Origin of the sequence: Nibribacter koreensis (assembly GCF_039541795.1) — a bacterium.
Classification (GTDB): Bacteria; Bacteroidota; Bacteroidia; order Cytophagales; family Hymenobacteraceae; genus Nibribacter; species Nibribacter koreensis.
On the sequence record NZ_BAABGX010000002.1, the window covers coordinates 1,095,758 to 1,211,100 of the forward strand.

97 protein-coding genes and 3 tRNA genes (1 of these 100 cut by a window edge) are annotated in these 115,343 nt (G+C 50.7%); 45 read left to right on the plus strand and 55 right to left on the minus strand.

The window, feature by feature from the left end; translation table 11 throughout:
• Positions 1–98 precede the first annotated feature (98 nt).
• The gene (locus tag ABD880_RS11960) at positions 99–1,145 is read right to left on the minus strand and encodes an LLM class flavin-dependent oxidoreductase (protein ID WP_345166304.1); all 1,047 of its coding nucleotides are present in this window, start codon (positions 1,143–1,145) and stop codon (positions 99–101) included.
• Between the two features lie 253 nt (positions 1,146–1,398).
• Here ABD880_RS11960 and ABD880_RS11965 point away from each other — a divergent pair, with 253 nt between their 5' ends.
• The 5 genes from ABD880_RS11965 to ABD880_RS11985 all read left to right on the plus strand — a co-directional run bounded on the left by ABD880_RS11965 (position 1,399) and on the right by ABD880_RS11985 (position 5,369).
• Positions 1,399–2,313 (plus strand): pirin family protein, encoded by a 915-nt coding sequence (locus ABD880_RS11965; protein WP_345166307.1) that lies wholly within the window; start codon positions 1,399–1,401, stop codon positions 2,311–2,313.
• Positions 2,314–2,432: 119 nt separating this feature from the next.
• Positions 2,433–2,801: a GNAT family N-acetyltransferase gene (locus tag ABD880_RS11970; protein ID WP_345166310.1), complete on the plus strand. Its 369-nt coding sequence runs from the start codon at positions 2,433–2,435 to the stop codon at positions 2,799–2,801.
• An 18-nt stretch (positions 2,802–2,819) separates the two neighbouring features.
• A complete protein-coding gene (locus tag ABD880_RS11975) occupies positions 2,820–2,990 on the plus strand; it encodes a GNAT family protein (protein ID WP_345166313.1) in 171 nt (56 codons plus the stop codon).
• Between the two features lie 197 nt (positions 2,991–3,187).
• Positions 3,188–4,000: a helix-turn-helix domain-containing protein gene (locus ABD880_RS11980; RefSeq protein WP_345166316.1), complete on the plus strand. Its 813-nt coding sequence runs from the start codon at positions 3,188–3,190 to the stop codon at positions 3,998–4,000.
• A 550-nt stretch (positions 4,001–4,550) separates the two neighbouring features.
• A complete protein-coding gene (locus ABD880_RS11985) occupies positions 4,551–5,369 on the plus strand; it encodes a DUF5602 domain-containing protein (RefSeq protein ID WP_345166322.1) in 819 nt (272 codons plus the stop codon).
• Between the two features lie 127 nt (positions 5,370–5,496).
• Here the strand turns inward: ABD880_RS11985 and ABD880_RS11990 are convergent, their stop codons facing one another.
• Positions 5,497–6,426, minus strand: coding sequence for a hypothetical protein (locus ABD880_RS11990; protein ID WP_345166325.1), 930 nt, complete (start codon positions 6,424–6,426; stop codon positions 5,497–5,499).
• Between the two features lie 1,058 nt (positions 6,427–7,484).
• Between ABD880_RS11990 and ABD880_RS11995 the strand changes: the two genes are divergently transcribed.
• From ABD880_RS11995 to carB, 6 genes are all read left to right on the plus strand, one after another.
• Positions 7,485–9,437 (plus strand): LTA synthase family protein, encoded by a 1,953-nt coding sequence (locus tag ABD880_RS11995; protein WP_345166328.1) that lies wholly within the window; start codon positions 7,485–7,487, stop codon positions 9,435–9,437.
• A gap of 149 nt (positions 9,438–9,586) precedes the next feature.
• On the plus strand, positions 9,587–10,801 hold the full coding sequence (locus tag ABD880_RS12000; RefSeq protein ID WP_345166330.1) for an alpha/beta hydrolase: 1,215 nt from the start codon (positions 9,587–9,589) through the stop codon (positions 10,799–10,801).
• A gap of 165 nt (positions 10,802–10,966) precedes the next feature.
• Positions 10,967–11,419 carry a MarR family winged helix-turn-helix transcriptional regulator gene (locus ABD880_RS12005; RefSeq protein ID WP_345166332.1) on the plus strand — a complete coding sequence of 151 codons (453 nt, stop codon included), beginning with the start codon at positions 10,967–10,969 and terminating at the stop codon, positions 11,417–11,419.
• 61 nt (positions 11,420–11,480) lie between these two features.
• Entirely contained in the window at positions 11,481–12,593 is a 1,113-nt protein-coding gene (locus tag ABD880_RS12010; RefSeq protein ID WP_345166334.1) for an alkene reductase, read from the plus strand.
• 658 nt (positions 12,594–13,251) lie between these two features.
• Positions 13,252–16,212 (plus strand): helicase C-terminal domain-containing protein, encoded by a 2,961-nt coding sequence (locus ABD880_RS12015; protein WP_345166337.1) that lies wholly within the window; start codon positions 13,252–13,254, stop codon positions 16,210–16,212.
• Positions 16,213–16,663: 451 nt separating this feature from the next.
• Positions 16,664–19,477: a carbamoyl-phosphate synthase large subunit gene (gene carB, locus ABD880_RS12020; RefSeq protein ID WP_345166339.1), complete on the plus strand. Its 2,814-nt coding sequence runs from the start codon at positions 16,664–16,666 to the stop codon at positions 19,475–19,477.
• A 139-nt stretch (positions 19,478–19,616) separates the two neighbouring features.
• Here carB and ABD880_RS12025 read toward each other — a convergent pair whose 3' ends face one another.
• The 3 genes from ABD880_RS12025 to ABD880_RS12035 all read right to left on the minus strand — a co-directional run bounded on the left by ABD880_RS12025 (position 19,617) and on the right by ABD880_RS12035 (position 23,193).
• Positions 19,617–21,071: an L-lactate permease gene (locus tag ABD880_RS12025; protein ID WP_345166342.1), complete on the minus strand. Its 1,455-nt coding sequence runs from the start codon at positions 21,069–21,071 to the stop codon at positions 19,617–19,619.
• Between the two features lie 111 nt (positions 21,072–21,182).
• On the minus strand, positions 21,183–22,562 hold the full coding sequence (locus tag ABD880_RS12030) for an alanine/glycine:cation symporter family protein (protein ID WP_345166345.1): 1,380 nt from the start codon (positions 22,560–22,562) through the stop codon (positions 21,183–21,185).
• Positions 22,563–22,785: 223 nt separating this feature from the next.
• A complete protein-coding gene (locus ABD880_RS12035) occupies positions 22,786–23,193 on the minus strand; it encodes a thiol-disulfide oxidoreductase DCC family protein (protein ID WP_345166347.1) in 408 nt (135 codons plus the stop codon).
• A gap of 190 nt (positions 23,194–23,383) precedes the next feature.
• On the opposite strand from ABD880_RS12035, the gene ABD880_RS12040 reads away from it, so the two are divergent.
• The 3 genes from ABD880_RS12040 (at position 23,384) to ABD880_RS12050 (ending at position 25,721) form a co-directional block, all read left to right on the plus strand.
• A complete protein-coding gene (locus ABD880_RS12040; RefSeq protein ID WP_345166350.1) occupies positions 23,384–23,767 on the plus strand; it encodes a hypothetical protein in 384 nt (127 codons plus the stop codon).
• A 103-nt stretch (positions 23,768–23,870) separates the two neighbouring features.
• Positions 23,871–25,382 carry an HTTM domain-containing protein gene (locus ABD880_RS12045; RefSeq protein ID WP_345166352.1) on the plus strand — a complete coding sequence of 504 codons (1,512 nt, stop codon included), beginning with the start codon at positions 23,871–23,873 and terminating at the stop codon, positions 25,380–25,382.
• 162 nt (positions 25,383–25,544) lie between these two features.
• Positions 25,545–25,721, plus strand: coding sequence for a hypothetical protein (locus ABD880_RS12050; RefSeq protein WP_345166354.1), 177 nt, complete (start codon positions 25,545–25,547; stop codon positions 25,719–25,721).
• An 82-nt stretch (positions 25,722–25,803) separates the two neighbouring features.
• Here ABD880_RS12050 and ABD880_RS12055 read toward each other — a convergent pair whose 3' ends face one another.
• Both ABD880_RS12055 and ABD880_RS12060 read right to left on the minus strand, forming a co-directional pair.
• Complete coding sequence (locus tag ABD880_RS12055; protein ID WP_345166356.1) at positions 25,804–26,544, minus strand: hypothetical protein; 741 nt, start codon at positions 26,542–26,544, stop codon at positions 25,804–25,806.
• 105 nt (positions 26,545–26,649) lie between these two features.
• Positions 26,650–27,198 (minus strand): hypothetical protein, encoded by a 549-nt coding sequence (locus tag ABD880_RS12060; protein ID WP_345166359.1) that lies wholly within the window; start codon positions 27,196–27,198, stop codon positions 26,650–26,652.
• Positions 27,199–27,416: 218 nt separating this feature from the next.
• Between ABD880_RS12060 and ABD880_RS12065 the strand changes: the two genes are divergently transcribed.
• Positions 27,417–28,790: a DEAD/DEAH box helicase gene (locus ABD880_RS12065; RefSeq protein ID WP_345166362.1), complete on the plus strand. Its 1,374-nt coding sequence runs from the start codon at positions 27,417–27,419 to the stop codon at positions 28,788–28,790.
• A gap of 26 nt (positions 28,791–28,816) precedes the next feature.
• Positions 28,817–29,233: a hypothetical protein gene (locus ABD880_RS12070; RefSeq protein WP_345166365.1), complete on the plus strand. Its 417-nt coding sequence runs from the start codon at positions 28,817–28,819 to the stop codon at positions 29,231–29,233.
• 77 nt (positions 29,234–29,310) lie between these two features.
• On the opposite strand, the gene ABD880_RS12075 is transcribed toward ABD880_RS12070, so the two are convergent.
• The gene (locus ABD880_RS12075; RefSeq protein WP_345166367.1) at positions 29,311–29,796 is read right to left on the minus strand and encodes a hypothetical protein; all 486 of its coding nucleotides are present in this window, start codon (positions 29,794–29,796) and stop codon (positions 29,311–29,313) included.
• 253 nt (positions 29,797–30,049) lie between these two features.
• On the opposite strand from ABD880_RS12075, the gene ABD880_RS12080 reads away from it, so the two are divergent.
• Positions 30,050–31,183 carry an AI-2E family transporter gene (locus ABD880_RS12080; protein WP_345166369.1) on the plus strand — a complete coding sequence of 378 codons (1,134 nt, stop codon included), beginning with the start codon at positions 30,050–30,052 and terminating at the stop codon, positions 31,181–31,183.
• 71 nt (positions 31,184–31,254) lie between these two features.
• Positions 31,255–32,547 (plus strand): M20/M25/M40 family metallo-hydrolase, encoded by a 1,293-nt coding sequence (locus tag ABD880_RS12085; protein ID WP_345166371.1) that lies wholly within the window; start codon positions 31,255–31,257, stop codon positions 32,545–32,547.
• Positions 32,548–33,045: 498 nt separating this feature from the next.
• Here ABD880_RS12085 and ABD880_RS12090 read toward each other — a convergent pair whose 3' ends face one another.
• Positions 33,046–35,454 carry a TonB-dependent receptor gene (locus ABD880_RS12090; protein WP_345166374.1) on the minus strand — a complete coding sequence of 803 codons (2,409 nt, stop codon included), beginning with the start codon at positions 35,452–35,454 and terminating at the stop codon, positions 33,046–33,048.
• Positions 35,455–35,525: 71 nt separating this feature from the next.
• On the minus strand, positions 35,526–36,005 hold the full coding sequence (locus ABD880_RS12095; protein WP_345166377.1) for a GNAT family N-acetyltransferase: 480 nt from the start codon (positions 36,003–36,005) through the stop codon (positions 35,526–35,528).
• Positions 36,006–36,186: 181 nt separating this feature from the next.
• On the opposite strand from ABD880_RS12095, the gene ABD880_RS12100 reads away from it, so the two are divergent.
• Positions 36,187–37,386 (plus strand): C40 family peptidase, encoded by a 1,200-nt coding sequence (locus ABD880_RS12100; protein WP_345166380.1) that lies wholly within the window; start codon positions 36,187–36,189, stop codon positions 37,384–37,386.
• A gap of 96 nt (positions 37,387–37,482) precedes the next feature.
• On the opposite strand, the gene ABD880_RS12105 is transcribed toward ABD880_RS12100, so the two are convergent.
• Entirely contained in the window at positions 37,483–38,868 is a 1,386-nt protein-coding gene (locus ABD880_RS12105) for a D-alanyl-D-alanine carboxypeptidase/D-alanyl-D-alanine-endopeptidase (protein ID WP_345166383.1), read from the minus strand.
• Positions 38,869–39,053: 185 nt separating this feature from the next.
• Here ABD880_RS12105 and ABD880_RS12110 point away from each other — a divergent pair, with 185 nt between their 5' ends.
• From ABD880_RS12110 to ABD880_RS12120, 3 genes are all read left to right on the plus strand, one after another.
• Positions 39,054–40,115 (plus strand): S66 peptidase family protein, encoded by a 1,062-nt coding sequence (locus tag ABD880_RS12110; protein WP_345166386.1) that lies wholly within the window; start codon positions 39,054–39,056, stop codon positions 40,113–40,115.
• Positions 40,116–40,239: 124 nt separating this feature from the next.
• Positions 40,240–43,278 (plus strand): serine hydrolase domain-containing protein, encoded by a 3,039-nt coding sequence (locus ABD880_RS12115; protein WP_345166389.1) that lies wholly within the window; start codon positions 40,240–40,242, stop codon positions 43,276–43,278.
• 23 nt (positions 43,279–43,301) lie between these two features.
• Positions 43,302–43,682: a hypothetical protein gene (locus ABD880_RS12120; protein ID WP_345166392.1), complete on the plus strand. Its 381-nt coding sequence runs from the start codon at positions 43,302–43,304 to the stop codon at positions 43,680–43,682.
• Between the two features lie 192 nt (positions 43,683–43,874).
• Here the strand turns inward: ABD880_RS12120 and ABD880_RS12125 are convergent, their stop codons facing one another.
• The 4 genes from ABD880_RS12125 to ABD880_RS12140 all read right to left on the minus strand — a co-directional run bounded on the left by ABD880_RS12125 (position 43,875) and on the right by ABD880_RS12140 (position 47,475).
• Complete coding sequence (locus ABD880_RS12125; RefSeq protein WP_345166395.1) at positions 43,875–44,360, minus strand: hypothetical protein; 486 nt, start codon at positions 44,358–44,360, stop codon at positions 43,875–43,877.
• 17 nt (positions 44,361–44,377) lie between these two features.
• Positions 44,378–45,262, minus strand: coding sequence for a carboxypeptidase-like regulatory domain-containing protein (locus tag ABD880_RS12130; RefSeq protein WP_345166398.1), 885 nt, complete (start codon positions 45,260–45,262; stop codon positions 44,378–44,380).
• A gap of 103 nt (positions 45,263–45,365) precedes the next feature.
• Complete coding sequence (locus ABD880_RS12135) at positions 45,366–46,478, minus strand: DUF3616 domain-containing protein (protein WP_345166401.1); 1,113 nt, start codon at positions 46,476–46,478, stop codon at positions 45,366–45,368.
• Between the two features lie 139 nt (positions 46,479–46,617).
• Positions 46,618–47,475, minus strand: a complete 858-nt coding sequence (locus ABD880_RS12140) for a hypothetical protein (RefSeq protein WP_345166403.1) — start codon at positions 47,473–47,475, stop codon at positions 46,618–46,620.
• A 104-nt stretch (positions 47,476–47,579) separates the two neighbouring features.
• Between ABD880_RS12140 and ABD880_RS12145 the strand changes: the two genes are divergently transcribed.
• The 3 genes from ABD880_RS12145 to ABD880_RS12155 all read left to right on the plus strand — a co-directional run bounded on the left by ABD880_RS12145 (position 47,580) and on the right by ABD880_RS12155 (position 51,319).
• Positions 47,580–48,554 (plus strand): isopenicillin N synthase family dioxygenase, encoded by a 975-nt coding sequence (locus ABD880_RS12145; RefSeq protein ID WP_345166406.1) that lies wholly within the window; start codon positions 47,580–47,582, stop codon positions 48,552–48,554.
• 101 nt (positions 48,555–48,655) lie between these two features.
• A complete protein-coding gene (gene chrA / locus ABD880_RS12150) occupies positions 48,656–49,831 on the plus strand; it encodes a chromate efflux transporter (RefSeq protein WP_345166409.1) in 1,176 nt (391 codons plus the stop codon).
• A 186-nt stretch (positions 49,832–50,017) separates the two neighbouring features.
• Positions 50,018–51,319 carry a S41 family peptidase gene (locus tag ABD880_RS12155; RefSeq protein WP_345166411.1) on the plus strand — a complete coding sequence of 434 codons (1,302 nt, stop codon included), beginning with the start codon at positions 50,018–50,020 and terminating at the stop codon, positions 51,317–51,319.
• Positions 51,320–51,442: 123 nt separating this feature from the next.
• Here the strand turns inward: ABD880_RS12155 and rfbA are convergent, their stop codons facing one another.
• The 7 genes from rfbA to prmC form a co-directional block, all read right to left on the minus strand.
• Entirely contained in the window at positions 51,443–52,306 is an 864-nt protein-coding gene (gene rfbA / locus ABD880_RS12160; protein WP_345166414.1) for a glucose-1-phosphate thymidylyltransferase RfbA, read from the minus strand.
• A gap of 6 nt (positions 52,307–52,312) precedes the next feature.
• Entirely contained in the window at positions 52,313–53,320 is a 1,008-nt protein-coding gene (locus ABD880_RS12165) for an SDR family oxidoreductase (RefSeq protein WP_345166417.1), read from the minus strand.
• 169 nt (positions 53,321–53,489) lie between these two features.
• Complete coding sequence (gene rfbB / locus ABD880_RS12170; protein WP_345166423.1) at positions 53,490–54,536, minus strand: dTDP-glucose 4,6-dehydratase; 1,047 nt, start codon at positions 54,534–54,536, stop codon at positions 53,490–53,492.
• Positions 54,537–54,550: 14 nt separating this feature from the next.
• Positions 54,551–55,567 carry a UDP-glucose 4-epimerase GalE gene (gene galE, locus ABD880_RS12175; RefSeq protein WP_345166425.1) on the minus strand — a complete coding sequence of 339 codons (1,017 nt, stop codon included), beginning with the start codon at positions 55,565–55,567 and terminating at the stop codon, positions 54,551–54,553.
• Positions 55,568–55,576: 9 nt separating this feature from the next.
• The gene (locus tag ABD880_RS12180; protein ID WP_345166428.1) at positions 55,577–56,866 is read right to left on the minus strand and encodes a nucleotide sugar dehydrogenase; all 1,290 of its coding nucleotides are present in this window, start codon (positions 56,864–56,866) and stop codon (positions 55,577–55,579) included.
• Positions 56,867–56,876: 10 nt separating this feature from the next.
• Entirely contained in the window at positions 56,877–57,467 is a 591-nt protein-coding gene (locus ABD880_RS12185; protein WP_345166431.1) for an acyltransferase, read from the minus strand.
• A 138-nt stretch (positions 57,468–57,605) separates the two neighbouring features.
• Positions 57,606–58,460, minus strand: coding sequence for a peptide chain release factor N(5)-glutamine methyltransferase (gene prmC / locus ABD880_RS12190; protein WP_345166434.1), 855 nt, complete (start codon positions 58,458–58,460; stop codon positions 57,606–57,608).
• Between the two features lie 65 nt (positions 58,461–58,525).
• Here prmC and ribD point away from each other — a divergent pair, with 65 nt between their 5' ends.
• Positions 58,526–59,563 carry a bifunctional diaminohydroxyphosphoribosylaminopyrimidine deaminase/5-amino-6-(5-phosphoribosylamino)uracil reductase RibD gene (gene ribD, locus ABD880_RS12195; RefSeq protein ID WP_345166436.1) on the plus strand — a complete coding sequence of 346 codons (1,038 nt, stop codon included), beginning with the start codon at positions 58,526–58,528 and terminating at the stop codon, positions 59,561–59,563.
• Positions 59,564–59,771: 208 nt separating this feature from the next.
• Positions 59,772–60,254 carry a GAF domain-containing protein gene (locus tag ABD880_RS12200; protein ID WP_345166438.1) on the plus strand — a complete coding sequence of 161 codons (483 nt, stop codon included), beginning with the start codon at positions 59,772–59,774 and terminating at the stop codon, positions 60,252–60,254.
• Positions 60,255–60,442: 188 nt separating this feature from the next.
• Here the strand turns inward: ABD880_RS12200 and ABD880_RS12205 are convergent, their stop codons facing one another.
• The 4 genes from ABD880_RS12205 to ABD880_RS12220 form a co-directional block, all read right to left on the minus strand.
• A complete protein-coding gene (locus ABD880_RS12205) occupies positions 60,443–61,108 on the minus strand; it encodes a phosphatidylserine decarboxylase family protein (protein WP_345166440.1) in 666 nt (221 codons plus the stop codon).
• A gap of 112 nt (positions 61,109–61,220) precedes the next feature.
• Complete coding sequence (locus tag ABD880_RS12210; protein WP_345166443.1) at positions 61,221–62,495, minus strand: Glu/Leu/Phe/Val family dehydrogenase; 1,275 nt, start codon at positions 62,493–62,495, stop codon at positions 61,221–61,223.
• Positions 62,496–62,595: 100 nt separating this feature from the next.
• Positions 62,596–63,429, minus strand: a complete 834-nt coding sequence (locus ABD880_RS12215; protein ID WP_345166446.1) for a phosphatidate cytidylyltransferase — start codon at positions 63,427–63,429, stop codon at positions 62,596–62,598.
• 71 nt (positions 63,430–63,500) lie between these two features.
• Positions 63,501–64,445 (minus strand): CPBP family glutamic-type intramembrane protease, encoded by a 945-nt coding sequence (locus ABD880_RS12220; RefSeq protein ID WP_345166449.1) that lies wholly within the window; start codon positions 64,443–64,445, stop codon positions 63,501–63,503.
• A gap of 56 nt (positions 64,446–64,501) precedes the next feature.
• Here ABD880_RS12220 and dusB point away from each other — a divergent pair, with 56 nt between their 5' ends.
• Together dusB and ABD880_RS12230 are read left to right on the plus strand one after the other, a co-directional pair.
• Entirely contained in the window at positions 64,502–65,506 is a 1,005-nt protein-coding gene (gene dusB, locus ABD880_RS12225; protein ID WP_345166450.1) for a tRNA dihydrouridine synthase DusB, read from the plus strand.
• Between the two features lie 907 nt (positions 65,507–66,413).
• Positions 66,414–67,313 carry a DMT family transporter gene (locus ABD880_RS12230; RefSeq protein WP_345166453.1) on the plus strand — a complete coding sequence of 300 codons (900 nt, stop codon included), beginning with the start codon at positions 66,414–66,416 and terminating at the stop codon, positions 67,311–67,313.
• A 3-nt stretch (positions 67,314–67,316) separates the two neighbouring features.
• On the opposite strand, the gene ABD880_RS12235 is transcribed toward ABD880_RS12230, so the two are convergent.
• On the minus strand, positions 67,317–67,757 hold the full coding sequence (locus tag ABD880_RS12235) for a hypothetical protein (RefSeq protein ID WP_345166456.1): 441 nt from the start codon (positions 67,755–67,757) through the stop codon (positions 67,317–67,319).
• A 94-nt stretch (positions 67,758–67,851) separates the two neighbouring features.
• On the minus strand, positions 67,852–69,588 hold the full coding sequence (locus ABD880_RS12240) for an amino acid permease (RefSeq protein ID WP_345166458.1): 1,737 nt from the start codon (positions 69,586–69,588) through the stop codon (positions 67,852–67,854).
• Between the two features lie 154 nt (positions 69,589–69,742).
• Between ABD880_RS12240 and ABD880_RS12245 the strand changes: the two genes are divergently transcribed.
• The gene (locus ABD880_RS12245; protein WP_345166461.1) at positions 69,743–70,306 is read left to right on the plus strand and encodes a carboxypeptidase-like regulatory domain-containing protein; all 564 of its coding nucleotides are present in this window, start codon (positions 69,743–69,745) and stop codon (positions 70,304–70,306) included.
• Positions 70,307–70,365: 59 nt separating this feature from the next.
• Positions 70,366–71,109 (plus strand): carboxypeptidase-like regulatory domain-containing protein, encoded by a 744-nt coding sequence (locus ABD880_RS12250; RefSeq protein ID WP_345166463.1) that lies wholly within the window; start codon positions 70,366–70,368, stop codon positions 71,107–71,109.
• A 42-nt stretch (positions 71,110–71,151) separates the two neighbouring features.
• Here the strand turns inward: ABD880_RS12250 and ABD880_RS12255 are convergent, their stop codons facing one another.
• Positions 71,152–72,339, minus strand: coding sequence for a sensor histidine kinase (locus ABD880_RS12255; RefSeq protein WP_345166465.1), 1,188 nt, complete (start codon positions 72,337–72,339; stop codon positions 71,152–71,154).
• Positions 72,340–72,543: 204 nt separating this feature from the next.
• Here ABD880_RS12255 and hemA point away from each other — a divergent pair, with 204 nt between their 5' ends.
• Both hemA and ABD880_RS12265 read left to right on the plus strand, forming a co-directional pair.
• The gene (hemA, locus tag ABD880_RS12260; RefSeq protein ID WP_345166467.1) at positions 72,544–73,818 is read left to right on the plus strand and encodes a glutamyl-tRNA reductase; all 1,275 of its coding nucleotides are present in this window, start codon (positions 72,544–72,546) and stop codon (positions 73,816–73,818) included.
• Between the two features lie 79 nt (positions 73,819–73,897).
• Positions 73,898–74,857: a phosphodiester glycosidase family protein gene (locus ABD880_RS12265; RefSeq protein WP_345166469.1), complete on the plus strand. Its 960-nt coding sequence runs from the start codon at positions 73,898–73,900 to the stop codon at positions 74,855–74,857.
• Positions 74,858–74,941: 84 nt separating this feature from the next.
• Here the strand turns inward: ABD880_RS12265 and ABD880_RS12270 are convergent, their stop codons facing one another.
• Positions 74,942–75,250 (minus strand): ArsR/SmtB family transcription factor, encoded by a 309-nt coding sequence (locus tag ABD880_RS12270; RefSeq protein WP_048921996.1) that lies wholly within the window; start codon positions 75,248–75,250, stop codon positions 74,942–74,944.
• A 106-nt stretch (positions 75,251–75,356) separates the two neighbouring features.
• Between ABD880_RS12270 and ABD880_RS12275 the strand changes: the two genes are divergently transcribed.
• Positions 75,357–76,430, plus strand: coding sequence for an anhydro-N-acetylmuramic acid kinase (locus tag ABD880_RS12275; RefSeq protein WP_345166479.1), 1,074 nt, complete (start codon positions 75,357–75,359; stop codon positions 76,428–76,430).
• A 152-nt stretch (positions 76,431–76,582) separates the two neighbouring features.
• Positions 76,583–77,809: a Glu/Leu/Phe/Val dehydrogenase dimerization domain-containing protein gene (locus ABD880_RS12280; protein WP_066507816.1), complete on the plus strand. Its 1,227-nt coding sequence runs from the start codon at positions 76,583–76,585 to the stop codon at positions 77,807–77,809.
• Positions 77,810–78,315: 506 nt separating this feature from the next.
• Here ABD880_RS12280 and ABD880_RS12285 read toward each other — a convergent pair.
• Positions 78,316–78,675 carry a hypothetical protein gene (locus ABD880_RS12285; RefSeq protein ID WP_345166482.1) on the minus strand — a complete coding sequence of 120 codons (360 nt, stop codon included), beginning with the start codon at positions 78,673–78,675 and terminating at the stop codon, positions 78,316–78,318.
• 74 nt (positions 78,676–78,749) lie between these two features.
• Here ABD880_RS12285 and ABD880_RS12290 point away from each other — a divergent pair, with 74 nt between their 5' ends.
• Together ABD880_RS12290 and ABD880_RS12295 are read left to right on the plus strand one after the other, a co-directional pair.
• A complete protein-coding gene (locus ABD880_RS12290; RefSeq protein ID WP_345166484.1) occupies positions 78,750–79,865 on the plus strand; it encodes a mechanosensitive ion channel family protein in 1,116 nt (371 codons plus the stop codon).
• A 21-nt stretch (positions 79,866–79,886) separates the two neighbouring features.
• On the plus strand, positions 79,887–80,267 hold the full coding sequence (locus ABD880_RS12295; protein ID WP_345166485.1) for a hypothetical protein: 381 nt from the start codon (positions 79,887–79,889) through the stop codon (positions 80,265–80,267).
• A 106-nt stretch (positions 80,268–80,373) separates the two neighbouring features.
• Here the strand turns inward: ABD880_RS12295 and ABD880_RS12300 are convergent, their stop codons facing one another.
• Complete coding sequence (locus ABD880_RS12300) at positions 80,374–81,201, minus strand: tellurite resistance TerB family protein (protein WP_345166487.1); 828 nt, start codon at positions 81,199–81,201, stop codon at positions 80,374–80,376.
• A gap of 187 nt (positions 81,202–81,388) precedes the next feature.
• Between ABD880_RS12300 and ABD880_RS12305 the strand changes: the two genes are divergently transcribed.
• Complete coding sequence (locus ABD880_RS12305; RefSeq protein ID WP_345166490.1) at positions 81,389–82,372, plus strand: helix-turn-helix transcriptional regulator; 984 nt, start codon at positions 81,389–81,391, stop codon at positions 82,370–82,372.
• Here the strand turns inward: ABD880_RS12305 and ABD880_RS12310 are convergent.
• The 6 genes from ABD880_RS12310 to ABD880_RS12335 all read right to left on the minus strand — a co-directional run bounded on the left by ABD880_RS12310 (position 82,369) and on the right by ABD880_RS12335 (position 88,709).
• Entirely contained in the window at positions 82,369–82,590 is a 222-nt protein-coding gene (locus ABD880_RS12310; protein ID WP_345166492.1) for a hypothetical protein, read from the minus strand. The genes ABD880_RS12305 and ABD880_RS12310 overlap by 4 nt on opposite strands.
• A gap of 16 nt (positions 82,591–82,606) precedes the next feature.
• On the minus strand, positions 82,607–83,101 hold the full coding sequence (locus tag ABD880_RS12315) for a DinB family protein (RefSeq protein WP_345166493.1): 495 nt from the start codon (positions 83,099–83,101) through the stop codon (positions 82,607–82,609).
• Positions 83,102–83,550: 449 nt separating this feature from the next.
• Complete coding sequence (locus tag ABD880_RS12320; protein ID WP_345166495.1) at positions 83,551–84,720, minus strand: serine hydrolase domain-containing protein; 1,170 nt, start codon at positions 84,718–84,720, stop codon at positions 83,551–83,553.
• Positions 84,721–84,783: 63 nt separating this feature from the next.
• Positions 84,784–85,383: a hypothetical protein gene (locus ABD880_RS12325; RefSeq protein WP_345166497.1), complete on the minus strand. Its 600-nt coding sequence runs from the start codon at positions 85,381–85,383 to the stop codon at positions 84,784–84,786.
• A gap of 228 nt (positions 85,384–85,611) precedes the next feature.
• Positions 85,612–88,128, minus strand: a complete 2,517-nt coding sequence (locus ABD880_RS12330; RefSeq protein WP_345166499.1) for an AsmA family protein — start codon at positions 88,126–88,128, stop codon at positions 85,612–85,614.
• Positions 88,129–88,277: 149 nt separating this feature from the next.
• Complete coding sequence (locus tag ABD880_RS12335; RefSeq protein WP_345166501.1) at positions 88,278–88,709, minus strand: DUF5362 family protein; 432 nt, start codon at positions 88,707–88,709, stop codon at positions 88,278–88,280.
• A 222-nt stretch (positions 88,710–88,931) separates the two neighbouring features.
• On the opposite strand from ABD880_RS12335, the gene ABD880_RS12340 reads away from it, so the two are divergent.
• The 3 genes from ABD880_RS12340 to ABD880_RS12350 all read left to right on the plus strand — a co-directional run bounded on the left by ABD880_RS12340 (position 88,932) and on the right by ABD880_RS12350 (position 90,657).
• Positions 88,932–89,006, plus strand: a tRNA-Val gene (locus ABD880_RS12340).
• A 203-nt stretch (positions 89,007–89,209) separates the two neighbouring features.
• Positions 89,210–89,416: a hypothetical protein gene (locus ABD880_RS12345; RefSeq protein WP_345166504.1), complete on the plus strand. Its 207-nt coding sequence runs from the start codon at positions 89,210–89,212 to the stop codon at positions 89,414–89,416.
• A gap of 74 nt (positions 89,417–89,490) precedes the next feature.
• Positions 89,491–90,657, plus strand: coding sequence for a hypothetical protein (locus ABD880_RS12350; protein ID WP_345166507.1), 1,167 nt, complete (start codon positions 89,491–89,493; stop codon positions 90,655–90,657).
• Positions 90,658–91,526: 869 nt separating this feature from the next.
• Here ABD880_RS12350 and coaE read toward each other — a convergent pair.
• From coaE to nusB, 7 genes are all read right to left on the minus strand, one after another.
• Positions 91,527–92,141, minus strand: a complete 615-nt coding sequence (gene coaE, locus ABD880_RS12355) for a dephospho-CoA kinase (RefSeq protein ID WP_345166509.1) — start codon at positions 92,139–92,141, stop codon at positions 91,527–91,529.
• Between the two features lie 3 nt (positions 92,142–92,144).
• A complete protein-coding gene (locus ABD880_RS12360) occupies positions 92,145–92,996 on the minus strand; it encodes a YbbR-like domain-containing protein (protein ID WP_345166511.1) in 852 nt (283 codons plus the stop codon).
• A 150-nt stretch (positions 92,997–93,146) separates the two neighbouring features.
• Positions 93,147–93,476, minus strand: a complete 330-nt coding sequence (gene yajC, locus ABD880_RS12365; RefSeq protein WP_345166514.1) for a preprotein translocase subunit YajC — start codon at positions 93,474–93,476, stop codon at positions 93,147–93,149.
• A 6-nt stretch (positions 93,477–93,482) separates the two neighbouring features.
• Positions 93,483–94,028 (minus strand): DUF1573 domain-containing protein, encoded by a 546-nt coding sequence (locus ABD880_RS12370; RefSeq protein WP_345166516.1) that lies wholly within the window; start codon positions 94,026–94,028, stop codon positions 93,483–93,485.
• Between the two features lie 12 nt (positions 94,029–94,040).
• Positions 94,041–95,036, minus strand: coding sequence for an isocitrate/isopropylmalate dehydrogenase family protein (locus tag ABD880_RS12375; RefSeq protein ID WP_345166519.1), 996 nt, complete (start codon positions 95,034–95,036; stop codon positions 94,041–94,043).
• Positions 95,037–95,046: 10 nt separating this feature from the next.
• Entirely contained in the window at positions 95,047–95,352 is a 306-nt protein-coding gene (locus ABD880_RS12380; RefSeq protein WP_345166522.1) for a YtxH domain-containing protein, read from the minus strand.
• 128 nt (positions 95,353–95,480) lie between these two features.
• Positions 95,481–96,653 (minus strand): transcription antitermination factor NusB, encoded by a 1,173-nt coding sequence (gene nusB / locus ABD880_RS12385; RefSeq protein WP_345166525.1) that lies wholly within the window; start codon positions 96,651–96,653, stop codon positions 95,481–95,483.
• A gap of 658 nt (positions 96,654–97,311) precedes the next feature.
• Between nusB and ABD880_RS12390 the strand changes: the two genes are divergently transcribed.
• The gene (locus ABD880_RS12390; RefSeq protein WP_345166528.1) at positions 97,312–97,575 is read left to right on the plus strand and encodes a hypothetical protein; all 264 of its coding nucleotides are present in this window, start codon (positions 97,312–97,314) and stop codon (positions 97,573–97,575) included.
• A gap of 27 nt (positions 97,576–97,602) precedes the next feature.
• On the opposite strand, the gene ABD880_RS12395 is transcribed toward ABD880_RS12390, so the two are convergent.
• The gene (locus ABD880_RS12395) at positions 97,603–98,703 is read right to left on the minus strand and encodes a Glu/Leu/Phe/Val dehydrogenase dimerization domain-containing protein (protein WP_345166532.1); all 1,101 of its coding nucleotides are present in this window, start codon (positions 98,701–98,703) and stop codon (positions 97,603–97,605) included.
• 148 nt (positions 98,704–98,851) lie between these two features.
• On the opposite strand from ABD880_RS12395, the gene ABD880_RS12400 reads away from it, so the two are divergent.
• A complete protein-coding gene (locus ABD880_RS12400) occupies positions 98,852–100,639 on the plus strand; it encodes an ABC transporter ATP-binding protein (protein WP_345166535.1) in 1,788 nt (595 codons plus the stop codon).
• A 112-nt stretch (positions 100,640–100,751) separates the two neighbouring features.
• Positions 100,752–100,825, plus strand: a tRNA-Pro gene (locus tag ABD880_RS12405).
• Positions 100,826–101,146: 321 nt separating this feature from the next.
• Here the strand turns inward: ABD880_RS12405 and ABD880_RS12410 are convergent.
• Positions 101,147–102,706 carry an RNA-binding domain-containing protein gene (locus tag ABD880_RS12410; protein WP_345166538.1) on the minus strand — a complete coding sequence of 520 codons (1,560 nt, stop codon included), beginning with the start codon at positions 102,704–102,706 and terminating at the stop codon, positions 101,147–101,149.
• 155 nt (positions 102,707–102,861) lie between these two features.
• On the opposite strand from ABD880_RS12410, the gene ABD880_RS12415 reads away from it, so the two are divergent.
• Positions 102,862–102,935, plus strand: a tRNA-Pro gene (locus ABD880_RS12415).
• Positions 102,936–103,043: 108 nt separating this feature from the next.
• Here the strand turns inward: ABD880_RS12415 and ABD880_RS12420 are convergent.
• The 8 genes from ABD880_RS12420 to ABD880_RS12455 form a co-directional block, all read right to left on the minus strand.
• On the minus strand, positions 103,044–105,080 hold the full coding sequence (locus ABD880_RS12420; RefSeq protein ID WP_345166541.1) for a DUF3857 domain-containing protein: 2,037 nt from the start codon (positions 105,078–105,080) through the stop codon (positions 103,044–103,046).
• Positions 105,081–105,187: 107 nt separating this feature from the next.
• Entirely contained in the window at positions 105,188–107,104 is a 1,917-nt protein-coding gene (locus tag ABD880_RS12425) for a DUF3857 domain-containing protein (protein ID WP_345166544.1), read from the minus strand.
• Between the two features lie 30 nt (positions 107,105–107,134).
• Positions 107,135–109,174: a transglutaminase family protein gene (locus ABD880_RS12430; RefSeq protein ID WP_345166546.1), complete on the minus strand. Its 2,040-nt coding sequence runs from the start codon at positions 109,172–109,174 to the stop codon at positions 107,135–107,137.
• 692 nt (positions 109,175–109,866) lie between these two features.
• Positions 109,867–111,081, minus strand: coding sequence for a carboxypeptidase-like regulatory domain-containing protein (locus ABD880_RS12435; RefSeq protein ID WP_345166548.1), 1,215 nt, complete (start codon positions 111,079–111,081; stop codon positions 109,867–109,869).
• Positions 111,082–111,367: 286 nt separating this feature from the next.
• Complete coding sequence (locus ABD880_RS12440) at positions 111,368–112,726, minus strand: sensor histidine kinase (RefSeq protein ID WP_345166551.1); 1,359 nt, start codon at positions 112,724–112,726, stop codon at positions 111,368–111,370.
• Positions 112,716–114,101, minus strand: coding sequence for a sigma-54-dependent transcriptional regulator (locus ABD880_RS12445; RefSeq protein WP_345168069.1), 1,386 nt, complete (start codon positions 114,099–114,101; stop codon positions 112,716–112,718). Before ABD880_RS12445 ends, ABD880_RS12440 begins: the two co-directional genes overlap by 11 nt.
• 174 nt (positions 114,102–114,275) lie before the next feature.
• Positions 114,276–114,866 (minus strand): hypothetical protein, encoded by a 591-nt coding sequence (locus ABD880_RS12450; protein WP_345166554.1) that lies wholly within the window; start codon positions 114,864–114,866, stop codon positions 114,276–114,278.
• Between the two features lie 100 nt (positions 114,867–114,966).
• Positions 114,967–115,343: the 3' portion of a nuclear transport factor 2 family protein gene (locus ABD880_RS12455; protein ID WP_345166556.1), read on the minus strand. The gene runs 82 nt beyond the window's last position; only the last 377 of its 459 coding nucleotides appear in the window; the start codon falls outside the window, past its right edge — the gene reads right to left on this strand; it ends in the stop codon at positions 114,967–114,969.

Here is a 115,343-nt window from a genome sequence, read left to right on the forward strand (position 1 = left end):
GAGAGTCTGCGGGTAATTAGCTACAATGACAAATTGGGACGTTGGAGTTTTTAAAATAGAACCGCCTTGTCTCCCACGCATTCCAGATTCCTGCGCTGTCAATTCCCCTTCTTCTCCCCTACCGCCTTCCGCACCGCCGGGGCTACCACGGTCCCTAACAACTCAATGGCGTGCATGACTTGCGCGTGGGGCATGGTGCCTACGCTGATGTGCAACAGAAAACGGGTGTTCCCGAATAGCTCATGCTCCCACAAAATCTTGTCAATCACCTGCTGCGGGCTGCCCACCAGCAGAGAGCCCTCAGGACCGCGCATGAGGTCATACTGTTCTTTGCTCATCCCCGACCAGCCACGCTCTTTCCCAATTTTGCCCATCAGGTACGCATAAGGACCATAGAACTCATCGGCGGCTTTCTGGGAGTCATCTGCCAAGTACCCATGCGAGTTGATGGCCAGTTGTAGTTTGGACATGTCATGTCCCGCCTGCTGGTAGGCTTGCTTGTAGAGGTCGGTGAAAGGGACAAACCGCTCTGGGCTACCGCCAATAATGGCCAGGGCCATGGGCAAGCCATAGTCCGCCGCTCGCACCACCGAGGCCGGGGTTCCGCCCACCGCCACCCAGATGGGCAGCTCTGCCTGGTACGGCCTTGGATACACGCCCAGGTTATGAATGGAGGGGCGATGCTTGCCGGTCCAGGTTACTTTTTCGCTTTTGTTCAGTTGCACCAGCAAGTCCAGCTTTTCAGAGAACAGCTCATTGTAGTCATCCAAGTCCTGACCGAACAGCGGGAACGACTCAATGAAGGAACCGCGGCCGGCCATAATCTCAGCGCGGCCTTTAGACAACAAATCCACGTGCGCGAAATCCTGGAACACCCGCACTGGGTCATCTGAGCTCAACACCGTCACGGCGCTGGAAAGCTTGATGTTCTTGGTCTTGACCGCCGCGGCAGCCAGCACCACGGCCGGCGAGGAGACAATGAAGTCCTCGCGGTGGTGTTCGCCAATGGAAAAGACGTCCAGGCCCACCTGATCAGCTAATTCAATTTCTTCCATGAGGTTGGCCATGCGCTCATGCGCGGGCAACAGCTTGCCGGTGGCCGGGTCTGGGGTGTTTTCAACGAAGGTGGTGATGCCTATTTCCATGGTTGTGCTGTGTCTTTAATATCTTAACGAGGTAGAAAGATAAATGCTTCAACGGCAAGGTGTACAGAGCGCCCGCCATAGCATACCAACTATCCTTTCAGAAACCAACCTACCGTCGCTTCTACCACTTATAATACATCACTTTTGGGCTGTTTTCCAGAATTCAGACCAAAACCGATGCGTCTACGCCTTACCACTGTTGGCTGCTTTCGGCCAAATCCGTTTATTGTAAAAGAAACCAATCTGTATAGCCATGCTGGATATTGTCATTGAAGCTCGTAAAGCCTCCCTTGCCCCGGGCATGGACGTGGGCAGAATCCTTCCGTTTAGAATGCGAAGAATGGTGGGGCCGTTTATCTTCATGGACCACGCTGGCCCCGTTCAAGTAGAGCCGCCGCTGGTACACAACATGGACGTCTTGCCCCATCCGCACATTGGCTTGTCTACCGTGAGTTACCTGTTTGGCGGCCAGGTCACCCACCGTGACAGCCTGGGCGTGGAGCAGATTATCTTGCCCGGCGAGGTGAACTGGATGACGGCCGGAAGCGGCATTTCGCACTCAGAGCGCTTTGAAGACCCGGCGGCGCTGGCGGGCGGCAACCTGGAGATGATTCAGACCTGGGTGGCCCTGCCTGAGAAAGACGAAGAAGCCGCGCCTGCCTTTGACAACTACAAACCAGCCCAGCTGCCCATCTTCACTGACACCGGCGTCTGGATGCGCCTGATTGCCGGTGACGCCTACGGCCTCCGGAACGATGTCAAAACGCATTCGCCGCTATTCTATCTGCATGTACAGTTAGACACTGGCGCCCGTTTTGGCTTGCCCATGGAACACGCCGAGCGCGGCATCTACATTGCCAAAGGAAGTCTGGAGGTTGGCGGCAGAATGTATAGTGCGGGCCAGATGCTGGTCTTTATCAAAGGCGTGGATCCCGTTCTATTGGCCAAAGAGCCTACCACCCTCATGCTCTTGGGCGGTGAGCCGCTGGGTGAGCGTTTTATCTGGTGGAATTTCGTGTCTAGTAAAAAAGAGCGCATTGAACAGGCCAAAGCCGACTGGCAGGCGGGCCGCATTTTGCTTCCGCCCAATGACAACCTGGAGTTTGTGCCCTTGCCCGAGGACAAGTCACGCCCCGCCGGTAGTCCCGCCCCGCAAGCGCTGTCCTGAGGGCGCACAACCAGCAGCACAACCATACCCTCAAAGAATGTCTACCACAGGGTATCCTTGCCACATAACTCACCTTCACCCCGAAAAACGATCCCCATTGCTCAAGTTTGTCCCTACCTATGCCCTCGCTTGAAATAGTCACTTCTAGACTTTGCCTGTTGCCGTTCACGCAAGAGATTTGCCAGCAGGTATTGGCAGGCGAGTACACCGCACTGGAGCACACTGGCATTACACCGGCCCCGGGCTGGCCAGATGAAGAAACCTTAGACACGCTGCCCAAAATTTTAAAGAACCTGGCCAAGGTGCCGGCTCCCACTGGTTTTGAGTCTTGGATGGTGCTCAAAAAAGAAAACATGACGCTAATTGGAGACGCCAGCTTTAAAGGAGTACCCAACCCCAACGGCGAGGTGGACTTAGGCTACGGCATCATTGCCGCTGAGCAGCAGAAGGGATACGGTCTGGAGGTTGCCCAAGCGCTCACCAACTGAGCCGTAAGTCAACCAAATGTGCAGACCGTCACCGCCCAATGCGCGGCAGACAACAGAGGCTCTTACCGCATTCTGGAAAAACTGGGATTTGAGCGTGTGTCACAGCCGCAAGGCATGATTTGCTGGACGCTTTCTAGCAAGACCTTGACTTGCGCTCAACAGGCATCTCGTTTTCAGCCTGTTTTCTGAGAAATAAGCCAAAAACGGTTTCTGGCCTTCTTTGGCCGCTCTTGTACTAAACAATGTTTTTCATTGCAACATCCTGTGACTGTAGGCGTTACATCTAAACATAATCTGCGTACTGTCTGCGTCTTGTAAGGCAGTCCGGCAACTGCGGTTGCCCAATGGTTGAGGCAAGAAGAGAGGGGTTGGTAAGCAATGTGGGCATGGGATTAACAATTACTAAGTACGCGCCGGCAGCGGCGCTCCAAACAGTAGTAGACCATTATTGGGCAGGCATCTGGACAGATGCAGACAATGTGCAGAACCAAAAGATTTTCCCGTCAAGTTATTTAGAGGTGGTCCTGCCCCTGGGCCCGCCTGTCAAAAGCGCTAAAAAAAATAACAAACAGGAAGCTGAGCTCATGATGGGCGAAGTAGGCTTCTGGACCATACCCCATGCGTTGCCGCGCACCCAGAGCAAAGAATGGTTTGGCATCTGCTTTAACCCCGAAGCCCTGCCGGGCGTGTTTGGGGTATCTGCGTCTGACGTGTTGAACAGCGCGGCTCCCTGCCAGAAAGAACTGGATGCCTCTTTTTCCACGTTTCGGCAGCGCCTGAGCCAGGTTAAAAGCAGCACTGAGCGCGTACGCCTCACAGACACGTACTTGAAGTCCTTTATACAGGCGGCGTCCCCCACGGCAGAGTCTAACTATGTGCAGACCGCCGCACGGCTCATCAGGCTCCAGAAGTGCCACGTGAGCGTAGAAGGCCTCAGCCAGAACCTGTGCATTGGCATGCGGCAGTTGGAGCGCGCCTTTAAAAAAGACCTCGGGCTGAGCCCTAAAACCTACATGCGCCTAAGCCGGCTCAGTTCTGTCTTACAGTTAATTGCACAGAACCCTAATCTGCCCTTGGCTCAGCTTTCGTACTTGGGCGGCTACTCAGACCAGGCGCATTTTAACCGTGAGTTCAAACGAATGACAGGCGTAGTGCCCACTAAGTACCTGGCCCACCCGCAGGAGTTCTTGACGTTTTAACCATCTTCTTACCAGACACCAGTTTTGTTCATCCGTTTTTGGCCTGTTTTAAAGAAATCAGACCAAAAACGACTACCTCTCCTGTTAGTGCCCACCGCTTTTATGCATAAGACAGGAGGCTACAGATGTGTCTACGCTAGAGATGCTTTCTTTAAGGGAACGGCTTCTCTTGCGCCGGTTAGCAGGATAGTTTTGTGGTCAGTTTGAATGTCGGGTTTATGCAATACTTTGCCTATCTGCCCCAATACCTTTGCCCATCATTTACCAGCGCGCCTACCTACCAACTCCTACTGCTTAGACGCCGCAAAGACACACCGTCTCCTTTTCTGTAATGCCTGGGCAAGCAAAAAAGGCTGTTTCTTTAGAAAAATCGTGCGCGGGCCATGCTCTCCTACAAACGCCTTGGAGGACGCTTAGCATGGTGTACTCCTTTCCTTATTTACTGTAGGGTTATTTCTTTCTTCTGCAATGATACCGTCCCGCCGTTCCCGCTTTCAGGGCTTTCTATTGATGCTTTTCCTTGTTACAAAACTCTTTAATCACTCTTTCTATGAAAAACGTATTGACCCAGACTAAAGGCCTTTTTCTGGCACCCCTTGTCTTTGCTTTGCTCTTCTTTACAGGCTGTGAGTCACAGGAAGAGGTAGTACCAGACGGTCTCAACCAGAACCTGGCCAAAGGCATGTCTTCTACCTATTATGGCCCTACCACGTCGCTGTGGGGAGGCACGTCCCGCACTTGGGTGGAGATGGTCAACGGGCACCCTACCGCCATGGGTCTGGAAATATCTGAGGAAACGCTCATGAATCTACCGCACATGCCGGGTGAGTATTTCTTGAAACTGCCGGGCCAACTGCATGCCACCGGCATTAAGGCCGTTACCATTGGCTGGAACCCAGACGGCCATGACCCAGAAGGCGTGTACACCCTGCCCCATTTTGACTTCCACTTTTACATGATAACCCAGAGCCAAATCATGAAGATTTCGGGTGGACTGGACGCGGGCGCTTATGATTTGATGGAGCGGGGCGTTCTGCCGCCTACGTATGTGTTTGGACCGGCGCCGTTTGCCGTACCGCACATGGGTGTTCACTGGTCAGACATCACCTCACCGGAGTTCTCACCGGCGGGCTTCTCCAAGACTTTTATTTATGGTTCTAACAAAGATAAGGTGACGTTCTTAGAACCCATGATCACGCTGGCCTACATGCAGAGCTTACAAGATGGCATGCCGGTTTGGTCTAACATACCACAATTGAACATTGTAGAAGACCCTGGCTATTACCCAACCTCTTACACCCTGGAGTATGACGCAGACCGCGGTGTGTACATCATTGCCTTGACCGGCCTCACCTTCCGGAACAAATAATCACGCTTGCCCAAAGCAAAAGCCCGCCTCCAGCAATGGAAGGCGGGCTTTTTATGTTTTCATGCTTTCTATAAATGATTCATTTTTGGCCTTATTTCCAGAAAACAGCCTAAAAACGATTAGGTGTTTATCTGCCTACCTTGCCTTGGCCCAGACCAATCTGCACGCCAATGGACGGAATGATGGAGATACCTGAGAAGTCTTCGGTCTCGCCTTTCAACAACTCATAGGTACCATATTTCTGGTAGAACATGGACAGGGACGGCAACAGGAAAATACGCTTGGCGCCCACTTTGGCGTTCACAAACAGTCCGTAAGATGCAAAGTCCTGCTTTCTAGTGAGGCCCTCCAGTTTCACGGCTTTTCCACCGCCCACTTTCTCATACAATTTGCCCGGTACCAGGCCATATTCCACAAACGTGTGATTATAAGCTACCCCGAAGGAAATGTTCCCGAACTCTTCGTCTGGCCCAAACGACCGGCTGAACGTCAAGGGCACCAACACATCTTTTCTGGCAGCCTTGAACTCCAGCACTGAGCTTAGCTTGTTCAAAAACAGTTTATCAAAGATGTCTGAGTTCTGGCCCGCATACTGCACGCCCACACTGCCGTACCATCTTTCTGCGCCCGCATTAGTACCGGCTTCTGGTCCCAAGAACTGATAGTTGGCATCCAGCACGTGCACACCAGACGCATACTTATAACCCACGTCTACCCGTGGGAGGACGCCATAGCGCACATAAAAGTCAAAAGTCGGTCCTACTGGGTCTAGCGAATAGGCAATGGCGGCTTTGGTGGCAGACTTTACCAGTCCGTCATAGTACACGGAGTCGCGGTTGGCCAAGGCTACAATGGCGTCTTCGGTCACGTCTTTCAACTGCCCGATGGGCTCTGTGGCGATGTTGCCGCCAAAGTTGGCCCCGGCCTTGAACTGTCCGTGCGGTGTTACGCGCCCCGAATGGATGATGGACCTGGGTGCGGTACAACTGGTCACGGCCAGCGCTCCTATTAGGATTCCCAACTGCACTTGCCGCGATGCCGCTCTTAATTTGCTCACTACATTATTTGTAAAAGAAAATATCATCAGTCTGAGGTTAAATGCCCTAGCGCTTTTTCAAAAACTATGCCTTTACTAGGACAGTGAAGCGCCGCCGGGTTGCTTTGTTCCAAGCAAGACAAAGATACAGTGCTTCTCCCCTATGTGGTTATGTAAAATAACATTCTGTTGAAAGCAGGTGAGTGACAGTGTTTTCTAATGAAAAGCATGTTTTACTAGAAGGTGTTCTTTCCGGTGATGTGGTTTGCCTGCATCCAAGCCTCCATTGTTGGTGTTATCACCAACGACTTAGACTGCCTTTCTGACTAGCTTTAGGCCCCTTCTATGGCGCGGAGGTTACCTCCGTGACTTTTTGCCGTGCGCTTCCGTTGGCTGTTCCTGAGCAAGGCCGCTTCTTCCGGTGCCCTTATGCCCTTCGTTTCATTGTTTCCGCCAAGCGCTCGCGGCCGCGGGGCCCCGTCTTCCCGCCTCGCGCTGTACCAGCTTGCCTCTTCTGCGTAGGGCCGCTTTGGTCTGACTAGCCCGTCTTGCTCTGTAGCGACCGCCCTCCTGCCAGAGGCGGCAACCTGCTTAGGCGACTCGACGGAAAGACTGGAACTGGTGCTAGTAGTAGAGGCTGTTACTAAATGGGGATTCCATTGTGGGCTGCCCAAACGAGCCTTTACACCAATACGGCTACTACTCGCAGACTCCCCCCTTGAGGGGGGCTAAGGGGGGTGTTTACACCAACAGATGAATCACCTAGCAATCAACAACCGCCGCTACTCACAAGACCTCGTAGCGTGCGGCAGGACCTGCGAGCGTCTGTACCAACTGCTTTTCCAAACGCAGAATCTCTCCCTTTGAGGGTTGCCCAAACGTGAGTTTGAGGCACCGAGCGCAGCTCTAAGGGGGTGTTTACACCAGCAGATAAAACAAACAACAATTATCAATCAACAACCAGCCAATTTTCATTTTTGGCCTACTTCCTGGAAAACACGCTAAAAACGGCATTGATTCTCAGACGGTTTCTATAAGTGCCGGGGTATGCCTAATTTTGCGGTTCTTGATTTTACTCCATGATGAAATTCTTAAGGCCTAGGCCGTTGCGGGAAAGTGTGTATGCGGCCTTGCTGCTCTCGCTGGGGCTGGCCATGCTGTTCTATACCATTTGCCGGGTTCTGTTCTTCGTCTTCAACCAAGGGTTCTTTGAGGAGACCTCGTTCTCAGACTTGCTGTACCTGATGCTGGCGGGCTTGCAGTTTGACCTGTCGGCGGTGCTGTACACCAATGCGCTGTTTCTGGTGCTCATGATTTTACCGTTCCCGTTCAGGTACCATCCTGTCTACCGCAAGGTGGTCAAGTGGGTGTTTCTGGTGTGCAACGCCATTGGCATAGCCTTTAACTGCATTGACTTTGTGTACTACCGCTTCACGCTGCGGCGCACCACGGCCAGCGTGGTGCAGGAGTTTGGCAATGAGAACTGGGGCAAGTTTGCGACCAGCTTTTTGGTGGATTTCTGGTACGTGCCGGTGATCTGGCTAGCGCTGGTAGTGGCCTTGGCGTGGCTGTACAATCGCATTCAATTGGTTAGGCCCAAGAACCTCAACCCATGGTATTACTATCCGTGGCATACGCTGCTCATGCTGCTCACGGTGGGATTGACCATTGTGGCCATCAGGGGCGGCATTCGGCACAGCACGCGGCCCATCACCTTGAGCAACGCCGGTCAGTACGTAGAGCGGCCGCAGGAGATGTACATCGTGCTCAACACGCCCTTTTCGGTCATCAGGACGCTCAACAAACCTACCTACCACAAGATTACGCATTACCAGGAGCCTGAGCTATCTCAACTCTTCAACCCAATTCACCAGCCGGCGGACAGCGGGCAGTTCACGCCCAAGAACGTGGTGGTGATTATTTTGGAGAGCTTCGGGAAGGAGGCCATTGGCGGCTACAACCAGCACTTGGAAGGCGGCAAGTACACGGGCTTCACGCCGTTTATAGACTCCTTGATGACGCAGAGCAAAGTCTACTGGAACTCGTTTGCCAACGGCCGGCGCTCCATTGACGCGCTGCCCAGCGTGCTCACGGGTATTCCCAGCGTGCAGGAACCCTTTGTGCTCACGCAGTACGTGAGTAACACCTTGCCTAGTTTGCCGCGCACGCTGCGTGAGAAAGGCTACCAGACCTCGTTCTTCCATGGGGCGCCTAATGGGTCCATGGGTTTTGACGCGCTCATGAATTTGATGGGCGTGGAGCAGTATTACGGCATGACGGAGTATGGCAAGCCCGAAGACTTTGACGGCATGTGGGGTATCTGGGACGAGGAGTTTCTGCAGTTCATGGCGGGCAAGCTGGGCACGTTCAAAGAACCGTTCATGAGCGCGGTGTTTACCACGTCCTCGCACCATCCCTACAAAATACCAGACCGCTACAAAGGCAAATTCAAGAAAGGGCCGTATGAGATTTTTGAGTGTATTGGCTACTCAGACATGGCGTTGCGCAAATTCTTTGAGACGGCCAGCAAGGCACCCTGGTTCAAGAACACGCTGTTTGTGATTACGGCAGACCACTCGGCCACGTACACCTACTACCCAGAATACCAGACCGCCTGGGGAAACTTTGCCGTGCCCATCTTGTTTTACGCGCCCGGCGACGCCAATTTCAGAGGCGTGGAGAAAGACCGCGTGGTGCAGCAGCTGGACATCATGCCCACGGTGCTGGGCTACCTCAAGTATGACAAACCGTACTTCTCCTTCGGGAAGAACATGTTGAATCCCGCCGAGGGCAACTTTGCGGTGAACTACCAGGGCGGCTACCAATGGACCGAGGGCGAGTACTTGCTACAGCATGACGGCACCAACGCCTTAGGCCTTTTCAATTACCGCGAAGACAAGTTATTGAAGAAAGACTTAAAAGACACCTTGCCCGAAGTGCAGACCGCCATGGAGCGCAAACTCAAAGCATTCATCCAACAGTACAACAACCGCATGGTAGACAATCAATTGACGGTCAACAGCAATAAATAACCTACTTCCGTTTTTGGGCCGTTTTCTGGAAAATAGCCCAAAAACGGAAGACTTTAGAAGGGCAAATCAGCCTTCGTATAAACCTCCTAAAACAAGTGCCACTTTCTCTGTGTTTACCGTAGATACATACATCAATCTACCTGAACACTATGAAAAAAAATCCATCAACCTTCCTCGCTCGCTCCCTCTGGAAGTCGGGTTGGGCAACCTTTGCGCTTGGCGCCATTTTATTCAACGCCTGTGAACCTAAACGCACGGTAGACTCTGAAGCCAGATCACGTGATGCGGCCAAGAAAGCCGCTGGCATGGAAGAAGACCTGTTTCCCACAGATACCGCCTCCCAGTCAGTGACTACAGACACCAGCATGGTGCGTCTAAAGCCAACCGGCGCCAAACCAGCCTGGGGATCTACCATCACGCCTCCCATGCAAGCCGTCATGGAAAAACTAGCCAGCTACGGCGCCAAACCAATTCCTGAGCTGACCGCCGCCCAGGCCAGAACCAACCCTACTCCTACCACCGCAGTCATGGATTTGATGAAGGAGAACAACATTCCCATGCCGCCTAGCAAAGTGGATACCGTGGGCAAGAAGATTCCGGTACAGGGTGGTCAGATTCACGCCCGCGTGTACACGCCTAAAACCGGCAAGTCATCTTATCCAGTGATTGTCTACTACCACGGCGGTGGCTGGGTCATTGCCGATTTGAACACCTATGACGGTTCTGCCAGAGGCTTAGCCGAACAAGCCGGCGCTATTGTCATATCAGTAGCTTACCGTCAGGCGCCCGAGCACAAATATCCTACCGCCCACAATGACGCCTTTGCCGCCTACAAATGGGCTTTAGCTAACGCTGCTTCCATGAAAGGCGACCCTAAGAAAGTGGCCGTAGTGGGGGAAAGCGCCGGGGGCAACCTGGCCGCTGCCGTGAGCATGATGGCCCGCGACCAGAAAGTGCAGATGCCGGTGCACCAGCTGTTGGTCTACCCCATTGCCAGCTACAACACCACCTCGCCGTCTTACCAGAAATACGCCAAGGCCAAGCCCCTGGACAAGCCCATGATGGAGTGGTTCTTCAAGCAGTACCTGAACAGCCCCACAGACGGCAAGAAGCCTTGGATTGACCTGGTGAACGCCAATTTGAAAGGCCTGCCACCCACCACCATCGTGGCCGCCGAGATTGACCCCCTTGCCTCTGAGGGACAGACCCTGAACGACAAGCTGAAAGCCGCTGGCGTGGAAACCGACTACCAGAAATACAACGGCGTCACGCATGAGTTCTTCGGGATGGCCACCGTCCTGCCCGAGGCCAAGAACGCCCAGGCCCAAGCGGGCATGGCGCTCAAGCAGGCCTTCAACAAATAAGCCATTTTTAGGCTAAATTCTGGAAAACAGGCCAAAAACGCTTCGGCGGGGTTGGCCTGTTTTCTTTGGTAGGCCCTAGTAAATAATCTGACTTTCTTTCTGGTTTCTGAAACCATACCAGCACAACAATTGTATATACAATAGTTATAGTTACTTTTGCAACAGATGAACCTGGAAGACGAAATAAAACAGAAATCCTTTACCAGTCCGTACCACCGGATGGCCGTGAACATCATGTTCACCGGTAACTGGCTGCACAAGGAGTTGGCGGGCACGGTACGGCCGTTCGGGTTGTCATTGCAACAGCACAATGTGTTGTCTATCCTGCGGGGTCAGCATCCCAACCCGTGCATGTTGGGCTTAATTCAGGAACGCATGCTGGACCGTGAATCCAACGCTACGCGTTTGGTGGATAAGCTACTGGAGAAAGGCTTGGTGAGCCGCTGCCAATGCCCTGGCAACCGCCGCAAGGTAGACATTGTCATCACAGACAAGGGCTTGGAGCTCTTGAAGCAGATTGACGCCGTGATTAAGGACTTCCAAAGCAGATTCGGGCATTTAACCGAAGAAGAAGCAACCCTATTGGGCAACCTGCTGGACAAAGTGCGCCAGCGGTAATATTTTTTTACCCATATACTTGTATACACAACTTTTGTCTGTACATAAACTTAAATTAACTATGAATACTCAACCGCTTTTAACCCCATACACATCAGAGAATTTAGACTTGCGCAACCGTGTTGTGATGGCGCCCATGACGCGTAGCCGTTCTACTAACCCAGAGAACGTAGCTACAGAATTGACTGCCAAATATTATGCGCAGCGCGCCAGTGCCGGTTTGATTGTCTCTGAAGGGACGCCCATTAGTGCGCAGGCCATTGGCTACATCAACGTGCCGGGCATTTACACAGACGCGCAGGTAGAAGGCTGGAAACTGGTCACTGACGCCGTGCACGCCAAGGGCGGAAAAATCTTCGCGCAGCTGTGGCACGTGGGCCGCATGTCGCACCCAGACTTTCATAACGGCGAATTGCCAGTAGCCCCATCGGCGGTGAACCCGAATGATAAGGCGTACACGCCGAAAGGCTTTAAAGACACCGTGACGCCAAGAGCGTTGGAGGTTTCTGAAATTAAAGCCATTGTGCAGGACTTCAAGAATGCCGCCGCCAACGCTGTGAAAGCCGGTTTTGACGGCGTGGAAATCCATGCCTCTAATGGCTACCTGTTGCATCAGTTCTTTAACAGCCAGACCAACGTGCGCACCGATGAATACGGCGGCTCTGTAGAGAACCGTGCCCGCATTCTGTTTGAGGTGCTGGACGCCGTGAAAGAAGTTTTGGACCTAAGCAAGGTAGGCGTTCGTTTGAACCCATCGTTGCATGGCCTCTTTGGTATTAATTTGACAGAAGACGCGCCGGAGCAGTTTGAGTACATCATCTCTAAACTGAACGACTACTCGCTGGCCTACCTGCACTTAACAGAAGCCGGTGCCAAAGCCCGCGAATTGCCGCACGCCATCAAAGAGGTGGCCCAGCATTTCAGAGGAATTTACAAGGGCACGCTGGTGACCAACGGTGGCTACACGCAGGAGAGCGGTAACAAGGTAATTGAGGCAGGCCACGCCGATTTAGTGGCCTACGGCGTGCCGTACATTGGCAACCCAGACTTGGTAGAGCGTTTCGCGCAGCACGCGCCCTTGAACCAGGCAGACCCTAACACCTTTTACAGCCCAACCGGCGAAAAAGGCTACACAGATTATCCTGCTTTGGCAGAACTCTCTGAGACTAAATAAGTACATACCTATATCACTGCATATATAAGAAAAGGCCGCGCTGTTAGTGCGGCCTTTTTGCTTTTGGCCTCTCTCCTAGAAAATAGGCCAAAAATGAAATAAGTAGCCATGTTTTAATTCCAACAAACTTTTCACCATCAATAACACTAATCCCTCCCTCACTTTTGTCATCCTGAAAGGACCTTGTGGGCAAGCTAGAAAGGCAGTGACTACGTGTGAATTCCGTTTTTGCTCTCTTTCCCAGAAAACAGGCCAAAAACGCCTTTCTCTGCTTCAAGCTTATAGCTTGGAGCTGGGTATGGCGCAAGTTTATAAACTTGCGTGGGCCATCCTGCAGAGCCTGCCAAGTTTGTAAACTTGTCCCATGGTTACCCACAAGTTGGCGCTACGCTCAAACTTGCGGGAGGTCTCTTTTAGTGAACGCTATTACAACTTGCCAAAAAGGTCCTTTTAGGATGACAAAAAAGGAGAATGCGGGATATGCTCTTAGCAAACGCTATTACAGCTTGCCACCAAGATCCTTCCAGGATGACAAAAGAGAGGGCGTTCAGCAGGAAAAAGAATTGGATGTCTAATTTTCTCTCTTCCCGCTCTTGCTCATTTCATTAGCAGTCAGATAATCCGTAATTTTAAGGCTGTGTTTGAGACTGAGGCGTCCATGAGTTCCCCTTCCCCATCTTTTGCGGTCATCCATCTGTTTTCTACCGGCTCTTACAGCCGGAAGCAGGGCTTATTGCAGGTGGGTATTCTGTCTTTGCAGAGAGGCCAGAGCGTGCTCAAGGAGTGGTTCATCAATCCAGAGGTGGAGTTTGGCCGAAGTGCCTACCAGCAGTCCAAAATCAGCAAGGAGCAAGCTAAGAACGCGGAGACCTGGGCCGAGCAGAAAGAAGAAATTCAAGCCTACCTGAGCACCTTCACGCACGTCTTCTACTTTCAGGAACGCCATGAACAGGCCTGGCTCAAGCACCATGTCATACAGGACATGTCACGGCCGCCAGTACTTGCAGATTTGGCCTTGCTGTGCTCCTACTTCCTGCCGCACTTGAACTTGATGGAGATGGCTGACCTGGTGGCCTTGTCCAGCGCCGCCCAGAAAAAACCAGCCTCCCTGCCTATGCACGGGGCTTTGGCCGCCTTGCACGACCAGCTCTTCCGACTCATAGAAGTCTTACTTCAGAATATTCCTAGCACCCCAGAAAACGAACCGGGTCAGCCTACGCTCTTCATGCAGTTGCTCAGCCAGGTGTTGGCGCTGGGTTCTCTGCATACAGCCAGCGCGTGGCGGGCCTTGCTATTGGCTACCCAATCCGTAGAAGAACTGGAATCGCCTAATATGGCCTGGCTCACGCCGCCCGCCACGGTAGAGGCACCGGTCCTGCCTTTCCATTTGCGAAGTCTGTTTACTAAATGGTTGCCCACGGTGCCCGAAGCGCCCACAGTCAAACCCCGGCCAGACATTCTTCCGCCTAACAACAAGAACATTCAGGATGCTTTGCAGGCCTGGTACCATAGATATGATTTGCCGGAGCGCTACCCGCAGATGCAATACTCGTTCTTCTGCAACAAGGCCATTGCCGGCAAAGGCACGTTTGCCGCCGAGGCTGGGACCGGAACCGGTAAAACCATGGGCTACCTTATTGCCGCCGCCGAGCTTCTGCGCCTGAACCCCGGCCGGAAAGTAGTGGTGGCTACCGCTACTAAAAACCTGCAGGAACAGATTGTGCAGGGCGAGATTCCGAGGCTACGGTTTAAGGAAGGCTTACACGCACACCTGCGTCCGGCCATTGTCAAAGGCAAGAACAATTATCTGTGCCTATCTGCCTTGCTCAACATTTATGACGAGCTGGTGGTGCAGGGCAAAGGCTACATCAAGGAAGGGCTGAGCTGGCTGTACTTGGTCATGCGCGTGTACTATACCCAGGGCGAGATTGAGGAGATTCCGCAGAACATACGGGCAGTCTTGCCAGATACGTCCAGACTGTTAGCCGAGGCCAATGCGCAGGAAGTCTGCGTTCCCCAGTTGTGCCACGAGCCGGCCAAGTGCACGTACGCCCGCCACATGGAACTGGCCTACGCCGCCGACATCATTGTGACCAATCACCACAAGTTGTTGCAGTTCCCCCCCAAGCTCACCGAGCTCATCAAGCACTGCATCATTGACGAGGCTGACCAGTTCCCCGACAATGCCCGCCATGCCCTGAGCACCGGCTTCAGTCTGGGCATGCTGGAGGCGCGCCTGTTGCGCCCGCTTCTGGGCACCAACATGCGCAAAGGCTTTCTGGACGTGGTAGGCGACCGCGTGCTCAAAGGTGTTGAAACAGAGACAGCCTTGTTAATTATAGACGAGATTGATTCTATTTATCGCGACTGCCAAACGGTAAAAGAAAGCAGTGACCGCTTACAGGCCTTGCCCATTCCGAACGGCGAACAACGCTGGCAGGAAGATATTTCTTTTGAGGAAAGAGGCAGATGGGTGACCAGAAACTATAGCGCCGACATTGAACAGACCTTACAGGAGTTGCGCACGGCCATTCAGTTTGTGGCCGGCAAGCTGGAACGCATCCACAAGCTCCTCAAAAAGCCCGATGACAAAACCTACGGCCGCCTGGAGACTTATAGAGAAAAAGCCGCTGAGTTTGCCGACACGCTTCAGAAAATCACCAGTGACTTCCCCAGCCGGAAATGGATTCATGTGCTGGAAAAAGGCAGTCAGTATTGGTCGGTGAGCAAAGTGCCGTATTACCTGCAATATGAGATGGAGACCCTGCAACAGGCCTACCCTAGCTTGCTTTTCACCTCGGCCACACTGTATGTGGCTAGCTCCACGCAGTACTTTAGAAACCAGTTAGGCCGAACCGAGCCCTTTGACCAGGAGATACGCCAGCTGTCGCCGTTTAACTATGAACAGCAGGAACAGGTGCAGGCCGTGGTGCCCGCGTTCATTCCGTGCTTTGACTACAAGATGCCGCCCGCCGAGAAGCAGGCCTGGCACCAGACCGCCATGGAAACCCTACTCCAATGCATCGTGGCGTTGAACGGCAGGACCTTGGTGCTCTTCACCAGTCGCCGCGACATGGACGCCGCTTATAATTGGCTCCATACCAGACTGCCCGCCTATGACATTGAACTGCTCAAGCAGGAAGGCACCAGTCTCTGGGAGATTCGGCGATTCCGGCAGGAGGAGCATTCCGTTTTGCTAGGCTTGGACCGTATGTGGTCTGGGGTGGATTTTCCGGGCGTGACGCTCTCGCAGGTGATTGTGTTTAGGCTGCCCAACCCGTCCATCAGCAACCCGCTGGTGGCACACCGTAAGGAAGTAGAAGGCGGTATGTTCTGGGGCAAATTCTATTATCCGGCCAGCCAGCACAAGTTGCGGCAGGGCTTCGGGCGCTTGGTACGCCGAGAGAAAGACAAAGGCGCGTTCGTGATTCTGGATTCCAGGGTGGTGCATTCGTCTACCATGAACCATTTCAGGACGGAGTTGCCTGTGGAGATTACGTCCTTCCATACGGAGAATGAGTTGCAGACTTGGTTGCTGGAGGATTTGCTTCCTTCCTTAAAGCTGTACTCAGAATGGGAGCGCCGACAGGTTTCTCTGAATCCGTCGGTAGAGCCGTAGTCAGTTGCCAGGCACATCGTTTTCGGCTTGTTTTGCGGAAAAGAGGCTAAAAACGTCCTTGCCTTTTCACTTTAAAATGACGCAAGCGTCTCTCCTACTGCCCTTACTAAACGCGGATTCTCCTCTTGAGGGGAGCGTAGAGGGGTGTTTACATCAGAAGGTAAAATTAGCAATAGAAAGCAATGCGTCAGAGACAAGGCAGTGCCTGGTCTCTACATCTTCAACGCTCACCCTCTTATTCTAACCTTTTCCCTCCGGGAGAAAGGATTTACTTTACTGTGTTGTTTTTGGCCTAATTCCTAGAAAACAGTCCAAAAACGACTTTGCGCAATTTTACCATTTCCTCAGCCCTCTTTATTTTTTTCACTAGAAAACGCAGGTTTCCTCACTTTTTCCGGGGGTATTAAAGATTCTCCGTTAACTTTGGGCAATTTATACATACCCCATTACCATGCCCAAAGATCAATCCATCAAGTCTGTCTTAATCATTGGTTCTGGTCCTATTGTCATTGGACAAGCCTGCGAATTTGACTACTCCGGCTCCCAAGCCGCCCGTTCTCTGCGCGAGGAAGGGATTGAGGTCACCCTCATCAACTCCAACCCGGCCACCATCATGACCGACTCCATCACGGCAGACAACGTCTACCTGTTACCGCTGGAGAAAAAGTCGATTGTGCAGATTCTGGAGAAGCACAGGATTGACGCGGTGCTGCCTACCATGGGGGGACAGACCGCGCTGAACCTGGCTATTGACTGTGACAAAGCCGGTATCTGGAAAAAGTACGGCGTGAGAATGATTGGCGTAGACATTGGCGCCATTGAAACCACTGAGGACCGCGAGAAATTCCGTCTTTTGATGATTGAGCTGGACGTGAACGTCTGCAAAGGCCACACCGCCACCTCGTTCCTGGAAGGCAAGGAGATTGCCCAGGAGATTGGCTTCCCGCTGGTGATTCGTCCGTCGTTTACTCTGGGTGGTACCGGTGGTGGCTTTGTAAACACGCCAGAGGAGTTTGATGCCGCCTTGACCCGCGGTCTGCACGCAAGCCCTACCCACGAGGTATTGGTAGAGCAAAGCATCATGGGCTGGAAGGAGTATGAGCTGGAGCTGTTGCGCGACAACATAGGTAACATCATCATCATTTGCTCCATTGAGAACTTTGACCCGATGGGCATTCACACCGGTGACTCCATCACGGTGGCCCCGGCCATGACCCTGCCAGATACGGTCTACCAGCGCATGCGCGATTTGGCCATCAAGATGATGAACGGCATCGGGCAGTTTGCCGGCGGCTGTAACGTGCAGTTCTCGGTGAACCCAGAAGATGACACCATCATTGCCATTGAGATCAACCCGCGCGTCAGCCGCTCCTCGGCGCTGGCTTCTAAAGCGACCGGTTATCCAATTGCCAAAGTTGCGGCTAAGTTGGCTATCGGTTATAATCTAGACGAATTACAGAACTCCATCACCAAGACCACCTCGGCGTTCTTTGAACCCGCGCTGGACTATGTGATTGTGAAGATACCGCGCTGGAACTTTGACAAGTTCAAGGGTGCCAACAAAACGCTGGGCTTGCAGATGAAGTCTGTAGGCGAGGTGATGGGCATTGGCCGCACCTTCCAAGAGGCTTTGCAGAAGGCCTGCCAAAGCCTGGAGATTAAGCGCAACGGACTGGGCGCCGATGGCAAGGAGAAAACCAACTATGACCAGCTCATGGACAGTCTGGCCAACCCGAGTTGGGACCGCCTGTTCACCATCAAAGACGCCATGAAGTTTGGCGTAGCCTCCAGCACCATCCATAAAGTAACCAAGATTGACCCGTGGTTTTTGCAGCAGATTGAAGAGCTGGAACTCACCGAGCGCGAAATCCTTAAATATCACATTGACAACATCCCGGCAGACCTCATGCGCACCGCTAAGGTGAAAGGCTTCGCCGACAGACAGCTGGCGTATTTGCTGCGTTGTAAGGAAAGCGAAGTGCACGATAAGCGCACCAGCATGGGCATTACCCGCGTGTTCAAGATGGTGGACACCTGCGCCGCTGAGTTTGAGGCCCAGACGCCGTACTTCTACAGCACCTTTGACGGCGAGAACGAGAGCCTAGTCTCGGACCGCAAGAAAGTGGTGGTGCTGGGTTCGGGCCCTAACCGCATTGGCCAGGGCATTGAGTTTGACTACTCCTGCGTGCACGGCGTGTTGGCCGCCCGCGAGTGTGGCTATGAGACCATCATGATTAACTGCAACCCAGAGACGGTGTCTACAGACTTTGACATCTCTGACAAGCTCTACTTTGAGCCCGTATTCTGGGAGCACATCTATGACATCATCCTCCATGAGAAACCAGAGGGCGTGATTGTGCAGTTAGGCGGACAGACGGCTTTGAAACTAGCTGAGAAGCTGACCCGCTTCGGGATAAAAATTATGGGTACTACCTATGAGAGCCTGGACCTAGCCGAAGACCGCGGTGCCTTCTCTACCCTACTCAAAGATAACGATATCCCGTACCCGCCGTTCGCGAGCGTGACCTCAGCAGAGGAAGCCTTGGAAGTGTGCAAGGACTTGAAGTTCCCGTTGTTGGTGCGCCCTAGCTACGTGTTGGGTGGCCAGAACATGAAGATTGTCATCAACGAGAAAGAACTGGAAGCGCAGGTACTGGATATCCTGAAAGACAGCCCGGGCAACCATGTACTCCTAGACCACTTCCTGGACCGCGCCATTGAAGCCGAAGCCGATGCCATCTGTGACGGAGAGAACGTGCAGATTCTGGGCATCATGGAGCACATTGAACCGGCCGGTATTCACTCAGGAGACTCGTACGCGGTACTTCCGCCGTTTGACCTGAGCGAGAACGTGATGAACCAGATACGGGAGTACACCAAGAAGATTGCCTTGGCACTCAACACGGTGGGCCTCATCAACATCCAGTTCGCTATTAAGAACGAGATTGTCTACATCATTGAAGCCAACCCGCGCGCCAGCCGCACGGTGCCGTTCATTGCCAAAGCCTACGGCGAGCCGTATGTAAACTGGGCTGCCAAAGTGATGCTAGGCGCCAACAAGGTCACGGACTTCACCTTCAACCCTAAACTGGACGGCTACGCCATCAAGGTACCGGTGTTCTCACACAGCAAATTCCCAGAAGTGAACAAGGAACTGGGACCAGAGATGAAATCTACCGGCGAGGCCATTTACTTCATCAATGACCTGGAGGACGACTACTTCACCAAGATCTACTCTGAGCGCAACCTGTACCTGAGTAAGTAATTGCAGGTAGCAAGTAGTGCGTATCAAGTAGCACGACATAATAAATTCCAGAAAGGCCGTTCCAAATAGGAGCGGCCTTTCGTTTTTGGCCTGTTTTGGTGGAAACAAGCCAAAAACGGAGACTTTTAAGCCGCTAGTTTTATGAGCTATACAGAAGCAACAGCCAGCCTATGCCACCCGCCAGAAAAGCTCCTATCAAGGCAGGCGTAAGATTGAGGGCTAATATCTTTTTATAGTCTTGTATGTTGGCAATGGAGGCGGCGGCCACAATATTAAACAGGCAGATGGCATTGCCCAGCCCAGCCCCCATTAGTTGCAAGGCCAATATGACAGCAGAATCAATCCCCAACAGCTGAGCGGTTTCTAGCTGGGAAGCCCCAAAGACTAAGTTAGAGACGGTGGTACTGCCGGTAATAAACGCTCCCAGCAACCCTAGAATTGGGGCAAACACGACATAGGCCTCTTGCAAGCGGCCCATCAGAGAAGAAATATGCCACACCATAGACGGCTGCTCTACCCCTGAGTAAATCATTAACTGAGCGATCATGATGGCAGGCAACAGCACCAAGGCAATGTTTAGCGCTTTCTGAGTGACTTCTTTCAGGTAGAAAGAAGGACTTTTCCGGAAGTAAGCCACTCCCAAGCCTACTAGTACAAAAGGGATGAGCGGGGAAAACAAAGGCTTGATGGAAGAGTAGATACCTGTCTCCCAGAAATCAGGGAAGGAAAGCTCCCATTGCAGAAAGTCCCTAAGCGGCGTCCAGATTTTAGGCAGGACCAGCAACCCTGCCAGCACAGCGTAAGGCAACCATGGTCTGAGGTCTAGTCGGGCATTTTTGTCTTTCAAATAAAACACGGACAGCACTAACATGGTAATGGATGCCAGCACGGTGGCAAGGTCAGTGGCCACCCAGGCAAATACACAGAAAGGAATGGCAAAGAAGAGGTACAGCACCAGTATTTTGCCTTTGTACTGCACTGGAGCACCTGCTTTGGCTAGAAGTCTAAACACAAACAACAAAAGAATGCCTTGTACCACCACGCCTAGCACCGCCGCTAAAAAACCAATACGTTGCACTTGGTCAGGGAGCAGGTGCAACGGCATCTGTAAACCTGTGATCAAGGGAGTTCCTACAGCCCCAAACATGGCAAAGAGCCCGTCAAACAGCAGGACTATCGATACTGAGACAAGGCCGTTATACCCCATGGCCATCAGGAGAAGCGGCACTATAGCCCCCGGGGTCCCAAAGCCGGCCACCCCTTCAAAGAAAGCGGTCAGGCAAAAAGCCAGCAGAAAGAACCTGATCTCTTTTTCTGGGTGTACCTTTTTCAGGGATTGACTTATTTCCTGCACCAAGCCGGTGCCCCTCATCAGGTTGTAGAGAAAGAGCGCTCCCAGCACAATCATGATGATGCTTAAGGTAGAGAGCGTGGACACGCCTACTACCGCCAGATAATGTTTAGCAGAGGCTCCCCAATAAAAAAACAAACCGGTGGCTACCACCAGCCCCGCCACTGCCGCCTCTTTTACACTACGTAAAAGGGAAAAAACCACAAGCACCAGAACAGGCAACAGCGCCAGCACATACAGCATAAGCCACTCACCTTTAGAACTCTAATTGTGTACGGATTTTGGTCAAAAAGAAAAAGGCTTGCCTTTAGTCGTAAACCAAAGCAAGCCTTCTTGATTATCTCTGTTAGATTGTTAAAAACGTTCTACCTCTCCCCTTCTCAACCTACCCAAATAATCTCTGGTAGCGGCCAGCACTTTAGGCGATAGCAACAGCGCGCAGGTCATGGTAGGAATGGCCATCAAGGCAAAGGCAGTGTCTACCAGGTTAATCACAGACGTGATGGTCACCACGGCCCCAATCACAATGGTGAGAATATAAAAGTAGTCATACAATCTTCTATACTTAAACCCGAACAGATAGGTGAAGCACTTGGAGCCGTAGTAGCAGTAAGAAAACAAAGAGGTAAACGCAAAGATGAACACGCACAGCACCAGCAGGTACTTGCCCACGCTTGGCATGGCGGCGCCAAACGCGGCGGCGGTCATAGAAACGCCGTTGCCTTCATTGGTTTCCCAGACGCCCGTCACCAGAATGGCCAGGCCGGTCATGGTGCAGACAATGATGGTGTCAATGAACGGTTCCCACATAGCCACCAGTCCTTCGCGCACCGGCTCATTGTTCTGTGACTCGCCGTGCATCATGGCAGCGGTACCAATACCGGCCTCATTAGAGAAAGAAGCGCGGCGCGCACCCATGATAATCACCTGCATCACGGCCCCGCCCATGACGGCGTTCCCGGTAAAGGCATCCTCAAAAATGAGCGCGAACATGCCCGGTACGGCAGAGAAGTTATAGAAGATGATAAACAGTACAGAAACGGTGTAAATGACCACCATGAAGGGCACCAACTTACTGGCCACGCTGGCAATGCGCTTAAGACCACCAAACATGATGATAGACACCAGCAATGCCATGGCAATACCCATGAACAAGTTAGACACAAACGTATCTGGCCCTACCACACCGCTGGGTTTCAAGACCACATCTGTGATGATCTGGGTCAATTGGTTGGCCTGGAACAAAGGCAGGGTGCCAAACAGACCGGCAAACGCGAAGAGGATGGACAAAGGCTTCCACTTCTGGCCCAGCCCTTCGGTGACCATGTACATGGGACCGCCCTCAACTTTGCCCAGTTCGTTTTTGCCCCGGTACATGATAGAGAGCGTACAGGTAAAGAACTTGGTGGCCATGCCCACAAAGGCGCTCACCCACATCCAGAACAGCACGCCGGGTCCGCCCATGGCAATACCCACGGCCACGCCACTGATGTTGCCCATGCCGATGGTAGAAGCCAGCGCACTGGCCATGGCCTGGAATGGCGTAATCTGGCCGGCGGCGTTAGGGTCCTGATACTTGCCCTGCAGAATGCCAATGGAATGCCGCATCATCCTGAACGGAATAAGCCTGGAAAAGAGCATAAGGAACGTGCCGCCTCCCATTAACAAGATGAGCAAAGGCATACCCCAGGCCAGACTACTGGCTTCGGCTAAGAAAGCATCTATTTTTTCCACGTGTGGTTTCAGTTAAAGTATACAAGCCGCTCTAGAAAGCAGGGCGCAAAAGTAAGGGCCGTTTTTGACTTATTTTCACAAAAAGAGGCTAAAAACGAAAATCTCTATAGAACTAGTAGAGATTGGCAATCACTAGCAATAACTCCGCCTGCCGCAAGAAAAGGCGGCTCATGCTTTTAAGCCTTTGAAAAACAATGTCATGCCGTATTCAGGCTATGTCAAGTTAAGAAAGAAATCGGGCTTTCAAGGCGGGGGTGGGCATCATGCAACTTTCTTGCTGGCCAAACCACCGGTACCGGTTCTTAGACACAAAATCATACACGGCATCCCGTATGAAACCGGGCACTACCATGAAACCATACGCCCAGGACCACCCTCCTTTTAACCGCCGGGCAATGCGCAGCGCGGCCGTAGACTGCTTGTAGAGTTTTCCGTTTTCTAATAGCAGCACCGTCTGGAACTCATGCGTATCCAGCCCGTGGTCTTTTAAAATCTTCTGACCTAGTTCTGACTGCAAGGCGGCAAAATGGAACCGCACAGCCGGGTCACGATGGATGACAAACTGTACAAATCCGTTACACAGGTTACAGACGCCGTCAAACAGGATGGTGGCAGGCAAAGACGTAGGCATAAGGCAAGGTAAGAGAATCTGCGGAAAATACGCACAAGCCAATACTTAGTTGGCCTTACCGGGTAAGGCGCTGGTCTCGTTGAAGAATAAATTATACATAAAATATAGCACCTTTCTGAGAATAGGTCGTAAAAGAGGATTTGTAACCAAGAACCAATTCAACATTAAAAAACTTAACCTGTCAAAGACTATGAAAAAGACCTTATTCACCGTGTTCGCAGCAGTCGCTTTTGTAGCCGCTTCAGCACTTACTTCTTGCTCTGGAAGCACCGAAACCACCACAGACACCACCACTACAGATATGTCTACTGAGACTGGTACTACAGACGGCACCACCACAGGCACTACTAGCACCACAACTGGTACCACTACTGGAACTACCACCGGCACAACAACAGGTACTACCACCGGAACCACTACGGGTACAACAACCGGTACCACTGGTACTACTACAGGCATGACAACCACAGGTACCACTACAGGAACTACCACTGGTACTACAACGGGCACAACTACTGGTACCACCACCGGCACTACTACCGGAACCACCACTGGTACTACCACTGGCCGCTAAGCAATTTCCGTTCTGTCCTTAGAACGATAAGCATATAGCAGAAAAGGCAAAGCCGTTTGGTTTTGCCTTTTCCATTTCCTGCCACGCTACCTCCTATTGACCCATGCACCTATTACAGCAGTATTTGCACCGTGTGTTTTACGCTGATACCCGCGCCCTGTCCCTCATGCGCATCTGGGTGGCCAGCGTCCTGCTTTTAGACATCCTCACCCGGGCCACCGACCTGGAGGCCCATTACTCCAACATGGGTATTCTGCCCTTGCACACCCTGCACGCCAACGCCTGGAACCAGTACTACTTCTCCTTTCACACGTTGAGTGGCCTGTGGCAGTTCCAGGCCATGTTGTTTGTCATTGCGGCGGCGGCGGCCATCAGTCTGCTATTAGGCTACAAAACCCGCTGGGCCACGGTCATCTCCTGGCTTCTGCTACTGTCCATCCAAAACAGAAATCCGCTCATTACCCAGTCCGGGGACAGTCTTTTGCGCATGCTCTTGTTCTGGGGTATGTTTCTGCCCTGGCATCGGCATTATTCTCTAGACGCCAGAAAAGCCTTAACTACAGAACCGGCTCCAGTTTCTACCATTTATTTCAGTGCCGCTACGTTTGCCTACCTCTTGCAGGTGGCTTGGGTATATGTGTTCACCGCGCTGCTCAAGTCTGGCCCAGAGTGGACTACCACGGGCACGGCCTTATACTACGCGCTCAGCATTGACCAGATCTTGATGCCGGGCGGTCGTGTGCTGTACCAGTATCCAGAGCTTATGAAGTTCCTGACCCACGCCACCATGTTCGTGGAGCTGTGGCTGCCGTTTGTGCTGCTCATCCCCTGGAAGAATGCTTGGTTTAGGATGATCTTCATCTTGGCCATCATTGGGTTGCACATAGGCATCAGTTTGACCTTGTTTGTAGGACTGTTCTACCTCATCAGCATCTCGGCGGTGATTGGCTTGTTGCCTACGCCCGTCATGGATTTTCTGGATAAACGCCTCTGGCTGGGGTACGCCAAGATTCAGCGCCGCTGGAGCGCAGCCACCCAGCAGTGGAAGTCGCCGGTGACGGTGCAGGTGCAGTGGACCACGCCTCATTGGGCACGCAACTTTCCTATGATTGCGCTGCGCGAAGTCTTGGTCTTGACCGCCGTAGTCATTGCCTTCTGGTGGAACGTGGACACGCTCAACAAACCCAACTACGTCAAGCTGCCAGAAAGCGCTCAGCCTGCTGCCTTGGTCTTACGTCTGGACCAGAACTGGAGCATGTTTGCGCCCAACGTGTTCAAGGATGATGGCTGGTACGTACTAGAGGGCATTACCCTGCAAGACAAGAAAGTAGACCTTAACCAGCAGGGCAAAGAACCAGACACCGTCAAACCGGCCAGCGTGGTGAGTTTGTTCAAGAACGACCGCTGGCGCAAATACTCAGAGAACTACCTTTTTGCGCCCAACGCTTATATGCGGCCCTACTATTGCCATTACCTCATGCGCCGCTGGAACGAAACGCATACTGGCCAGGAAAAGATTGACGAACTGTCCATCGTCTACATGAAGGAAACCACCCTCCCCAACTACAAGACCGCCCCTTTACGGCGCGAAGTCCTCTGCCATTGTAAACCTTAGGTTTAGACGCAAGACACAAGATTCAAGACACAAGATTTTTTGCTCTCTATCATGAGAAAGTCTTACATCTTGTGTCTTATATCTTGTGTCCTTTTCTAAAGTGGATCTCGTATACAGGAAGCTAAACGTGTTTTTCAATTTTTAACCTGAAAGGAGGAAACCATGCCACAAGGAGATAAATCTGCCTACACTGACAAACAGAAGCGGCAGGCCCAGCACATAGAGGAAAGCTACGAGAAGAAAGGCGTCTCTGAAGACGAAGCCGAAAAACGCGCCTGGGCCACCGTCAACAAACATGATGGCGGCGGCAAGAAAAGCGGTTCCGGAAAAAAGAGCTAAGCTTTTGCAGCAAATAATGGAAAACCCGTTTTTGGCCTGATTTCCCAGAATCAGGCCAAAAACGGGTTTCTTATTTTACTGGTTATTTTATGTTAGGAAGGGGCAGCCTGTAAGACAAGCTAAATTTCTTACCGTTAATCTCTACGGCCTGTTTCTCTTTAAGAGCCTTGGACAGTTGCAGAAAGCGTTCAAACTGGTCTTTGGGCAAGTAGATGCTGTACAAGTTTTCGCCTCTGCTCACCGTCTCTTGACTTTTTAAATCGGGCCAGGAAGCTGGCCATTTGGCAGCCTTTTCCTTGGAGTGGCTGTAATCTGTGACCAGCACTTCTATTTTCTCTGGCATCCATGGCGTAGCCTTTGCATGGGAGAAACTTACCAGATAATCATAGACGGTCAGGAAAGCTTTAGGCGTAGCCGCCCGTGCCGTTTCGTTTTTAAGGTTGCCATACACCCTAAAGGTTCTGGTGCTATCAAAATTCAGGATAAGCTCATTGGTAGGCTGGTCTGTTGCGCCATAGGCTTCAATGAAAGGGGGTAATTTTAAAAGGCTTTCCGTAAAACCCATCTTGTAAATCTCAGACTGCGTTTCTTCCTTGCTCAGGCTCAACGTAAAGTACTTGGCTTGTCTGTTTTCAACTTTCTTGTAAATGATCTGCCCGTTTTCATACAACACAAAGGTGGGCACGTCAGACCCGATGACCATGAGCCAAGGATTCTCTTCAGTGAGCACTACCATAGGGACGCCGTACTCCTCATTGTAGGTCTGGGCAAACGTAAACGTGGTGATGAAAAAGAGGAGGCTTGTTAGCAGTGTCTTGCACATAAGGTTTCTAATAGAAAATAAGGGTCATCCCCAAAGTCGCTAAGAAAAGCAAAAGGGCTGAACAAGTGAAAAGTTCAGCCCTTCTTTAAAGCAAATAAAGTTCTTCTACCGCCGTACCTTTCTTAAACTAGCTGCCACGGCGGCAGACACAAGCCCGGCAAACAGATAGTAGCCAATAGTGAGGGCCTGGGTTTCACGGGTTCTGTTGCTAGGCGCGGTGCCTAGGCCCATGGGGCCGGGTAGCAATACTCCGCCTAAGCCAGCCGCCGCGCCTAGAATGGTGCCCTTGGCCAAGGCTTTTTTACCACCGCCTATTAGGCTATAGTACAAGCCGTTGGACACGATGTCTCCTACCATGGACCAGGTATGCAGTTTGTCGTCATTGGGTGGGGTTTGACCAGCGTAGCGCATGCCTTTGGCAATGGCGCGCATGCCCAGCACATCCATGCGCGGGGCGTTGGGATAGAACCTTCTTACGGTCTCATGCACCAGCGTCACGGCCACCGCGCCAGCCAGACCGCTTATGCCCGAAATCAGCCATTTGTTCAGGCGTTTCTTCTTGGGCTTCTTGGTGGTTTTGGTTCGTTTATTTTTAGTTTGGGTAGAGGCCAGGGTTTCTGTCTGGGTACCGCGCAAGGTCAATTTCTTTGCCATAATCTATTGGTTTAACTTCCCTCCTTTTAACCTATTTTCTGAATGAAGGTTGCCTGCTGCGCGATGAAACCCAACTCCATTTTTGGCCTGTTTTGGCCAAAAGGGGCCAAAAACGGAAACTGAATCTTTTTGCGTACTTTTGTGTCATACATCCGGCGGCGGGCACATAGGCCCACGCCTTTTTTATTTAGGCCCAACACAGGCCATTTCCATTCAGAATGACATTCTCAGACCTTAATTTAATTGAACCTCTTCTGCAAGCGTTGCATGAAGAAGGTTATACGCAACCCACTCCCATTCAGGAACAGGCTATTCCGCCGGTGTTGAACGGAGATGATATTTTAGGTTGCGCCCAAACCGGAACCGGTAAAACCGCCGCCTTTAGCTTGCCTTTGCTGCAACGTCTGCACGAGGCAGGACCGGCGCATCCGGCCAAAGCCATTAGAGCCCTTATCCTGACGCCTACGCGTGAGCTTGCCTTGCAGATTGGCGAGAGCATTGCCGCCTATGGGCGTTATACCAACATCAAGCACACCGTCATCTTTGGCGGCGTGGGCCAGACTCCGCAGGTGGAGCAGATTAGACGCGGCGTTGACATTGTAGTGGCCACGCCGGGTCGTTTGCTAGACTTAATGAACCAGGGCCTGCTGTCTATCAAGCACCTGGAGACGTTTATTTTGGACGAGGCGGACCGTATGCTAGACATGGGCTTTATCCATGACGTGCGCAAAATCATTGCCCAGATTCCGGCCAAGCGCCAGACGCTGTTGTTCTCGGCTACCATGCCACAAGAAATCCAGAAGCTGTCCAGCAGCGTGTTGCGGGACCCGGTGTACGTAGAAGTGACGCCTGTGTCCAGCACCGCCGAGAAAATTGCCCAGAAGGTGTACTTTGTGGACAAGACGGCTAAGCGCGCCTTGTTGAGACACTTGCTAGAGGCTGGTGACATTACTCGCGCCCTGGTATTCTCCCGCACCAAGCACGGCGCCGACAGGATTGCCAAGGACCTGGCCAAAGCCGGCATTTCGGCGCAAGCCATTCACGGCGACAAAGCCCAGAGCACGCGCGTAAAAGCCCTGACCCAGTTCAAGAACAACGAGCTGCGCGCCCTGGTGGCCACAGACATTGCCGCCCGCGGTATTGACGTAGATGACCTCACGCACGTGATCAACATTGACCTGCCCAATGAGCCTGAAACCTACGTGCACCGCATCGGGCGTACGGGTAGAGCAGGCGCTGAAGGCTTGGCCCTTTCTTTCTGTGATGACACTGAGTTGCCGTACCTGCGGGACATCGAGCGCCTGACCAAGCAGACCATTGAGATTGAAGATGAACATCCGTTCCATGTGGACTACAAAAAACTGCCCTTGACCGGCGGAAAGTCTACGGACAAGATTGCCAAAGCCAGCGGCGGCGGCGGGAACCGGAGCTTCAGACAGCCACAGGCGGGCAGACCGCAGTCCTCGCGCAAGCCAAAACCATCTGGTGCAGCGGGCGGCAACGCCTCTGGGGGCAGCGGTAACAGAGACAGACGCTCTGGTGCTGGCGGCAGTAGCAACAACGGCGGCGGACGCAGATCTGGCGGAAGGTAGAAACTGGTGAAAGCGCCTTACGTACTATGGCTGTGTTCACCTTTATTCCTAAACATTCGCTCTGGACGCTGTTAGCGTATCCTGTACTCTTGGGTACAGCGGCGTTGTTTGTGATAAAGGCTACCTATAACTTTCAGGCCAAGACCATAGACCCGTCCACGTACTTGCTTTTACTGTGCGTGCCCGCCTTTTTAGTCTGGTACCTGTATGTATTAGCCACCAACCGGTTCAGGGCCGTTGACTTCTATGAAACAGAGATAGTGTTTACAGACGGCTTTGGCCGAAGACGCACCGTCAAGGCCCAGGACATCAAGAGAGTCTATCCTTCTGGCATCATGATCAGGAAAAAAATCTTTCCTATATCACTGTACTACCTCAGGAACGGCCATGAGCTCTGCATCTACTTAGAAGGCTGGCAACAAAAGCAACAACCAGACGCTTAATCTTATTTGTACATAAACAAAGAAGCCGGACACACTGTGTGTCCGGCTTCTTTGTTTACAGAGAAAAGCCTTTCAGCTTATCTTCCTGATTTGTTGCGGTTCTTGTTGGCTTTTCCCTGGCCAACCCATCCGCTAGACTTGGCGGCCCAGTAGCTGGCGCCTAAGGCTAAGGCTGCACCGCCCACTACTTTTTGAGTAGTAGTCAGGCCACCGTAAGAACGTGACACAGAAGACCCGAAGTCTTTCACAGCCTGTGGCACCTGGATGTTGCTTAATGAGCTGGTGATGCCGCCCAAGATGCCGCTGCTCTGCTGACCTTGACGGTCTTGCTGCTGACGGTTCTGCTGCTGGTTACGGCCGCTGGCCTGGCTTTGCTGTTGTGCGCTTGGGCTCTGCTGGCTCTGGCTCTGTGAGGTATAGCTAGGCTGTCCTTGTTGTTGGCTGCTGGCAGAAGCGTTTTGGCTTCTTGACTGCGCAGAAGAAGTATTTTGGTTGCTAGCTGTTGGGTTATTTTGCGAAGAAGCAGAAGACTGCTGTCCTGCTTGGTTGGTTCTGTTTTCCATAGTATTAAAGTATTTAAGTGGTACTAAAAATTAAGTATCGGTTAGCGGCCACCGTTCCCGGCAACCGAATCTATTCTATCGGAAAACTGGCCGAATGGTTGCGTTCATTTATAATTTAACCAATATTTTTTCCAAAATCATATTTCAGCAAGGATTCCTCTAATGCCTTACTGGCCAGCATTAAATACACTTCATCATTTTTAGGCTACTTTCCGTAGAATAGGGCAAAAACAATATATACCTATTTAGCACTATGGCCCAAGACGCACCTTCCTCTCCCGCCTACAAGACGCATACCACCTTCACGCACAAGCTGTTGCTCACGGCGCTGGTGGTCATTCTGTTGGCCGTTCTCTACATTGTGATTAAGCTGGCGTTCCAGGTGTTGCTGGTGTTTTTTGCGGCTGTCTTGTTTGGCATTTTGCTACATGGCCTTAGCAGTTGGCTGCATCGTAAAACCCGCATAGCCTATTCCTGGGCGCTGGGGCTGGTCTGCCTCTTGATAGTGGGCATAGCGGTAGGCGGCTTTCTGGCTCTGGGACCTAGCCTCTCAGAGCAGACCCAGGAATTACAGCAGAAACTGCCAGACGTCTTACAAAAACTTGAGGCCAAGGTGAAGACGCTCCCCATGGGCGAACAGATGATCAAACAGCTCCCCACGCAGGAGGAGTTGATGAACAGCAAAGGCGCCTCGTTCAAAAATGCCATTGCGCTGTTCTCTTCCTCCTTAGGTGCGCTGGCCAACATCCTAATTGTGCTGGTGATAGGCATTTACCTGGCGTCTTCGCCGCAAGAATCTGCTAGCGGCGTAGTAAGACTGGTCCCCAAAGTGCACAGGCCGCGCGCGAGAGAGGTGGTGCACGTATTGCGGTTCACGCTCTGGGGCTGGCTCAAAGGCACCTTGCTGGCCATGCTGGTGATTGGTACCCTTACCTCTATTGGCTTGATGATCATTGGCGTACCGCTGGCCTTGCTGTTGGGCGTGTTTGCCGGATTGCTGGAGTTTGTGCCCAACATTGGTCCGTTCATAGCCAGCGCTCCCGCCATTTTGCTGGCCTTGGTAGAAGACCCTAACAAAGCCCTGACGGTGGTGATTTTCTTCATCGCCATTCAAAGCCTGGAAGGTTACGTGCTCACGCCGCTGGTTCAGAAACACATCATTGACCTGCCGCCGGTGCTCACCATCATGGGCCAGGTCTTGATGGGCATTATTGCCGGGCCGTGGGGTCTGCTCCTGGCGGTACCCATGGTGGCGGTGATCATGGTGCTGGTGAAAATGCTCTACATAGAAGACGTGCTGGAGGATAGAAGCATTGAGGTGAAGGGCGAAGAAGACGCCATTGCCCAGGAAGAACACCGGCCTACACCTCCAGAGGAACAAGAGTAAATCGTTTTTGGCCTGTTTTTCAGAAAAAAAGCCTAAACTTAGGTTACCAAATTTCAGGATACACACCAACTATGACCTCAAAGAAAACCTTCGCCTTGTGTCTGGCCTTGCTGCCCCTGGGCAGTGCCTTCGCGCAGAAGCACATTGTCCAGAAAGACGTAGAGCGCATCATCAAGACCCTGGCCCATGATGACATGATGGGCCGTAAGACCTTTACGCCCGGCATAGAAAAAGCCGCCGATTTTATCTCTGCTGAATTCAAGAGCATTGGCCTCACTCCTCTGGCCGGTGACACGGACTACAAGCAGGAGTTTAAGATGTACACGCTCACTTCTGAGAAAGCAGACATTGAGATTGACGGCACCCAGGTAAAACCAGAGGCCTTTTTCTACAGCACCACGCACCAGAAGATTGAGTGGGAAGACAAAGCCCCCCAGCCCATTGTGATTGGCGAGGCCGATGATTTTAGAGCCGCCATTAACAAGGCGCGCCGTTCTACCAAAGACGCCATGATTCTGGTGCACCCTAAGCACCAGGAGATGTTCAACCGCTACGCCGGTTTCTTCAAGCAAGCGTCTCCGGTGGCAGAGCTAGGGAAAGGCCCTACCTTGATTTTCGTGCTTACAGACAAGGCCCAGATTTCTTCTTTTGACATAGAGATTAAGAACAAGGTCAATGAGATGTCACTGGCCAATGTGGCCGGCATGATTCCCGGCAAGCGCGCCAACGAGTACGTGGTCTTCTCTGGCCATTATGACCACATTGGCATTAGCAAACCCGTAGCCGGAGACTCTATTGCCAACGGCGCCGATGACGACGCTTCTGGCACCACTGCGGTGATTACCTTGGCCAAGCACTTCAAGAAACAAGGCAAGCCTGAGCGCACCCTTATTTTTGTGGCCTTCACCGCCGAGGAGATTGGCGGCTTCGGGTCGCAGCACTTCTCCAAGCAGTTGAACCCAGACGAGATTGTGGCCATGTTCAACATTGAGATGATCGGCAAAGGCTCTAAGTTTGGTCCCAACACGGCCTACATCACAGGCTTTGAGAAATCAGACTTCGGGACGTTGTTGCAGCAGGCCGTGAAGGGTACCGCCTACAGCTTCCACCCAGACCCTTATCCAAAGGAGAACCTGTTCTACCGCTCAGACAATGCCACGTTGGCGCGTTTAGGTGTACCGGCGCATACCATCTCCTCCGTGCAGATAGACCAGGACAAACTGTATCATTCGGTAGATGACGAGGTAGAAAGCCTGGACCTGGCCCACATGACCAACATGATTAAAGCCGTGGCGCTGGGTGCGAAGGATTTTGTGGCTGGCAAGAAAACGCCTAAGCGCGTGGATAAGGCTCAGGTGCAGTAAGTCCAGACACAAGATTCAAGACTTTTAGAGCTTCCGTTTTTGGCCTGTTTTTTTTGGAAAACAGGCCAAAAACGGAAGCTATTTTTATCTCCTCTGCCTAATAAACACTCCCGTAACAGTCCTTCTCCCCTCTTCTCCATTTTTGTCATCCTGAAAGGACCTTGTGGGCGAACTAGACAAGCGGTGGCTATGCATTATATTAACTTCCATTATAGAAGATTACAACACGTTAGTTCTCTCATTTAGCAACGGCCCTTACAGCTTGCCCACAAGGTCCTTTCAGGATGACAAAAATGGAGAGTAAAACAAATCGAATGGTGAACACAAAAAGGGCAACGGGTAGCAATGACATTGTGGTAAGGCAGTTCTTACTATTTGCCTTTACACTCAACCAATCCCATAAAAACACCGGCTCCCGTTTTTGACCTACTTTCTTAAAAAGAAGCCAAAAACGAGAGCCTAACTGCTTAAACCCAATTGCTATTGAAGCGTCAATCCCTAAAAATTGCTTCTTAACGTCAACACCAAATTCCTACCAGGAGCACTCACGCCTGAGGCATAGACGCGGTAGAACTGGTCCAGGATATTCTCCAGTGCGGCCTGCACCTGTAGCTTAGGATGGAACTGGTACGAGGTGCGCAGGTTCAAGGTGTACCAGGCCGGAACGCCCTGCGGAGTGGCGTACTGGAGGTTGTCCTCGCCTACGGGGTTGTAGTCTTTCAGGCGTTTCCAGCCGTTGTACTGCACAAAGAACTCAGACCTGAATTTGGGCAGGGTCAGAAACAAGCTGGTCTTCCCGAACACCGGGGCAATATGGTCCAACGGAATCTCACCGGCTTCGGCTTGAATGCGGCCATAGGTGTAGGTAAGCGTGGAGGCTAATCTGAAGGCCTGCGTCACGTCGGCTGAGAGGCTTCCTGAGAAGCCGTAGATGTAGGCTTTGTTGGCGTTCACATTGGCGGTTACGCGGCTTACTTGTCCGTTGTACTCAACCTCTGGCAGACCATTGTAAAGGAAAGGTTGCGTGGTGATGGCGTCACGGTACCAGGTGTAGAAACCGGTTCCCTCTATGTGAATGTTCTGCTGAATGGTCTTGCCAAGGGTGAGTTCTGTGTTGTAGGTGTATTCTGGTTTCAGGTCAGGATTGGGCACAACCACCTGCCCCGCCACCGACTCAAATACTTTGGCCAAGTCATCTACGTTAGGCGCTCTGAAGCCCGACGAGGCCACCGCTGCCAAGCGCCAGTCATGCCCCGGCTGAAACACCAGTCCTACGTTGCCATTCACGGCGGTGTTCTTCTGGCTCACTTCATCAAACGGGAAATTGAAGAACCGCTTATCGGTGAAATCGGCGTTCAGTTCTACGCGGCTAATGCGAATGCCGTCAGACAGAATCCAGCGCGGACTGATTTCCCAGGTGTGGGTAAAGTAGGCGGCGGCAGAGCGCATGTCAGAACCACCGCTCGGGTAGCGGGTGTCCAGGGCCGAGCGTTCGCCGGTGTCAATGTGCTCGCCGTACGCGCGGGACTGCACGTCATTGTAGGTACCCTCCAGACCGTAGCGCAACTCATGCTCGCCCAGCAAACGGCTGGCGTCTACGTTCAGGGTAAAAATATCCACGTGCTCTTTGCGGTGCTGCAGCAAGGTCTTCCCGAAGCTGCGGTTGTTCCGGCTTTCAGCAATGCTTTGGTAGGCCAGCGTGGTGCGCAGGTTCTCCAGCCAACCGCTGCCCTTCGTGGCAAACGTATACGCGGCCATAAGGCGCTCCTGCGGACCGTAGTACCATTGGGCGCTCTTCAAAATGCCTTTGCCGTCAACCTCGGTCAATCTATCATACCTGGGAATATTAGAGGACGTGGAGTATTGCAGATTCAACACATGTGACGTAGTAGGGCTGGCCTGAAACAACACTTTCTGCAAGACGTCATACTGCTGGTAGCCGCTCTGCTTCTGAATGTTGACGTTGTCATTGGCCATCATCACATCTTTTCCATTGACGCGTTCGGCATAGAATGGCCTAAGTCCCCAGCTCCCGTAGAACGGGTTCCGCTTCGCGCCTTGGCGCAGGTCATCAAAGTCTGAAAAGGTAAGGCTGGTCAAGCTCCCCCAGCGCTGCCCACCAAAGGCCACGTCTACGTGCGCGGTTTTCTCTTGATTGGCCGTGGCGTAGCGGGTATAGGCGTTGCCGGTGAACTTGGTCTGTCCCACGCTGTCAGATAAGACCGGGTTCTTGGTATAGAAATGCACCACGCCGCCCAAGGCATCTGAGCCATATACCACCGACCCCGGCCCGAACACCACTTCTACTTTCTCCAGGGCGGCGTTGTCTACCGTAATCACGTTTTGCAAGTGGCCACCGCGGTAAATGGCGTTGTTCAGGCGCACGCCGTCCATCACCATCAAAACCTTATTGGCTTCAAAGCCGCGCAAGATGGGGCTACCACCGCCGGCCTGGCTTTTCTGCACCAGCACCTGTCCGCTTTGCTGTAACACATCTGCCGTGGTGGGGTTGTTCTGGAAGGCTAGCTCCCTTGATTTGAGAACTTGAATCTGCTGGGGCACATCGGCGCGCTTCTCTTCAAACTTGCTGGCAGAGACCACCACCTCATTCAAAGAGTAGCTTCTTTCTGAAAGCAACACGCGGTACTGCATGGTCTTTAACTGGCTCACTGCCAAGGTGCGCGGCTGGTAATCTGAGCGCTCAAACCGAAGACTGTCCGATGGCCGGAACTCGTCTAGCCTGAACCGGCCTCTGCTGTCGGTCTGCACGGTGCCGCCGCCCGTGGTAGGCACCACGCTCACGCCCACCAGCGGGGTTAGATTGCTTTTATCCTGCACCACGGCGGTCTGCGCCTGCACGGCCAAAGGCAAGGCCATCACTACCAGCAGCTGAACTATTTTTTTCATGAATTGGAAAGGGAAACGGACTATTGAATTCTACTTAGGCAAGGCAACCAGCCTATTCTCAAATGTACAGATTACAAAGGCATTTCCATCTTGATGTCGGCGCGTTTGTAGTCCTGGCTGTCAATGGGCACTTCCACGAAACCCAACCGATGGTACAGGTGAATGGCGGTCTCCAGTTTGCGGTTAGAGACCAGCATCAAGGTCTTGCCGCCCAGTTCTCTGGCTTTGTCTATGGCGGCTTCGCCCAGCTTGCGGCCAATCTTCAGGCCCTGCGCCTTGTCCGTGACGGCCATCTTGGCCAGCTCAAAGGTGTCGTTCTCCATTTTGATGAGCGCGCAGGTGCCTACAATCTCGCCGTGGTATTCGGCCATGAGAATGTGACCGCCTTTCTGGATGATGTACCCGTCTGGGTTGCCCAGGGATTTGTGGTCTAGCTCTTCCATCTCAAAGTAGCGCTCAATCCAGGCCTGGTTCAGGTCTTTGAAGTGGGTGGCGTGCGCGGGGGTGTAGTCTATAATGTGGACGGTATCTTGTGCTGGGGCTGAGGTCATGCGTGCTGCGTTAAGGAATGTCTACAAAGATAAGCAATGCCCACATGCCGTTTTTGCCCTGATTTCCAGAAAATAAGCCAAAAACGGCCGTCCTTACCAGAACTTGGATTGGCATCTGCCTGTTGAAGACAAAGCCTGCTTTTTGCAGAGAGAACCTGTATCTTTAGGAATCCATGTTTGTATGATGAAGAACAGCCCCCTTTTATATCTTCTGGTGTTTCTGATGGCCTGCGCCACCGCCAAGACACCACCGTCAGAAACTACTTCTGCGCCTTCTCCCCTGGCGCCGCACATTGAGGCCGTGCGCCAGCAGTTTGCGCCCGACAAACGCACCGTTCTGTTTCAAGTGAGCCCCCACGGCCAAGTACTGCGCGGCGAAACCAACACGCCCGCCGCCAAAGCCGCCCTGCTGGCCCGCCTGACCTCTGCGGGAATTCCGTTCCAAGACAGCATTCAGGTGTTACCCGAGGCTAGTCTCCAGGGAAAGCACTTTGCCGTGGTGACGCTGTCAGTGGCCAACCTGAGAAGTGAACCCAAACACCCCGCCGAACTGGCCACTCAGGCCACCATGGGCACGCCCCTGAACGTCTACAAATACAAAGACGGTTGGTACCTAGTGCAGACCCCTGACAAATACCTGTCCTGGGTAGACGCGGCCGGCATCAAGCTCTTGGACGCCGCCGGTTTTGCAGGCTGGCAGCAGAAAGAGAAACTACTCTACACGCAATTGTTTGGCTTTGCCCAGGCCACGGCGCAGCCGCAGAGCGCCACCGTTTCTGACTTGGTATACGGTGATGTGCTGGCCCTGAAAAACAAAACGAAAGCCTGGTACGAAGTAGAATTCCCCGATGGCCGCACGGGTTTTGTGCCAGTGGCAGATGCGGTCTTGTATAAGGACTGGGTGGCCTCGCGCCAGCCTACGGAGGAGAATTTGGTTGCCAGCGCTAAACGGTTGATGGGCTTGCCGTATCTTTGGGGAGGCACCTCCCTGAAAGGCGTGGACTGCAGCGGCTTCACCAAAACGGTCTATTTTATGAACGGCTTGGTTTTGCCGCGCGACGCTTCACAGCAGGTACATGTGGGGGAACTGCTGGACACCCAAAACGGCTTCCAGAACCTGCGCCCGGGAGATTTACTGTTTTTCGGGGTACCGGGCAAAGATGGGAAGGCTGAGCGCGTGGTGCACGTGGGCATGTGGATTGGCAACCATGAGTTTATCCACTCGGCGGGCCGCGTGCGCATCAGCAGTATGGACCCCAAAGCCGCCAACTTTGACGCCTATGAACTGAACCGCTTCCTGCGCGCCAAACGCATTCCGGCCCAGGCCACGCTCCAAGATTTACGCACCTCGGCGTTGTATGAAGCGCATGCCGTGAAGTAAAGAGAACTCTTTTAGCCTACCATGCAAAAGTCGTTTTTGGCCTGATTCTTAGAAATCAGGCCAAAAACGACTTTTTAGTTTTCAGGGGAACGTGGTCTAGTACTTCTCGTGCACTTCGGTCATGATGCGCACCATCTCATTCCTGATTTCTATAGACGTGGCGCTGTAGTTGTTGTTCATAAAACTGAAGAGCAGCAGCTTGCCGCTTTTGGTCTTGATGTAGCCGCTCTGGTTGTGCACATGCGACAGCGTTCCGGACTTCCCGAAGACAAACGGAACCGCCGCTTGGTAAATGGATTTGAACGTGCCGGGCTGTCCGCCGGTGGCCATGAGCGGCAACAGGCGCTCCGTAGGCCGTTCCTGCTGCAGCTTCTGCAACAGAGCAATAATGCTGCGCGGCGTGAACAGGTTCTTCACCGATAGGCCTGAGCCATCCACCCAGATTGGCGCGTCAGGTAAGTCTGCCAGGTAGGTTTTGGTGGCATGCTTGATGGCCCGCTCTACAGACAAGGTATCTGACAAAGCCCCCGAGCAAAGGGCCATCAACTGCTCCGCGAAGAGGTTGTCACTCACCTGCATCATGCGCTTGAGCACGGTGTCTGCCGGTAGCCCGTAGAATGTCTGCCCGCCCTGCGGCAAGGCCCGCTTCTTCAACAGCGTCACCGAGCGTTTGAGTGTATCTGCTAACAGCTTCACGGTCATGTCTGGCGAGGGAATGAAGGGCACCTCTACCGAATAAGTAGCCGCCGCATGCTTAGGGTAATACTGGAAATCATTGCTTCGCCAGTTTCTTACGAAAGGGTCTTTGTTGGCATTGCGGGCCGTATCTGTTTTCACCGAGGCCTTGAAGCGCTTGGGTGCTACCGAGTAAGAACTGCTTCCTGCCTTCTTCACGAACTTGACCACGTTGCCATGGATGGGGAACACGCTCCGCTCGGGCTGGTAGTAGTAGTTGTAGTCGTCCCAGGACCAGTTTGGTGCGAAGGGTGTGCTCACAAACGGGGCCTCCAGGTAATATAATTTTTCCTTTCGGTTTTTGAGGAAGTCATAGGCCAGTGAGTTCTTCACGTCCATGTGCGTAAACGTGGGGTCGCCGGTCCCCCAGAAGATAAGGGAGTCGCCGCGCACCACGTACTTCAAGGCCGGAATGGAATCTCCCAGCATCTTGAGGCTGGCGTAGAAGGTGAACAGCTTTGTGTTGGAGGCCGGCACGAAGTACTTGTCGGCGTTGTGCTCCACCACCATCTGCTTGAGCTCAGGGTCATACAGCGCAAAACCCACAAATCTATTTTTGAGAGCTTCTGAACTTAGAATCTGCTGCTTGATTTCAGCGGGCCCGTAAGGAGGCGTCACCGGCGTTGCGGTAACTGTGGGAGTATTTTCTACCGTAGCGGTAGGTTTGCTGGTAGAGCAACCCATAACGGCAAAGAGGCTTAGCACCGGCAACAGTTTATGAAAGGAGGTGGAGAAACGTAAAGTCATGGTTCTTGAATTTGCCGAGGTAAGTACCTTAAAAATTCTGGATGGGTAAAGCACCGCGGTAAGAAAATCGTTTTTGGCCTGAAATCTGGAAACCAGGCCAAAAACGAATGGCAAGAAAATACCCTGCAAAAACTGGGTGCTACCGGCAAACTGCTTATTTTCAGGTTCGCAAATTCTGTACTCCTATGACGTTCCGTTCGCGCCGCGAGGTGTTGGCCTCCCTATCTCTGGCCGCCGCCTCCCTTCCCTTACTTGGCTTCACTTCTTCTGACGCTAAAACCGTTGATAAGAATCTCAAGACCATTCTACCGCCTCGTTTAAAACCAAATGACACGGTGGGCCTGATTTGTCCGGCGGGCGCGGCGTTCAGCAAGGAGAAGGTGCAGATTACGGTGGAGTCTCTGGAGGCCTTGGGCCTGAAGGTAAAGCTGGGCAAGCATGTCTTCGACCGGTTCGGGTATTTGGCCGGCACCGACCAAGCCCGCGCCGAGGACGTGAACGCCATGTTCGCGGACAAAAGTGTGCAGGGCATCTTGGCCATTCATGGCGGTTGGGGCTGCGCGCGCCTGTTGCCTCTGTTGGACTACAAGACCATTCAGCATAACCCGAAGGTGTTGATTGGCTATTCAGACATCACCTCGCTGCTGTTGGCCATCACTGCTAAAACGGGATTAGTCACCTTTCACGGACCCGTAGGCTCCGCCACCTGGAACAAGTTCTCCGTGGATTCTTTCAAGCAAGTCCTGTTTGACGGTGCGCCAGCTCTGTTTGAAAACCCTAAAGATGTAGGCGACAACTTGGCCCTGACTAGGGACCGCATCACCACCATCACCCCCGGCACCGCCAAAGGCAAATTGGTGGGCGGTAACTTGACCGTACTTACCTCCATCATAGGGTCTGAGTACTTGCCCAACTGGAAAGACGCCATCCTGTTTCTGGAAGATACCAATGAGAATGTGTACAAGGTAGACCGCATGCTCACGCAATTAAAGTTGGCGGGCGTGCTACACCAAGTCAGTGGCGTGGTGTTTGGCAAATGCAGCGACTGTGAGCCCGGTAACAATAGCTATGGCTCCCTTACCTTGGAAGAGGTCTTGGAACAACACCTGCAACCTTTAAAAGTACCAGTTTACAGCGGGGCCATGATTGGCCACATTACCCACAAATTTACCATACCCGTGGGTGCCGAGGCAGAAATTAACGCCACCAATGGCACTATTCAACTGCTAAACGGCGTTGTGGTGTAACTTGCAAGCCACCATTTTATCCTTTTTACAGAAAAACGGATTAACTTGCAGGTTAATCATTGCCCACACACTCTACAATTGCTTCGTCTTGAAAAAATATAGTTTACACCCCCTGCTCCTATCTTTGTTTTTCTTATTGGCCTCTGTCTCTGTTGAGGCCCAGTCTCGCAAGAAAACTACTTCTAAAAAGGCACCGGTTAAGAAAACAGCCACTACCGCTAAAGCCGCCGCCGCTAAAAAACCAGTCGTTCCGGTGTTCAACCCCAAGACAGACCCTCCCTTTTTGGGTGGAAACAACCGCTGGGTGGACTCGGTGTTCAAAACCCTGAGCCCCGAGGAGCGGATTGCGCAGTTGATTATGATTCCGGTGTACTCTAATAAGAACCAGGCGCACGTGGATTCTATCTCTCGGCTTATCAACACTTACAAAGTGGGCGGCTTGATTTTCTTCCAGGGCGGGCCGGTGCGTCAGGCACATATGACCAACCGTTACCAGAAGGAAAGCAAGGTGCCGTTGATGGTATCTATTGACGGCGAGTGGGGCTTGGGCATGCGTCTGGACAGCACTGTCAAGTTTCCGTACCAGATGGCTTTGGGCGGTATTGAGAATGAGAAACTCATCTATGACATGGGTGCCGAAATTGCGCGTCAGTGCCGTAGACTGGGCATTCACGTGAACTTCGCGCCGGTGATTGACGTGAACAACAACGCCAATAACCCCGTGATTGGCTTCCGGTCCTTCGGTGAGGATAAATACAACGTGACCCGCAAGGCATTGGCCTACGTAAAGGGCATGCAAGACAACCAGGTGCTGGCCAACGCCAAGCACTTCCCTGGTCACGGCGATACCAACGTAGACTCGCATTACGGCTTGCCGGTGCTTCATTTCTCAAAGCAACGCTTAGATTCGGTGGAGTTGTACCCGTTTAGAGAATTGATGAAAAACGGTTTGGGCAGTTTGATGGTCGCGCACATGAACATACCGGTGCTGGACAACACCAAAGACCTGGCCTCTACCCTTTCCAAACCTATTGTATGGGGACTGCTCAAGCAGGAGATGGGCTATAAGGGCTTGGTGTTCACAGATGCCATGAACATGCAGGCCGTTGCCAAATATTACGCACCCGGCGTGGTAGACGTGAAAGCCTTATTGGCGGGCAATGACATGCTCCTCAATACCATGGATGTTAAAAACACCATTGAAGAGGTGAAAAAAGCCATTGTCAACAAGGAAATCACCCAGGCCGAGATTGACCTTCGTTGCAAAAAAGTGCTGGCCGCCAAGCAGTGGTTGGGCTTGGACAACATGAAGCCTATTGAGACCAAGAACCTCATCGCTGACCTCAACAATCCGTACGCCAACTACCTCAACAACCAGTTAACCGAGGCCTCATTGACCCTGCTCAGAAACAAGAATAAACTCTTGCCTTTGCAGGACTTGGATACCTTAAAGATTGCCACCTTAGCCGTGGGCACCACCCAGGAAACCGACTTCCAGAAAGGCTTGGCGCGCTATACCAAAGTAGACAACTTCTTTTTGCCTTCTACCAGCTCCATCGCTGATTTGCAGAAACTGAAAGAGCAACTACAAGGCTACAACCTCATCATTGCCGGCGTACACAAACTGCAACTGAAAGCCGGAAGCAGCAATTTTGGCATCACCGCTGAGATGAACCTCTTCCTAAAAGACCTCATTAGAAGCAAGCGTACCATTGTGGGCGTATTCGGCAACGTATACAGCCTGGCCAAGTTTGAGGACGTTGAACGCGCCGACGCCGTAGTGGCTGGTTACCAAGAAAATGACATCACCCAAGACTTGGCCGCTCAGTTGATTTTTGGTGGTATTGGCGCCAAAGGCAAACTGCCCGTTACGCTTTCCAGCGCCTTTAAAGTAGGCGATGGCCTCAAAACCGACACTGGCTTTAGACTGGCGTATTCCTTCCCCGAGGCGGTAGGCTTGAAGAGCCAGGATTTGGCCGGCATTGACTCTTTGATGGCGCAGGCCATACGAGAGAAAGCCACCCCAGGCGGCCAGGTACTCATTGCCAAGAACGGGAAGGTGATTTACAACAAGTCCTTTGGCTACCATACCTATGAAAACAAGACGCCGGTGCAGACCACAGACTTGTATGACCTGGCGTCGGTGACCAAGATAACTACCTCTCTGGCGGCCTACATGCGCCTGCACGGCCAGGGACGCTTTGACGTGGATAAGACCCTGGGCGAGTATCTGCCGCTCATGAAGGAGTCTAACAAAGACAACCTGCGCTTTAGGGATGTCTTGACCCACCAGGCCCGCCTCAAGTCCTGGATTCCGTTCTGGAAGGACGCCGTCAAACACAACGGCGAACTGAAGAGTCATGTCTTTAAACCAGACTCGTCTGAGAAGTACCCGTACCGCGTGGCCCAGAACCTGTTCATTAGAAAAGACTACGCCGAGGAGAAGATTTACGAAGAGATAAAAGACTCGCCGCTCAACGAGAAACTGGGCTACGTGTACAGTGACCTGTCCTTCATACTAGCGCCGCTGGTAGTCCAGAAGATTACCGGTCAAGACTTTGAGACCTATTTAAAAGACAGCATTTACCGTCCGCTGGGCGCCAATACATTGACGTTCAACCCCTACAAGCTGTACCCGTTGTCGCGCATTGTGCCCACGGAGTATGACTCCCTTTTCAGAAAGCAGTTGCTGCACGGCACCGTGCATGACGAGGGCGCCGCCATGCTGGGCGGCATCAGTGGCCATGCCGGCCTGTTTGGTACTGCCAATGACGTAGCCAAGGTGATGCAACTGTACTTGAACGACGGCATCTACGCAGGCAAGCGCTTAATTGCCAACCACGTGGTGAGCACCTTCAGCAAGTGCCAGTTCTGCCCGGACAATTACCGCGCCCTGGGCTTCGACCGTCCGTCTAAGCCCGGCACGCCCAACGGAAATGCCGCGCCTAGCGCCCCTATTGAAAGCTTCGGGCACACGGGCTTCACGGGCATTTACACCTGGGTAGACCCGGTGAACAGATTGGTGTATGTATTCACCTCTAACCGTGTGCACCCTACCCGTGAGAACCCTAGACTTAGTCAGTTGAACACCCGCACTAACATTATGCAGGTAGTCTATGACGCCATGGAGAAGGCGAAAAAGAAAGACACGCCGGGCAAGTAATTACTATTCTTATTTATCAGGAGATGGAATTCAAGCCTCCCATAGCTGAACGAGAGACGAATGAGCTCATACGTATTGCAAGCTCTCCTGGTAAGTGGAATCCTCTCGCGGTAGAACAGGCAAAACAGGAACTAATAAATAGGCAGGTTACAGAACAGACTATCAAAAAGAAGGTAGCCATCTGGGACAGATTCTATGAAAGAAAACGTCAAGCAACGCTTGACAAAAGATTTGATGAGGGATACGACTGGTTAGACCTATTATTTAATCCCATCCACTTTCTAATGGAGATATTAACTGACTGGCATTTGAAAGAAGACGGCTATATCAAGAAGCATCTCCAGCGCAGGATTTTTCTTTCTTTTCTAGGGTTGTTAATTGTACTGGTTTACTTCCTGCTTTAGAAGAGTCTCTTACGAGAAAATTGAATAGGCAAAGGCCACGCTGAATTAGTCAGCGTGGCCTTTTATGTTGATGCCGTTTTTGGTCTGTTTTCTGGAAAAGAGGCCGAAAACGGCATTTTGGTTTACAATAATGAATCGGGCTTATGATGCACAAACTTTAATAAAGCCTTAAAATGCAACTGCAAACTCCATTCATTTCAGTTCATTCCAAATAGCAGGATGTATTCTAGCAGACAATGAAATTTTATGGTTTTTCACTTCAGATGACTTATAGGATAGAACTGGAATGTTATAGCCATAGGTGAGACTCCCGAAGAAAAAGTCAAATCCGGCCTCAGGCAATATCCTTAAGTCTAGTTTTGTATCATCTACGTATCCAACTGCACTTGTCCGAAGCGCTATCAGCATACCAGACAATTCAAACCCAATCTTTGGCGCATAAATGAATCTGTCTTTTCTGAAATTAGCTTCCAGCCCTAGTCTAGGCCCTAAGAAGCCATACCCATGCCCTAGGTAAACATCTGCATAGAAAAGATTAACTTCTCCAAATACCTGCCCCTGATAGGCTATACCCGGTGAGACAATGAGTTTGCGCTTGTCTTCATCTCCTAAATCCTGACCTGCCGCAGAAACGCCAAAAAAGCCTACTATCAAGTAAGTGCAGAAAAGTTTTTTCATCAACCAAAAGTAAACAACTAATTGCTCAACGTCAGCTGGAAATGCGGGGAGGCTTGGGTGATGCCATCGCCGTCCTTTTCGTCGGTGCTTCGCCAGCGGCCTTGGTCATAAATCCAGCCGTTGCGTTTCTGGCTGGAGGGGCCGTAGGTTCTGATGCTGGGTTCGTAAGCGACACTGCCTTTTATCTTCTGGCCGGTTTCTGAGTCTTCTTTCTCATAGATATTCTGCTTGAGGATGAGCCACTCAAAGGCAATGAACACGCCGGTTTTGGGTATCTGCACATCATACAGGCTTACATCCACGGCCACCTTCTGCACGCCTTTTCCAGCTTCTACCACCAAGGGCACAGGCAATAAATCTGCGCCAGGCGCGCCGTCTTCGCCTACTTTGTAGAGGTGCACCTTGAACTTCGCTTTCTTTATGTTGCTGAGCGTGACCAGGGCAATTTCATCTAAGAAGGGCGTAGCAGAAAACGAAGGTTGGTACGGAATATACTGCGCTACTATCCAAGGCGTGCCGTTGCTACTGAAGGCAAACTCGGTGCGGTCACTTAGCTTGTTGATGATCTTCTTGTCTCTGGGCATGTTTTTCTTGACCACCACTTCTTTAAGCGTAGTCTGCACGGGCACCAGCTTTACGGTCATGACTCCCGCGTGGGCATCAACCTTTGCTCGATCATAGCCCAGGCAAGAGACCACCAGGGTTTTGCCGGTGGCGGCGTTACTCAGGGAGAACTTACCTGCTTCATCTGAGGTGGTGCCTAGGTTTTCGTTCTCTACCCAGATATTGGCGTATGGGACAGGCTTGCCAGTAGTTTGGTCTGTCACCACTCCTTTCACCTGCCCCAGGACAGCACCAGACAAAAGAAACAGGACGAAGACCAGAAACCCAAGTGGCCGCATACGTGATTTAGTTTAGGATGCAAGGTAAGAGCAGATCCGTCGTTTTTGGCCTGATTTCCAGGAAACAGCCCAAAAACGACAGGTCTGGATAAGGCGGAGCCAGTTATTTTACTTTAGCCACTGAGAAGACGTCGGCCACCACATTGTCTTCACCTACTTTGCGCGCGTCGGTGGGGCTGTCGAAGACCACGAGCAGATGGTTCTCGTCGAAAATGGCCAAGCCCTCGGCCTTGTCTCTGCCGGTGGTTTCGCCGCTTCCGTGAGGTACGTCAAAGAGATGCTCCAGGTCTTTCCTATGAACGATCTGTTCTTCGCCTGTGGTATGCAGCATGGCGTCTGGCCAGCGGTACACGGCAATCACTCCATCCAAATCCATGGTAGGACCGGCCAAGATGTAGAGGTCGTTGTTCTGGATCCTGAGTTCGCGTACGCCCTTGCCGCTGGCATGGATGAAATGCTTCTTGTAGGGTTTTCCCGTCTCCTTAAACGTGGCCAGTTGCAGCACGCCCTCGTCTTTGGTTTCCTCTAGTTTCAGTTCCAGGACCATGGCCCAGCCCCTTACCACCGGACCGCGCAAGCCCACAAACACGCGGTTCTCATGCATGGCCAAGCCTTCAATGTCAAAGCCGTTGTCCTTGCCCGGTATCTTCAGGAAGTCTTTGATGTGCGGATCATCCTGAATGGCGTCCATGAGTTGGTTGCTGTCCTTGTCACCTTTGAGTTGGGCGGCTCTAAGCATTTCGCCGGGGGTGTTTGGATCTGGGCATTCTTTGCAGAGACTAAACACGCCGTCTTGGTCTTTGGTCAAGGGAATGCGCGCCAGAATGTATCGGTTGGGGTCTGAAGACACTTTAGCCAGTCGTTTGATCTGCTTTTTAAAGGACTCTTCCTTGCGCGGCTTTTTGCGCTTTAAACTATGCGAGCCCACAATCCAGAGGTAGCCGCCAGACTCGCCCAGGCCTTCAATGTCCACCTCAGAGTTCTTGCCGTCGGGCAGGTCCAGGTACTCAGACAAGTCAAAATGAGTATGCTCGGCAAACGTATTCTCGCCGGTCTTCTTAAGGCGCTCCAAAGAGGTGCGCTCATCACAGCTTACCCAGAGGTAGTCGCCGGTGCGTAGCACGGTAGAGAGGCCGTCCCGCACGTGCTTGCCGTCTGCGTTAACGCTCTGCTTGGGGTCAAACTGAAGCTCAAGATGAAACGATTGGTTTTTCATAGTGGTAGTAGGTACGGGAGAAGGGCTGATTTACAAATTGAAAGCTAGTCGTTTTTGGCCTGTTTTCTGGAAAACAGCCCGAAAACGCAAAAAGGCAGCCTTTTCACAGACTGCCTTTTTGTAGAGGAAGATGTTGTGCTTATTGCATCAACGTGATTTTACGCTCTACGGTATTGAAAGGCCCGGGAATCACCTGGCCTTGCGCGTTGATCAACTCCAGTTTGAAGGTGTTCTCGCCCATGGGCAGGCCTTCTACCAGGTAGGGTAACCACTGGTCCAGGATGAACTCGTTGCCGTTGATGGTAGCGCGCACCTTGTTGCCGTCTTTGTTCAAGGTGGTGTTCACCAGATAGAAATCCAGCATCACCTTTCTAGTATCGGCGCCTTTGTATTCGCCCTTAGGACGGCTATAGAACAAGTGCTGGGCGTTCTCGTCAAACTTGGTGGCGTTGGCAGGGGCATTGCCCACGTTGATAACGCGCAGGTCAAAAGCCTCTTTGTGCTTAATGCTCTCATGGTATGAACGCGACAAGAACGATAGCACTACGTGCTGACCCGGCTTGATGGCTTTCTTGAAGCTTGGCTTGTAGTGCGCCGTGTAAGGCTCGTTGTCCACGATGTTGTGGATGTGCTGGCCTTCTTTGGAGTTGGCGTGCTCATGCGTGCCCGCGTCTGAGGTTTGTTGCGTGAGCTGGAAGTTTTCTACCTCATAGGTGAACTGCACAGAGTCGCCGGTCACCTTGGCGTTTTTCTCAGGCTGTTTCAATTCCAGTTCAGCATCCGGAAAGTCAACCGAGTTGCTGTACGAGTACACTTTCAAACCGCCTTTCTCCATGGGCGTGCCCATGGTGCCGTTATGCTGCACCGCAGAGGCTGTGTCATGCGCAACGGTGTGGTCTTCAGTGGTGGTGGTTTCAGTAGTGGTTTTTTTCTCGCTGCAGGCAGATGCCATGAGCATAGCCGCAATGGCTACAAAAGACAAGTGTTTCTTTTTCATAGTACAATGGTTTTCGTATAACACGGGAGAATGTTTCAAAGATAGAAATTTTGTATCTTGCCCAGCTAAAAACACCCTTTTCAAGAACCGTTTATTTACACCATATGAACGATAAATTATTAGAGGAAATACCCTCTTTAGATCTAGCCGATTTCACGTCTGGCGACCCTGCCAAGAAAGCTGCGTTTGTGAAAGCCATGGGCGATGCGCACCAGAACATAGGCTTTGTCGCCCTTAAAAACCACGGACTAAGCGATGAGTTGACGGCGAGTCTGTATGCGGCCATCAAAAAATTCTTCGCGTTGCCAGATGACGTGAAGCAGAAATATGAGATCCCGGGTCTTGCCGGTCAGCGCGGCTACGTGGGCAAAGGCAAAGAGCACGCCAAGGGCCGCAACACCGGCGACTTGAAAGAGTTCTACCACGTGGGCCAGGAAGTAACCGACAACGATCCTATCAAGGAAGAGTACCCAGACAACGTTTGGCCAACAGAGGTACCTGAGTTCAAAGAAGTAGCTCTAGAGGCGTATCAGCGCCTGGAGGCTGCCGGCAAGCAAGTCTTGAAAGCCCTGGCTATCTACTTGGGTCTGTCTGAGGATTACTTTGATGCCAAAGTGCACAACGGCAATAGCATTCTACGCCCTATCCACTACTTTCCTATTGAAAACCCAGACGCCGTACCGGCAGATGCCGTACGCGCCGCTGAGCACGGTGACATTAACCTAATCACTTTGTTGATGGGTGCCTCTGCTGACGGTTTGCAGGTATTGCGCCGTGACGGCAAGTGGATTCCTATCACCGCCCTACCAGAGCAGGTGATTGTGAACGTAGGCGATATGCTGTCCCGTCATACCAACAACAAATTGAAGTCTACCATCCACCGCGTAGTGAACCCGCCGCGCGAGCTGATGAACACGTCTCGCTTCTCTATTCCGTTCTTCATGCACCCGCGTTCAGAAATGGACTTGACCTGCCTGGAAGGCTGTATTGATGAGCAGAATCCTAAGCAGTTCCCAGACATCACCGCCGGTGATTTCTTGAATGAGCGCTTGGTAGAGCTTGGCCTGAAGAAGAAATAATTCAGTTTTTTTAGCAATTTAGAAAGGAGCCTTATGGGCTCCTTTCGTTTTTATGCCTATTTTTAGAAAATAGCCTAAAACCGATATTTAACTCTGCCCTATTGCGCCCTCGTAATTACATCTTCTTGAAAGACGTGGCCTACCTGGCCATTACCGCGTATGGAGGGCCTCAGGCGCACATTGCCATGATGATGCGGCTGTTAGTAGAGAAACGCAATTACATTGACGAGAAGGAGCTCATGGAGCTGAACGCCCTGTGCCAGATTCTGCCGGGGCCTTCCTCTACCCAGACCATTACGGCCATTGGTTTTAAAGTGGGGGGTCCCAATCTGGCATACCTTACGTTGCTGGTCTGGATTCTGCCCGCCGCCGTTATCATGACCGCCGCCGCCCTAGCCATCTCTATTCTAGGTGACCAAGGCGCCCCACTAGGCTTTACCAGGTTTATTCAGCCTATGGCGGTTGGGTTTGTGGCGTTCGCTGCCTGGAAAATAAGTTCTAAGGTGGTGCATACCAAGGGCGGCATCGTCATCATGGTCTTCTCCGCTATTCTGGCGTTTTTCTTCCGGTCACCGTGGGTGTTTCCTTTGCTTTTGTTGATTGGCGGAAGTCTGACTGCCCTGCGTTTTCAGAAACAGCCCATTCTCAAGAAAGAACCTATGCATGTAGAGTGGGCCAACTTTCTACTGTTCATTGGCGTTCTGGTGGCGGCCGCTTTGCTAGGTAGGTTCACTCAGTTTAAGGCAGTATTACTTTTTGAGAACTTCTACCGGAACGGCAGTTTGATTTTTGGCGGGGGCCAAGTCTTGATTCCGGTAATGTACACGGAGTTTGTGGAGTTCAAGGAGTACCTCACGTCTAAGGAGTTTCTTTCTGGCTTCGCCTTGGTGCAGGCCCTGCCCGGTCCCGTCTTCTCGGTTTGTACCTACATTGGCGTACTCTCCATGCGTGAATACGGTATCTGGGGCGAGTTGCTGGGCGCGTTTGTGGCTACGGTGGGCATCTTTCTACCCGGCACATTCTTAATCTTCTTTGTCATTAGGTTCTGGGAGGAGCTGCGCAAGTACCGTGTCATTCAAGCCTCCCTGGAAGGCATCAACGCTGTGGGTTCTGGCATGGTCTGCGCGGCCGCTATTATGCTTTATCATCCCATTGAGAACACGCCTTATAACTTTGGGTTGGTGGTGGTTACGTTTGCGCTCTTGCTCTGGACCAAGATTCCTTCGCCGCTGTTGATTCTCACCGGGTTGCTTGTGGGGTTTGTCTTCCCGGGGTAAGCATCCGTTTTTGGCCTGTTTTGGTGAAAATAAGCTAAAAACGAAGCCTATGTTTCTGCTATTACTAAATCATTTTCTATGCCTAAACTGAGGATAGTTGTAACACTTCTTATTTGCATTGCTCCTACCTGTCTCTTTGCGCAAAGCCCCCGCATTAAATTCTCTTCCCAAGAGGTGAGAAGCGATATGGGGTATCTGCGATCCTCCTTAGAGGAAACTCATTTCAATTTATATGCTTATACCTCTAAACCAGAATTTGAGAAGAATTACAAGAGGATAATTAACTCACTTACCACAGATTCTCTCACGCTTTTGCAGGCCACCAATCTCTTCCAGAAAGTAGTGACCAAAGCGCAAACTGGCCATTGCGAGATTGATTTTCCGGCGTACTCTTATATTCTGTATGCGCAAAACGGCGGCACTGTCTTTCCGCTGGAGATTGCGTTAGAAAACGGCAAGGCTTATGTGCGCAAGAACTTCTCAGGAAATAAGGCTATCCAAATAGGAACACAGGTTACCAGCATGAACGGCCAAAAAGTGGACAAGATACTGGCTCAGCTCTATCCGCATATATCTGCTGAACGCCTCTACTTTAAGAATGCCAAGCTGGAGTTCTGGTCTCTTCCGCGGCTGTATTGGCAGGTCTTCGGTGAGCAGGACTCATTTGAGGTCGCTTTTCTTCACGGCGGAAAGACAACTGCTCACACCCTAAGCGCCATCTCCATCATGGACTATGAAAACAACCGGCAAGGCGAAATTCTTCGTTCTGCCAGGAGCTTCAAGTTTTTAGGGAATACGGCTTATCTGCATCCTGGAGCCTTTAGCGGAGACCCTGCAACCGGCGAAGCCTCATTTAAGCATTTTGTAGACTCGGCGTTTGCAGCCATCAGACATCAAAAAGCCGATGTGCTAGTCATTGATTTGCGCAATAACGCAGGAGGCCATAACGCCTATAGTGACTACTTGATTTCTCACATTGCCACTAAACCGTTTAAATGGAATTCTTCTTTCCAACTCAAGCCCAGCACGCTTTTAAAGGACCAGATTAGGTTGCAAAAAGACACTTCAGACAATTACTCACAGGCCATCTTAACCCATGCTACCGGGCAAGTCTTTGACTATGCGACAGAAAGTTACCTACCGGCAATAGATGACAAGCGATTTAAGGGAAAGGTCTACGTCCTGATCAATCGGCAGACGTACTCTATGGCGGCGGTAACGGCGGCCCTTGTGCAAGACTACCAGTTTGCCATCCTTGTGGGCGAAGAGACCGGTGATCTGCCTACCCTCTACGCCTCGCAGTTTTCCTTCAACTTGCCTGCAACAAGCGTTCAAGTGAAAGTCCCTAAAGGTTATATGGTACGTCCAAACAAAAGCCAAGCCTTGAAAGGCGTTCAACCGGACATTGTCATCAAAGACCATTTGCTAGATGAAGAAGACGAAATTCTAAACGGCCTATTGAGCAGAATCACTCCCTCCAATAAGTAAACCTCTACTAGAAGCTGAACTTGTCAAGGCCGTTTTTGGCTTGTTTTGAAGAAAACAGCCAAAAAACGAAAGAGCCGGCAAAGTTTACGCTTTGCCGGCTCTTCTTTTATTTAATTCCAGGTTCTAGTGCTTCAAGATGCTGAGCAGGTAGTCACCGTAACCGCTCTTGCGCAACGGCTCTGCTACGCGCTGCAGTTGCTCTGCGTTGATGAAACCCATGCGGTAGGCAACTTCCTCAATGGCCCCAATCTTCAAGCCTTGACGCTCTTCAATCACCTGTACAAACGTGGCAGCCTGCATTAAAGATTGAATGGTGCCTGTGTCAAGCCAAGCCGTTCCTCTATCCAGGATGCCTACCTTCAGTTTCCCTTGGCGCAGGTACTCCTTGTTCACGTCTGTGATTTCATACTCACCGCGCGGGCTGGGTTGTAGGTTTTTGGCTATTTCTACTACATTATTGTCATAGAAATAAAGCCCTGGCACTGCGTAATTAGATTTTGGCTGAGTAGGCTTTTCCTCTATAGACAAGGCTTTTTTGTTCTCATCAAACTCTACCACCCCGTAACGCTCTGGGTCATGTACATGGTAGGCAAACACTACCCCGCCCTCTGGGTCATTATTGGACTGCAGCAATTGGCTCATGCCAGAACCGTAGAAGATGTTGTCTCCCAGCACCAATGCTACTTTGTCTTGCCCAATAAACTCCTCGCCAATGACAAACGCCTGCGCGAGGCCATTAGGTACTTCTTGTTTGGCATAGCTGAAACTACAACCTATCTGACTGCCGTCCCCTAGCAGGCGCTCAAACATGGGCAGGTCATGCGGGGTGGAGATGATGAGAATATCCTTGATGCCTGCCAACATTAATGTAGACAGCGGATAATAGATCATGGGTTTGTCATACACGGGCATCAACTGCTTGCTTACCGCTAAGGTCAATGGGTGCAATCTGGTGCCTGAGCCACCGGCTAAGATTATTCCTTTCATGATATATTATTTCTGATTGTAAATGAAATCCTGGTTGTCTTTAAACCAGGCCAAAGTCTTTTGTAATCCTTCCTGAATTCTGATCTGAGGATCATATCCCAGCAAACGCTTAGCTTTAGAAATATCAGCCAAGCTGTCTCTGATGTCACCGGCTCGTTCTGGGCCGTACTCTGGCGTGATGTCCACACCGGCTTCTTCTTTTAGAATATTGAACAGGTCATTCAGAGAGGTTCTGTCTCCTACCGCAATATTGTACACCTGATTGATAGCATCTGGATTCTCAACCAAAGCGGCTCTAATGTTGGCTTCCACGCAGTTCTCCACGAAGGTAAAGTCACGGGTCTGACCGCCGTCACCGTTCATCCTAGGCGACTTGCCATTCATGACGGCGTCAATGAACAAAGGAATCACAGCCGCATAGGCACCATTCGGATCTTGCCTTGGCCCGAAGATGTTGAAGTACCGCAGTCCTATGATTTCCATGCCGTAGGTCTTGCCAAACACATCGGCGTACAGTTCATTGGCGTATTTGGTCACGGCGTAGGGAGAAAGCGGCTTGCCAATCACATCCTCTACTTTGGGCAGTGACTTGCTGTCGCCATAGGTGGAGGAAGACGCTGCGTACACAAAACGCTTCACGTTCTGCTCTTTGGTGGCCATGAGCATGTTCACAAAACCACCTACGTTCACCTCATTGGAGGTTACCGGATCTTTCACGCTCCTTGGCACGGAACCCAAGGCCGCCTGGTGCAATACTACGTCCATCCCCTCGCAGGCTTTCATGCAATCCTCCAAGTTCCGGATGTCCCCTTCTAGGACTTCCAGCCGCTCATTGCCTTCAAATGCTCTTAGGTTCTTGTGGAATCCGTTGGAGTAGTTGTCCAGTACCCGCACTTTTTTAGCATTGTACTTCAAGAGGTATTCCACCAGATTAGAGCCAATGAAACCCGCGCCGCCGGTTACTAGAAAAGAAGTCTGCTCCAAAGAGCCTGTATGAAAAGGATGATTATACACGGTATTGAATTAGGAATTAAAAATTAGGAGTTGACTGTCTATCCTTAATTCTGTTGAGGAATTACCTTTTATCATGACGGTAAGAGAAAATCCTTCTAACATTTAATAAATAAAACTTCCGTTTTTGGCCTGTTTTCATGAAAACAGGCCAAAAACGGAAGCACTGGGATTAGCGGTTGTACTGCTCTTGGTAATAGGCTTGGTAATTACCGGAGGTGACGTTGGTCAGCCATTCTTCATTCTGCAGATACCAATCCACGGTTTTCTCCAGACCTTCTTCAAAGGTCACAGATGGTGCCCAGCCTAGCTCATTCATGATTTTTGAAGAGTCAATTGCGTAGCGAAGATCATGGCCGGCTCTGTCTGTTACAAACGTGATAAGCCCACGCGAAGTACCTGGCTCACGATGCAGTTTCTGGTCCATGATGTCACAGAGCAAATGAATGAGGTCAATGTTCCGCCATTCGTTCACACCGCCAATATTATAGGTTTCGCCTACCACGCCTTTATGGAACACGTCATCAATGGCACGGGCATGGTCAATCACATACAACCAATCTCTTATGTTCTCGCCCTTGCCATACACCGGCACCGGCTTCATATTTTTGATGTTGTTGAGTGCCAACGGAATCAGTTTCTCAGGAAAGTGATTAGGACCGTAGTTATTGGAGCAGTTAGAGATTTTCACCGGCAGACCATAGGTATGGTAATAGGCTCTCACAAAATGGTCTGAGCTGGCTTTTGAGGCTGAATACGGCGACCTAGGATCATATTTGGTCTCTTCCGTAAACATGCCTTCCTCGCCTAAAGAGCCATATACCTCATCTGTAGAAATATGGTAAAAGGTTTTGTTGCTGAAATCAGACTTCCACAGCTCTTTGGCGGCATGCAATAAGTTACAGGTACCGTTTACGTTTGTGCGCACAAAGGCCATGGGATCTGTAATAGACCGGTCCACGTGCGACTCGGCGGCCAAGTGCATCACAGCATCAAACTGGTGTTCTTGAAACAGGCCGTTGATATACTCCTGATCGGTAATGTCACCTTTAATAAAGCTGTAGTTAGGAGCATTCTCAATATCTGTCAGATTTTGAAGGTTGCCCGCGTAGGTCAGCTTATCAAGGTTGAATATTTGGTAGTTGGGGTATTTATTGACGAATAGTCTCACTACGTGTGAGCCAATAAATCCCGCGCCTCCTGTAATTAATATTTTCATTCCTTCTTAGATAATTACTTTCCTAAATGTTGTTGCCAAGCCCATGAGCTTGCCAGACTTTCTTCAAGAGATAAAGATGTCTTAAAGCCAAGTTCTTGGGTTGCCTTGGTCACATCTGCATAGATGGCGGGCACGTCACCAGCCCTGCGTGGCCCAGTAGTGTATGCGAACGGCTTGCCTGTTGCTTTTTCAAATGCCTTTACCACGTCCAATACACTGCTTCCCTGCCCTGTGCCAATGTTGAAGACCTCAAAAGCGGCAGGCTCCTCTTTCTCCAAACGCTTAATAGCCGCCACGTGCGCTTTGGCCAGGTCCACTACGTGCACATAGTCTCTAATACAGCTCCCATCTGGAGTGTCATAGTCAGTACCATACACAGTGAGACTATCTCTTAAACCGGCGGCCGTCTGTGTAATGAAAGGCACCAGGTTGTTTGGAATACCTAAGGGAAGCTCGCCAATCAGCGCCGACTCATGCGCTCCGACCGGGTTGAAATATCTGAGCGCGATGGTTCTTAGCGAGCTTCCGCTAGAAGCCACATCTCTTAGAATCTCCTCATCAATCTTTTTGGTATTGCCGTAAGGCGAGTTGGCTTTCTGGGTAGGCGTTTCTTCGGTGACAGGAAGTTTTTCTGGAATGCCATACACGGTACAAGAAGAAGAGAACACCAAACGCGTCACCTTATTGGCTTCCATCACTTGCAAAAGCGTCACCAAGCCTGCCACGTTGTTGTGGTAGTACTTCAAAGGTTCTGCCACCGACTCTCCCACGGCCTTAAAAGCGGCAAAGTGAATGACCCCGGCAATATCACCTTCTTTGGTAAACACTTCTTGCAAGGCCTTCGCGTCTGTGCAATCTACCTTATGGCAAACCACGTCATGGACCAGAATCTGAGAAATGCCTGTTAGCATCCGTTCCTCTGAATTGCTGAAGTCATCTACAATAATAGGCGTATAGCCGGCATTAGCCAACTCTACCACTGTATGCGAGCCAATATACCCTGCGCCCCCTGTAACTAGTATTTTACTCATATTCAATTTTTATAAGCTCCAGTATGGTAGAGAATTGATCTTACCGCGGTAAATTCCTTTCAGGTCGATCACGATTGGATGGTCTGTAGAGATGCTCTTGAAGTAGCTTTCGTCCAAGCCCAGATAGTCTTTATGGTTAACGGCCACTACAATGGCATCATAGTCATTGGTTGGTGTTTCTTTAAGCCCAAAACCGTACTCATGTTCCAACTCTTGAGAATCAGCGTATGGGTCCACCACGTCCACCTGCACCCCGAAGCTCTTGAGCTCATTGATGACATCTGCTACTTTTGAATTGCGGATGTCTTCTACGTTCTCCTTGAAGGTAGCGCCCATCACCAATACTTTGGCTTTAGAGATGGCCTTGCCTTCTTTAATCATCATTTTAATGGCTTTGCTGGCCACGTAAGCGCCCATGCCGTCATTGATGGTACGGCCGCTCAAGATAATTTTAGAGTCATAGCCCAGGGCTTTGGCTTTGTAGGTCAAGTAATACGGATCCACGCCAATGCAATGTCCGCCTACCAGTCCCGGGAAGAATTTCAGGAAGTTCCACTTGGTGCCCGAGGCCTCCAATACTTCATAGGTGTTGATGTCCATTCTGTCAAAGATGATGGACAGTTCGTTCATCAACGCGATGTTCACGTCGCGCTGGGTGTTCTCAATGATCTTGGCCGCCTCGGCTACCTTGATAGAAGACGCACGGTGCACGCCGGCCTCAATCACCAGCTCGTATACCTTAGCCACGACGTCCAGAGACTCAGCGTCACAGCCAGAAACTACCTTTACAATCTTGGTAAGCGTATGCTCTTTGTCGCCCGGGTTGATGCGCTCCGGGGAGTAGCCCACTTTAAAGTCTTGATGGAATTTCAAGCCAGACTCGCGCTCCAGCACCGGTATGCAGTCTTCTTCGGTACAGCCCGGATAAACGGTTGACTCATACACCACGTAATCTCCTTTTTTCAACACCTTACCAACCGTAGAAGAGGCGCCCAACAGAGGTTTCAAGTCTGGTAAGGCATAGGCGTCAATGGGAGTAGGCACTGCCACAATAAAGAAACGCGCCTCTCTTAATACCTCCAAGTCATGCGTAAAGGTGATGTCTGTGCCTTCAAAGGCAGAAGCTTCTAATTCACCGCTGGGATCAATGTTGTTGCGCATCATCTCTACACGCTTCTCATTGATATCAAACCCAATCACACTGATTTTTTTGGCGAACTCCAACGCAATAGGGAGTCCCACATATCCTAATCCGATTACTGCTAGTTTGGCCTCTTTGTTAAGTAGTTGCTGATACACAAGTATTCTATTAAATGGATAACCTTGTTACTGTATTATTTTCTATCTGGTAGATTTCTCCGGTCTCGGGGCAATTGGCTTTGTTCGCTTCGTCAAAGACCAGCTTGTGGCCCGCCTCGCTCACCCAACCATGTTGCTTGGATGGATTGCCGTACACCAGGGCATACGGCGGTACGTCTTTGGTGACCACCGCTCCGGCGCCAATCAAAGCGTAGGATCCAATGGTGTTCCCGCAGACAATGGTGGCGTTGGCACCAATACTCGCGCCTTTCTGCACCAACGTCTTTAGGTACCCTCCTCTTCGGTTAATGGCACTTCTGGGATTTAACACATTGGTAAACACCATGGACGGACCCAGGAACACATCGTCCTCGCAGACTACTCCGCTGTAGACAGAGACGTTGTTCTGGATTTTTACATTCTCGCCTAGGACCACGTCTGGTGAGATGACAACGTTCTGCCCTATGTTGCAGCGCTTGCCAATGGTACAATTAGGCATGATATGGGAGAAATGCCAGATCTTGGTGCCCTCGCCTATGGTGCAGCCCTCATCTAGGACGGCGGTTTCATGGGCAAAGTAGGATTGAGAAGTTTCTGACATCGGCAAAAGGGACCCTAGAGAATCAGGCTACCTACGGACAAACCTGACAAAAGGATATCATTATTTTTAATTGGCAAAGGTACGGTATTTATAATAATTACTCCATGCCCTAGTAAAAGCGCTAGAAACGCCTGTTGGCTAAACGTGAAAAGCAGCCACGAATCTATCTTTTCCACGTAAATCTTTTCTGACTTCTATTTTTTGGTAGCCCTGCTCCTGCAACATGGCCGCAGTCTCTTGAGCATAGCGCTCATTGATTTCAAAGTACAACTTGCCTTGGGGTTTTAACAACCCCTTAGCCACTTGGGCAATGCGCCGATAGAACAGCAAAGGGTCATGGTTGGGCACAAACAAGGCCAAGTGCGGCTCAAAAGCCAGTACATTCTCCCGCATCAGCTCTTTTTCCTCTTCCAGCACATAGGGCGGATTACTGATCACGGCATCTAAAGAGTGAGGCTCCAGCGCTGGGATCTCCTGCAGGATATCCTGGTGCAGCCATTGCACACTAGAACCTAATTGTTGACCATTCAGTTGGGCTATGGCTAGGGCGTCAGGAGAAACATCCAGTCCCCAAACCTGGGCGGTGGGCAACTCTAAGGACAAGGTGATAGGAATACAGCCACTGCCGGTGCCAATGTCCAGCAACTTCATACCTGGGGTATGCTTGTGTGCCTGAATGACCATCTGCACCAGTTCCTCGGTTTCTGGCCTTGGGATGAGAACTGCCGGGGACACCTGGAACTCGCGGCCGTAAAAGGAAGCCTCGCCTAATACATACTGCACCGGCTCCTGCTGGAGCAACCTTGGCAGAATCTTCTCTACTTGTTCTTGCAAAGGGACTGGCGCTTCAGAAAAACGCTGCTGGAGTAGCTCAAACCGAGAACATTTTAGCTCATGCTGCAACACCCACTCAGCAATGGTTCTGGCTTCATTGGTGTCATGAGCTGTTTCCAGTTGGGCGGTGAGCTGTTGAAGAAGTTCCTGAATAGTCATGCCTTTGTCGGTTTTGGGCAATTTCTGAAAAAACACCCGATATTCGGCACATCAATGATAGGCTTATGAAAACGGAAGACGAGAAATTCATGCAACGCGCGCTGGACCTAGCGCTTTTAGGCGAAGGCTATGCCAGACCCAACCCCCTGGTGGGCTGCGTGATTGTCCATGAAGGCAACATCATAGGCGAAGGCTGGCACCAGCAATACGGCGGTCCGCATGCCGAGGTCAACGCCATTAACAGCGTGCAGGACAAGCGCCTGTTACCCCAGTGCCGCGTGTATGTCACCTTGGAGCCTTGCTCGCATTTCGGCAAAACGCCGCCTTGCGCAGACCTGCTCATCAGTCATAACGTGAAGGACGTGGTCATCTGCAATACAGACCCCAACCCCTTGGTGGCCGGCCGGGGCATCCAGAAACTGAAAGACGCCGGATGTACTGTGCAGACGGGAATCCTGGCATACAAAGGATTGGATCTGAACAAGCGCTTCTTCACGTTCCAGATCCAGAAGCGACCATATCTGGTGTTAAAATGGGCTGAGTCTGCCGATGGTTTTATTGCCCTGCCAAATCATCAAGCCTGTCAAATCTCGGGACCGCTACCACAAAAGCTAGTGCATAAATGGCGCACCCAAGAGCAGGCCATTCTGGTAGGTACACGCACCGCCCTGCATGACAATCCCAAACTCAATGTGCGCCACTGGGCGGGGCCTTCACCACTCAGGATTACCATTGACAAGCACCTGCAACTCCCTGGCACGCATCATCTATTAGACAACTCCCATCCTACCTGGATCTATACTTTTGCCCAGAAGCCAAGTCAGTCGCAGACACACTTCGTGACGCTTTCCCGAGAACTAGATGTGCTAGACCAAATGATGCAGGACTTGCACCAGCGACAGGTACAGTCTGTACTAGTAGAAGGCGGAACCGCTTTATTAGAGTCATTCATTCACAAAGGCCTATGGGACGAGATCAGGGTCTTCAAGTCTTCTACTTACTTGAATGATGGAATTGCGGGCCCGCAGCATCCTAACCTCGATCCCACCTATAGGGAAAGAATTGGCGAGGATGAACTGTCCATTTACCGAAACCAACTCTAAGCGATTAAAACATCAGTAAAGTAAACAGTATCGTTTTTAGCCCGTTTCTTGGGAAATAGGCCAAAAACGGCAAGTTTACCTCTCGTTACTTATCTACAGTTGTAGCAGGAAACTTCAGAGGCTACCTTTGCATTAAATTTTTGGCTGATGGCTTTTCAGTTTTGGCATATAGCACATCAGCACATTCAACCATTAGCACAATATTCAAATGGCAGAAAACCTGTTAATAGATGCAAGCCTCAGCAAAGAGGAGAAATACAAAGCGTTGCTTCCGCAGATAGAAGCGCTGGTAGGCCCAGAGACCGATTTGATTGCCAACTTGGCCAACACCATGGCGGCCTTGCGGCAGGGATTCGGGTTTTTCTGGGTGGGCGCGTACCTGGTAAAGGACGGCGAACTGGTTTTGGGACCTTTTCAAGGACCGGTGGCCTGCACGCGTATTCCGTTTCATAAGGGTGTGTGCGGCGCTTGCTATACCCGCCAGGAGACCATTTTGGTGCCAGACGTAGAAGCCTTCCCCGGACACATTGCCTGCAGCTCAGATTCTAAATCTGAGATTGTGGTACCGGTCATCAAAAACGGCGAAGTGAAAATGGTGCTTGACGTGGACAGCGACCGCCTCAATGACTTTGACGAGGTAGACCAGAAGTACCTGGAGCAACTGATGAAGCTAGCCGAGAACTGGTTCTAAGCTAGTATCAGGTAGTGGGCATCAAGTAGCAAGACTTCCGTTTTTGGCCTGTTTTCTAGAAAACAGGCCAAAAACGACTTAACTAACCAATATCAGAAACTCCCTTAAAATCAGAAGCGGCTCCTTACATGTAAGGAGCCGCTTCTGATTTATATATACCTCTTAATATCTTGTTACCTGATACCAGCTTAAACCGTGGTTTTCAATTGAGCTATCACGGTCTGGCCGCCTTTGGTCTTTTGGCCTAGCTGTACTTTTACTTCGGTGTCTAGGGGAACAAAGATGTCTACGCGCGAGCCGAACTTGATGAAACCGAACTCTTCGCCTTGGTTTACTTCATCGCCTTCTTTTACATACCACACAATACGACGCGCCATGGCACCAGCAATTTGTCTAAACAACACTTCTGGACCGGCCAGAGATTCTACCACCGTAGTAGTGCGCTCATTCTTGGTACTGGATTTTGGGTGCCAAGCCACCAGGTAATTACCCGGGTGGTATTTAAAGTACTTTACCACGCCAGAAACCGGGTTACGGGTAATGTGCACGTTAATAGGCGACATAAAGATGGAGATCTGTTTGCGCATGCCCTGGAAGTACTCGGGCTCCTCTACGTCCTCAATCACTACTACTTTCCCGTCGGCGGGGGCTATCACCAAGTCCTCGTGCAACAGCAGGTTGCGGTACGGGCTCCGGAAGAACTGAAGAATGAGCAGGAATACTATCGCAGAGGCACCGGTGAAAATTCGGTTAACGAGTAGGTTGCTGTTAAAATAATAAAGTACCAGGTTAGCGATTAACAAGCCGAGCAAGGTAAAGAACAGAATCTTTCGTCCTTCTTTGTGAATTTTCATGTACTCCTTTTAGATAGTTACAGCAAAAATATAAAAAAACCGCCTCCTATCTACAAAGACGGGAAGCGGTTTCTTAAGTTTTATAAATTTTTGCCTCTACGGCGTCGGCATCCTAGAATCCGCCACGGAATTTATAGGTCTGCGCTACCTTGTCAATGGCCACGATGTAGGCCGCAATACGCATTGGCACGTTGTATTTCTGTGAGGCGTCATACACCTTATTAAAGGCTTCGGTCATGATGCGCTCAGAGCGCTCAGTCACCATCTCCAGGCTCCACTTGTAGCCCATGCGGTTCTGCACCCACTCAAAGTAAGAAACAGTCACCCCGCCAGAGTTGGCCAGGATGTCTGGCACTACCATGATGCCTTTCTCATTGATGATGCGGTCAGCGTTGGCAGACGTTGGGCCGTTGGCACCTTCTACAATCAGTCTGGCCTGGATCTTATCTGCGTTGTGCACGGTAATCACATCCTCCACAGCAGCGGGCACCAACAAGTCTACTTTAGAAGTCAACAAGTCATCATTGCTGATTTTCTCGGCACCCATGTAGCCTTCTAGTCTACCGTTGTGGGCGTTTTTATAAATGATAGCCTCGTCAATGTTGATGCCGTTCTCGTTCCAGTAGGCACCGCTTACGTCACTAACACCTAATATCTTAACACCGCGCTCTGCCAACAGCTTAGCCGCCCAAGAACCTACGTTCCCGAAGCCTTGCACCGCCGCCGTAGTTTGGTAAGGATCCATACCCAGACGATCCATGGCCGCCATGGCAGACACCATCACGCCCCGTCCGGTAGCCTCCACGCGGCCTAGTGAACCACCTAATACCAACGGCTTACCCGTCACTACAGAGTTCACGGTCATGCCCTTGGTCTTAGAATACTCATCCATCAACCAGGCCATTTCTCTTGGACCAGTACCCATGTCTGGCGCAGGAATATCCTGGTCAGGGCCAAAGGTATCAATCAAGGCAACGGTATAGGCACGGGTTAAGCGCTCCAACTCACCGGCAGACATAGTGCTAGGATCACAGATGATACCACCTTTGGCACCGCCGTAAGGAATATCCACCACGGCGCACTTCCAGGTCATCCAGGCGGCAAGGGCTTTCACCTCGTCTAGGAACACACCCATATCATAGCGGATACCGCCTTTTGACGGACCCAAGATGGTAGAGTGCACTACTCTAAAGCCTTCAAACACCCTGATGCTACCATCATCCATGGTCACAGGCAGGTTGACAATCACCTGACGGGCCGGCGATTTTAATACGTTATAGGTCTCATCGTCTAGTCCAAGTGCTTCAGCAGCAATGTTGAAGCGGGACATCATAGACTCAAATGGGCTCTCTTTGTCCTTTATCGGGGCAGGTTCTTTATAGGCCATATTATCAATTTTATAATTCTGGGTTCTATTAGGGTCACAAAATTAGAAGTTTTTTAACGCAAAGCCAGAAATCAATGCGCTATTCATGATTTGTTCTTGCTTAACGGACTAACTCCAAAAAGGCTACCAAAAAAGGCACTACTAAGATTAAACTGTCAAACCTGTCCAGGATGCCGCCGTGCCCAGGAATCAAGGTCCCTGAGTCTTTCACATCTAGGCTTCTTTTCAGCATGGACTCCACCAAATCACCCAGCACGCCAAACACAGACACCAACGCGCCCACGCCCAGCCACTGCACCAGGGTAAGGTCCTCAAAATAGATAGACAACACATAAGCGACTGTGAGCGCCAGGATGACGCCTCCCACCATGCCTTCCCAGGTCTTGCCCGGCGATATTCTAGGAAACAGCTTGTGCCTCCCAAACGACTTGCCCGCGATGTAGGCTCCCGTGTCTGAGGCCCAGATCAAGAACATAACGCCCAGAATGATCTGCCAGCTGTAGCGGTCTGGCAAGAAAGCCAGCACGTGCAGCATGCTAAACGGCGCGGCAATGTAGAGAACGCCTGTAAGCGTCAAGGCGATGTTGGTGAACGGCTGGGCTTTCTTGCGGTAGAGTTCGGCTACTAAGACCAAGAGCATGACCGGTGGCAGAAGAAACAGCCAGTCGCTGGTGATCTGGTCCTGCTTGATTAAAAAGCAGAGCACATACAGACCCACGCCCAAGAGCAAGCCCATGGCGCGGTTGGGTTGAAAACCTTTGGTGGTAAGCAGGCGGTAGAACTCCAGAAGCCCCAGCACGGTCAAGGCCAGAAACAGCAGGAAGAACGTCCACTCACTAAAGTAAATGCCTCCTACAAAAAGTGTGGCGCCCGCGGCTCCGGCCCAGATGCGCTGTTGCAGGTTGTTGAGAGGTTTCTTGGTTGGTATCTCCATAAAGGTAGGATAGGCGTTAAACGGCCTGCGCGATGGATGTTTCGTTTTGGGGCTGTTTTCTGGAAAAGAGGCTAAAAACGGTCTTCGTTTACTGCCGGATGCGTGACTTGGTTGTATCCCTTGTGCAAGACATATAAAACCAGTCCGCTTATCACCACAGAACCCAGTGACCAGTACCACGGCATGGCCTCTGTAGATTCTATCTTCACGTCAACCGCGCCCTGCTGGTGCAGATACAAAAAGAGCAAGGTAAAGCCGTTGTTCATAAAGTGGCCCAAAATAGGCACCCAGATATTCTTAGACCAATAATACAAATAGCCCAACACCATGCCTAGCGCCATGCGCGGGAACAGGCCGTAAAACTGAAAATGGATGGCCCCGAAGATGAACGACGCCAGCAAAATGCCCACATGCGGATTCTTGAACCACCTGATCAACTCCTGTTGCAACACGCCTCTAAAGAGCAACTCCTCACAAATGGCCGGCAGCACCGCAATAATCAACATCCCGAAGAGCAGTGACCCAATCGTATCAAACTTGGTTAGGTATTCTGTCAAGACTTTCAGCTGCTCTTCCTTGGCTTTCATGCCCGCTTCCATTTCGCGCAGAAACGAAGGCAACTGGAGATTCACGTTCCATTCAATGAGCCAGGAGTTGGCGGGCATAATCAAAATAATGAGCACGGCGCTAAGCAACAAAGCATTGAACGGCACCTGAGATTTAGGCGAAAGGTACTCGCCCACGTCTCCTTTGTTGAACTTGATGAAGGCCAGCGCACCCAGGGCAAACCCGCACAGCATGGTCACGCCTTGGTAGACCAACAGCGCCTGGCGCCCCTCGGGGTTATCTGTAGGGTTTTGCAGCAGTTGTTGCATCTCTACCATGCCATACCCAAAAAGGACTTTCACCAGCACCATGGACAGGAACATGCCCACAAAAAAGCCTGCAATGACAAAAGCCGTCAGCAATAGAATAGAGGTAAAAGGATGCTGACGGGTAGAGATGAAACCTTTCATATAGGCGGTGTGGTTTACTTGACGTAAATTTACGCGAAATTATTAAACTGTTCCACGTGGTAAAAATTGGCAAGATAGAGCTTCCGGACTTCCCGCTGTTGCTGGCCCCTATGGAGGATGTGAGTGATCCGCCGTTCAGGGCAGTGTGCAAGGCCAACGGCGCCGACCTCATGTACACCGAGTTCATCTCTTCTGAAGGACTCATCAGGGACGCCGCCAAAAGCCGTCAGAAGCTAGACATATTTGATTACGAGCAGCCCATCGGCATCCAGATTTTCGGGTCTGAGATTGAAGCCATGCGCGAGTCTGCCGCCATTTCTGCCGCCGTGGGGCCAGATTTGATTGACATCAACTACGGTTGCCCGGTCAAAAACGTGGCCTGTAAAGGCGCGGGCGCGGCGTTGTTGCGGGATATTCCTAAAATGGTGTCCATGACCTCGGCCATTGTGAAAGCCGTAGAACCGTTTGGCTTACCAGTGACCGTAAAAACGCGCTTGGGCTGGGACGATGCCACTAAAAACGTAGAAGAAGTGGCCGAGCGCTTGCAGGACATTGGCATTCAGGCCCTCACCGTGCATGGCCGCACCCGCGTGCAGATGTACAAAGGCGAGGCCGACTGGACCCTCATCCGGAAAATCAAGGAGAACCCACGCATTAAAATTCCCATCTTCGGGAACGGCGACATTGACACCCCGCAGAAGGCCGTGGAATACAAAGAGAAATATGGCGTAGACGGTGTCATGATTGGCCGCGCATCCATTGGCTACCCCTGGATTTTCAGGGAAATCAAGCACTTCCAGCAAACCGGCGAGCTACTGGCCCCACCCACCATCCAGGAGCGCATTGACATGTGCAAAATGCACTTTGACCGAAGCCTGGAATGGAAAGGCCTAAAACTAGGCATCTTTGAAATGCGCCGCCACTACGCCAACTACTTCAGAGGCCTGCCCAACGTGAGAAGCTACCGCATGCGCCTGGTGCAGACCGAGGACCCGGCAGAAATCTACGCCATCTTGGATGAAATCGCCAACACGCTGGAATACGCTGAGGTAGAGTCCTGAGTCGCGAGTTCTGAGTCTTGAGTCATTCATTGAATGAATCGGAAATGCCCCGAAGACAACTCTTCGGGGCATTTCCGATTTTAGCCTGTTTTCTGGAAAAGAGGCTAAAATCGGCATTATTTTACCCCCCCGCGCCAGCGCATGTAGGCATTGCAACCCCTCAAACCGCTGTCCGCCTGCCCTCGACCGAGGGCAAAGAGACTGGTCAATTTAAGTCTCTTTGCCTGAGGGAGAAAGTAGTGGCCGTTCAATTGGCAGTGGCGTAAGTTCACCATGAAACGAATCACGCCAGCCAGGTGCACCTCTCTGAGCCCCCGCCCTGTCTGAGCGGTCAGCGAGTTCGGGGGCTCTTGATTCTTTTGGTTACTTTTCTCATCAAGGAGAAAAGTGACAAGCCCGAGCGGGAAGTAAGTGAAGTAAAAAGTTGAGAAGATGGGAATGGGAGGTAGAGGCTGAAATGGAATTTACCAGCTAAAGTTGTCATCCCCCTACCCCCTTCAAAGGGGGACAGAGCGAATTGGATGGCAGTTTGAGTCGTTGGTGAGAACACCAACAACAGCGAGAGAATATAACCAACTGGTGTAAACACCCCCTCTTCAGAGCTACGCCCGCTACCTCAAACTCTCGTTTGGGCAATCCTTAAGGGGAGAATCTGCGTTTGGCAAAGGCTTGTCTAGTTGGCTCACAAGGTCCTTTCAGGATGACAAAAGAAAGGGAAGGAAAAAAGATAAGAGCAATAAAAAATTCTGAATCATAAACGTACGAAAAGCCCAAAACGACCTCGTAGTACGCGCAGTTCCTACGAGTGTCTACACCTCCAGCCGTTTTCCGCCCGTTTTCCAGAAACTAGCCCGAAAACGGAAAAGCTTCTCCTATCTTTGCGTCCTCATTCCCCAAACGCCTCATCGTGTCCACTCAAAATACCACCGCCCCTACTTCTACCCCGCTTCTTGCCTGGATCATCCTGTTTGGTCTGGCCTTGATTTGGGGCACGTCTTTTATTTTGATTAAAAAAGGGCTGGAGGTGTACAGTTCAGACGAGTTGGGCGCCATCAGAATCACCATCGCCACCATCGCGTTGTTGCCCTTCGCGGTGAGAGGGTTGAAAGCGCCTACGCGTCAGCAATGGAAGTTCTTATTGATTAGCGGTTTGATTGGCAATCTCATACCGGCGTTTTTGTTTGCGTACGCAGAGACGCAGTTGGCCAGCGGCTTGGCGGGGGTGTTGAATTCCTTGACGGCCTTGTTCACGCTCATTATTGGGGCAATTTTCTTTCAGCAGAAGATAACGGCCTTGCGCGTGACGGGCATTGTGATTGGGATTGTGGGCACCGCGGTGTTGATTTTTTCGGGCAGTTCAGAAGAGAATTCGTCTAACGGTTTCTATGGTCTGTATGTAGTGCTGGCCACCATCCTGTACGGCGGAAGCCTCAACATCATCAAGCACAAGTTGGTGGGTCTAAAAGCCATCACCATGGCTAGTCTGGCTTTGTTGACGGTGGGCCCGCTGGCGTTTGTCTACCTGTGCACGACAGATGCGTTCCATAAACTGAACACCGTGCCGCAGGCTTGGGAGGCGCTAGGGTACATTGCCATCTTGGCGGTCTTCAGCACGGCCATTGGCCTGGTACTCTACAACAAGCTCATTCACATGACCGGTACCTTGTTCGCCAGCACGTCTACGTATTTAATGCCGATTGTGGCCTTGATTTGGGGCGTGGCCGATGGCGAGAGCATTCACCTGATGCACTACGTGGGCATGACGGTGATTCTGGCCGGCGTGCTTTTGGTGAACCGCGCCAAGTAAGCCTTACTCCTCTTCTTTAACGGAGGTGATGGTCTTGTTCAATTGCAACCACTCCACCGCATCTAACTCAGACACGCAGGCATAGATTTTGACGTGCTGGCTGTAATTGAGCAGTTTCTCTAAACCCACGTTCTCCTTGATGTGGCTATAGTGCCTCGGCGACACCAAATACGCGAAGTACCCAATGCGTTGCAGGCGCTCATGCACACTGGGGTAGAACTCCTGCAGAATCCAGTTTTCATCCTCGGGCGTGGCTCCGCCTCTGCCGCGCAGGTCAAAGAGCCAGAGGTGCGCTCCTACTTCTTCGGCAAAATCAAGGGCCTGGGCATACCCCGTCCGCAACAGTTCTGAACCCACTTTATTGGACCAGCGCAGAAACAGAATGCCCATGTCCTTTCTATAGGTGAGTTGCAAATTACTTTCGGGGATGTCCTTTTCAATCACTGGATTAACGGGCTCAGGTGTACTCCTCTGCCTTGGATGTTCATATGACCCGAGACAGAGGATTCTTATTACTATAGAAACAGTTTTGTGTTTGTTAGGCTTTCACGGCCAGTTTGCTGTGTTTGTGGCTATACCCGAAGTAAATGGCCAAGCCAATCAACAACCAGATGGTGAACAGCAACCAGTTATTCACGCCCAGCTGGGTCATCAAGTACAGGTTAGTCAGCAAGCCCAGCACTGGCAACAGGGATAGTTGTTTAGTAAAGGACACCCACGTCAATAGCACACACGAGATCAAGAACACAAGCATAGGAATCTGGTGCTTGAACTCCTCATACCCGCCTTTCCAGGCTACGGCACTCCAGAATTCATTAATAGCCGTGCGGTTGTATAATAATACCATCACGCCAATAATGGCTAAAATCAACGGCACCAGAAAGCGACCGTTCAGGTAAGGTACTTTAAATCGGGCATCTGAGGTACCGCGCGGGTCAATAATCAAGATGCCACCGCACACTAGGGCAAACGCGAACAAGGTACCAATACTGGTTAGGTCAATTACCAGGTCCATGTTCAGCAACAAGGCCGGTACGCCCACAAAGAAACCAGTTACCAAGGTAGAGAAAGAAGGCGTCCTGAAACGCGGGTGCACCTTAGAGAACACCGGCGGCAACAGACCGTCACGTGACATGGCCATCCAGATACGCGGCTGTCCAATCTGGAACACCAACAGCACAGAAGCCATTGCAAAAATAGCACTGACCGCTACTACACCGGCCAACCAATCCACACCAACTTTTGTGAACACATAGGCCAAGGGGTCACCCACGGCTAGTTCTGTGTACGGCACCATACCGGTCAATACCAGCGTAATAATCACATATAAAACAGTACAGATGACCAAGGCATAGAGCATGGCTCTTGGCAAGTCACGCTGGGGGTTTTTACATTCCTCGGCGGTGGTAGAGATGGCGTCAAAGCCAATATAGGCGAAGAACACCGCAGACACGCCTTTCAAAACGCCGCCAATGCCGTTAGGCGCAAATGGGCTCCAGTTTTCTGGTTGCACATAGAAGATACCCACGGCAATTACCACAAACACCACTGACATCTTTAGGATAACCAGCAGGTTAGAAGCGTTCTTAGATTCCTTAATCCCAATGTACACCAACGCAGTAATCAAGGCATTGATCATGAACGCCGGCAAGTCAATCACAAGTTTACCCCCCATAAAATCAGGGGCGCTCATCCAGGTTCTGTAGGCTTCCTGGGTAGGCAAGTCTGCCGCCGTAATCGGTTGGCCCGAGGCCAGTAAGTCCTGCACCGCCTGGTAGCCTAAGTACGCGCTCTGGGTACCCATGGTGAGCCAAATAGGCAGGTCTAACCCAACCCCGCTCAGGAGGCCAGTAAAATAATCGCTCCAGGAGATGGCCACTACAATATTGCCCACCGTGTATTCCATGATGAGTGCCCAACCAATAATCCAAGCTGCCAGCTCGCCAAAAGACGTGTAGGCGTAGGTATAGGCAGAGCCGCTTACCGGAATGGTAGCCGCGAACTGCGCATAGCACAACGCGGAGAACGCACAGGCAATGGCCGTGAAGACAAACAACAGGGACACCGCCGGACCGCCTTCAAAGCTGGCATTCCCAATGGTACTGAAGATACCGGCTCCAATGATGGCGGCAATACCCAGAGAGGTTAAGTCACGTACGGTCAGGTTGCGCTCCAATCCTTCCTCTACGGTGCCCGGGTGGGCGGCCACATCGGCGGGAGGCGTGTGTAATAAGGCCGTCAAACTCTTGCGACGGAAAAGGCTCTTTAGACTCACTTTGTTTGTTTGGTGTAGAATTTCGAGGTGAAATTTAATGAAAATAATCAGAACTGTAGAAGCTTGCGTATATTTAGACATAGCTATATGTCTCATGCCTAGCCAACACCTCACCGTTTCCGTCCCCCAGCCCTGCCACGAGGCATGCAACGCCATGAACCCTCAAGGTTCTAGAAAGGGATTAATACCCGTGTCTATCAGCAAAAAGCGTTGGATTTGGCTAGCGGCGGCTCTAGGGCTATCTGCTTGGCTAAGCATACAAGGTGCAGAAGCAAAACCGATAGCATCAACGCAGCTTCAAAAGCCAGCTGCAATCTGTTCCCTAAGTGACAATCAGTCTCTTATCATTGTTAAAGTAGCTTCCTCAGACAGTATTAAAGTGCTGAAAGGAAAAGTACTTGATTCAGCATCCAAAGAACCGATGCCGGGTGTAACGGTCATGTGGAAAGGTACCTCTACTGGTGTACCAACCAATGCCAAAGGGCAGTTCACCATTGCTGTCACAGAAGGTCAGTTGGCAAGTCCGCAAACGTTGGTAGTATCGTTCATTGGCTACCTGAAACAAGAAATAGTCTTGCAAGACATTCACAAGCAACAGAACTTAGTAATTGGTTTATCTCCTGATTTAACTGCAAAAACAGAAATAGTAATTTCCATTCACTGCGCAGCTAAACCCGGATACATAAAGACAATCACACCCTCACAGAAAAAAGATTAGTTCGTCCGCTAATTCCGTTTTTCGCCTAATTTTCAGAAAACAGCCCAAAAACGACCTGTATGTTCAAAAGCCGCCTGACCGTCACAGTGCCTGAACCTTGCCACGAGGATTGGAGCGCTATGACGCGCCAAGAAAAAGGAAGGTTTTGCCACAGTTGCCAGAAGACGGTGGTGGACTTTACTTCCATGACAGATGCTGAGGTAGTGCGCTGGCTGAATAAGCAGAAAGGAAACACCTGCGGACGGTTCACAGAAAAGCAATTAGCCAGAGAACTTGTAGCAGGTACTTCTGGGCAAAGCTGGACATGGCGAGCACTGGCATTAGGACTTTCCGCGTGGTTGAGTACTAAGACAGCTGAAGCTCAAACTAAAAACATCACTCCTACTACTCACGAAAGTCTATTCACAACTATTGGGGTACAGCCTCAGGAAAAGAATACACTTCCAGCGCAAGACGGCACTATCACCATAAAAGGCCAGGTGTTAGATGGAGAAACCAAAGAGCCAATTGCAGGCACGACTATCCAATTAAAATACAGTCAAATCGCAGTTGCCTCAGATGCAGATGGCAAATTTTCACTTACAATTCCAAAGGATTATACAAGCGCTCAAAAAGTAATTTTATTCAATTTCATTGGATATGTACCACAGGAAAAGAAAATAGAAGATTTATCACAGCTAGAGAATCTAATTATTGTAATGGAATCAGATACACGAGTTCTAGGTGGTGCAGAAGTTATAGCTTGGCACAACTGGTACACACCACGAGGTCTCTATCAAAGAGTCCGCAATCTCTTCCACTAAAGCGTTTTCAGCCTCTTTTCACCAAAACAGGCCAAAAACGCCCTACCGGTTCAACACCACTCTAAACGTGGTGCCTTTGCCTACCTCAGAGGATTTCACAAAGAGCCTACCTTGGTGATAGTTCTCAATAATACGTCTGGCCAGCGCTAGGCCCAAGCCCCAACCGCGTTTCTTGGTCGTGAAGCCCGGCACGAAGACTTCTTCCTGCTTGGTCTTCGGGATGCCTTTGCCGGTATCCTGGATGTCTAGCGCGATGGCGTTTTTAGTGTTGCTTTTGGTAATGCGCAGGACAATACTTCCTTTCCCATCCATGGCATCCACGGCGTTCTTGCAGATGTTCTCAATCACCCACTCAAACAAGGGTATGTTGACTTTGGCGGTGGTTTCTTCTGGGAACTCAGTTTCTATAGTGATGGCCACCTTCTGGGACACGCGGTTGCGCAGGTAGCCAATGGCGTTCTCCACCACCTTTTTCAAAGGCTCGTCTTTTAAAATCGGCACAGACCCGATGTTGGAGAAGCGCTCGGTGATAATCTCCAGCCGTCGCACGTCTTTGCCCAGCTCCTCCACAATGGGCTCGTTGTCAAAGCGCGGGCTTCCTTTCATGTATTCATACCAAGCCATGAGCGAAGAAAGCGGTGTACCCAACTGGTGCGCCGTCTCTTTGGCCAAACCCACCCATACCCGGTTCTGCTCAGCCTTACGCGAGTAACTGAAAGCGTAATAGGCAATCAAAGAAAGACAGGCGATGACCGTCAACTGCACATATGGGTAGTAGCGCAACTGGGTGAGCAACTCAGAATCCTTGTAGAAAATATAGTTCTTGAACACGCCCGGCTCCTCCACCACAATGGGCTTGTGCTGAAGCTTCATCTTGGCAATTTCACGGCGCAGGAGGTTATTTTCGCGCTTTTTTGAAATCTTTTGGGGCAGGGTGAGGTTCTTATAGGCGATGGGTTCTTCGTTCTCATCTGTGAGAATCACGGGCACCGAGCGGTTGGCGTCAATGATTTCCTCCTGTATGAACACTAGGTTTCCGCTGTTAATATCAGCGTTGTTCATATAGCGCAACCCTTTGGCGTACAAGTCAATGAGCTGTTGTTCGCGCTCAGAGAGTTTGGCCACCAAAAGGTTGGTATAAATCACGGTAGACGCGCCAATGACCAGGGCAATGGTCATGATGAGGAGCTTAATCCGGGCTTTTTTAGAATAAATGGAGGTTGGAATCATGTACAAAGCAACGCTTCAGGAGATACGCCCGTCCTGTGAGAGGGTTATGCCCAGAGCAATTTAAGCATACTCTTAACGAAGATAGCAGAAGAAGCGTCTACCCGCGCTAATTTTGAATGACTATAAATAGATGAAATAATAAAAGAATATGGTTTCATCTTAACTATTGCGATTGTAATTTTGCGTGCTATTTTAAAGTGCCGTATGTTCCAAAACTTTAGAGCCGTCAGTCTTTCACATAAAAAAGCGCCTTTAGACATAAGGGAGCTTATCGCGTTGGATGAGGGGTCGTGCCGACAGTTCCTGCAAACGCTCAAAACATACATCCAAGCTACTGACATCCTTGTACTTTCCACGTGCAACCGCACGGAGGTTTACTATACCGCTGACTCTGACTACAGCCACGAGATTGTGAAGCTGTTGGGCATCAGCAAGGGAATCCAGAACATTTCACAGTACCTAGACTACTTCACCATTGTCAATGAGCACGCAGACGCCGTTCTGCATCTGTTCAACGTGGCCATGGGCCTAGAGGCACAAGTGGTAGGTGACATGCAAATCTCCAACCAGGTAAAGCAAGCCTACCAGTGGAGCGCAGACAATGAGGCCGCCGGCCCGTTCCTGCACCGCTTGTTGCACACCATCTTCTTTACCAACAAGCGCGTAGTGCAAGAGACCTCGTTCCGTGACGGAGCCGCCTCTACTTCTTACGCTGCCCTGGAACTGGTAGAAAGCCTGACCGCCGAGGTAGCCAACCCTAAAATCTTAGTGGTAGGCTTAGGTGAGATTGGCGCCGATGTGTGCCGTCACTTGAAAGACTCAGAGTTCCAGAACGTAAAAATCTCTAACCGCACCCAAGCCAAGGCCCAAATCTTAGCCGATGAGTGCGGTCTGGAAGTGGTTCCGTTTGAGAATCTGGTAGAAGCTATGAAAGAGGCCGATGTCATTATCTCCTCAGTGGCCCGCGATGAGCCGTTCTTTACCAAAGAAATGGTAAGCCGTCTGGAAGTCTTGACTTACAAGTTCTTTATTGACCTGAGCGTACCGCGCAGTGTAGAGCCAGAAGTAGAGAGCGTGCCGGGTGTGTTGCTGTACAACATTGACACCATCCAAAGCAAAGCTTCTGAGGCCCTGCAACGCCGTCTGGAGTCTGTACCGCACGTGAAACAGATTATCACCGAGTCTATCGCTTCTTTTGAGGACTGGAGCAAAGAGATGAACGTCTCCCCTACCATCCAGAAACTGAAGAACGCCCTGGAAACCATCCGTCAGGAAGAGATGGCCCGTTACATGAAGAAGGTTTCTGCTGAGGAAGCCAAGCACATTGACGACATCACCAAGTCCATGATGCAAAAAATCATCAAGTTACCGGTGCTTCAACTAAAGGCCGCCTGCAAACGCGGTGAAGCCGAGACTCTGATTGATGTCTTAACTGACCTGTTTGATTTAGAAAAACAATCTGCAGAGGCCAATCACTAAGCCAACGCAAACCTTATTATAGAGCGGGACTTTCTTTACAGAGAGTCCCGCTTCCGTTTATATTGGTCTCATGAAAAAGATGCTCACTATTCTTTTCGCACTTCTAATCTCTATACCAAGTTGGGCACAGGTTACCTGGGCACCGTCAATAGAGCACCAACAAGGGTTGCCAGCCTCGGTCAAGGTATTTTCAACCACAGATTCATTAGACGGTAAGCCTTTCAAGGCCTACTATTTGCTAGCAGATTTAAAAGACCCGAAGCTGGAAATTGAAACCAGAGTAGGCAATGGCAAGCGCTATACACCCAAACAGTATTATGACCAGGAAGCCGGCCAGGTCCTAGCCGTGGTAAACACTACCTTCTTTTCCTTCGCAGACAACAGCAACTTGAATCTGGTTATCAATAACGGGAAAGTGCTGGCGGCGCAAGCGTCTGTCAAACGCAAAAACCCCAAGGGTAATGACACCCTCACCTACCACCCCACCACGGGTGCCATTGGCTTCTTTAAGAAAGGGAGAGCTGATGTGGCATGGGCCTATACCCTAGGTAAGAAAAAGAAACCCGTAGAACTGTCTGCACCTTACCCCACAAAAATAGGAGACCTGCCTGCTCCGGCACCTTCAAAACGCAATGTACCCGGCATGAGGCGCTGGAAGCCCCGCACAGCCGTGGCCGGAGGACCGGTTTTAGTACAGAATGGGCAGATGCACATAACGGCAGAAGAAGAAATGCGCGGCGGGGCCAGCTTTAGAGGGCTAAATCCGCGGACGGCCATGGGCTATACACCAAACAACCAATTGATTATTCTGGTGGTAGAAGGCCGCAACAAGGGCGTAGCCGAAGGCGCCACCCTGGACCAACTGGCCCAACTCATGATAGATTTGGGTAGTCAGGAAGCAGTGAACTTAGATGGCGGCGGCTCTAGTGCCCTCTTTATAAAAGGCAGGGACACCATAAAGCCATCAGACAAGGAAGGCCAGCGCCCTGTGCCAGCAGTGCTGGTACTCAAGTACAAAGAATCTGGCGGCAAAAAATAAAACCGTTTCTAGCCTACACCAACTGCAGACTGGAAACGGTTCCAGGGGGTACTTACTTGACAGATTACTTACGCCGGAGAAAGATTACAGGTCACCGCAACATTCCTCCAGGCAGTCAATCACATCAATCAGCTTAGGGATGGAAAGGGAATAATAGATTTTGGTGCCCACCTTAAAGGAAGAAAGAACTCCCTTGTCTTTCAAGGTAATCAAATGCTGTGAGGCAATGGCCTGAGGCAAATCCAAATAGTTATAGATTTCCGTCACGGTCATTTTGTCTTCCTTACCCAGAAGATCCACAATGGCCAACCTTTTAGGATGCGCCAACACCTTCAGCATGGACGCCGCCTTATCTATCTTCTTAGATTCAACTCTGGATAATAAACTTTTCATAAGGGACACACTTACCAGTACTACAATTAGCGCTACTACACGCCTTTAAACCCGCCAAATCCCCTCCAGTATTTGACGGTACCTGAACATTATGTTACTTTAACGCATGGCGACTTACCATGTTATAGGAATAATGTCAGGCACCTCCCTTGACGGAGTTGACTTAGCTTATTGCAGATTTACGTATAATGAAAAGAATTGGATATATAAAATCCTTAATACTGAAACACTTCCATATACAGATGTTTGGTTGAAGCGTCTTTCAACGCTCACAGAAGCCAGCGCCGCCGAGATAATTGCCACTGACAGGGCCTACGGACGCTATTTGGGCGAGTTGGTAAAAAACTTCGTGGAGGCCAATAAACTTTCGGTGGATTTTGTTTCTTCGCACGGCCATACCATTTTTCACCAGCCGCAATTGGACATTACGTTCCAAGTGGGGAGCGGCGCCTACCTGGCCGCCGCCGCCGGCCTGCCCGTGGTCTGCGACTTCAGGACCCTGGACATTGCCTTGGGTGGGCAAGGCGCTCCGCTGGTGCCCATCGGGGACAAACTCCTTTTCTCAGACTATGATTTCTGCCTGAATTTGGGTGGCATCTCCAACATCTCCCAGGAAGGGCTAGACCGCCGCGTGGCCTTTGACATCTCTTGCTGTAACATGCTCCTGAACCCCTTAGCCGAGGAATTAGGCTTTGCCTATGACCGCAATGGCGAGCTGGCCAGACAAGGACAATTCCAGCCAGACCTGTTTGAGAAGCTCAATGAAGCCTCCTATTTCTCGGCGGCCTATCCAAAATCCATCGGCAAAGAGTGGGCAGATGAGAACAGCCTCAAGGTCTTGAGTCATTCCAAAGCATCAACCCAAGACAAACTGAACACGGCCTGCCACCATATTGGCTACCAAGTGGCCCAATCTGTGAAACAGCACGCCTCCCAAGCCCATGGCAGATTGTTGTTGACCGGCGGCGGGGCCTTCAACGGCTTTCTGGTGGAGCAGATTCAACATTACTTAGGACCTGAATTTGAAGTGGTGGTGCCGGAACCAGAGCTGGTCAATTTCAAGGAAGCGCTCATTTTCGCATTCTTGGGCGTATTGCGCTGGCGGCAGGAAACCAACTGCCTGAAGAGCGTGACAGGTGCCAGCCAGGACAACTGCGGCGGCGCCATCTACTGGATGTAATTCGTTTTTGACCTTATTTCCAAAAAACAGGCTAAAAACGGCTAGGTCTTTCAAGGACAATAGAATTATTCTGGTTTTTATTTTTCTGCTAAGGAGGAACGCTCGTTAAATCCTACCTTTGCGCCATCATCAAAAACCAACACTTCATTTCTATGAAAGACTTACTGGCCAAATTTGAGACGAAACGTCCTGAGATTGTTTTTGAGTGGAAAGACGCTGAAACCGAGGCCGAAGGCTGGGTGGTCATCAACTCCCTGAGAGGCGGCGCGGCCGGTGGTGGAACCCGCATGCGCAAAGGCCTGGACAAGCGCGAAGTGGAGTCTCTGGCCAAAACCATGGAAGTGAAGTTCACCGTTTCGGGCCCGGCCATTGGCGGTGCCAAGTCGGGCATCAACTTTGACCCGGCAGACCCTAGAAAGAAAGGCGTATTGGAGCGCTGGTACAAAGCGGTGTTCCCTTTATTGAAGAACTACTACGGAACCGGCGGCGACCTCAACGTGGACGAAATCCATGAGGTAATCCCCATGACCGAGGAATACGGCCTGTGGCACCCGCAGGAAGGCATTGTGAACGGCCACTTCAAAGCCACCGAACCGCAGAAAATCAACAAACTGGGCCAACTGCGCCAGGGCGTGAGCAAGGTGATTGAGGACCCCAACTATTCTCCTTCCTTGAGCCGCAAATACAACATCGCAGACATGATTACGGGGTATGGCGTGGCCGAGGCCGTTCGTCATTACTACCAAATCTGGGGCGGTGAGCTGCAAGGCAAACGCGCCATCATCCAGGGCTGGGGCAACGTAGGCGCCGCCGCCGCCTATTATTTGGCGTCTGAAGGCGTGAAGATTGTGGGCATCATAGACCGCGCGGGTGGTTTGATTAACCCAGAAGGCTTCTCCTTTGACGAAATCAAAGACCTGTTCCTCAACCGCCGCGGCAACACGCTGTACGCAGAAAACCTTTTGTCTTTTGACGATACCAACGCCCGCATCTGGGATTTAGAGTCTGAGATTTTCATCCCGGCGGCCGCCTCCAGACTGGTGACCAAAGAGCAGGTGGAGCGCATGTTGCAGCACGGCCTAGAGGTGATTTCCAGCGGTGCCAACGTACCGTTCCAGGACCCTGAAATCTTCTTCGGGCCGACGGGTGAGTTTGCCGACCAGCACGTGTCTGTCATCCCCGACTTTATTGCCAACTGCGGCATGGCCCGCGTATTTGCCTACTTGATGGAGCAGGACGTGGAGATTACGGATGAAGCCATCTTCACCGACATCTCCCGCACCATTGGCCAGGCCCTAGAGAAAACCCACGCCCGCCACCCAGAGAAAACCGAGATAGCCAAAACCTCTTTCGAGATTGCCTTGAGCCAGTTGTTGTAAGTAAAACCCAACGAATCAACTACACTTATACTCCCCCTATTGTCATCCTGAAAGGATCTTGTCGGCAAGCTGTAGTAGCGAGTGCTAAGTGCAAAGAGCCTACTGTCGTTTTTGGCCTGTTTTCTGGGAAAGAGGCCAAAAACGGCAACTATCCTCTCGCAAGCTTATAGCTTGTGGGTAAACATGAGACAAGTTTAAAAACTTGCGGAAAGGAACTGGTTATAAAAGCAAGTTGAAAACTTGCCAGCATGGTTAGCTCCAAGCTACAAGCTTGAAGCAGGAAATAGGAAAGCGTTTAGTCATAGCCTATTTAGCTGGCCCACAAGATCCTTTCAGGATGACAATAGGAGAAACGGTTAGGGTGATAGGTTGAATAGCAGGGATAGAAAGAAGGAGATAAAGCGAGAATAGTAAACCAGAAAAGAAATAAAATAAAATCAACATAGAAAAGCCTCTGCTTCTCACAAGAAGCAGAGGCTTTTTTTACTATTGAGGACTCGGCAGAACTAAACCGACTTGAACCCCATGGTCAGCAACTTGGCTTCGTCTTCTTTCTTCACCTGCACCTTCAAGACTCTTCCACTGGCACAGGTACAGGCCATACACATGGCACCATCATTCACCTTGTTAAGGGAAATATCCAGGACGGTTATTCCCTGCTTCTGCAGATACTCTTTTATGTACTGCACCTTGTCTTGGTTGCTGTTGCCGTATCCCCAAGGATCGGCGCACTGGGTTTCTTGGTAAGACAGCCATTTGGTTTGGGCTTCTTCTGGCCACTCTAATTTGCCGTCAGGACCTTGGCAGGCTATGTTCAGAAACAGCCCGAAGCCAATCAAAAGGAGGGATAAAATTTTCCGTTTCATAGATTAATGTCCATTTTTACTTTATTGACCCCGCTAGCGACCCGTTGGTTGCAAGCGCCTTGAAATTTACATCCATGAAGGAACAACTTCAGAACATACTTGACCAAGTCTTTTTAGGGAACAGCGTGGAGCAGTATTTCCTGTTCATCGGGATTATGCTCTGCGGTTTCCTGTTCAAGGAAATCCTCTCTAAGTTACTCACTTCCATCCTGTTCAGGGTGATGGTCAAGCGCTTTTCTTCTGAGGTGACCAAAGAAGAGTTCAGACGCCTGCTGGTAGTACCGCTGGAAGTGCTGACGTTTCTGGTCTTCCTGTACATTGCCTTTGACCGCCTCAACTACCCGCCAGAACTAGGCTTGCCTGCCAAGGATGAACTGGGCCTCAAGCGTGTCTTGCAACGCATTTACAGCATCTTCCTGATCTTCTCGCTCACCTGGGTAGTCATGCGCCTGGTTGATTTTGCGGGCCTGATCTTCTCTAAGCGTGCTGCCAAGACCCAATCCAAACTGGATGACCAGCTAGTCCCGTTCTTCGTGGATTTCATTAAGGTGATTGTGGTCATCATTGGCTTTTTTGTAATGCTGGGCACAGTCTTCAAGGTGAACGTAGCGGGCTTGGTGGCTGGTCTGGGAGTGGGTGGTTTGGCCATTGCCTTCGCGGCCAAAGAAAGCCTGGAGAACCTGCTGGCCTCCTTCACCATCTTTTTGGACCACCCGTTTGTGGTAGGCGACCTGGTGCAGGTAGGTGAAGTGACGGGCACCATTGAGAAGATCGGGTTCAGGAGCACGCGCATACGCACCATGGAGAAAAGCTACGTGACCCTCCCCAACAAGCACATGATTGACAAGCCGCTGGACAACCTCACCCTTCGCACGTTCCGGCGGGTTAAGTTTGACATCACGCTCACCTACAGCACCACCTCCCAGCAGATTAAAAGCATTGTCCAGGACATCCAGTATTTCATAGACCACTACCCCCGCACCAACCAGGACGGACGCGTGCGTTTCATGAACCTGGGACCTCACTCCAAAGACGTGATGGTACTCTACTTCATTGACACCATTGACTGGGACGAGTACGTGAACATCAAAGAGGAAATCAACTACAAGATTGTAGAGATTGTAGAGCAACACGGCGCCCAATTTGCGTTCCCAACGCAGACGGTGTATATGAAGCAGGAAATAGAATAGAGATTTGGAGAAGGTCAGATAATGATGAAGAACAAAACTAAATCCGGAGCTTATGTTTTCTTGCTTTGGGGTTCTAGCATTGTATTCATTGCCCCTATAATATTTATTATTATAGGATTGCTAAATGAAGATTTTGATACTGGATTTGAAGTTATCCCTCTCTTTGTATTGTTTGGATTAGTGCTTTCCTTACCGGCTCTCTCCCTCAGTTTCATCATCTTTAAATTTTTATCTAAAAGAATTACGTCTGCTGTCCTACTCAAGTCATTAATAAACCTCTTCATCATAGTTTCTATTTTTATAACCTTCCAAATTATTGGCGGAACGATGGCTTTGATGCTTAGTTTGGTATACTCTGGCAGTGTGGTACTTGCAAGTCTTATTTACCCTCTAGGAGAATAAGCCCAAAGCAATTCCTTCTTGAAAGTTTGAAACAAAAATTCCCGTTTTCGGGCTGTTTTGATGGAAACAGCCCGAAAACGGGATTCAACATTTAGCTTACTAAGAATTACCAGCCGGTCCCGCCGCCTCTGCGGCCACCGCCCAGAATACCGCCTAGCAGGCCGCCTAATCCACCAGAACCCATGCCGCCGTAGCGGCTACGTCCAGCTAGACCGCCCAGGATAGAAGCCATTGAACCTAGACCTCCTGTACGACCGCCACCGTACATACCCCCTCTGCTCATCATGCCGCCGCCCAGCAGACCTCCTAAGAGTCCGCCTAGGCCACCGCCCATGCCACCCATCATACCGCCACCCATGCCCATGCTCCTACCGCCTTTTCGGCGCATCATGCCAGAGATGACCATAGGTGCCAAGATGCCCAGCATGCCCGTCACCATACCCGGAGAGATGCCAGACTTCTTGAACATGTCGCCAAAGCCGCTTTTGTTCAGGAAGGATTGCGAGGTTGGGTCTTCGCCCTGTTGCTGAGCCTGGTTGGCTTTGTCTACAAACTGGTCCAGGATACTGAACTGCTTCTGGTCAATGCCCAAGTACTGGCCAATTTCGCCAATGCGTTGCTGTTCCTCAGGTGAGTATTCGCCGTCAGACTTCGCGAAGCTGATGAGATCTGTCACAAAGGAGAAGCGCAGGTCGCTGGTCTTTAGCACGTCCAGGCACTTTTGCAGGCTTATCTGCGATGGATTCTTGGCAATAGACTCTACCTCCTGCTCCAGGCTGGCAGGCAGTTCGGCAGCCTCGCCTAGCAAGCGCAGGAACGTTAGCTCATCTTCAGTAACAGTTCCGTCTGCCGAGGCAATAGTAGCCAATGCGCCTAAATAGGCTCCTTTCTCTTGGTCTGAGTAGTTTTTAAGCAATGTGGTTTCTTCGGTCATAGTCGTTCAGTTTGCATTGGTATAGAGCATTATGAACGAAGCACTTAAAAACGAGTTGGCGTTTTTGGCCTCATTTCTGGAAAACAGCCCGAAAACGATAACGTTATAATAGTTGCTACTCCTCTGCTCTCCCGCCTACATGCTACTCTGATTTTTGGTAAGTTTAACCAGCCAACGCCTCTAGATTATGGACAATGAAGCCCTCAACCGTTTTGACCGCATCGTGGCCATGTTGCAGCATTTGCAGTCAGGCCGCACGGTCAAAGCCCAGGAACTGGCCGACCGCTTTCAGGTGAGCTTGCGCACTGTGTACCGCGACATCCGGTCCCTGGAAGCCTCGGGCGTGCCCGTCACCGGCGAGGCAGGCGTGGGTTACTCCTTGCTGGAAGGCTACCGACTACCACCCGTCATGTTCACGCATGAAGAAGCCGGCAGTTTTGTGGCCGCAGAGAAGCTAATGCAGAAGTTCAGCGACAAAGCATTAGGCGCGCATTTTGAGTCTGCCATGTACAAGGTGAAATCTGTGTTGCGGGGCAGTGCCAAAGACCGGGTGGCTACGCTTGAGGCCCAGATTTGGGTAGACGCTTCTACTCAGTTATTCAACCAGCACACGCCCCATGCCCTGGACGTGCTCCTGGACAGCATGGCCGAGAAAAAGCAGGTGGCTATGCAGTACCAGGCCTTCAGTTCTGAGGAACCTACTGAGCGCCTCATTGAGCCCGTGGGCCTGTTTCACGAGAATAACTTCTGGTACATCATGGGCTACTGCCACCTGCGCGCAGATTACCGCCAGTTCAGGACTGACCGCATGCTCCAGATAAAATTAACGGACCGCCCCTTCAGCAGAGAGCACGGTCCGTTATCTGATTATAGAAAGCCCAAAGTCCCTTCTGAGAAAATGAAAGTGGTCTTGCGGGTAGAGAAGCAGTTTGCCAAATACATCCAGACCAGCCGTACCTATTATGGCTTCACCTCTGAAAAACCAGACGGCGACTACGTGGTGATGACCTTCCTGACCGAGCCCCACTGCGAAGGCTTTGCCAGGTGGTTTCTCATGTTCGGGGACTGCGCCCAGATCCTGGAACCCGAGAGCCTGAAAGAACAAGTAAGCGACATCATTGCCAAGGTGCAGGCTTCTTTACAAGTCACACCTGAGCCCGTTATGGCTTAGTCCTCCAGTTCGGCGCATAGAAAACCCGCCTGTTGCAGCCTGTCAATAATAACCGAAGGCGTTACGGCCTGGGCTTCTACCCTAAGAATGTGGTCACAATCCTCCAGGTCAAAGTTCCAGCGTTCTGTGGGCCTGAGCAGTTGATTTAGCAGAGGCGCCACCTGCTTTACGCCCTGATGCGTACGCACTGAGGTCTTAAACACCAGCACTGTTCTCATAGCTGTTGCTGTAGGCTTATCTCTCATAGAAGTTTGGAGGCGTAACGCCTAGCGCCCGCAAGTACACATAGCCCTGCCCGCGGTGATGGATTTCATTGTCTATGTAGTACAGCACGGTAGAAATCACGGAACCTTCATACGCCCCGAAGGCCAGAATGGTCTCCTGAAACTTTTGGTCTGGGATCAGGCCCCAGTCCTGGTCCATGGCCGTGGTTTGGGCATCCCATAGGGACAGTAGTTCTTCTTTGCTGTTAGCTTGGTATAATTCCTCACTGAGTTGCGGCACGGTACCGTCTGCTATTTGCTTTACCCCGGGTGCGGCCAGCATCAATAGCTCCTGCACCATTTTGTAGAACGTGCGCATACCGCCAATAGAAAATTCAAACAGCTCTTTCTCAGGGAACGCCTCTATGACTCTTCTGGTGAGGCCGCGGTGTCCTTGCCAGTGGGCAAGTAGGTCTTGAGAAGAGATGACGGATGTGGTGGGGGTGGTGGATGTGATGGTTTCCATAGGTTTTGGGGTTATTGGTTGAACGATGCACCAAAAGTACCCGCCCCCAGTGACAACAGTCTGTCAGTAGCCTACAGGAAATTTTTAAAGAGAATGAATTAGGCGGAGTGAGTTGCTTGTAGTTGTGATTGGAATACCTCCTCTAAATCTAGATTCTCCCCTTGAGGGGAGCGCAGAGGGGTGTTTACATTTGCAGATCAGGAAATTCCTATTTGAATTTGCGAAGTGCCATTAAGGCAAAAAAACTACTCATGTACACAAAAGACAATACTTTTTACTCTCCTGTGTAGACCCCCCTCTACGCTCCCCTCAAGGGGAGAATCTGCGTTAAGGACAGGCATTACGTTAGGTAAATGAATTTTCTTTTTGGGCTAATTCCCAGAAAACAGGCCAAAAACGCTTGCGCTATGGTAGATTGCTTAGTAGCAAGAAGCGAATAGACCTTTTTATTACTTGACCGCCGCCAGAATACGCTTAAAGAACTCATTGCCGTTGGTTTGGTGCCAGCGCCATACCACCACAATGTCATGTTCAGGGTCAACCCAGATGGTATTAGAACCGGCACCCAGGGCGGCGTAACTGGTAGCGGGCGCGTCTGGCCATTGCTTTTTCTGGGTGTTGAGCCACCAGAGGTATCCGTAGTCGGGACCGTGCGGGCCAGGCGTGAGCGCTTGCTGTATCCACTTCTCAGAGACCAGTTGTTTGTCTTTCCAGCGGCCGTTGCGCAGGAACAGGTACCCGAAACGGGCTTCGTCGCGGGTATTGATCCAGAGGCCGCCGCCCCAGCGGGTACCGCCGCTCACGCTGGGTAGCTGTTTGCCGTCTACGTCTACATATGAATTCTTGTAGGGAATGTATTGCCAGGTATTGGACGCACCAATGGGGTTCATGATCTGCTCTTTCAGGACTTCAGGCAGAGGTTTCTTCCAGAGGCGCAGTAAGGACAAAGACAGCCGGTTGATGCGCACGTCATTGTACTCATAGAAGGTGCCGGGTTCTTGCAAGGCGCGCGGCTTGCGTTCGCCGCTTCCAAATTCCTCTTTGCCCACAAAGGTGTGGCTCTTCCCGAACAGCTCGCCTTCCCACTCGCTGGTCTGCTGGGCATGGTGGTGCCAGGTTACTTTTCTGTTGTGCTCAGAGTCATAGCCTCCGTCTTTGATGTAGTTGGCCACCGGATCATGCACGTCTTTAATCATGCCTTTGTCCACGGTGATGCCCAGAATGGTAGACAAGAAGCTTTTGGCGATGCTGTAGGTAGGGTCAGCGCGTTTGGTGTCTCCCCACTCCGCCACGATGTAGCCGTTCTTTAAAATGATGCCGTTGGTAGCCGCCCGGTCATTGGGAATAGGCCCCAGCAACTTCCCGAAGACCTGTTCCTGATCAGAGAAATCCTTCGGCCGTTTGGTCTCCTGCGTCTGCGCATATGCCACCGCCTGCGCCAATAATTCCGCGTCCATGCCTACCTCTTCGGGCTTTTTGGTTTCCCAGTTGTCTCCCGCGCCAGGGTAATAGACTTTGGCGGTTGAGCCGGCAGATTGGGAAGTTGTGCTGGAATTGGATTGGCAGGCCATCAATCCTGCAAAGAGGAAAGGCAGGAAGCGGTGGAAGTATTTTTTCATAGTTTCCAATTAGGCAATGCACAAGTAATGCATCTTTACTTAAGTGAATTCAGAGAGTTAACATTACAATTGTCCGCTTTTAAACCTTTCATTGTACTTCTTAATATACTCTTTACTCTTATCTAGCTTCTTTTCTTCTTTTTCATACATAGCAACAAGCTCCTTGTCCTTTGCTATTAATTTCTTCACCTCTTTCTTCCCCAATACGGTTACTTTCCCTGACTCTATATCAATAACGTTCCTCACCAATTGAAGCAGATTACTACCGCCTATGTTGTTCATTCCTACAAATTCATAATAGCAATACTGGCCTAAAAGATCAATTTTATAAAAATCTAATTTAGGGCTCAATGTAGAATTACTGGTGTTTACATAAATATTAGTCCCGTCACTGAACCCAAAAACGCTTCCAATAGACTTTCCCATTGGTTTATCTATATTCATTCTATAATGATTCACGCTTCCACTGGAGAGCACAGACCCATAAGGTTTATAGATTTGCTCAATACTATAATTAAAAATAAAAGAGGGATTGTTGAATTTGAATTCTTCAAAGGTCTTATAAATTCCGGGCTTATAGACACGCTCATTAATTATCAGGTTTTGACTTTGGGCCATTAAGGCCACACTAAAAAGTATTACAAATAGAACTACTCTTTTCATTTTATATTAATATTAAAAAAATTGATAATTTATTAGTAATGGTTAATACATTAAAACTGCTTCAACTCAAATTTAAAAATATTATTCAGCAGATAGGTATATTTAACTTAATGTGTCCATTCCTATCAAGTCAATAAAACATTCCTTTAGGAATACATAGCTCCTTCCCTTAGGTTAACCATAATCTCGTTTTCAGCCTCATTCCCCTAAAACAGCCCAAAAACAGTCTTAAAAATCAAAGTACTCCGTGGCGGGTTTGACGGTCTTCTTCTCTTCTTTCTTTTTGCCCTGGAAGAGTTCTTTCAGTTCCTGCTTTTCGGTTTTGAGGTCTGCGGCAATTTTGGTTTTGACGCGCTCCTGGTCATAGGCTAATTTAAAGTTGCCTTCGCGACCTTTGATGGTGAGGAATAGGTTGGGGCTGGCCGTTGTGGTGGTGGCAATGACGCCAAAGCGTTCGTCTTTGTCGCGCTTGGCTTTGGTGGCACCAGATAAAGGGATTTTGAGCTTGTAGTCCATTTGTTGGTCAAAAGTGTGCATACCTGACAGCGTGATGTTGTTGAACCGGCTGGTGCTGGACTTAATTTCCATCTCAGGTATGTAGATGGTGCGGTTCTGGATGTAGAAATTGTTCTTGATTTCTGAGAAGCGCAGGTTGGCCAGCTCGTTCCGGTTAATGAAAATGCTCATCTTCTGCATGGGCGCCCAATTGAGCAACTGTCCATTTCGGATAGTAGTAGCAATCTCGGCCTGCATAAGGTCTGGCCGCGCGTTAAGGTTATGGTCAAAAAACAGCTCAGAGTTGATCTGGGCTGTCAAGGTGCCATGCAAATGCCGCTGGGTAATGAACGCCTGCCCGAAGTCCTCAAACGCATAGAACAGGCTGTCTACCTTAATGTCCTGGATGTGCGCCGTGGAGTTGATTTTGATGAGCGGCTGACGCGCATCTACGCTTCCCTGCACTTTAAAGCGGCCACCCACCACCTGCATGGCAATGTTAGGCGAAGAAATGATTTGGTTTTTCAACAGCACATTGCCCTTCAGTTGCTTGGCTCTAAACCGCCTGAACTTTAAACTGCTCACCGCGGCGTTGATGTCCAGTTCCAGGTTGGCGGGCATGTTCAAAGCGTAACCGTAAGCGTCTACTTTACCTGAGGGGCGCTTGACTGGCGGTGCGGTGGTAGAAGCGGCCAGCAACTGGTCCAGGTTGAGGTAGCGGGTGGTAAAGTCTGCCTCTACGCGCAGGCGTTGCTTGTCCAGAAACAGGTAGCCCAGCATGTTTTTAAGGAAGCCGTTCACCAGAAAGTCGGTGTCGCCAATCTTGCCTTTCAGGTCTGAGATGGCCACGTCATTCTTGCGCACCTGAAACGTGCCGTGCACGCCTTTAAACGGTAAAGGGTGCTGGGCAAACTGCAGGCTCACGTTCTGTAGCTGTACCTCGCCAGAAGTCTTGATGCCCGGTCCTCTGGGATTGGTTTTAAATGCCTTTAGATTACCCGCGAAGGAGAAATTAACCAAGGCCCGGCCGCTTCCGTTTTTGACGTCTTTTACCGGAAACAGGCCAAAAACGTGAGCTATGTCTAGGTCGGCTTTGAGTTGGGCCTGTACGTCTGGGTTTGCAAAGTTCTTGTACCCAAACTCTCCGGAGAACGGCTTACCGCGCAATTGGCCTTTAATGTTGCGCAAGGCTACTGCAGATGTTTGGCTGTTACGTTGGGCGCCGTTGGTAAAGCTTCCGGCAAAGCTCACCTGCTCTAGCTTCTCTTTGTATTCTGGATGAAAGAAGAATGCCCTGAGGCACCCGAAGCTCACTTGTATAAACGGGTTCTTTTGCGCGGAGGCCTCGCCTTTAATGATGCCTTTAAAATAAACGTCGCCCTCGCTTTGGTACTGGGCAAAGGCTTTGGTGACATGGCGCGGCAACAAGGCTACCAAGGACTGTATATCTGTGTTCTTCCCTTCCAAATTCAAGTCTAGTTGCGTCTTACCTGCGTAGTTCACGGTGCCGCCAAACTGGTACTGTCCCTTGCCTATGCGTAGTTCAGAAGAGCCAATTGTTACGTGTTTGCGTGTAGTATTGACGATTACCTGACTGCCCAGCGTGATTTCCTTCTGCTGCAGGTACTCATCGCCGGCCACTAGAATGGTGTTCACCCGCGCATTGCCCGTAAGCCCAATGTTCACCACCGGTTCCTTCAGGCTAAGCGCGGCATTCATCAAATGTGCCTGCACGTCATATTTTTGTTGGGCGGGCGCGTCTTCATACAGCACGTGCACCTTGCGCAAGGTGATGCCCTGTAGGTCAAAGGAGAGCTTGCCGCTTTGGCTGGTGTCTGCGGATTGGTAGAAGCGGTAGTTGACCTCGCCGTTGGGCAGGACTTTTACACGCACCTCTCCGTTTTCTAGGTAAATCTCTTTGATGTGGTATTCGCCCCAGAGAAGGTCCCAAAGACTGAACGTGCTGTGAATTTGTTGTAGTTTGGCCAGCGGAGCGGTACTGCCCGGGAGGGCTTCTGTGATCTCCACGTTTGTAAGCGAGATGGCCACCTGAGGAAATTTCTCCCACAAGGAGACGTCTATCTTCTCAACGGCCACTTTGGTTTTGATGTGCTTGTTGGCCTCTGCCACAAACAGCTGGATGATTTTGTCCTGGTAAAGATAGATAGTACCCGCCGCCAGTCCCATTACCAGGACCAGCCCCCCTACGGCCCAAAGTACATACCGCGCTATCTTTTTTCTCTTTCCCACCACGTTCAATCAAGCAGACGTTAAAGATACAGAGGCAAACCCTAGCCGCCAAGATTTAGGGCAAGGGCCGCGTATTAAAAAAAGAGAAGACAAGCCAGAAGTCAATACGGTCTCTTCCAGGCTTGTCTTCTCAAGGGAGCGTGCTTGGTTTATTTAAGCATGCTGGCTACGCCAAAGGCGCCTACTCCAAACACAATGATGAGGGCATAAAACCCTAAAATCACCACCGTCAGAATTCCCATGAACTTGAACAAGGACTTCAGGTTCTCAAAGGAAGACTCTACTGTCATTTCGTCTTTTGAGCGCAGGCCGTCCTGCATCTTAGTGGAGAACTTGTAGAGGTACAACACCGGAAAGAAGTACAGCACGGCAATCAATAAGTAAAAGAAGCCAAACAAGAAACCCATGGAGCCGAGCATGGGGTTGTTTATGCTCTCATCTGCCTCCATGGCGGTGCTCATGGCTGCGCCCATGATGGAGCCACCAAAAAGCCCTATTAAGACCATGATGCCTACTCCAACAAAACCCACAATGGCCAGAAACTTACCCCACTTGGCCGTGGCGTAAAGAAAGTTCATCATGGATGGGCTAAGCGTAATCGTGTTTGAGGGTTCAGCGTAAAGGTTTTCTTCCATAAAATTTTTAAAGGGTTAACGTATTGAGTTTAAATATATAAAACCTTTCAGAGACGCATCCAGAAAAATATTTCACACTTTTTTGCGGGTCCTATTTGGAAGATTCGATTTCACCCCCCATATTTGCATCATCAAACGGGGACAATTGGTCACCGAAAGACAAAAGAAGGGATGTTAGCTCAGCTGGTTCAGAGCATCTGCCTTACAAGCAGAGGGTCGCTGGTTCGAATCCAGCACGTCCCACACTTCAAAAGCCTTACCTACCCGGTAAGGCTTTTTTGTTTTATATAGTTTTTGCTATATCTTCAGGCTTCCCTCTCTAGCCTTATTCCCTCTGGCGGGCTCTAACTTTCTGCAATCTTACCTGTTATCTTATTACGTATGTCTTTCTGGACAAGCAGAATGGCCTACGCACCTACTTAACGCCACCTTAGACAGACAACGCCATGGAAGAGAACACCCAAATTTTATTAGACCAAGGCTGGCAGATAAGCCCGGCGCCCATGTACTTTCTGGGCTTTGACATTTCCTGGCTGGTGATGAAGGAGGCCTTCATTAGCCCTTATGACCGCCAGGCGTATAGCTTCAATGAGGCCATGCGCATTGAGATGCTGGTGCACCCGCACCAATCCATCATCTCACGCGTGGCGTAAAGGCACTGCCCTAAGAGGGCATGGCACTTCTAGGGCAATTGCGTAATTTGGGGCTCCAAAGATGCTCATGCGCTATGCACCTGATAGAAGTTACCTCTGCTGCTCACATAAAGTCCTTTCTGGATTCTCCCACCGCTTTGTACAAAGACCATCCTAACTGGATAAGGCCGCTGGACAATGACATTGAGAAGACGTTTAACCCCAAGCTCAACCCCAACTTTAGAGACGGGGCAGCCATCAGATGGATTCTGCAGGACGACCAAGGCCAGACCATTGGCCGGGTGGCGGCCTTTGTGAACGGCAAGACCAAGAACGCCTCTGAGTACGTGACCGGCGGTATGGGTTTCTTTGAGTGCATCCATGACCAGGCGGCGGCCAATATGCTGTTTGACGCCTGTCAAAAATGGCTTGCAGACCAGGGCATGGAAGCCATGGACGGACCCATCAACTTCGGGGAGCGGGACCGCTTCTGGGGCTTGCTGGTAAATGGCTTCACAGAGCCCAACTACGGCATGTTCTACCATCCGCCCTACTACCAGGAGCTGTTTGAGAACTACGGCTTTCAAGTGTACTTTAAACAGTATACCTACCGCCGCGACCCAGAGGCAAAGCTAAGCGACAAGATCCATCAGCGCGCCGCCCTTCTCCTCAAAGACCCTGCCCTCTCTTTTAAACATGTTTCCAAAAAGAACATGGAGAAGCTCACGCAGGAATTCCTGGAGGTTTACAACAAAGCCTGGGCGGGGCATTCTGGCCTCAATGAGATGACCCTGGACAAAGCCCGCAAACTCATCAACAGCATGAAACCCATCATGGATGAGAAGCTGATTTATTTTGCCTACTACCATGACCAGCCCATCTCTTTCTTTATCATGCTGCCAGAACTCAACCAAATCTTTAAGCACCTACATGGCAAGCTAGACTGGCTAGGCAAGCTTAAATTCTTGTATTACCGCTGGCAGTACAACCACAAACCGCGCAAAAAGGCCCTCGGGTTGATTTTTGGCGTCATCCCAGAGTTTCAGGGCAAAGGCATTGACAGCTATATGTCTGTGATGTCTCAGAAGGCGGTATTGGCGCAGGGCGTGGGGCAGGTAGAGATGAACTGGATAGGCGATTTTAACCCGAAGATGATGATGGTGGTGAGAGGACTGGAGGCGGTCATTTACAAAACCCATCACACTTACCGTAAGATTTTTGACCCATCCAAGCCTTTTACCCGGTATCCTATCATCAAGTAAGAAGTTGTTTTTAGGCTGTTTTCTGGAAATCAGGCGGAAAACGATTTTTGATTGCTGAAAGTCCATTACTGATTGCTATGCAGAATTCCTATGTGAATCCTGTATAAGCTGCCGTCTGGCGTGAGTCTCCAAACTCGCGGGTGTTATTTGTGGCAGGTTTCCATGGCGCAAGCGTCCGCTTGTGTCCGCATGAAAGGTTTGTCATCCGCCGCCGTTGTTGGTGTTATCACCAACGACCGCTTCTGCCTCACCAGTCGCCTTTCACTTAAATAAGCTTTAGTGCAAGCATTTGGCTGTTCCCTCGGTAACACCGTTTGCTCCAGTGCGCATTATCTTTCTTGTTTCATTTTATCTGCTAAGCGCTCACGGCCGCGGGGCCTCGTCCTGGCCCTTCGCACTGCTGTTGTACTCTGGGCCTTCGGCCCCGCCCTGCCGGGCGACGAAACAACAGAGGCGCTCAAAGCCAAGACTGGTTTCGGTTCCTCTCTGCATAGGCTTATTGGCTGAATGGGTTAGTTGTAGGTGATGGCAGTTCCTGTCGCTGCAGAGACATGCGTGCTGCGCACGGTCTGCTCTATCTTGGTTCACGGGACTGGTTCAAGTCTTTGACTTGGCCCCATGATGGCGGGCAGTTTTCAACTGCCCTGAAGCGCTGGCTTCCACCACGCATTCCGTCCCCCTTTGAAGTCGAAGATCCCGGGCTTGTTCCGGGAGGGGCTAGGGGGAGGACAGGAGCTATTTCAGACTCAAGACTCATGACTCGCGACTCATGACTAAACAAGTGGCATCCTGCAGGACCTACGGGCTTCTGCGTCAAGAGCCGTTTTTGGCCTCATTTCTAGAAAACAGGCAAAAAACCGACAGTAGGATTAAGTGGTAGCTGCCTGTTCTGTAGCTAATGTCAGAAAGGCTTTATGGAGCTTGACCACCTGCGGAAGTACCAATTGCTGGTCATCGTTGTACAGGACAAACTGGGAGCGTTCCAGACGTTCCTCCTCTGACAATTGCTTGTGCATGATGGCCTCTATGTCTTGGGCGGTACGGTGCGGGTCTCTGGACAACGTTCTGCGTTGCCGCAAGGCCACGGGCGCTGATACCGTGAGCACATGGTCAACCTGCGTATAGGCGTTGGACTCAAACATGAGCGCGGCCTCTTTGAGAATGTACGGCGCAGTGGAATGCGCTTCTAACCACTGATGAAAGTCTTGGCGCACCTGCGGATGCACTAGTGCGTTCAGTTTGGTGAGCTCTTCTTTGTCATGGAAAACCTTCTGGGCCAGATAGGTTCTGTTGAGTTGGCCATGAGCATCAAAGGTCTCAGGCCCGAAGGTAGAAATTAAGCCCTCGCGCAGCTCTGGGTCATAGTTCATTACCCACTTAGCACGCGCGTCTGAGTCATATACGGGCACGCCCAGCAATTGAAAGCAACGGCAGACAATGCTCTTGCCAGAGCCAATGCCGCCGGTTATGCCAATCTTGAGCATCTGTTAAAGCGCGGTTAAGGAAATTTTCACCTTGCCAGGGGCAATGGACGTCTGGCGCACGCCGGCAGGCTTCTGCGTCACGGTGGGGACTATGGTAGAGTCTGCAGCATTGTAGCGCTCATAGTCTAAGGTCACCTGGAACTGGCCTAACTGTATTTTGTCCCTGCTTCTGGGGTGGTACGCGTACTTCACTCTCACCGGCCCGTTCAAATACTGCAAGCGGTACTGGCCCGGAAAATTCTTGAGCACCGGCTGCACCACCAACTCCTGCTTCTCTAGCGGAATGACATTAAACTGAACCTGCGCTTTGCTAATGTCTGCCTTAACCAGGTTAGAGAAGTCATGCATCAAGAGCATGTCTCCTTTAAAAGGGGCACTAAACGGACTGTCTGGCACAGCCAAAGGGTACGGATTGGGGAACAGGCTGATAATTTGCAAAGGTCCCGTAAACGTGATAGAATCTGGCCGTATGGCTAAGTTACCGCCATACGCAAACCCAGGAGCAATCTTAACAGTGGTGGTATCTACCATGAGCGGCATCTTGCGGGTAGCAATACGGTCAAAGTCAAAGTAGAGGGTGTCTGTGGCCACGTAGTTAAGCTCCAGGCCGTCTAAGGCGTTGGCAATGGCGGGGCGTAACGCATAGCCAGGCAGTTGTTTCACGTAGGGCAAGCCTCTGATGGAAAGCTCAGCAGGCTTCACCTGAAACATGAGGCTTTTACGCAACAGCTTCCATCCCTTGCCGGTCACGCTAATCATCACCTCTTCGGGGAGGGGCTTAACCGGCACCAGCTGGCGCTGGTCATAGACAAACTGGATGGGGTAAGAGATGCGGGCAATGTAACTCTTGTTCAAAGAGTTAAGCACCCAAAAGGTGGTAGCCGTCAAAAAACAAAGCAAAACCACTCTCCAGTACCGTTTCTGTTTGGGAGAAAACGGCCTTACTAACCAGAGAAGGGCTTGCTTTGTCTTGTTGAATGGCAAAATATGTGGCTTACTAAAAAATTAAGCGGCAGTTTCTGTGGTAGCTTTGTTTACGCGGCTGGTAGCCTCCACGGCTACGGCCGTTTTGTCAAACTTCAGCTTAATGCCCTTGTCTACCTCAATCCAGACAGTGTCCTCATCAATGCTGAGCAACCGGCCGTGCAGGCCACCAATGGTGACCACGTTCATCCCCTTCTTCAGTTCGTCTCTGAACTTCTTCTGGTCTTTGGCCTTCTTTTGCTGAGGCCTGATCATGAAGAAGTAAAACACCAGAATGATCACCCCGAAGAACAGGATGTTGGAAAGTCCGCCAGCCCCTAGCGGGCTGGCTTGTAGAAGTATCGTCAACATCAGAGATTAGTTAGTACGCACCGGGCCTGACGCACCAGCTTGCGGCACCATTCCCTCAATGTTTGTCTTGATAATTAATTGGTTCACCTGCGGGTCTGTGTTGGCCGTGATGGTGATTTGCTTAGACTGCTGACCAACTTTACCGGCTGGGTCAAACTCTACGGTGATTTTACCAGTGGCACCTGGCGCAATTGGCTCTTTTGGCCACTCAGGCACGGTACAACCGCAGGTAGCAGAGGCGTTCTCAATCACCAAAGGAGACTTGCCCGTGTTGGTGAACATAAACGTGTGCTGTACTTTCTTGTCTTGCTTGATGGTGCCAAAGTCATGCTCCGTTTCTTTGAACGTCATTACAGGCTTGGGCGCGTTAGGGTTCACCGGCTCTGCGCTGGCCACGTTAGGGTTGGTGGCAGGGTCATTGGTGGCTACCGTGGTCACAGGGGCAATCTCCTCTGTGGTAGTGGTGGCAGTCTCAGTTTCTTTGGTCTTCTCACAACCGGCGGTCCAGAAGCCGGCAGCCAGAAGCATAGCTATTACAAATTGCTTTTTCATATTACTAAGTGCTTACAAGTTTGAAATAATGTGCTGCGCGAACTCTGACGTAGAGGCCGTACCACCCAAGTCACGGGTGCAGCAGTTTTTGTCTAATAAAGTCTTCTCCAGGGCGTCCTCAATTCTGTCTGCCTCTTTCTGCAAGCCCATGTGCTGTAGCATCATGATGCCAGACCGTAGCATAGCCGTTGGGTTAGCCAGGCCTTGACCTGCAATGTCTGGCGCTGAGCCGTGCACCGCCTCAAAGATAGCCATGTCATCCCCCACGTTGGCACCAGATACCACGCCCAGACCGCCTACCAAACCGGCACACAGGTCAGACAAGATATCCCCGAACAAGTTAGTGGTCACTACCACCTCAAACTGCTCTGGCTTGCTTACCAGCTGCATGCACATGTTGTCAATGATCTTGTCATCCCAAACTACGTTCGGGAATTCTTTAGACACATCAGCAGCGGCTTCCAGCATCAATCTACCGGCAGATTTTAAGATGTTGGCTTTGTGGGCCACGGTCACCTTTAACTTGTTTTTGTCTGCGTAGGCAAAAGCAGCGCGCACAATCTTGTGGCAACCTACTACCGTCACGCGGGCAACAGAGTCAGAGATACCCAGGCGCTCATCATACATCTCAAGACCAGCGTACAGGCCTTCGGTGTTTTCTCTGAACAAGACCAAGTTCACGTTTTCAAAGCGAGTTTTTACACCGGCTGTGGTCTTGGCAGGGCGCACGTTAGAGTATAAGTCAAACTTCTGGCGCAGTTGCACATTTATGCTTTTGAAGCCTTTGCCCACCGGCGTGGTGATGGGGCCCTTTAAAGCAATTCTGTTGCGCTCCAGAGAGTCAATCAAGCTCTGCGGAATCAACTCACCCATGCTGTCAAAGGTGGTTTGTCCGGCGTTTTCTTCTTCCCAGGTAATAGGAACTTGGGCGGCTGTAAAGATCGCCTTTACGGCTTCTGTGATCTCAGGACCTATCCCGTCGCCGGGAATAAGGGTAACGGTTGTCATGGTCAAGGGCTTATACTTCTTTCTTACTGTTAATTTCGTTGATGAGCGTGTCTACGTCCTGCAAAAGGCGCTCTGCTTTGTCGCGGGCGTCTTTGATTACGCGCTGCCCTTCTGCTTTGGCGGCAGAGCCTTGCTCCTCGCGGCCGGCAATCAGGTCGTTGGATAGATCCAGCAGACGGTCACGGTATTTTTCTAGTTGAAAGCTGAGTTTGTCGCGGGTCTCGCGGCCTTTCTCAGGTGCAAATAAAATCCCCAGGATGGCACCCGTGGCGATTCCGGTGGAAAAGGCAATGATGGAGGTTGTTTTTTTGCCCATAGTAGTGGTTCTGGTTACAGGTTTTCTATAAAAGGGCGCTTGCGCGTTTTTGGCTTATTTTCAGAAAAATAGCGTAAAAACGGGTTGAATGCAAAGCCCGCTCCTCTTTGAACGTAAAAAACTGGTTCTTATTTGTTGTCTAGCAAACCTCTTCCCGATTTACGAATCTCGCCGGAGGCCGTTAACTGCTGTGACAGCTTGTCTAACACGCCGTTCACAAACTGCTTACTTTTAGGCGTGCTGTATACTTTGGAGATCTCAATGTACTCGTTGATGGTCACTTTTACGGGGATGCTTCTAAAGATGTGCATCTCGCAGAGGGCCATCTTCAAGATGATCTTGTCCATAAGAGCCACGCGCTCTACGTCCCAGTTCTGCACGCTCTCAGAGATCATGGCCTCATACTTGGCGTCATCCCGTAGGGTTTCGTGGTACAGTTCCTCAAAGAAGGCCTTGTCATCGTCCCAGCTAGCTGAAAGGTCCAATAAGGCCATGTGCTCATCTGTGCCTTCTTCCAGCATCTTGATGGACTTGTTCACCAGACTCTTCACCACAGACTTGTTTTCTACCCAGTTCAGATCCTGCTCCTCAAAGAGAGACTGCAGCGCTTCGCTTTTAAAGATGACTTCCTTGTACAGGTGCTTGAGCAATTCATGGTCCTGCTCATAGGTAGGCTCCACCAGCTCCAGATAGGCCAGCACTTGCTCGTCTTTCTTGATGCCGTTGCGGTAGATCTGGGTAATCACGTCCAGGTTTCCGGCCCAGCTCACGTTTCTTCTTATCACGCGCTGCTCCAAGAACTTGTTCTCCAGCAATTTGGTCAAGGCTTTGTTCTTAAGCAGACCGCGCATGTCCGTGTCGGTGCGCTCCGTAAAGCGGGTGGCGGCTTTCTTTTCTTCACCCTCAATTAAATGCGTCACTTCCTGCATCACCAAAAGGGTAAGCAGGTAGCGGTCATAGATTTCCTCGGCAGCAGACAGCATCTGGTTCCCGAAGAACTTGAGGTCTTTCTTGAGCGTGTTTTGGTAGAAGTTCACCGCGTCTTGGGCGGCATTCAGGATTTCCTTGTCTTTCTCCTCGGTGTCAAATTTCTTGGTCTCATACCACTCCTTGAAGAGCAGCGTGGCAATTTGCTTTTTGCCTTCCAGCAGGTTTCTGTCTTGCGGCTCAATGGCCATCAAATCTGGCGCGAACGTGTCTGCGATGCGATCTAGGGCCAGCAAATAGTCAGAGCCTTCTGCCTGCACGTAGGCGTAAATGGCTTGCATGGCTTTGATGCGGAGTATTCTGCGGTTGAGCATGAGGATAAGGAAAGAACGTGGTGAACGTGAAAATAAGCGTAAAAGTTGGCAGGCACCCATTGGCCCGCTGCCAAGGCTTGGCGAAACCGCCAATTCTGCCGCAAAGGTCCGAACTAAGAGAGGAAGAAGCAAATAGCTTTCCTTTTTAATTCTGAGTCTTTGGGAGAAAGCTTACAGAGTTCTCATTTATCATGGCTGATAGTGAGGCGCTTTTTGCCTGTTTTCTGGGATTTAGGCCAAAAACGGCTGTTGGCGCAGACGCTCGCAGGTCCGGCCGGACGCTACGAGGTCTTTTGAGCAACCGTAATTGCAGTGGCTGACAAAGAAATGCGCAAGAGACAAGGCGGTGACGTTGTCTCTACATTAACCTCAGAAACTGCCGCTTCAGCGTGAAACGCATTTCAACGTCTATAAAACCAACTCGTCAGCCCTTGACCGAGGGCAAAGAGACTGGTCAATTTAAGTCTCTTTGCCCGAGGGAGAAAGCAATGGCTTGTCGATAAGCAGAGGCGTAAGTCGTCTATGAAACGAATCACTTCTCACGGTGCACCACTTTGAGCCCCCGCCCTGTCCGAGCGGTCAGCGAGTTCGGGGGCTCTTGATTCTTTTGGTTACTTTTCTCATCAAGGAGAAAAGTGACAAACGCGAATAGAAAGTAATGAAAGTTGATGTTGGGAGTAAGGTGTTGGGAGTAAATAGCGCAATGCAATCCCCAGCAAAAGTAAACACCCCTCTACGCTCCCCTCAAGGGGAGAATCAACATTTGGCAAATGAAGTTGAGGCGGAAAGAAAGAATCAAATAAAGTACGTCATCCCCCTACCCCCTTCAAAGGGGGACGAAGGGGCTCTTTCTCAATATCATAAAGCAAAAAAGCGTTTTTGGCCTGTTTCTGAGAAACTAAGCCAAAAACGCTTTCAATAAGATTTCGCCTTATAAGACGAAGTACAATTAGTAGGTTCTCTTGATTTTAGCCATGTCGTCAATACGCTTCTGCGCAAGCTCTGTGGCGGCTTTTTGCGTGTGCGTGCCGTCTGCCTCAGCCTTAGAGAAGATGTTCAACGTGGTGTTGTAGATCTGCTCTGTCTGCTGCATAGACCACTCACGGTTCAGCTTCTTCACTTCTGAGTACACGTTGATGATACCACCCGCGTTAATCAAGAAGTCTGGCGCGTAGATCATGCCTTTCTGTACTAGAGCTGGGCCGTGCACGTTCTCGTCCTGCAACTGGTTGTTGGCGCAACCGGCAATGATTTGGCACTTCAGTCTAGAAAGTGTGTTGTCATTGATGGTGGCTCCCATGGCGCAAGGAGAATAGATATCCACGTCCAGGTCATAGATTTCATCCAAGCCTACCACGGTAGCACCGGTGGCCGAAGAAATACGCTGCAAACGGTCTTGGTCAATGTCCGTGATGAACAACTGAGCACCTTCCTTTACTAGGTAGTCAATCAAATAACCACCTACGTGGCCAGTACCTTGTACAGAGATTTTTTTACCGGCTAGGCTGTCGTTGCCCCAGGCTTTCTTGGCCGAGGCCTTCATGCCCATGTAGGTACCGTAAGCCGTTACCGGAGACGGGTCACCGCTACCGCCTTGCGACTCTGGCAAACCAGCTACGTGCTTGGTCTCCATGGCAATGTAGCCCATGTCCAGGGTGGTCATGCCCATATCCTCGGCGGTGATGTACTTACCGTTCAGGTTGTTGACAAAACGCCCGAACTTGCGCATCATGGCTTCGTTCTTATCTTTTTTAGAATCACCGATGATCACAGCCTTACCACCGCCCAGGTTCAAACCAGAGATGGCCGACTTGAAGGTCATACCACGTGAAAGGCGTAATACGTCGCGTAGGGCTTCGGCCTCAGAGGCATACGACCACATACGGGTACCGCCCAAAGCAGGCCCTAATACCGTGTTGTGGATACCAATGATGGCTTTTAATCCAGTGTCATGGTCATGGCAGAATACCACTTGCTCATGATCAAACTGACCCATTTGACTAAAAACCGATGATTCCTGACCCTCTGATATTTTGTTTATTTCAACCATATTTTTGAATAAAATGATTTACTTCCATAACCTGCGGAAAACGGCTCCCAGATTTAGTACTTTTGCCGCAAAAGTAGGCATATCTTTTTACTACGCCAAGGAAAACCCTAACATCTGTTAGCCTCGTAGTAAAACTTAAATTTATACCGTGAAATCACTCCGCTACCTCAATAAATATTTGCTCAAGTACAAATTCCGGTTTTTCTGGGGAATTGTGTTTGTGATTGTCTCCAACGTCTTTGCCATTATTCCGGCGCAGGTGGTGCGGCACGCCTTTGACCTGGTGCGCGAGGGCATTAACCTGCACCAGTTGCATAAGGGCTTCGGTCAGCAGGAAACGGTGTATGACAGCTTTGCCAGAAGCACCTTGTTTTACGGGGCGGTAATCGTGGCCATGGCTTTGCTACGGGGTATCTTCCTGTTCCTGATGCGCCAGACCATCATTGTCATGAGCCGCCTCATTGAGAACGACCTCAAGAACGAAATCTTCGCGCATTACCAGACCCTGCCCTTGAGCTTCTACCGCAAGAACAACACGGGTGACCTCATGGCCAGAATCTCTGAGGACGTGGGCCGCGTGCGCATGTACATTGGCCCGGCCATCATGTACGGCATCAACCTGGTGGCTTTGTTCCTGATGGTGATTCCGTACATGCTCTCAGTGAACGTGAAGCTGACGCTGTACACGCTCCTGCCGCTGCCTATTTTGAGCGTGAGCATTTACTACGTGAACAACATCATTGAACGCAAGTCTGATGAGATTCAGAAAAGCCTGAGTGGCATTACCACCTTTGTGCAGGAGGCGTTCTCGGGCATCAGGGTGTTAAAGTCCTTCGTGCGCGAGCAAGATTCGCATGCCAACTTTACCAAGGCCAGCGACACCTACCGCGACAAGTCCCTGGAGCTTAACTTTGTCAACTCCCTCTTCTTCCCGCTCATTCTGTTTTTGATTGGCTTGAGTACTATCATCACGGTGTGGCTGGGTGGTAAGGAAGTGATTAACGGTAGTATCACGCCAGGAGTAATTGCTGAGTTTCTGATTTATGTGAACATGCTCACCTGGCCGGTGACTGCTCTGGGCTGGACTACCAGTTTGGTACAACGCGCCGCCGCTTCTCAGCAACGCATCAATGAGTTTTTGAACACCAAGACAGACATCCTCTCGGGCCCTATTGAAGAGAAAGACATTACCGGTTCTATTACCTTTGAAGACGTAGATTTCACCTACCCAGACACCGGCATTTACGCCCTGAAGAAGCTGTCCTTCCAGATTAACCCCGGCGAAACGCTCGCCGTGATTGGCAACACTGGCTCGGGTAAGAGCACCATTGCCGCGCTTCTGTGCCGTTTATATGACGCTACCGGCGGAAGAATTTTAGTGGACGGCGAGGACATCAAACAATACAACCTGTCCACCCTGCGCTCTCAGATTGGCTACGTGCCGCAAGACGTGTTCTTGTTCTCAGATTCCATCAGAAACAACATCGGGTTTGGGGTTGAGGCACTGTCTGAGGAGAAGATGCTACAAGCCGCCAAAGACGCCGATGTCTATGAAAACATCATGCGCTTCCCGCAACAGTTTGACACCGTGTTGGGGGAGCGTGGCATCACTTTGTCTGGTGGGCAGAAACAGCGCGTCTCCATTGCCCGCGCCCTGGCCCGCGAGCCTAAGATTTTAATTCTGGACGACTCGCTCTCTGCAGTAGACACCAAGACGGAGAACGCCATCCTGAACAGCCTGCAGCGCGTTATGCACAACCGCACGTCCATCATCATCTCGCACCGCGTAAGCTCCGTGAAACTAGCCGATAAGATTCTGGTCTTGGATGACGGCGTGGTAGTACAACACGGTAGCCATGATGAATTGATGGCCGACATGAGCGGCTTGTACCGCGCCCTGTATGAACGTCAGTTACAGACCGAGGACATAGAGTAACCTACCCGTTTTTGACCTGTTTTGGTGAAAAGAGGCCAAAAACAGATGAATTATGACTTGTTTGTATTTTCCTGAACCTGATTTTTTACTTTATTTGCAGGAGATACACAATCGGGATGTAGCGTAGCCTGGTATCGCGCCAGCATGGGGTGCTGGAGGTCGCAGGTTCAAATCCTGCCATTCCGACTGAAACAATAAAAAGCCCTCGGTTCTTGATAGAGCCGAGGGCTTTTTGCTTTTTAAGGTGGGGTTGTTTTTGGCCAGATTACTGTAAATGTTTAACCATCGATCCTCTAGCATGGACAACTTATGAATTATAACATCCAAATATTCATAATTCATCCGTGATTTATACAAAATACATCAAAACATGTCCCTTTTGTCATCTATTTGTGGAAAAATGATACTATAATTGTGGATAAGTCATGCATAACCAGTGGATAACTTAGGACATCGTCCACCAACTCGGACAAAACTCGGACATATGTGGGACATATGTAGGACATATTACTCTATAGGAGTATCTAATTCTGCGAGACAGGTAGGGTTTAAATCATATACTCCAAATCCAATGGAAATAATGATTCCCATTCCAGAAAGCATATTGAAGTCACGCCTTATTGTTCGAGGATGGACGGACAAAACTTCTGCCATCTCTGAAGTAGTATAGAGAGCTTGTCTAGCAAAAAGGACGATCTCTTTAATTAAACGTTGTTGTACTTGGTCTGACAATTGATTTGAAGTCAGAATGTCCCTAATTTCACTTGCCATAGCTGGTTTAAACATTTCTAGCTCTTTAAAGGTGCCAGTTGGCATAGTAAATACACTAGTTGTATCTAATACCTCTTCAATGATGGCCGGTACCAAGGGAGTAGCAATAGATGGAGTAGAAACTGGAAAAGCTACGGGAACCTTTGCCCTAAAAACATCTTCCTCAATAAACTCAGCCTTATGGTCTGGAGAGTAATGTTCTAGTAGCTTAGTGACGTTTCGAATTCCGGAGCCTAGCTCTTCTACTAATCCAAGTTGCACAAAGAACCTTGCGATGGTAGGATTTTTAGGGTAGGGAGAAAAATTCTCTGGGTTTATAGCCCCAAAGCCATATGGTTTATTGGCGTTGTCAGTTTCTACCCGGTCAGGATATATAATGAAGCGAGCTGGAGCGGCGTTTGTATACTCTCTGTGCACAATCATATTAGCTACAATTTCCCTGAATATGATGTCTCGCAGGTTAACTCGCTGCTCACCCATTAGGAAAAACCTTTCAGGCAAGTGCCTTCCCACAAACCCTGTAAGTTTTTCGTAAGCATCAATTAAATTGGTCCTAATATCCAATCGGTCATCATACCTGTCTATGTTTTCCTTCCGGACAATTGCATCAATTCGATAATGGGGAATTATGCTATGAATAACATCTTCACTACCAAGCAACAGCGCGGCGGCTAATGTACAACCTTCAACCCCTGTCTGGAAATCCTTTCTGTAAAGTCCTGCGCTTTGGATAAGTTCTAAGTCTGAAAGTGAAAGCCATTGGTGACCTGGTTGCCTGCTACGCACAAGCATCCGCACTCGGCGAAGTACAGCAGGGTCAAAGTCACCTATACCCAAGTGTGGAAATATTTTCCCTTCAGAGTAAATGCCGCTTTTTCTGCTATAGATACCACTAATTCTAGCATTGTCTATTACTTTAAAGTCGCCTTCATGCCCTCTATCGAAAATATGCCCATCACATTTATGAAGCTGTGAGCTTTGAGGCACATACACGTAAAGGAGAATATGTCCGTCAACCTCTACTTCTTTCAGTTCTAAAAGAAAGGGAGGGTTCAGCTTATTGGTATTGTTTGATAGGGTAGTGAAGTCACGCTTCACATTCTCTATTTCGCTGGGGTTCACACCCACCAAAGTCCCATCATCATCAACACCAAGCACCAAGTACCCGCCCTTTCTATTTAGAAAAGCACATATAGACTCAAATGTATTTTTGGGTAGTGATGTTCTGCATTTCTTAAACTCAATACTTAGGCCTTCCCCCTGTCTTATTAACTGCTCAATATCGGACGCGTTCATACTCGCAATTTAACAAAAACAACAATGCATGAGAGTTAAAAAAAGCCCTACCAATCAAATAGCTAGGCTCCACTTTTTGTCTAACCTGATGAATCCTAAATCAAATTTAGTCACCCACAATCCTAGTTAATTAAACTTTGTAACTGATACACAATCGGGATGTAGCGTAGCCTGGTATCGCGCCAGCATGGGGTGCTGGAGGTCGCAGGTTCAAATCCTGCCATTCCGACTGAAACAACGAAAAGCCCTCGGTTCTTGATAGAGCCGAGGGCTTTTTGCGTTGGTAGTGGTTTCCGTTTTTGGCCTGATTGCTGGAAAACAAGCCAAAAACGAAAGGTTAAGATTTCTTCTTCAGCACCACTTTTTCGGCGTGCTTGGCCACCATGCGGCTGTAGAGCTCGCGCAGGTCTTGGTATTCTTTGGCGGTAAAGACAGGTTTGTTGATGTTGAGTTTGCTCATGATCTGCAACTTGCCGTCTGCCACCTGCACCATGTAACTAAACTTGGCTGAGTTGTCTGGCAAGGACAAATTGATGGCTTTGGGCATCTCTTCTACCTCATAGCCGGCCGGCAAGGCGTAGGTGAACACATAGGTCTCGTCTTGAGGCGTGGCAAAGTCTATAGGGAACAAGCGGTTGGCTAGTTTAAACGGATTCTCATGGGTGGCATGGTTGAGCATGGGAGAAACGTAGAGCAAACTCACCGGTTGGCTCTCCCCTGCGCGGTGCAAGGTATAACTGGCTTTAAGGTCTTTGTCATTTTTGTCCAGGTTGACCAGGCTCATGTCCTGGCGGGTCCACTCAGGATTTTGTGACGCCAGCTTCTTTACGTAATTGTCTCGGCCTTGCTCTTTGATGGTAGCGCGCATCTGGTGAGCAGACATACCGCCATAGGACTCCTCCATCTTGCCTGTCACCTCACCGGTGGGCTTAATTTCCATTTGGGCAGATACCAGTTGCGTATTGCGCTCGCTGTTCTTTAAGGGCAGCCATTTGCCGGCTGGCAGACTGGTCACCCAGCCTTGACCGTTCAGGCAACGGTACGGAAGCACGCCAAAGGGCAGGTCACGGTCTGTGGCATCCAGCAGATAGGTGGCCTCCCCTACTTTCACGGCGGCAATCACATAGTTGAACGTACTGACCATGGGCATATTCATGGCTGGCGTACCATGGCTACGGGTGCTTACCAGCATGGGCTTGGCATCTATGCCAGCTTCGCGCAACATGGCCGTCAAGAGCAGGTTGATGTCGGCAGAGGAGCCGGTGCGGGCGTCATAAGCCTTCTTAATGCTTTCTGAGTAAATCCTGTGCTTGCCGTCCCAGACCATCTGCTTTTTAACATACGCCTCAATGTTCTTCACTTTTGTTAGCAGGTCTGGACTATTGGCGGCGGCCTCTTCTACGGCCTTTTTAAAGACAGCGGTGTTTTGCAACTGCAGGCCAAACCACTCTTCTTTCTGTAATTCTGCGGCTAGTCCCTCCCAGGTGCCGGCCATGTACACTGGCTTACTTTCTGGGTACTGGACTTTGGTTAAGGTGAATTCCAGCTTGGACAAGTAGTCTTCTGAGCCGGTCATGTAGGGTTCGTCTGTAAAGGCGGGCACGTCTTTCATCACCCAGCGGTACTGGGCCAGTTTATAGGTGGCAGACCCCCATCTTTCTGTCGTGACTCTGTCTGACTGTTGTTCTGAGGTAAAGGCAACGGCCTGCGTAATCACTTTCATGTCCTCCAGATGAAACTTCTGGAACCCACTTAACAGATGGGTGTATTCATAGAAGGGCATCATGTTCACGCGGTACTCGCTCCAGGCCACCGGGATGGAACTCTGGAACGTCCACTTGAGAATAGATAGAAAGTCTGATTTGATGGTGTAGGCCACCTCAATCACAGAGCCTACCTTGACGTTGGGCATGGCAATCTTTTTTACATACCAGTTGATGTCTTCCTTCTCCTCAAAAACGGCTTTTTCGTCTAACTTCACCTTGACAACTTTGCCACCCTCCAGGTTATAGGTGAAGCCCTTCAGGTCTAGCACTTCTTCTTTGTGGTTAAAGTCTTTCCTATAAAACGGGATGCTGATGTTGGCTTGGTCTAAGCCGGCCTTCTTCAGGATCTTTATGCGCATCAATCGTTTCAGCTGTACTTGGTCGCCTTTGGTGTACAGGAACGAAGAATGGCCATAGTCATACAGTACCACCGCGGCCGCGGAGGTGTCCTGGGCATAGACCTTCATGTTCAGTTCTTCTGCTGTGGTCTGCCCCAGCTTGAGCGGATCCTGGCTAAAACCCAGGCCTGGCACGCCTACCAGCAAGAAAAGAAGCGCGTACTTCATATTCTTCAGAAACAAGGCGGAAATCATTAATCTCTTGTACATAATCTGTTATATAAAAAATCCTCCCCGCCGGCTTCACCGACAGAGGAGGAGATATGGTCGTTTTTGGCTTGTTTCTGAGAAAATAGGCCAAAAACGACCAGTAAATATTAAGAAGGATTGGCGGCCAGCACCACTTGTTGCTGGTCTGCCTTGGATACTTGTTTTAAGAAATTGATCAGTTCCAGGTACTTGGCCGGGGCATGGCGGCTTTTGTGCATGGTCAGTTCGCGCTCATACACCAGACGGCCGTCCTTTAACTGCACCTGTGACTTGTATTCCCCAAACAGGGAAGAAATCTTGACCGGCTGTGGAATGCTCTCTGCCGTGTAGCCCGCCGGAATCTCATACTCTACCACGTCTGCATCATAAAACGCCGACTGCCAAACAACATCCTGCTTTCTGTTTTCGGCCATTGGCGGCACGTAGGTCCAGCGGTTCATGAGGTTGGGCGTGATGAACAAACGCTTGCCACTCACAGATGCCACTCTTGGCAAATCTAGGTGCAAGGTCTCCTTCATCTTAGGCGATCTGGACTTCTCTGTCTGGCTTAGGGTGAACTTCTTAATCTCAAAGGCGGGGATTTCTGTGTTCTTGTAAAGCCACTTAAGCTGCTCTTCTGGGCTGTAATGGTGCGTCATGGTTTTGCGTTGCTCATGCTGGCTACCAGTGAATAACGTAGTGGCTTCGGCCACGCCACCGCCCTGGGCATTCAGCTTCACCTTTACATTTCTTACCTGTCCGTTGTCCTTTGCCGTGAACTGGGGCGTCCTCACCAGAACGCCGCCTTCGGGTTTGATTAACAGCGCGTACCGGTCTCCGGTGAAGGTACCAGTGTAGCCGGCGTCCTCGGTTTGGCTGGTACACTCCAGCCAGAGCGTGTCTTTGGCCATGGGCACGCACAGCACCACGTGGTTGAACTGACTGCTAGGAAAGTCTGCCATAACCGGCAACTGACCGTCGCCGCCCTTGATCAAGGCATAGTAGCTGGGCACGCCCGCCGCCTCTAGCAGTGACTTGGTATAGTTGCTCAAGGCCTTGCAGTCGCCGTAGCCTTTGGAGTCCACGGTGGTGGCCTCAAAAGGCTGCCACCCGCCTATGCCCAGTTGAATGGCCACGTAGCGGGTCTTGTTCTGCATGTAGTCATACACGGCCTCGGCTTTGGCTTTAGGGTCTTTTAAGGAGGCGGTTAACGTTCTGATATGCTCTTTGGTAGCCTCTGGCAACTGGTCTCTGCCCGCGTTTAACTGGCCAATCCACTTACCCAGCTCAGACCAGGTGGCCATGTTGCCTTTGTAGCCCTGCACCTCAAAGTCTGACGGCGCCGTGAAGACCATGGGAATGATGTCCCGGTAGCTAGGGCCCATGGGCTCTACTTCTAAGGGTACTATGTTCTTCATGGTCCAGCTGTACAGTTTTCGGCCGCTGGCCTCACTGGTCTCTACCTTGCCCGGCAGATTAAGCTCACGGTAGCGCAGTTGCATGGCCGCCGGCATGGACACCTGAAAGCTTGCTTGTTCTACAGAAATCTTATCTGCACTAATGGGCAGCCAGGTTGGGTAAAACAGCAAGTTGTTAGAAGACGTCTGGTACTCGTACTCTACCGTGTAAGGATAGCTGGGCATGGAAAGGCGCACCACTTTTACCCGGTTGTCCTCAAACAGCGCGCTTTCACTCACGGCGCTCACGTCTGTAATGTCTGAGGCCTTGAGCGTCTTCACCTTCTTGCCCATCACGTCATACACCGTGCCCTTGATGTAGTCTACCTTGGTGAGCTTGTCATAGTACACGGTCAAATCTGCGTGCGCTTTGCCATTCTCATTCAGGACCGTGACCACCTGCCGGTTCTTCTGCGTGGCAGACTGCGGCGAATGGACGGTAAACGTCACCTCATCTGCACGTACCACGGCATTGGCTCCTTTCTTGAGCGAGGCATCAATGACCAGGGCAGAATAAGACGGCTCTCCGGCAACGGCGGCAGTACAGGAAAGTACCGCCACCCCAACAGCTAATATCCAGTTTTTCATAAATTCTGGGAAAACACCCTAAAAACGGTTCTAGATTTTCTTCTTAAGCACAATCTGTTCAGCGTGCTTGGCCACAATCTGGGAGTAGAACTGCTTTAGAGACTCATACTCCTGTGCGTAGAAGATGGGCTTGCTAATGGTCACCTTGCTCATCACCTGTACCTTGTTGCCGTTCTGCTGTAACATGTAGGTGAACTTGCCACCGTTGTCTGGCAGGGACATCATGACGCCCTTAGGCATCTCCTCTACCATGTAGCCCTCTGGAATGGTGAAATTGCATATGTACACCTCTTCTGAGCCATGCCCGAAGTCTACCGGGTACTTGCGTTCTGTGTGTTTGAACGGGTTCTCTTGCTTATCTTTCAAGAGCATGGGGTTTACGTAGATGATGTCTTTTAACTGACCGTCACCGGCACTGGAAATCTCATACTCCAGGGAGATGGGCTTCTGGATTTGAGCCAGGTCTTTAAAGACAGGCTTCTTGCGCTCAAACTCATTCTGGGCGTTTACCAGTTTTTCCAAGTACTTGGTCTCTCCATCCTCTTTCACAGAGTTGCGCACGTTTACCGCCCACATGCCCGTCTTAGACTCCTGCACTTTGCCGCTCATGACTCCCGTGGGCAAAATGCTCAGCTCTGCGTTCAACAATTCTGTAGACTTGGTTTGCGGCACCAGCGGTATCCAGGAGCCTTTGTTTTTGGCTACCAGCCAGCCTTGTCCATTTAAGCAATGCTTAGGCAACTGTCCTATGGGCATGAAAGGGTCTGTAGCATCTAAGAGCAAGTCGCCTTTGGGCGTCTTCACAAAGGCCACTACATAGTTAAACTTGTTGATCATGGGGGCGTGCGTAGGCACTCTGCCGTGGTCGCGGGTACTTAGCACCACGGGGTCGGCCTCCAGACCGGCGTCGCGCAGCATGGCTACCAACATTAGGTTGATGTCTGCGGCGCTGCCAGATTTAGTGTCAAAGGCTTTGCGCAAGGTACTAGTGGCCAAGGCACCGCCTTTGTTGTTCCATTTTACGTTCTTCTTCACGAAGTCATAGATGGTGTTGACCTTCTCCAAGGTGTCTTTAACAGACTGCAGGGCAGCTACTTCGGCTTTAAAGTAACCGGTGCGGTTTAGCTGTACGCCAAAACGGTCTAACTCCAGGAACTCATCTGTGAGTTTGTTCCAGTTGCCAGCTACGCGCTCAGGTGCACTGCCCGGGTATCTGATCCACTCCAGCTCAAACTCAATTTTGGAGATGTAGTCTTGAATGGTGGTGATGAAAGACTCTGAGGCAATGGCCGGCAAATCTTTCATGACCCATCTGTGGTTCTGGGTCTTGATGGTGTTAGACACAGACTCACTAGGAGTTCTGGCGCCCGCGCGGGACTCTGCCAAGCCACCCACTCTTACAGTGTAGTTCATGGAGCCCGGCACGGTTTCATTTACCAGAAGCGGCTCATACCCTTGCATGTAGTTCTTGTACTCATAGTACTCAGGGATAGAGGCGCGGTATTCACTGTGCATTACCGGAATGGAGCTCTGGAAGGTCCAGTCTCTAAAATTGAAGATAAAGTCTGAGCTCACCAGGTACGATATGTCTAACACAGAGCCTTCTTTGACCGCCGGCAGCGTGAACTTTTTGTTGTACCAGTGCTCGCTTTCCTTTTCGTCAAAAATGGCGCTGTTCTCCATCTTCACCTTCACCACCTGGCCGTTCTCCAGGTTGTAGGTAGTGGCTTTTACGTTCATGACCAGCTCCTTGCTATTGGATGTCTGCTGGTAGTAAGGCACCGTTACGTTGGCCCAGTCATATCCAGACTTCTTGAGGACCTTGATTCTAAGGACGCGCTCAAAGTTGACCTTCATCTTATCATTGACCACCGTGAAGAAAGACCGGCCATAGTCTACCAAGACCACCGCGGCGGCGCTGGTGTCTTTGGCATAAGATTTCATTTTAAGTTCTTCGTCGGTCACTTTCCCGTATTTGACGGGGGCGTCCTGAGCCTGGGCCATGGCACTGCCTAGCAGGCAAAGCGCCAAGAAAAGGCCCCGAAGTGGCAAGGGGGTAGAAATACGCATAATAAAGGGTTAAAATAGATTGGAAACAGTATGGATATAAAAGCTAAATAATTGATTGATACCCTTAAAAATGAAATGGTTAATCTTAAATGAATTTATTTTTGAATTAAAATCTAGCGTATTCTAACAGCAGAAAGCCAGGCGAAAAATGAAGAAGTGGTAGATAGGAGTGGCCCGTCCTGAAGGACTCAAAACAAGCTTGGCGCCTCCGTTCCAGTAATTCCACTAAAATTAATGAAAGTCAGGAGTAAAATACCAAACCTTTATTAGAATATCTTGACAAGTCTGTTGTTGGGCCATTCTGTGCCTATCTTACACCAGTGGTGCTAGCTTTGTTCATAGTGCTTCTGCTTGGACTTTGGGCAGCAAGCATCTTCTGGCTTACTAAGTGGGCCAAGTTCTGGATTTTCTTTCTGGCCAATCTGCTTCTTATGATGACCTACACGGCTTGGGTGACGGTAGGCAGGCTCACGTTACCAGGAACAGACCCTTATGGTCTTAGAAAGCTGTTCTCGCTGGCCGTGTTAATGACCGGCCATACTCTGGCAGGCTTTATTTTTGCGTTACTGCAGCGGAGCCGTTTAAAAAATCACCAAAGGTTGATTGAGGGACTTAAGAAGAAAACCCATACACAATGAGGTTCACCAGCCTTGGCACCCTGCCCTATTTTGCAACTCACCTATATTATGATGTTAGAGAGAACTTTCCTTCTTTTCAGGCTCATAATCCAAGGGCAGCATCTCGGCTAGTTTCTCCCAGCCCCAGTAGCCTTCTACCAGGTAAGAATAAGGATTAAGCACCATGCCATTAGGCTCCAGGTAGGTGAAGGGTTCCAGCAGAGAGAGTATTGAGGTCTGAAAAGACGGCGTGCGCTTGGGAGCAAACGGCTGAGCGGCCAGAAATGCCAGTTCTTCCTTCTCACCGGTGTACACTACTTGCAAATGGTCTTGAAACTGCAGCTTGAGCAAATTACTGCCCTCCTCTCTCTGTACCATGTTCTCATAGGGCACCGGGTCTTTGTGCAAGACAGCTATTATTTTGCTTAGCCTGGACTGTTGATACCAATAGCTAAGACTATCCTGTGCCGCGCCATGGTTGGTACTACGCACCACTAAAGGACCTCCAATAAGCCGCCATCTTTTGAGCCCTGCTTGAATTTGATCCTCTGGCAGACGGTTAGGGTTGGGCAGACGTTGCAGGCGGCGCACACTGAAGCCCTCCTGCTCCAATGTCTTGCTGTGCAGGGCCCGCACAAAGTGCATGAGCGAGCCATGATACGCTTTAAGTCTGGCCTTTTGCCAGCGTTTCTGTTGTGCGGCGCTTTTTGAAACCATGGGCTCAAACCTGGGATAACCCGCATGAAAGATTTGGTTCTTCTTAAAGTCTGCGGTAAAGTCCTTGAGCAGAAAATGTAGCTTGTAGCCCAGTTCTTTGTTTTCAATGATGAGGGCTTCAGAGGCTTCGGCGGTGAGGACGTTGGTAGCCGGCGTATATTCAAAATACAGCGCTTCTGGGTTAAGGATGCGTGTCTGCGTGGCCAATGCGGATTGCCCTATAAAATGCTTTACAAACATGGCATAGTTCTCGCGCCAATGCGGGTCTTTGGTGATGACCACTTCTTGGAGCGCATTGGCCTTGGGCGTGAGTCCTACCTTTACCCTCAGTTCCTGACCCGGTTGCAACGTGAAGGCATAGGAGACCGTCTCATAGCCCAGAAAGGAAACGACCAGTTCATGCTTGCCCGCCGGCAAGGCGTTTAACTTAAAGGCCCCGTTCTCTGTAGCAGTTGTCCCGAAGGTAGTCTGCGCAATGAACACCGTGGCAAACCCTAAGGGCTGGTTAGTCTCTGTGTCAAAGGTAGTCCCTATGACGCTGCCCGGGCTTTGTGCCTGAACCTTACTGGCCAAGCCAAAAACCAGCATTGCTCCGCATAAAAGGCATAACAAGACAAGACGAGGAGAAGGAAACATGCGCCAATAGATTGTGTTCCCTAAGATAATTGACCATCTGCAACATCCTTCGTTTTTAACCTATTTTAACTAAAACAGGCCAAAAACGCCTTGTCTTTTGTATAACACTTTGGCCTGTGGTGGGCACTAATGACGTGTACAATTTTGCTCATCTCACAAGGCTCAAGCAGAAAACAAGCATAAACAAGAGAATGCGTTTTTGGCCTGATTTCCAGAAAACAGCCTAAAAACGAAGCGTAAACGTGGTACCTTTTCCCAACTCTGAACTCACTGACAAGGACCCTTTGTGCAGGCGCATGATTTGCTTGGACAAACTTAAGCCAATGCCAGAACCCGTGGGTTTGGTAGTGTAGAACGGCAGGAAAATCTGCTCTTGTGCCTCCTCAGAGATACCCATGCCGTTGTCTGAAACTTGTAGCACTGTGCGGCTGTCTGAGTCTTGGAAGGCTTCCAGTTGCAGCGTTTTGTTAGGTTGGTCTGCTAGGGCGTGGATGGCGTTGCGCACTAGGTTGATGAGTACTTGCTCCAGTAGCTCACGGTCCGCGAGCACGGTTAAGGAAGCCGGTCGGCAGTTGACAATGAACAGGATGTTCTCATGGGCCACCTCCTCCTGGAATAGCAACTGCAACTGCCTGAACATCTCCTCTACGCTGAACAAAGCCTTTTTAGGCGTGGGTACGCGGGCAAGGCTCCGGAAGTCGTTCACGAAGCGCACTAGGCCTTGGCTGCGTTTCTCAATGGTTTGCAGGGCCATGCCCATGTCTTCGGTTTCTTCGCGCTCCAGACAGATTTGGGTGCCGGGCTGGGCCTCCAGGTAATCCTGCACATCGGAGGCGACGCTCCCGGCCAAAGAGGCAATAGGCGTGACGGAGTTCATGATTTCATGCGTGAGCACGCGAATCAGGTTCTGCCAGGCCTCCATCTCCTTGTCCTCCAGTTCGCGCTGAATGTTCTGGATAGATACCAGCCTGAAGTCCTCGCCTCGCAAGACCAAATCCACAGCATACAGGGAGACCGGCACGCGCTCTTTGCCGTGCGGCAGTTTGAGCACCGCACTCTGTCCCGCGGGGAGCGTGAGCAGTTGCTCTGCCAGTTGGGGAGACACCGCGCGCAGATGCTCCACGTGCTCCAGCCGCGGCACCTGCAAGAGGCGCTTGGCGGCATTGTTCATGAGCTGCACCTCGCCGGATTTTTTGAACGTGAGAATCCCGATTCCAATGTGCTGCACCACCGTCTGGAAGTAGTGCGTGGTGGCTTCTTTCTCTGAGCGGATGTCCTTGAATTTCTTGATGACCTCGTTGTAGCTTTTGTAGAGTTCGTCAAACTTCTCGCCCTCGCCCCGGCTGGTGAAGACCTCTGTGAAGTCATCATATTTGATGGTGTTCAGGAATTTGACCAGGCGGTTGGTGGTGCGCTCCAGAAACACAATGAGCGCTACGGTCTGCGCGGCAATCAAGAGGCCCACAAACACCTGCGTACTCACCAGAGAGGCGTCAAAGCCAATCTTGAAGAACACAAACACGGTGGCCACCAGCAACAGCACGCGCGCCACTATTTGCAACCGGAAGTTCCTAAAGCCCATACTTCTCCAGTCTTCTATACAAAGAGGCGCGCGATAAGCCCAGTTCTTTGGCGGCTTTGGAGATGTTGCCGTCATACTTGCTCATGGCCTTGACCACGGTGGCTTTCTCTACCTCGTCCAGGTTGTGCGTCTGCGAGGCGGTGTCTGCTTGCAGAGCATGTTGCTGTACTCGCAGGAAGAAGAAGTCCTGCGGCTGCAGCACGTGGTTCTCTGAGATGATGGACGCCCGTTCCAGCACATGCTCCAGCTCACGTATGTTACCGGGCCAGTCATAGCGCCTGAGCCTGTCCAGCGCCGCCTCTGACAGGGATTTGGCCGGTTGCTTATATTTCTGGGCGTAGCGCTGCAGAAAATGGTCTACCAGCAAAGGCAGGTCCTCCAGGCGGTTGCGCAAAGGGGGCAGATGCAGTTCTATGGTGTTGATGCGGTACAATAAATCCTGCCTGAACTGCCCTTGCGCCACCATCTGCTGCAAGGGGATGTTGGTGGCGCAAATCAAGCGCACGTCAATGGGAATGGGCTGGCCGGTGCCCACGCGTATCACCTCGCGGCGCTGCAGGACGGTGAGCAGTTTGGCCTGCATGGCCAGGGACAGGTTGCCAATTTCGTCCAGAAACAGGGTACCGCCGTTAGCCATTTCAAAGCGGCCCACGCGGTCTTCCTTAGCGTCTGTAAACGCGCCTTTCTTGTGTCCGAATAATTCGCTTTCAAATAAAGTCTCTGTCACCGCGCCCATGTCTACCGTGATGAACACCTTGTCATGGCGGGCAGATTCTTGGTGCAGGGCGCGGGCGATGACTTCTTTCCCAGTGCCATTCTCACCCAGGAGCAGAACATCGGCATCAGTTTTGGCCACGCGGTGCATGAGGTGCAACAGCTGTTGCATGGCCGGGCTTTTGCCCGTCACCAGCTCCACGTTCTGGTTCAGTTGCGAGGCCAGCGCCGAGTTGGTTTTCTTGAGCGAGGAGATTTCTTTGTAGGAGCTTTTAAGTCTTGATGCCGCAGTGAGGGTGGCAATCAGTTTTTCGTTCTGCCAGGGCTTAAGCACAAAATCCGTGGCGCCTTCTTTGAGGGCGCGCACGGCCATCTCCACATCTCCAAAGGCGGTAATCATAATCACCACGGCGCTGGGGTCGCGGGCCAGAATCTCCTTGAGCCAGAAGAAGCCCTCGTTGCCGCTGGAAATGTCCTCGGTGAAGTTCATGTCCAGCAGAATCAGGTCATAGGTATCATGATTAAGCAGGAACGGAATCTTGCGCGGGTCTTTTTCAATGAGCACCTGCTGGGCGTGCCTTTTCAAAAGCATCTTGGCCGAGAACAGCACGTCCTCGTTGTCATCTATAATCAGGATTTTGCCTAAGGTTGGTTGCACGATGATTGGGCTTGAGTTTGTAGAACGCTACACCTAAACTGTGCCAGAAGATAGAAAATACCCTATATGCCTGCTGGCAAGGTGAATGTACAAAATAAGCCCGCAACGTGTGTTCGGCGCTGAACAAAAAAGTGTCCGCTGGTGAACAGTTTCTGTCCGGTGGTTTAGTGTGTTCGGTTATGCCAGATTTTCAACTGCCACCTTATCCCTTAATCGCAGCTTATCCATAAACATAGTAGACAGCCTTTTTAAAGTATAGTGAGCCAAGTATCCGAAGATCAACCCTGCAACTAACCCCAATCCAGCACCCATCATGATAGCAAACAGCGTTGTCCACCAATGAGCAATTGCGTTTATGATGCCTAAAGCAATTGCACAAATGACCACCCCACTTGCCCCGGAGAATAGAACAACAAACGTCTTGAAGCCTTTCGCCAAGGACTTATGATACAGGCCCACCATTACAGAAGTAGAAAGCACCCCAACCGTGATAAGCCCAAATACTATAAATAGGCTAATTACCGTCAGAACTATGCCAGCACCAATACAGGCCAAAACTATTCCTATGCCTAGCAACAAGAAGAACAGCAAACCCGGGGAGAAATCAGCATCAGTCTCATCGGAAGCAATTGCTTCCTCCGTATCTTCATCTTGGTAAATAGCCTTCCCTTGACTTTGTGCGCCCATGGCCTGTCCCTGAATCTGGGTACAGGTTAAAAGATTCATGAATAGGTACATGATAAAAATTGACAGCCGGGCTTTCATCATCTTGCTTCTAATAACGCTAAACTAAAGTAGCCCGTTTTTAGCCTCCTTTCCAAAAAAGAGGCTAAAAACGGGCTAGTGCCTTCATGTAGAAATTGCTTACCTATTTCTTCTGATTAGGCAGGGACTGCCAGAGCACGTTCATGACCCACCACTTGCCGTCTTCCTTCACCAGATGGATGTAGTCAATGCCCCAGACGGCGGTTACCTTGGCAGAGGCGGTTTTGTCACAGATGTCCAGAATTTGCACGGTCTGCACCGAAGTGGCATTGGCCTGCTTGCCGTCTTTGTTCCAGCGCTTGGCCAGACTAATCAAAGCCGGAAACGGCATCTCTAGCTGTTGTGAATAGATTTGGTTGGCCTGCGAAAAAGAGAAGCCCCGCTTCTGTAGCTTCGGGTGGACGCTACGGTAGGCGATGGTGGTGTCTGCCTTATAAAAGGCCTGAATGTAATCCATGCACGCCGCCTGCACGCCCGCTT

Bases quoted from the DNA above. Each gene is read 5' to 3' on its own strand.
- ABD880_RS11995 (WP_345166328.1), top strand. From the start codon at position 7,485: ATGATGAAATTCTTAAGGCCTAGGCCGTTGCGGGAAAGTGTGTATGCG.
- ABD880_RS11960 (WP_345166304.1), bottom strand. From the start codon at position 1,145: ATGGAAATAGGCATCACCACCTTCGTTGAAAACACCCCAGACCCGGCC.
- ABD880_RS12080 (WP_345166369.1), top strand. From the start codon at position 30,050: ATGGCCCAAGACGCACCTTCCTCTCCCGCCTACAAGACGCATACCACC.
- ABD880_RS12285 (WP_345166482.1), bottom strand. From the start codon at position 78,675: ATGAAACGGAAAATTTTATCCCTCCTTTTGATTGGCTTCGGGCTGTTT.
- ABD880_RS12105 (WP_345166383.1), bottom strand. From the start codon at position 38,868: ATGACTTTACGTTTCTCCACCTCCTTTCATAAACTGTTGCCGGTGCTA.
- ABD880_RS12040 (WP_345166350.1), top strand. From the start codon at position 23,384: ATGAAAAAGACCTTATTCACCGTGTTCGCAGCAGTCGCTTTTGTAGCC.
- ABD880_RS12350 (WP_345166507.1), top strand. From the start codon at position 89,491: ATGCACCTGATAGAAGTTACCTCTGCTGCTCACATAAAGTCCTTTCTG.
- ABD880_RS12220 (WP_345166449.1), bottom strand. From the start codon at position 64,445: ATGAAAGGTTTCATCTCTACCCGTCAGCATCCTTTTACCTCTATTCTA.
- ABD880_RS12265 (WP_345166469.1), top strand. From the start codon at position 73,898: ATGCTCACTATTCTTTTCGCACTTCTAATCTCTATACCAAGTTGGGCA.
- ABD880_RS12245 (WP_345166461.1), top strand. From the start codon at position 69,743: ATGAACCCTCAAGGTTCTAGAAAGGGATTAATACCCGTGTCTATCAGC.
- ABD880_RS12205 (WP_345166440.1), bottom strand. From the start codon at position 61,108: ATGAAAATTCACAAAGAAGGACGAAAGATTCTGTTCTTTACCTTGCTC.
- ribD (WP_345166436.1), top strand. From the start codon at position 58,526: ATGAAAACGGAAGACGAGAAATTCATGCAACGCGCGCTGGACCTAGCG.
- ABD880_RS12045 (WP_345166352.1), top strand. From the start codon at position 23,871: ATGCACCTATTACAGCAGTATTTGCACCGTGTGTTTTACGCTGATACC.
- ABD880_RS12125 (WP_345166395.1), bottom strand. From the start codon at position 44,360: ATGAAAAAACTTTTCTGCACTTACTTGATAGTAGGCTTTTTTGGCGTT.
- ABD880_RS12070 (WP_345166365.1), top strand. From the start codon at position 28,817: ATGGCTGTGTTCACCTTTATTCCTAAACATTCGCTCTGGACGCTGTTA.
- rfbA (WP_345166414.1), bottom strand. From the start codon at position 52,306: ATGAAAGGAATAATCTTAGCCGGTGGCTCAGGCACCAGATTGCACCCA.
- ABD880_RS11965 (WP_345166307.1), top strand. From the start codon at position 1,399: ATGCTGGATATTGTCATTGAAGCTCGTAAAGCCTCCCTTGCCCCGGGC.
- ABD880_RS12255 (WP_345166465.1), bottom strand. From the start codon at position 72,339: ATGATTCCAACCTCCATTTATTCTAAAAAAGCCCGGATTAAGCTCCTC.
- ABD880_RS12320 (WP_345166495.1), bottom strand. From the start codon at position 84,720: ATGAAAAAATACTTCCACCGCTTCCTGCCTTTCCTCTTTGCAGGATTG.
- carB (WP_345166339.1), top strand. From the start codon at position 16,664: ATGCCCAAAGATCAATCCATCAAGTCTGTCTTAATCATTGGTTCTGGT.
- ABD880_RS12185 (WP_345166431.1), bottom strand. From the start codon at position 57,467: ATGTCAGAAACTTCTCAATCCTACTTTGCCCATGAAACCGCCGTCCTA.
- ABD880_RS11980 (WP_345166316.1), top strand. From the start codon at position 3,188: ATGGGATTAACAATTACTAAGTACGCGCCGGCAGCGGCGCTCCAAACA.
- ABD880_RS12420 (WP_345166541.1), bottom strand. From the start codon at position 105,080: ATGTACAAGAGATTAATGATTTCCGCCTTGTTTCTGAAGAATATGAAG.
- ABD880_RS12050 (WP_345166354.1), top strand. From the start codon at position 25,545: ATGCCACAAGGAGATAAATCTGCCTACACTGACAAACAGAAGCGGCAG.
- rfbB (WP_345166423.1), bottom strand. From the start codon at position 54,536: ATGAAAATATTAATTACAGGAGGCGCGGGATTTATTGGCTCACACGTA.
- ABD880_RS12345 (WP_345166504.1), top strand. From the start codon at position 89,210: ATGGAAGAGAACACCCAAATTTTATTAGACCAAGGCTGGCAGATAAGC.
- prmC (WP_345166434.1), bottom strand. From the start codon at position 58,460: ATGACTATTCAGGAACTTCTTCAACAGCTCACCGCCCAACTGGAAACA.
- ABD880_RS12090 (WP_345166374.1), bottom strand. From the start codon at position 35,454: ATGAAAAAAATAGTTCAGCTGCTGGTAGTGATGGCCTTGCCTTTGGCC.
- ABD880_RS12140 (WP_345166403.1), bottom strand. From the start codon at position 47,475: ATGAAAAAGAAACACTTGTCTTTTGTAGCCATTGCGGCTATGCTCATG.
- ABD880_RS12210 (WP_345166443.1), bottom strand. From the start codon at position 62,495: ATGGCCTATAAAGAACCTGCCCCGATAAAGGACAAAGAGAGCCCATTT.
- ABD880_RS12010 (WP_345166334.1), top strand. From the start codon at position 11,481: ATGAATACTCAACCGCTTTTAACCCCATACACATCAGAGAATTTAGAC.
- ABD880_RS12430 (WP_345166546.1), bottom strand. From the start codon at position 109,174: ATGCGTATTTCTACCCCCTTGCCACTTCGGGGCCTTTTCTTGGCGCTT.
- ABD880_RS12065 (WP_345166362.1), top strand. From the start codon at position 27,417: ATGACATTCTCAGACCTTAATTTAATTGAACCTCTTCTGCAAGCGTTG.
- ABD880_RS12250 (WP_345166463.1), top strand. From the start codon at position 70,366: ATGTTCAAAAGCCGCCTGACCGTCACAGTGCCTGAACCTTGCCACGAG.
- ABD880_RS11985 (WP_345166322.1), top strand. From the start codon at position 4,551: ATGAAAAACGTATTGACCCAGACTAAAGGCCTTTTTCTGGCACCCCTT.
- ABD880_RS12440 (WP_345166551.1), bottom strand. From the start codon at position 112,726: ATGGGCTTTAGGAACTTCCGGTTGCAAATAGTGGCGCGCGTGCTGTTG.
- ABD880_RS12155 (WP_345166411.1), top strand. From the start codon at position 50,018: ATGGGGTATCTGCGATCCTCCTTAGAGGAAACTCATTTCAATTTATAT.
- ABD880_RS12000 (WP_345166330.1), top strand. From the start codon at position 9,587: ATGAAAAAAAATCCATCAACCTTCCTCGCTCGCTCCCTCTGGAAGTCG.
- ABD880_RS12325 (WP_345166497.1), bottom strand. From the start codon at position 85,383: ATGAAAAGAGTAGTTCTATTTGTAATACTTTTTAGTGTGGCCTTAATG.
- ABD880_RS12280 (WP_066507816.1), top strand. From the start codon at position 76,583: ATGAAAGACTTACTGGCCAAATTTGAGACGAAACGTCCTGAGATTGTT.
- ABD880_RS12335 (WP_345166501.1), bottom strand. From the start codon at position 88,709: ATGATGAACTTTCTTTACGCCACGGCCAAGTGGGGTAAGTTTCTGGCC.
- ABD880_RS12100 (WP_345166380.1), top strand. From the start codon at position 36,187: ATGATGAAGAACAGCCCCCTTTTATATCTTCTGGTGTTTCTGATGGCC.
- ABD880_RS12370 (WP_345166516.1), bottom strand. From the start codon at position 94,028: ATGAAAAAGCAATTTGTAATAGCTATGCTTCTGGCTGCCGGCTTCTGG.
- ABD880_RS12035 (WP_345166347.1), bottom strand. From the start codon at position 23,193: ATGCCTACGTCTTTGCCTGCCACCATCCTGTTTGACGGCGTCTGTAAC.
- ABD880_RS12110 (WP_345166386.1), top strand. From the start codon at position 39,054: ATGACGTTCCGTTCGCGCCGCGAGGTGTTGGCCTCCCTATCTCTGGCC.
- ABD880_RS12025 (WP_345166342.1), bottom strand. From the start codon at position 21,071: ATGCTGTATGTGCTGGCGCTGTTGCCTGTTCTGGTGCTTGTGGTTTTT.
- ABD880_RS12410 (WP_345166538.1), bottom strand. From the start codon at position 102,706: ATGAACGCGTCCGATATTGAGCAGTTAATAAGACAGGGGGAAGGCCTA.
- ABD880_RS12290 (WP_345166484.1), top strand. From the start codon at position 78,750: ATGAAGGAACAACTTCAGAACATACTTGACCAAGTCTTTTTAGGGAAC.
- ABD880_RS11970 (WP_345166310.1), top strand. From the start codon at position 2,433: ATGCCCTCGCTTGAAATAGTCACTTCTAGACTTTGCCTGTTGCCGTTC.
- hemA (WP_345166467.1), top strand. From the start codon at position 72,544: ATGTTCCAAAACTTTAGAGCCGTCAGTCTTTCACATAAAAAAGCGCCT.
- ABD880_RS12215 (WP_345166446.1), bottom strand. From the start codon at position 63,429: ATGGAGATACCAACCAAGAAACCTCTCAACAACCTGCAACAGCGCATC.
- ABD880_RS12380 (WP_345166522.1), bottom strand. From the start codon at position 95,352: ATGGGCAAAAAAACAACCTCCATCATTGCCTTTTCCACCGGAATCGCC.
- ABD880_RS12310 (WP_345166492.1), bottom strand. From the start codon at position 82,590: ATGAGAACAGTGCTGGTGTTTAAGACCTCAGTGCGTACGCATCAGGGC.
- ABD880_RS12005 (WP_345166332.1), top strand. From the start codon at position 10,967: ATGAACCTGGAAGACGAAATAAAACAGAAATCCTTTACCAGTCCGTAC.
- ABD880_RS12315 (WP_345166493.1), bottom strand. From the start codon at position 83,101: ATGGAAACCATCACATCCACCACCCCCACCACATCCGTCATCTCTTCT.
- ABD880_RS12305 (WP_345166490.1), top strand. From the start codon at position 81,389: ATGGACAATGAAGCCCTCAACCGTTTTGACCGCATCGTGGCCATGTTG.
- ABD880_RS12135 (WP_345166401.1), bottom strand. From the start codon at position 46,478: ATGAAAAACCAATCGTTTCATCTTGAGCTTCAGTTTGACCCCAAGCAG.
- ABD880_RS12095 (WP_345166377.1), bottom strand. From the start codon at position 36,005: ATGACCTCAGCCCCAGCACAAGATACCGTCCACATTATAGACTACACC.
- ABD880_RS12130 (WP_345166398.1), bottom strand. From the start codon at position 45,262: ATGCGGCCACTTGGGTTTCTGGTCTTCGTCCTGTTTCTTTTGTCTGGT.
- ABD880_RS12390 (WP_345166528.1), top strand. From the start codon at position 97,312: ATGAAAGTTGATGTTGGGAGTAAGGTGTTGGGAGTAAATAGCGCAATG.
- ABD880_RS12060 (WP_345166359.1), bottom strand. From the start codon at position 27,198: ATGGCAAAGAAATTGACCTTGCGCGGTACCCAGACAGAAACCCTGGCC.
- galE (WP_345166425.1), bottom strand. From the start codon at position 55,567: ATGAGTAAAATACTAGTTACAGGGGGCGCAGGGTATATTGGCTCGCAT.
- ABD880_RS12120 (WP_345166392.1), top strand. From the start codon at position 43,302: ATGGAATTCAAGCCTCCCATAGCTGAACGAGAGACGAATGAGCTCATA.
- ABD880_RS12295 (WP_345166485.1), top strand. From the start codon at position 79,887: ATGATGAAGAACAAAACTAAATCCGGAGCTTATGTTTTCTTGCTTTGG.
- ABD880_RS12270 (WP_048921996.1), bottom strand. From the start codon at position 75,250: ATGAAAAGTTTATTATCCAGAGTTGAATCTAAGAAGATAGATAAGGCG.
- ABD880_RS12395 (WP_345166532.1), bottom strand. From the start codon at position 98,703: ATGGTTGAAATAAACAAAATATCAGAGGGTCAGGAATCATCGGTTTTT.
- ABD880_RS12300 (WP_345166487.1), bottom strand. From the start codon at position 81,201: ATGACCGAAGAAACCACATTGCTTAAAAACTACTCAGACCAAGAGAAA.
- ABD880_RS12085 (WP_345166371.1), top strand. From the start codon at position 31,255: ATGACCTCAAAGAAAACCTTCGCCTTGTGTCTGGCCTTGCTGCCCCTG.
- ABD880_RS12075 (WP_345166367.1), bottom strand. From the start codon at position 29,796: ATGGAAAACAGAACCAACCAAGCAGGACAGCAGTCTTCTGCTTCTTCG.
- ABD880_RS12275 (WP_345166479.1), top strand. From the start codon at position 75,357: ATGGCGACTTACCATGTTATAGGAATAATGTCAGGCACCTCCCTTGAC.
- ABD880_RS12055 (WP_345166356.1), bottom strand. From the start codon at position 26,544: ATGTGCAAGACACTGCTAACAAGCCTCCTCTTTTTCATCACCACGTTT.
- ABD880_RS12450 (WP_345166554.1), bottom strand. From the start codon at position 114,866: ATGATGAAAGCCCGGCTGTCAATTTTTATCATGTACCTATTCATGAAT.
- ABD880_RS12015 (WP_345166337.1), top strand. From the start codon at position 13,252: ATGAGTTCCCCTTCCCCATCTTTTGCGGTCATCCATCTGTTTTCTACC.
- ABD880_RS12200 (WP_345166438.1), top strand. From the start codon at position 59,772: ATGGCAGAAAACCTGTTAATAGATGCAAGCCTCAGCAAAGAGGAGAAA.
- yajC (WP_345166514.1), bottom strand. From the start codon at position 93,476: ATGTTGACGATACTTCTACAAGCCAGCCCGCTAGGGGCTGGCGGACTT.
- ABD880_RS12375 (WP_345166519.1), bottom strand. From the start codon at position 95,036: ATGACAACCGTTACCCTTATTCCCGGCGACGGGATAGGTCCTGAGATC.
- coaE (WP_345166509.1), bottom strand. From the start codon at position 92,141: ATGCTCAAGATTGGCATAACCGGCGGCATTGGCTCTGGCAAGAGCATT.
- nusB (WP_345166525.1), bottom strand. From the start codon at position 96,653: ATGCTCAACCGCAGAATACTCCGCATCAAAGCCATGCAAGCCATTTAC.
- ABD880_RS12145 (WP_345166406.1), top strand. From the start codon at position 47,580: ATGAACGATAAATTATTAGAGGAAATACCCTCTTTAGATCTAGCCGAT.
- ABD880_RS12425 (WP_345166544.1), bottom strand. From the start codon at position 107,104: ATGAAAAACTGGATATTAGCTGTTGGGGTGGCGGTACTTTCCTGTACT.